We start from the raw sequence: 111,595 nt of genomic DNA on the forward strand, positions 1-111,595 counted from the left end.
CCACTCGTCTCATCTCAGCCGGCGCCTCGTGGCAAGAACCTCATGACCCACAACACCTAGACTGGCGGCATGCCCGCCAAGCCCCCCGCCCCCGTGTACCTCCCGGCCTTCCAGCGGCTCGTCCCGGACCTGCTGGGCGACGCCTGGGCCGAGGACGACGGCCTCGCCCCCGCCGACGTCGACGCCCGGCTGGCCCAGTCCCCCGCGGCGGAGCAGCTCGGCGCCGGGCTCATGATCCCGGCTGCTCTCCGCGAGTTCTACCTCGCCCTGGGCAACTGCGGCGACCTCATGGAGACGGACCACTACGTGTGGGACCCCGAGGACCTCGAGGTGCGGGACGGCTTCCTCATGTTCCTGGAGGATGCGGACGAGACGGTCGTGTGGGGCCTGCCGGTGGACAACCTGGCGTTGCCGGACCCGCTGGTGTGGCGGCGCTCCGCCGGTGCCGACGCGCCCGAGGGCGAGTGGCAGGACGAGGGCGGCACCTTCAGCGAGTTCCTGACGGACCTGCTCGCGTGGACCTTCGAGGACCCCGAGGACGACGACGAGGGGCCGGACCGGTGACCGCGCCCGCCCCGGTCTCCCACGCCCCGGACGGCTACGTCTGCCCGTTCTGCGGGCTCGCAGCCGGCGACGTCTCCGACCCGGGCAACCGTTGCGAGCTCGGGGACACCGTCTACCAGGACGAGGACCTGCTCGTGCTCATCGCCGTGGACGGGTTCGGCGAGCACGAGGGACACGCCATGGTCTGCCCGGCCGAGCACTACGAGAACCTCTACGACCTGCCCCCGCGCGTGCTGCAGCGCATCGCCCTGATGGCCCAGCAGGTGGCGCTGGCCATGAAGCGTGCGTGGGCCCCGGAGGGAATCTCCACGCGCCAGCACAACGAGCCCGCCGGCAACCAGCACGTGTGGCACTACCACCTGCACGTCTTCCCGCGCTTCGAGGGGGACCTGCTCTACCGGCAGCTGCGCCACCCGGTGGCCCCGGAGGTCCGCGCCCTCAAGGCCCGGGAGCTCGCGGCCGCGCTGGACCCCGCCCCGACCCGCCTGGACTGAGCGGCCGCCCCGGATCACGGCGGTGACGCCGCGGACCGCGGCGTCAGGCCGAGCGCCCCACCACGTAGTCGGCGAACGCCTCGAGCGCCGTCTTCACGGCGGAGTCCGGCAACGGGGCGAGCGCCTGCTTGGCCTGCTCCGCCCAGCCGCGGGTGATCGCCCACGCCTCGTCGATGGCGGGGTGGCCCGTGAGCGCGGCGACGGCGGCGGCCAGCTGCTCGTCGGTGTCGAGCGGCCCGTCCACGAGCGCGCGCACCCGGCGGGCGTCCTCCGCCTCCGGCCCCTCCCCCTGCGCCGCCCGGGCCAGCAGCAGCGTGGTCAGGGTGGGCACGCGCTCGCGCAGGTCCGTGCCGGGGACCTTGCCGATCCGCTCGGCGTCGCCGGTGAGGTCGATCAGGTCGTCGGCGAGCTGGAAGGCCAGGCCCACCTTCTCGCCGTAGGCGCGCATCACCTGGACGGCGGCCTCGTCGGCCCCGCCCAGCAGCGCGCCGAGCATGCCCGCCGCGGCGATCAGCGAGCCGGTCTTGCCGGAGAGCACCGCGTAGTAGTGCTCGATCGGATCCGCGCCCTCGGCCGGGCCGCGAGTCTCCCACAGCTGGCCCTGCACGAGGCGTTCGAAGGTGTCCGCCTGGATCTGCACGGGCCGCGGGCCGAGCTCGGCCATGAGCTGGGAGGCGCGGGCGAAGATCAGGTCGCCGGCCAGGATCGCCGCCGAGTTTCCCCACAGTCGGTGGGCGGCGGGGGCGCCGCGGCGCACGGGGGCCTCGTCCATCACGTCGTCGTGGTACAGCGTGGCCAGGTGCGTCAGCTCCATCACGACGGCGGCCTGGCGGGCGGGCGCGTCCACGTCGGCGACCTCGCCGGAGGCCAGGGCGGGGTCGCCCAGGAGGGAGGCGAGCACCGTCAGGACCGGACGGACCCGCTTGCCGCCGGCGGCCAGCAGGTGGTGGGCGGCGGTGTCGGAGAAGAGGTCGTCGAAGCCGAGGGCGCTGTCCAGCTGCTCCTCGACCTGCTCGAGCGCGGTCAGCACGACCTCCAGGACACGGCCATGCTCGGCGAGGGGTTCGAAGCCGGAGGGCAGGGCGAAGCCGGGGTCTGCGGTGGTCACCGGGCAAGCCTACCCAACGGCGCGCCGCCCGCGGTCGTCAGCGCGGGGGTGAGCGCCTCGAGCACGCGGACGGCCCGGTCGACGGCGTCGCCGCCCCGCGCGTCCACCGTGTTGCCCATGACCTTCACCGCGGCCCGCAGCAGCGGGGGTGCGGCCATCCCGGCGCCCAGCGCCGCCTTCATCACGCGCGGATCGCCGATCAGGCGGGCGAACCGGGCGCCGAGGGCGAAGTGGCGGCCCCACAGGTGCTGGGTGATCACCGGGTAACGGGACAGGATCGCGTCCGCGGCGCCGTCGGTCCCGGCCGCGTGCGCCTGCACCGCCAGCTCCGCGGCGAGGCGGGCCGCCTCCATCGCGAACCCGATGCCCTCGCCGTTGAACGGGGACACCATGCCGGCCGCGTCGCCCACCAGGAGCATGCCCGGCACGTGCTGCGGGGTGCGGTTGAACGCCATCGGCAGGGCCGCGCCGAGGATCCGCGAGGTGCACGTCTGCTCGGCGATCCCCCAGTCCGCGGTGAGCGCCTCGGTCCAGGACTTCAGCAGCCCGCGGTAGTCCAGCTTCCCGAACTGCGGGGAGGTGTCCAGGATGCCCAGGCCCACGTTCACGGTGCCGTCCGCGAGCGGGAACAGCCAGCCGTAGCCGGGCAGCGGGTTGCCCTCGGCATCCGGCAGGCGCAGCCAGGACTCCATCCACTCCCCCCGGTCGCCGGGCGGGGCGGGGATCGCCCCGTCGACGGCGGCGCCGGCGGTGTAGTAGGCCCGCACGGCCACGCCCATGGGCCGGTCCTCGCGGCGGTGCAGGCCCGCGGAGACGGCGGCGCGGGCGGAGACGCCGTCGCACGCGAGCACGATCGGTGCGGTGAAGCGGGCGGTCTCCCCGGTCTTGCGGCCGTTCGGCGCGATCAGCTCCGCGTCCAGCCCGACCACGCGTCCGGCCTCGTCCCGCACGACGCCGGTGACGGCGTGCCGCTCGCGGACCTCGGCGCCGCGGGTGCGCGCCAGGTCCGCCAGGAGGGCGTCGAAATCGCGTCGGGTGCGCGTGAGCGCGTAGTCCGGCCACGTCTGGGTGGGCGCCCACGGCACGTCCACGCTGCGCTCGCCCGCGCGCAGCCGCAGGCCGCGGATGACGCGCCAGCCGCCGTCGTCGCCGGGCTCACCCCGGTGGGGCACGCCGAGCAGCTGCAGCTCCCGGACCGCCTGCGGGGTCAGGCCGTCGCCGCAGACCTTCTCACGCGGGTGCGCGGTCTTCTCGAGCACCACCACGTCCAGCCCCGCCGCGGCGAGGTGGGCGGCGGCGGTGGCGCCGGCGGGGCCGCAGCCGGAGATCAGCACGTCGGCACGGCGCACGACGGCGGGGGTCGAGGCGGGCGCGGGCGACGTCGGCGTGCCGGTCACTGGGGGGCCTCCTCGGCGGCGAGCTCGGCGGTGGGCGGGGCGGGGGCCGGGCCGGCGTCCGGCGCGGGGTCCGGGACGGGGCACGCGGGCGGGAACGTGGCGCGCACCGCCGCGGCCAGGGCGGCGGCGACGCGCGGGCGGTCGGCGCGGTCGCAGCGGACCTCGAGCAGACGCCGGCCGCGCACCGGGTCGGACAGGGCCCGGACGAGGTCGACGCGGTCGGTGACCCGCGTGTGCGGGAGGCCGTACGCGGCGGCCAGGGCGGCCAGGTCCACGCCGTGCGGGGTGCCGAAGAGCCGTTCGACGGGGTCCGCCATGCCGGGCGCCTCGGCCACGGCCCCGTGTTCGAGGCTCGCGAAGATCGCCCCGCCGTCGTCGTTGACGACCACGAGGTCGAGGTCCGGCTCGGTCTCGGTGGGGCCCACGAGCAGGCCGCCCGCCTCGTGCAGGGCGGTGAGGTCGCCGAGCAGGGCCACGGTCCGCCGTCCGCGCGCCAGTGCGACGCCCGCGGCCGTGGAGACGGTCCCGTCGATCCCGGCGAGCCCGCGGTTGGCGTACACCTCCGCGTCCGGCGCCGAGGGGGGCCGCCAGGTCAGGTCCACGTCCCGGATCACCGAGGACGAGCCCAGCACGAGCGGACCCCGGACCATGGCGGCGCTCACGTGCGCCACCGTCTGCGGGCTGAGCCGGTCGCCGGCGTCGGTGGTGACGAGCGCGTCCTCCACGGCGGCCTGGGCGCGCATCGAGGCGTGCTGCCACGCGGCGAGCCAGCCGGGCTCGCCCTGCCCGGCGAAGGCGGCGAGCTCCTCGAGGGTCTCCACGGGCGTCTCCCGGCGCCGGCCCGGCTCGAACCATGGTGCGGGCTCGGGGGCGTGCAGGGCCGTGGCGACGTCGGGGCGGGCCAGCAGGGCGTTGACCGTCCGGGTGAGCGTGGGCCGGCCGAACAGCACGACCCGTTCGATGCGGGCGGCAAGGGGGTGTGCGTCCGCGTCGCGCCCGCCGGCCGCGCCCAGCAGGAGCGGATAGGCGGCGATGGCGTTGGCGGAGAACCGCGCGTTCGACGACGGCTCGGCCAGCAGGGGCAGGCCCAGGGACAGCGCGAAGGCCGCGGCCACGGGGCCGGCGCCGTGGCAGGCCAGCACGACGGTGCGCCGCTGGTCCAGGCGGGCGACGTCCAGCTCGGGCAGCCCCGAGAGCACCGCCCCGGGCGCCCGGTAGGCCGACGCGGCGGCGGCCGGGCTCGCGCCGGTCGGGGCGACGGCCGGAGCAGGGGTGTGCGGCGCCGCGGCGGCGCCCATGGCGGCCGCCTCCTCAGGACTCGGCACGAGCGGGTCGCGGAAGTGCAGGTTCAGGTGGACCGGCCCGGCCGGGGCCTCTGCCATCGTCACCGGACCGGGCGCGCCGTCGTCGGAACCGGCCTCGGCGACGACCCCCTCGGCCGCCAGCAGGGCCCGGCGCACGGTGGCCCGCACGTGGCGCAGATGCTGCTCGGCATCCACGCCGTCGGCGGCGTCGCAGCCGAGGGAGGCGGCATGGCGGACGTGCGTGCCGAACACGCCCCTCTGGTCCGTGGTCTGGTTCGCGCCGGTGCCGTGCAGCTCGGGCGGACGATCCGCGGTCAGCGCGATCACGCGCGTGCCGGCGTGGATGGACTCCATCAGGGCGGGCAGCAGGTTCCCGACGGCGGTGCCCGAGGTGGTCAGCACGCCCACCGGGCGCCCCGAGGCCAGCGAGAGCCCGTGGGCGAGGAAGCCGGCCGAGCGCTCGTCCACCCGCACGTGCAGGCGGACCTCGCCGGCGCGCTCGAGGGCCGCGAGCGCGTAGGCCAGCGGGGCGGAGCGGGAGCCGGGGCAGACCACCGCGTCCCGCATGCCGGCGTCGATCAGGGCGGTGGCGACGGCGCGTGCCACGGAGAGGGAGTCGACGGAGGTCATGGTGGCCACCAGTCTAGGCCCGGGCGCGGACGGGCCCCGGACGCGGCGAGGCCGCCACGGTGACGCGGTGGCGCCGGCCGTGACGGCCTCGTCGAGGGTCCTCGCGGAGGCGGGGGTCAGCCCTTCGGGCCCTTGCCGTTGCCGTTGCCCTTGCCGTTGCCCTTGCCGTTGCCGTTGCCGTTGCCCTTGCCCTTGTTGCCCTTCTCCTTGCCGGCGCCCTTGCCGATGCCGTTGTTCCCGGTGGCGTTGAACACCTGGACGACGCACGGACGCGGGGCCGCGACCTTGTCGCCCACCTGGACCGGGCCGGTCGGGCTCAGGAAGTCCGGGAAGGAGGAGGTGTGCGCGCCCCAGGTGCCGTCCTCGCCCGGGTGCTGGACGTTGACGAACACGGAGTTGTCGCGGTCGTGGATCACGGGGCCGCAGGTCTCGGCGTCGCGGGGGACGGCGAGGAACTGCTGGACGCGGCCGCGCTCGGCGCCGTCGAGGGTGACCTTGTGCAGCGCGTCGGCGTAGCCGATGGTGCCGGGCTGGCCGTCGGTGGAGATCCAGAGGTTGCCCTCGGAGTCGAACGCCAGGTTGTCCGGGCAGGAGATCGGGGAGACCTTCTCCTTCGGGTAGCCGGCGAAGTAGGCCGAGGAGGAGACCGCCGGGTCGCCGGCGAGCAGCAGGATGACCCAGGTGAAGGTGGTGGAGGTGTGATCCCCGCCCCGCTCGGTGATCTCGATGACGTGGCCGTCGCGGTTGCCGATGACCGGGTTGGCCTCGTCCACGGCGGTGCGCTTGGTGTTGTTGGTCAGGGCCGCGTAGACCTTGCCGGTGACCGGGTTGGTCTCGACGTCCTCCGGGCGGTCCATCTTGGTGGCGCCCATCTTGTCTGCCGCGAGGCGGGTGTAGACGAGGACCTCGGCCAGGGACATGCCCGGGACGAAGGACGTCTTCTCGTCGGCCAGGGCGATCCACTCGCCGGAGCCGTCGAAGGCGCCGTCCGAGGGCAGGGTGCCCCTGCCGTCGATCTGGGCGGCCGGGGAGTCGCCGGAGAACTTGGCCACGTAGAGGGTGCCCTTGTCCATCAGGCGCATGTTGTGCTTCTTGTCGCCCTCGCGGACCTTCTCGGCGGAGACGAACTTGTACAGGTAGTCGTGGCGCTCGTCGTCGCCGGAGTAGACCACGGCGTGGCCGGACGGGGAGATCACGGCGGTGCCGGCCTCGTGCTTGAAGCGGCCCAGGAGGGTGTGCTTCACGGGCGTGGAGGTCGGGTCCTCGGGGTCGATCTCGACGACCCAGCCGAAGCGGTTGGCCTCGTTCTCGTAGCCGGGCTTGGTCAGGTCGAAGCGGTCGTGGACCTTCTCCCAGCCGCGGCTGGTGGCGGCGGCGGAGATGCCGTAGCGCTTCTCCTCGGCCGTGCCGCGGCCCTTGAAGTACTGGTTGAAGTTCTCCTCGCCGGAGAGCACGGTGCCCCACGGGGTGGTGCCGCCGGCGCAGTTGTTCAGGGTGCCCAGCACGCGGGTGCCGGTCGGGTCCTCGACGGTCTTGAGCAGCGCGTGGCCGGCGGCCGGGCCGCGGACCTCGAACTCGGTGGTGCCGGTGATGCGGCGGTTGCGGCGGCCGCCGCGGACGTACTCCCACGGGGCGCCGCGCTTGGCGCGCTTGAGGTCCACGATGGACAGGCCGTGGGCCTGGAGGCCGACGTTGACGACGTCCTCGAAGTTCGAGGCGATGTACTCCGGGGAGAACATGATGTTCTCGTTGGTGTACTCGTGGTTGGAGACGAGGTAGCCGGAGCGGTCGTTGCCGCCGTCGGTGATGATGTTCAGGTAGTCGTTGTTGTAGCCGAACTGGGCGGCCTGCGACGCACCGGTCTGGTGCTCGATGTCGAACTCCGGGGAGTCGGCGAACAGCGGGTCGCCCCAGCGGATCACGGTGCCCCAGTCGTAGCCCTCCGGCACGGTCATGGTGTCCACGGTGCGGCTCACCGGCGCGATGGGCTCGAAGGGGAGCTTGCCGCCGCCGGTCGGGCGCCGGCCGTTGTCCGCGAGCGCCTCGGGGGCCTGGGCCACCTGGGAGCCGATGACGACGGCGGCGGCGAGACCGGTGCCGCCGACCAGGGCGGAGCGGCGCGAGATGGCGGTCTCCGCGATCTGCTGGAAGGTCGGGTTCGCCGAGGTGTTGGGCACCGGGTGGGCGCACGCGTTGCCGCACTTGAGCTCGCACGTGACGGCGGAGCGGTTGCCACGGGTGTGGCCGGCCATGGGGAGGAGGCGCTTCAGCATGACGGGGTCCTTCGCGTCGTGGGGATGGTCCGGGGTCCGGTGCCGGGCCGGAGACGACCCCGGGGTGAGACCGGCCGGGGCCGCCATCACCTTGGCCCCTCGCTCCGAGCGGCGAGCCACGCCCAGGTGGCCGCGAGTTGAACTCTTCCCGGCCGCCGGATTTCGCCCCGTCGACATGCTGTAATCCGGCTCACATGCCCCGCGTCGACGGGGACCGGGCGGGCTCGTCAGCCCTGCGCGGCCAGCACCGCGTGGGCCGCGCGCAGGCGGTCGGCCCACCACGCCTGCCGCGTCCCGTCCGCCCGGATGCGGTCGAGCAGCTCCGGGTCGGGGGCGGGTGCCCGCTCCCCCGGTGCCGGGAGGGCCCCCGCGCGCGGGCGCCAGGCCGGGGCGACGACGTCGTGCTCGAAGAGGGCCGCGGTGCCGAGCCCGCACGCGTGCGGCAGGGACGGCAGGCAGGCGGCGAGCGCGGCGCCGCCGGCGATGCCCACGGAGGTGTCCAGCGCGGAGGAGACCACCGCGGGCAGCCCCGCGGCCGCCACGATCGCCGCGGCGCGGCGCACGCCCCCGAGCGGCTGGACCTTCACCACGATCAGGTCCGCGGCCCCGGCGGCCGCGACGGCGAGCGGGTCCTCGGCCTTGCGGACCGCCTCGTCCGCGGCGATCGGGGTGGCCACGCCCCGAGCGCGCAGCTCCGCGCGGACCTCCGCGAGGTCGGTGATGCCGGGCACGGGCTGCTCGGCGTACTCGAGGCCGACGTCGGCCAGCTCGGTGAGCACGTCCACGGCCTCGGCGGGCGTCCAGCCGGCGTTGGCGTCGACGCGGACCTGCGCGTGGGGCAGCAGCGCGCGCACCCGCCGCACGCGGGCCAGGTCGGCCCCGCGGCCGCCGGGGACGAGACCGCCCTCGGGTCCGTGCTCGGCCACCTTGACCTTGACCGCGGTGATGCCGTCGCCGTAGCGGGCCAGGACGGCCTCGACGTCGTCCGCGTCCACCGCGGGCACGGTGGCGTTGACGGGGACCGTCTCGCGGACCGGGGCGGGCCAGCCCTGCCAGCCGGTCTCGATCGCGGCGGCCAGCCACGCGGCGCACTCGTGCGGACCGTACTCCGGGAACGGGGAGAACTCGGCCCAGCCCGCCGGGCCGCGCAGCAGCAGGGCGTGGCGGAGGTCCGTGCCGCGGAACCGCACGCGCATCGGCACGGCGACCGCGACGGCGTCGGCCAGCAGCTCCTCGACGCTCGGCAGGGCGGGACCGCCCGGCGCGCCGGGCAGCGGGGGCAGGGCGGGGGCGGTGCTCATGCGGCCAGTGTAGAAAGGGCGCTCGGCTCCCGTTCCGACGGGCGCCGCGGGGTGGGACTGTCTGTGTCGGCGCCGACGCTCAGACGGCGCGGAGGTAGCCGAGGGCACGGGCCAGGTCCACGGCGCGGTCGTGGGCGCCGAGCGCCCCCTCCAGGCCGGCGACGACGGCGGCCGTCACCTCCTCGGTGAGGTGCCAGTCGGCGGTGAACGGGTCGTCGAAGCGCGCCCACGCCGTGCCCACGGCCGCGAGCGCGCGGGTCATCTCCGTGAGGTCCCCGAAGACCGGTCGCGGCTCGTCCAGGCGGTCCTCCCAGCCCTCGTCTCCCGGGGCCATGAGCACCTGGCCGGTGGAGGCCGCGTGGATGAACGGGTCGGCGCCCTGCTTGGCCACCACCGTCCAGTCCTCGTTCCAGTCCACCAGCAGCGCACCGGTGCGGTGGTTCCACCGGTAGCCGGCCTGCTCGTCCCACAGGCGGTCCAGTGGGAAGAACATCACGGGCAGGCCGAGGGTGTCGATCTCCAGCCACTCCGGCCCCACGTAGCGGTAGAAGTCGGCCAGGTCCGGGGCGAGGGGCTCCTCGGCGGCCCACTCGATGGGCTCCTGCCGGCTCAGCCGGCCGAACGGGGCCAGGGCGTCCCGGGCGGCCAGCAGGTCCTCGGCCGAGAGACGGGGCCGGGCGCCCGGCTCGGCACCCGGGCCGGGGGCCGAGCCGGTGGAGTCGCGGAGGGCCGGGCGATGTCCGTGGGCGGGGGGCACGCGGGTCATGGCCCCAGGCTAGGCAGGCGGCTCAGAGGCGCGGAGGACGGGGCGGCGACGGGGGCGTGACCGTCCGATGAAGCCTGCATGACGGCTGCGCGTCCGACACAATGGAACCCATGCCCCCCACCGCCCGCGCCCCCCGCCGCCTCCCCTCGTGGACGTGGTGGCTGGCGCTGGCCGCGTGCGTGGCCGGCGTCGTGCTGGTCTACGCCGCCCTGGTGTGGTCCTCCGCCGGCCAGGTGCTCGAGTACCAGGTGTTCCGCGCCGTCGAGGAGCGCTACGGGGACACCGTGCCGGACGTGGCCTCCCAGGTGGTGCGGATCCTGCCGCTCGGACTGGCGGTCGGCATGGCGCTGGCCTCGCTCGGCGCGCTCGCCGTGGCCCGGTGGCGGCGGCGGGGGCTGCTCGCCCTCCTCGTGCTGGCCGGGTCCAACCTCACCACGCAGCTGCTCAAGGCGGCGCTTCCGCGGCCCGAGCACGCCGACGGGGTCCCGTGGTCCGGCGGCAACTCACTGCCCTCGGGCCACATGACGCTCGCGACGGGCGCCGCGGTGGCCGCGCTGCTGCTCGTGCCCGCCCGGTGGCGACCGCTCACCACCGTCCTCGGCGCCGTGGTCAGCGCCTGCACCGGCGCCGTCGCCTACACGGAGGCCTGGCACCGGCCGTCGGACATGGCCGCCGCAGCGCTCGTGTCCGCCGCCTGGGGGCTGCTCGCCGTGCCGTTCGTCCGGTACGACGGCGCACCCCGGCCCGCACCGCGCGGCGCCCGCGGCGTGGAGGCCACGCTCTGGTCCCTGGGCGTCGCGGGCCTGGCGGTCGGGCTGACGCTGCTGGCCCTCACCCTCGACACCCCCGCGACCAGCGGCGCCGGCCCCCACCCGGCGGCCGAGCCGGCCGGGATCCTGCTCAGCGCCTCCCCCGCGGTCCTGCTGTGGGGTGCGCTCGGCACGGCCTTCCGCCGCGGCCGCGCCGACTGACCGCCCCTCCCCGCACGCTCGCCGCACCCCCACCAGACGACGAGCCCTGCGATGTGGCGGCCATCCGCGAGGAATGGCCGCCACATCGCAGGGCTCGTCAGGGGCCGGGGGCGGGCCGGGATCGTCCGGATCAGATCCGGGCGAGGGCCGCCGTCGGATCGTGGAGGCAGTCCGCCACGAACGTGAGGAACGCGCTCGCGGTGGCGCCGTCGGTGACGCGGTGGTCGAAGGTCACGGTCATCTCGGTGACCTTGCGGACCACGATCTCCCCGTCCACGACCCACGGGCGGTCGATGATCCGGCCGATGCCGAGCATCCCGACCTCGGGCACGTTGATGATCGGCGTGGCGCCGTCCGTGCCCAGCGGGCCGTAGTTGTTCAGCGTGAACGTGCCGCGGGTGAGCTCGGCCGGGGCGGCCCTGCCCGCGCGGGCACGGCTGACGGTGTCGTTGATCGCGGCGGTGAGCTCGTCCGCGGACAGCTTCTCCGCGTGCTCGACGGAGGGCACCATGAGGCCGCGGTCGGTCTGCACGGCCAGGCCGAGGTGGACGCCGTCGACCTCCACGATCTCGTCCTTGCCGTCCGCCCCGGCCTCGATGCGCGCGTTCATCACCGGGTACCGGCGCAGGCCGGCCAGGGTGAAGCGGGCGATCAGGCCGAGCAGCGAGGGCGCGTTCTCCGGGTCCTTCGCCTTGAGCGCGACCCGCAGCTCGAGCAGGGCGGTGACGTCCACGTCCAGCCACGCCGTGACCTCCGGGACCTCGCGGCGCGAGCGGGAGAGCTGGTCCGCGATCACCTTGCGCACCCCCGAGATCGGGGTGCGGGCGACGACGGCCAGGCCGGTCCGCCCGTCCACGGCGCCCGCCTGCGCGGCGGCCGCGGCCGACGGGGCCGGGGTCGGGGCGGTCTGCGGGGTGGAGCCCTCGGCCGCGGCGAGCACGTCGGCGCGGGTGATCAGGCCGTCCGGGCCCGTGCCGGTCAGCGCGGCCACGTCCACGCCCTTCTCGCGGGCGAGCTTGCGGACGATCGGGGAGGTCACGCGCGGGGCGCCGGCCTCGGCCGTGGGGGCCGGTGTCGGGCGGGCGGCGCCGCGGCCGCGCTTGGACGGACGGCTGCGGGAGGTGGCCCTGTGGCCGGAGGTGCCGTAGCCGATGAGCACGGCGCCGGAGGCCTCGTCGTCGGAGCCGGCGACGTCGCCGTCGCCGCCGCGGGCCTTGTCCGGCTTCGGCTGGACCCCGGCCATCTCCTCCTCGCGGTAGCTCAGCGCGCCGGGGCGGGCGGCCTCGGCCGCGGCCGCACCGGTCGAAGGCGGGACGGCCTGGGCATCGGTGCCGGCGACGGGCGCGGAGCCCTCACCGGACTCGCCGGCCTCGCCGACGGTGATCAGCGGGCTGCCGACGTCCATCGTCTCGCCCTCGGCGCCGTGCAGGGTCAGCACGGTGCCGGCGTACGGGCTCGGCACCTCGACGAGGGCCTTGGCGGTCTCGACCTCGACCATGGGCTGGTCGACGGCCACGGTGTCGCCCTCGGCGACGAGCCAGCGGACGATGTCGGCCTCGGTCAGGCCTTCGCCCAGGTCGGGCAGCAGGAAGGTGTTGCTCATGCGCGGGCCTCCTCGGCGTCCAGGTCCCAGTTCAGGTCGTCGATCGCGTCCAGGATGCGGTCGATGTTCGGCAGGTGGTGCTCCTCGAGCTTCGGCGCGGGGAACGGGATGTCGAAGCCGGTCACGCGGCCCACGGGCGCCGCCAGCGAGTGGAAGCAGCGCTGCTGGATCCGGGCCACCAGCTCGGAGGCCACGGACGCGAAGCCCTGCGGCTCGGCGACGACGACGGCGCGGCCGGTCTTGGCGACCGAGGCGGTCATCGTGTCCTCGTCCAGCGGGTTCACGGTGCGCAGGTCCACGACCTCCACCGAGAGCCCCTCCTCCGCGGCCGCGTGGGCGGCGGCGAGGCAGGTGGGCACGGAGGGGCCGTAGGAGACGAGGGTGACGTCCGTGCCCTCGCGGACGACGGCGGCGCGCGCCCAGGCCTCGCCGTGCTCCTTCTTGTCCTCGACGCGGGCCCAGCCCTCCTCGAACTCGGCGCGCAGCTGGTCGAGGTCGAGCTCGGCCTTGGTCCAGTACATCTTCTTGGGCTCCATGAAGACCACCGGGTCGTCCAGGCGGATGGCCGAGCGCAGCATCATGTACGCGTCCTTCACCGAGGCCGGGGTGTACACCTTCAGGCCCGGGGTGTGCGCGTAGTAGGACTCGGAGGAGTCGCAGTGGTGCTCCACGCCGCCGATGCCGCCGCCGTAGGGGATGCGGAGGGTGATCGGCATGGGCGTGGCGCCCTTGGTGCGGTTGCGCATCTTGGCCACGTGCGAGGCGATCTGCTCGAAGGCCGGGTACGCGAACGCGTCGAACTGCATCTCGATCACGGGGCGGGCGCCGCCGAGGGCCATGCCCACGGCCATGCCCGCGATGCCGGACTCGGCCAGCGGGGTGTCGAAGCAGCGCTCCTCGCCGAAGCGCGCGGTCAGCCCGTCCGTGATGCGGAAGACGCCGCCGAGGGTGCCGACGTCCTCGCCGAACACCACCACCATGTCGTCGGCGGCCATCTCGTCGGCCAGCGCCGCGTTGAGCGCGGCGGCGAAGGTCAGGGTCGCCATGCTCAGGCCTCCTGGTTCTCGGAACGGGACAGCTCCTCGGCCAGCTGCGCGCGCTGGGCGGCGAGCTGCGGGGTCTGCACGGAGTAGACGTGGTCGAACAGCTCGAGCGGATCGAGCTCCGTCTCGGCGTTCATGGCGTCGCGCAGCTGCTGCGCGACGTCCTCCGCGTCGCGGGCGATCTGGGCCGAGACCTCCTCGGTGAGGGCGCCGGTGGACTCGAGGTAGGCGGTCATGCGGCGCAGCGGGTCGCGCGCCTCCCACTCCTTCACCTCGGCGTCGTCGCGGTAGCGCGAGGGGTCGTCCGTGTTGGTGTGCGCCTGCATGCGGTAGGTGTCCGCCTCCACGAGGAAGGGGCCCTGTCCCTGCCGGCACAGCTCCACGGCGCGGCCCAGCACGGCCAGCAGGGCGCCGAGGTCGTTGCCGTCCACGCGCTCGCCGGCCAGGCCGTAGCCCACGGCCTTGTGGGCCAGGGACGGGGCGGCCGACTGCTTGGCGAACGGCACGGAGATGGCGAACTTGTTGTTCTGCACGAAGAAGATCACCGGCAGCTTGAACACGGCCGCGAAGTTCAGCGCCTCGTGGAAGTCGCCCTCGGAGGTGCCGCCGTCGCCGACCATGGCCAGGCACACGACCTCCTCGCCGCGCAGGCGGGCGGCCTTGGCCATCCCGACGGCGTGCAGCATCTGGGTGGTCAGGGGCGTGGACTGGATGGAGACGTGGTGCTTCTGGGGGTCGTAGCCCTGATGCCAGGTGCCCTGGTAGGCCACCATCACCTCGAGCGGCGGGACGCCGCGGGCGATCACGGCCACGGTGTCGCGGTAGGTCGGGAACAGCCAGTCGTGCTCGCCCAGGCAGACGGCGGCGGCGACCTCGGAGGCCTCCTGGCCGTGCGAGGACGGATAGACGGCCATGCGGCCCTGGCGCACCAGGGCGTAGGCCTGGTCGTTGACGCGGCGGCCGATGACGAGGTGGCGGTAGGCGGCCAGCAGCTCCTCGTCGGAGGGCAGGGGATACTCGTGGCCGGGCTCGGTGCCCTGCTCCTCCGGGGCCAGCAGCGTGCCGTCCTCGCCGATCAGCTGGATGCGGCGGGCGGCGGGGAGCAGGTACTCCTCGAGGGAGATGCCGAAGGCGGCGCCGGCGTTCGGGCGGGTCTCGGCCTCGTCGGTCCGGGCGGCCCCGGGCACGGCGGGGGTGGGGTCACTCATGGCGGGTCCTCTCGATCTGTGGCCTTCAGTGTGCCCAAGAGGGTCAATGTGTCGCTCGCCCGCCCGGGATCACGAGACAATCGAATGCAAACCAGGCACTCCATCAGACGAACTGCTATGGTGACTCGTGCCACGTAGACGGTCCGCCGCCGCGTGGCCGACCCGTCCGCCCGCCCCAGGAGGAGCCATGGCCGCCGAGCCGCTGGACCGCGTGGACCGCGTGGACCGCGCGATCGTCCGCGAACTGACGCAGGACGGGCGGATGTCCGTCGCGGCCCTGGCCGAGCGCGTGCACATCTCCCGCGCGCACTGCTACTCGCGCCTGAACCGCCTGCAGGACGCGGGCGTGATCACAGGCTTCACCGTGCGGGTCGACCCCGTCAAGGTCGGCTTCGGGGCCTCCGCCCACGTGACCATGAAGCTGCGTCAGCACGACTGGCGAGAGCTGCGCGCCACGCTCCTGGCCATCCCCGAGGTCTCCCACGTCTCCCTCGTGGGCGGGAACATGGACGTGATCCTGCTGGTCCGCGCGCGGGACACCGCCGACCTGCGCCGTGTGATCTTCGACGAACTGCAGACCCTGCCGAGCGTCGTCGACACGCAGACGTACATGGTCTTCGACGACCAGGCCTCCGGGCAGACCATCCCCCCGGACGAGACCGCCGACTGAGCCGACGGTCCGGCGCCCCGGTCAGCGGGGGCGCACGACGACGGGCGGCGGGTCCGCCACGGCCCCCGGCCCGCGCGGCAGCACCGCGGCGAACACGACCGCTCCGACACCGCAGACGACCGCGAGGGAGCCGACGCCGACGGCCAGCCCGGCCGCGGCGGTCGCCCCGGAGAGCAGCAGCGGCCCGGCCAGCATCCCCGCGTCGGACATCGAGCGCCACAGGCCGAGGAACGGGGCGCGCGCGTTCGGCGGCGAGTGGTCCGCCCCGAGGGTCATCACGATCCCCGCGCCGAAGCCGTTGCCGATGCCCAGCAGCACCGCCGCCGCCGCGAACGCCGTCGGCTCCCGGGTGAGGCTGATCGCCAGGAACCCCGCCCCCAGCAGGGTCAGGCACGGCACCGCCACAGCGCGCCGGCCGAAGCGGTCCATGAGCCGACCCGAGGGGTAGAAGAGCAGCAGGTCCGCCGCGCCGGCCAGGCCGAAGACGAGCGACGCCGTCGCCGCGTCCAGGCCCAGGTGCGTGGCCCACAGCGGGATGACGGCGTTGCGCGCCGCGCGGGCGGCGGAGACGGCCACGACACCGAAGCCGGCCGTGAGCAACGCCCCGCGCCGGGCGCGCGCCACGTCCAGCAGCCGGGGTCGACCGGCCGGGCCGGGCTCCTCCCCCGCCGCCGGATCGGACGCCGGCACCGGCAGATCCCGGATCCGCAGGCACAGCAGGGCGCCGACGGCCATGGCCGCGGCGGCCGCGGCGAACGCGCCGTCCAGCCCGAGCGGGGCCTGCGCGGCGGCACCCAGGAACGGGCCCAGGAACGTCCCGATCCGCACGGTCCCGCCGAGCGTGGACATCGCGCGGGCCCGGTGCGTGGCCGGCACCGCCACCGCCAGGTACGCCTGGCGGGCCAGGTTGAACCCGGCCCCGGCCATGCCCACGGCGAGCACCGCGGCCAGGAACAGCGCCAACCGCCCCGGTTCGGCCACCCCCGCCGCCGACGGCCCGGAGGACACCCCGGCCGTCGTCGCCCAGGCCAGACCCGCGCCGACCGTGCCGAGCCCGGCGGAGACGACCATGGTGACCCGCTCCCCCGCCCGGGCCGCGAGCGCCGAGGCCGGCCCGTTGGCCACGAGCGAGCCGAGCCCCACCAGCAGCACGACGGCAGCCGCCCGCGCCGCGTCCAGGCCGAGGGCCAGCGCCGCCACCGCGAGCGCGGGTGTCATGGCGCCCAGGCCGACGGCGTAGACGGTGGAGGGGGGCGTAGATCTGCACGGCGTCGCGCAGCGCCTCCCGGGTGCGGGCGGCGGAGGCGGAGCGGGGACGCATGCCCGCGAGCGTAGCGGGACGGCACGCGCGCGATCGTCGTGGGACCGGGTCACTACGCTGGTGCCATGGCCTCCCGCACCGCCTCTCCACCGCCCTCGCCCGCCCCGTCGCCCGCCGCTCCCCGCGGCGCCCTGGACCGGTATTTCCGCATCACCGAGCGCGGCTCGTCGGTGGGCCAGGAGTTCCGCGGCGGCCTCGCCACGTTCCTGGCGATGAGCTACATCGTGGTGCTGAACCCGCTGATCCTGTCCGGGCCCGACTCGGCCGGGAACACCCTGGGCATCCCCGCCGTGGCCGCCGTGACTGCGCTCGTGGCGGGCGTCATGACCATCGTCATGGGCGTGTGGGCGCGGCACCCGTTCGCGGTGGCCGCGGGCCTGGGCGTCTCCGCGTTCGTCTCCATCACCATCGCCACGACGCCGGGACTCACCTGGCCCCAGCTGATGGGCCTCGTCACCCTCGCCGGTCTCGTGATGCTGGTGCTCGTGGTGACCGGCTTCCGCCGCGCCGTGTTCGACGCGGTCCCGGAGGCGCTGAAGTCCGGCATCGTGGTGGGCATCGGCCTGTTCATCGCACTGATCGGCCTCGTCAACGCCGGGTTCGTGCGGCGGCTGCCGGACGCCGCCGACACCACGGTCCCGGTGGGCCTGGGCACGGGCGGCGAGCTCGAGGGCTGGCCCGTGCTGGTCTTCGTCGTCGGGCTGCTGCTGACCGCGGTCCTCGTGATCCGCAAGGTGCGCGGCGCCATCCTGATCGGCATCGTCGCGGCGACGATCCTCGCCAACGTGCTGGAGGCCGTGTTCCACATCGGCCCCTCCGTGGACGCCGACGGGAACGCCGTGCCCACCGGCTGGTCCCTGATCGCCCCCTCCCTGCCCGAGTGGACCGCCCCGGACCTGCACCTGCTCGGCAGCGTGGACCTGTTCGGCGCCTTCACCTCCGTGGGCGGGCTGATGGCCTCCCTGCTCGTGTTCGCGATCCTGCTCTCCGTGTTCTTCGACGCGATGGGCGTCTCCGTGGGCCTGGCCCGCGAGGCCGGCACCGTGAACCCGGACGGCTCCATCCCCGACCTGAACCGGGTGCTCGCCGCGGACGCGCTCGCGGTCGCCGTGGGCGGCGGCGCCTCCGGCTCGGCCCACCAGATCTTCGTGGAGTCCGGCACCGGCATCGGCGAGGGCGCCCGGACCGGCCTGGCCTCCGTGTTCACCGGCCTGTTCTTCCTCGCGGCCGTGTTCCTCTCCCCGCTCATCCACCTGGTGCCGTTCGAGGCCGTGGCCCCCGCGCTCGTGGTGGTCGGGTTCATGATGTGCCAGCACGTGGTGCAGATCGACTGGTCCGACCCGGGCGCGGCCTTCCCGGCGTTCCTCACGTTCATCCTCATGCCGTTCACCTACTCGATCGTCAACGGCATCGGCGCCGGCGTGGTGGCCTACGCGGTGATCCGCACGGGCCAGGGCCGCGGCCGCGAGGTGCACCCGCTGCTGTGGTTCGTGGCGCTCGCGTTCGTCGCGTACTTCGGGCTCGGCGTGGTCCGGGCGGCGCTCGGCCTGAACTGACCCGCCACCCCCGACGGCGGCGCACCGGGCCGGTGCGCCGCCGTCGTCGTGTGCGGCGCGGGGTGTCGGCCCCGCCCCGCGCGGCGTGATGGGATGGGCCGCATGCCCCAGACCACTACGCACGCCCCCGTCCCGCCGTCCGTTGCCGCCGAGCCCGTGACCCGCCGCCACCACGGCCACACGTTCCAGGACGACTTCGAGTGGCTGCGCGGCAAGGCGGAGCCCCGCGTGCTCGAGCACCTGGCCGCCGAGAACGCGTACACCGAGGCCGTGACCGCGGACCAGGCGCCGCTGCGCGAGGCGATCGTCGGCGAGATCAAGGCCCGCACGGTGGAGACGGACCGCTCCGTGCCCGCCCGCCGGGACGGCTGGTGGTACTTCGTGCGCACCCGCGAGGGCGCCGAGTACCCGATCCACTGCCGCGTGCCCGCACGCGACACCGGCGACCTCGAGGCCGACTGGACCCCGCCCGTCATCACCCCGGACGCCGCCCTGCCGGGCGAGCAGGTGATCCTGGACGGCAACGCCGAGGCCGAGGGCCACCCGTTCTTCGCGCTCGGCGGCCTGCACATCAGCCCGGACGCCACCCGGGTGGCCTACGCCGTGGACCACACCGGCGACGAGCGCTTCACCCTGCGCGTGCGCGAGATCGCCACGGGCGAGGACCTGCCGGACGCGGTCGAGAACGTGGCCCACGGCGTCCGCTTCGACCGCTCGGGCACCCGCGTGTTCTACACCGTCTGGGACGACTCGTGGCGGCCGTACCAGGTCAGGGCCCACGTGCTCGGCACCGACCCGGCCGAGGACGTGCTCCTGCACGAGGAGGCCGACCCGGGCATGTGGACCGGCTTCGAGGGCGTGGCCGACCGCACCCAGCTGCTGATCGGCGTCGGCAACTCGGAGGTCTCCGAGACCCTCGTGGTCGACCTGCCGGAGGACCCCGCCGCGCCCCTGCCGGCCCCGCGCGTGCTGATCCCCCGCGCGTGGCGGATGCTCGCCGACGTCGAGCCCGTCACGGACGCCGACGGCGTCCGCCGGCTGCTCGTGGTCCACGACCGCGCCCTGGACGACGACGGCGCCCCCGTCGCCGCGCCCAACGGGATGCTCTCGGTGGTCGCCGAGGCGGACGTCGCCGACCGCGGCGCCTGGCGCACGGTCGTCCCGCACCGCGAGGACGTGAAGGTCGACGGCGTCATGGTCACCCTGACCCACGCCGCCCTGGCCGTGCGCCGGGAGACGACCCCGCGCGTCGTCGTCGCCGAGCTGGACGCGGTGCTGGCCGGGCGGGCCGCGCACTGGCGCGAGCCCGCGTTCGACGAGGAGCTCTACGCGTGCCATCTGTCCGCGACGGCGGCCGAGTCCCCGTTCCTGCGGCTGGCCTACACGTCCTGGATCACGCCCGCGCGCGTGCTGGACGTCTCGGCGGCGACCGGCGAGGTGCACCTGCGCCGCGAGACCGAGGTGCCCGGCTACGACCCGGCCGACTACGTGGCCGAGCGCGTGTGGGCGCCGGCGTCCGAGCCGTCGTCGGTGACCGGGGAGGACGTGCGGATCCCCGTCACCGTGATCCGGCGCCGCGACGTGGCCGCGGACGGGACGGCCCCGTGCGTGGTGTACGGCTACGGCTCCTACGAGATGTCCATGGACCCCGTGCTGGGTGTGGCCCGGCTGTCCCTGCTGGACCGGGGCGTGGTGTTCGCGGTCGCGCACGTGCGCGGCGGCGGCGAACTGGGCCGGCGCTGGTACGAGGACGGCAAGAAGCTGGCCAAGCGGCATTCCTTCACGGACTTCGTGGACGCCACCCGGCACCTCGTGGACCTCGGCTGGGCGGACCCGGCGCGCGTGGCCTGCATGGGCGGCTCGGCCGGCGGCCTGCTCATGGGCGCGGTGCTGAACCTCGCGCCGGAGCTGTACCGGGCGTGCCTGGCGGTGGTGCCGTTCGTGGACGCGCTCACCACCATCCTCGACCCGGAGCTGCCGCTGTCCGCGCTCGAGTGGGAGGAGTGGGGCAACCCGATCGAGGACGCGGCCGTGTACGAGGCCATTCGTGCCTACACCCCGTATGAGAACGTGCGGGCGGTGGACTACCCGGCCATCGCCGCGGTGACCTCACTGAACGACACCCGCGTGCACTACGTCGAGCCGGCGAAGTGGGTGGCCCAGCTGCGGCGGACGGTGACGAGCGACCAGACCACGCCCCTGGCCGAGGGCGGCGCCCCGATCCTGCTGCGCACCGAGATGGACGGCGGCCACGGCGGCGCGTCCGGCCGGTACCAGGGCTGGGAGGACACCGCGTGGGAGTACGCGTTCCTGCTGACGGCACTGGGGGCCACGGAGCGGGTGGACTGACCGGCCCGCCCGGCGATCCGGCCCCTCTCTCCGGGGAGCTGCAACCCTCACCGATTATCGAGGATGCCAGCGATACCCCTATGCTTTGAAGCACCGTGAATCGAACGCTGCGCTGACGCTGGGCAACCTGCCCGCCGGGCGGCTCCCCTACCATCGGAGAAACCCATGTCCTTCACGGACCCTCAGTCACCCGCCTCGCCCCCTTCCCTGTCCCGCCGTACCGTGGCCCACGGACTGGCCTGGACTGTTCCGGCCGTGGCAGCCGCCGCCGCAGCCCCGGCTTTCGCCGTCTCATGCGCGAACCCGGCCGCGTTCACGGGCAGGTTCACCCAGGCCAACGTTTATGGGACGCCCCCGTCCACCTACACGTGGTCAGCCGCAGGCCGCACTCCCATCACCCTGTCCCTGAACACCGTCGCCGACAGCGGCAAGTCTCTGACGCCCAACAACCTCACCTCGGCCGGCGGCATCAACCAGGGCTACAACGGACTCGGAGACCTGAGGGCGGACGGTCTGCTGCTCCAGCAGTCCGGCTCTGGCGGGCAGAGACTCACGATCACGTTCAGCCGCCCCGTGACCAACCTCCAGTTCACGATTGCCGACGTCGACTGGCTGGACAAGGGGTACCGTGACGCCATCGTGCTCGACCCCGAACCCACCAGCGTGACCAACGGCCCCCCCCTGCAGGGCAACGGGACGACCGGATCGCCCGTGAGGGCCGTGTCAGCCGGTGAGGTCAGGTCCGACACCGAGGCGAACCGGTCCGTGGTCACCTACGCCGGCCCGATCAACTCCTTCACTCTGTACTTCGCGTCCACCGATGGAACGACGGCCCAGCAGATCTTCCTCACCGGCCTGACCTTTTTTGCCTGCTGAGGTCGTCCGATTCAGGGAGGAGACCCCAGCCGCCCTCGCGCCTCTGGTACACAAGCTGGCCGATTGCCTGTTGCCACACGAGCACTTGGCCGGCTTCGCGCACCCGGGCGCTTAGTCAATTTCCCCTCGAGCCCCGATTCTATTTGGGAACTGGGAATTTCCCAGAACACTTTCATTCGGGAAACGGGTGCTTTAAAGGGCAGGTTGAAGTGGTGGATGCGACAGGATTTGATGGAATAATCTGGAAAAGCATGCTGCGTTTCTCTCCTGAGTTCGCCCAGACGTTTTGAGCGAGGAGCCCACGGCGGCGCCCGCCCGCGTCCGGGCACCGTCGCCGGCCCCCGTCCCCCACGGTGACACACATCACCTCGAGCGGTGGGGGTCCGGGGGGACACCTAGACTCGATGCCATGACCCCGCACAGCCCCGAGCACCCGGACCGCGACCGGCTTCCGGACAAGGTCTCCGACATCTTCGACCCCACGCGCTGGCGCGTGGTCGAGGGCTTCGACTTCGAGGACCTGACCTACCACCGCCAGGTGGAGCGCGACGCCGACGGCCGCTGGGTGCGCGACCTGCCCACGGTGCGCATCGCCTTCGACCGCCCCGAGGTCCGCAACGCGTTCCGCCCCGGCACCGTGGACGAGCTCTACCGCGCCCTCGACCACGCCCGCATGACCCCGGACGTCGGCACGGTGCTGCTCACCGGCAACGGCCCCTCCCCCAAGGACGGCGGCCACGCGTTCTGCTCCGGCGGGGACCAGCGCATCCGCGGCCGCGACGGCTACCGCTACGCCGAGGGGGAGACGGCCGAGACCATCGACCCGGCCCGCGCTGGACGCCTCCACATCCTCGAGGTCCAGCGCCTGATGCGCACCTCGCCCAAGGCGATCATCGCCGTCGTGAACGGCTGGGCGGCAGGCGGCGGCCACTCGCTCCACGTGGTCGCGGACCTGACCCTGGCCTCCCGCGAGCACGGGAAGTTCAAGCAGACGGACGCCACCGTGGGCTCCTTCGACGCCGGCTACGGCTCGGCCCTGCTCGCCCGGCAGGTGGGCCAGAAGCGCGCCCGGGAGATCTTCTTCACGGCGCGCGAGTACTCGGCCGAGGAGATGGTGGCCATGGGCGCGGTGAACGAGGCCGTGGACCACGAGCGCCTCGAGGAGGTCGCCCTCGAGTACGCCGCGGACATCAACCGTCAGTCCCCGCAGGCCCTGCGCATGCTCAAGTTCGCGTTCAACCTTCCCGACGACGGCATGGCCGGCCAGCAGGTCTTCGCCGGCGAGGCCACGCGCATGGCCTACATGACGGACGAGGCCGTGGAGGGCCGGGACGCGTTCCTGCAGAAGCGCGACCCGGACTGGTCCGCCTTCCCGTACCACTTCTGACCGACCACCACGGCAGGACGGAGACCCGCCCATGCTCGCACTGCTCAACGACCAGCCCATCCTCGTCCTCATGGCCACGGTCGCCCTGGGCGCCGCCGTCGGCACCATCCCCCTGGGCAAGATCCGCCTCGGCGCTTCGGGAGCACTGTTCGTGGGCCTGCTCGTCGGGGCGGTGCTGCCCGACGTCGGCGACCGGCTGGCCCTGTTCCAGAGCTTCGGCCTGGCCCTGTTCGCCTACCTGATCGGGCTCGGCGCCGGCAAGGTGTTCTTCCGGGACCTGCGCCGCAACCTGCCCCTGATGCTGGCCGCCGTCGTCGTGGTGATCCTCACCGCCTTCACGGTGCACCCCCTGGCCGCGCTGCTGCACATGGACCTGCCGACGGCGATCGGCGTGTGGACGGGCTCGCTCACCGCGACGCCGGCGATGGCGCTGGCGAACCAGCTCACCGGCGGGCAGGCCCCGGCCGTGGGCTACGGGCTGTCCTACCTGGTGGGCGTGGTCGGCACCATCATCGCGATCACCCTGCTCGCCGCCCGCCCGTGGAACAGCTCCCCGCGCGATCCGGCGCCGGTGACCGACGGCAAGCTGCGCTTCACCGCCGCGGCCGCCACCTCCGCCCTCGCCGTGCGGGAGATCCCCGGGATCTCCGACGGGCTGGTGCGCGTGGTGGCGCTGCGCCACGGCGGCGTGGCCCGGATCGCCGGCTCCGCCGACCGGATCGAACCCGGGGACGAGGTCGTCCTGGACGGCACGGAGAAGAACATCGACGCGGCCGTGCAGGCCTTCGGCCGCCGCACCGACGCCGACCCGGCGCAGGTGATGAACCCGCTGCAGACCTCCATGGTCATCGTCACGGCCCGCCCCCTGGCCGATCGCCGCCTGGGCACGCTGTCCCTGCGCGAGCGCTTCGGCACCGACGTCGCCCGGCTGCGGCGCGACGACGTCGAGTCGCTGGCCACCCCGCAGACCGAGCTCAAGGTCGGCGACCGGGTGCTCATCGTGACCACCGCGCCGCGGATGGAGGCGGTGCGCGACTTCTTCGGCAACTCGACCCGGGGGCTCTCGAACCTGGACTGGATCTCCCTGGGCACGGGCATGGCGCTGGGCTACCTGCTGGGCATGGTGACGATCCCGCTTCCGGGCGGGGCCTCCTTCTCCCTCGGCCCGGCGGCCGGGTGCATCCTCGTCGGCCTCGCCCTCGGTGCGATCGGCCGAACGGGACCCACGGTGTGGGAGCCGTCCACGGAGATCGCGCTGACGCTGCGGCAGTTCGGCCTCATGCTCTTCCTGGGCGTGGTGGGCCTGGCCGCCGGCCCGGCGTTCATCGAGACGGTGTTCACCCGGGTCGGCGGGCTGGCCATCCTGATGTCCGCCGTGCTCACCGCGCTGACCGCCGCCCTGCTCATCGCCGCGGCACGGCTGCTGGGGCAGTCCGTGGATCGCACGTTCGGGGCGCTGGCGGGCATCACGGGCCAGCCGGCGATCCTGGACTACGCGCTCTCCCGGTCCACCGACGCCCGCGTGACCGAGGGGTACGCCCAGCTGTTCGCGCTGATCATGGTGGTCAAGATCGCCACCGTGCCGTTCCTGCTCTGACCGGCCGGGCGGATCAGGCCCACCGGGCGGGTCCGTCCGACCGCCGGGCCTCCTACACTCGGGGCCATGCCCGCCACCGCCGACGCCCTCGCCCGCGCCACGGACGCCCTCGCCGCGGCCTTCGACGGCGGCGCCCCCGTCGAGCTGACCGCCGACGGCGCCGCGCGCCCCCGGCCCGAGGCCCGCGACCCGCGCCGCTGCGGGGACCCGGACGCCGTCGCCGTGGTGCGCACCTCCGGGTCCACGGGCACGCCGAAGCAGATCGTCCTGACCGGCACGGCCCTGCGCGCCTCGGCCGCGGCCACGGCCCGGCGGCTCGGCGGCGAGGGGGCGTGGCTGCTGGCCCTCGGCGTGCACTACGTGGCCGGGCTCGCCGTGCTCTCCCGCTCGATCGCGGCCGGGACCGCACCCGTGGCCCTGCCACCGGGCCCCTTCACCCCCGCGGCGTTCGCCACCGGGGCGGCCGCCCTGCCCGACGACGCCGGCCCCCGACTCGTCTCGCTCGTCCCCACCCAGCTCGCCCGCCTCCTCGCGGCCGACGCCGACCCGGCCGGACGGGCGGCCCTGCGCTCCTTCGACCGCGTGCTCGTGGGCGGCGCCCGGCTCGATCCCGCGCTGCGGGCCGCGGCCGAGGCGGCGGGGGTGCGTCTCACCGCCACCTACGGCATGGCCGAGACGTGCGGCGGCTGCGTCTACGACGGCGTGCCGCTGCCCGGCGTCGCCGTCGCGGTGGCCCCGGACGACCCCGACGCCCCGCCGCACGTGCGCCTGGCCGGGCCCATGGTGGCGGCCGGCTACCTCGACGACCCCGCCCGCACCGCCGCCCACTTCGTCCCCGCCGCGGACGGCGCCCGCGCCTTCCTGACCGAGGACACGGGCATGCTCTCCCCCACCGACGACGGCGGCGTGCGGCTGGCCGTGACCGGCCGCCTGGACGACGTCGTCATCACGGGCGGGGTGAAGGTGTCCGCGGCGGCGGTGACCGCGGTGCTCGAGGCGCACCCGGGCGTCGCGGCGGCCCACGTGGCCGGCGTGCCGGATCCCGAGTGGGGCGCCCGGCTGTGCGCCGCCGTCGTGCCCGCCCACCCGGCCGCGGCCCCCGACGAGGCCGTCCTGCGCGCCCACGTGCGCGAGGCGCTGGGTGCGGCCGCGGTGCCCAAGACGTGGCTCGCCCTCGACGCCCTGCCGTTGCTCTCCACCGGCAAGACCGACCGGCAGGCCCTGGCCGCCCGGTTCACCGCCGGCTGAGCGTCACCCCGCCCGCGTGGGAGAATGACCCGGGCCCGGCCGACGTCGGGCCCCGGCCGCGCTCCGCCGTCGACCCGGCCCGCCGCGCGCCGATCCCCACCCCGCTCCCCAGGAGGAACCCCCGCCCATGGCCGCCACGCTCTCCCAGTGGGTCGCCGCCGCGCGCCTACGCACGCTGCCCATGGCGATCGCCCCCGTGATCGTCGGTTCGGCCGCCGCCGCGGAGCTCGGCTCCTTCCACCTCGGCGCGGCGCTGCTGGCCCTCGTGGTGTCGCTCGCCCTGCAGATCGGCGTGAACTACGCCAACGACTACTCGGACGGGATCCGCGGCACCGACGACGACCGCGTCGGCCCCTTCCGGCTCACCGTCTCCGGGCTCGTGCCCGCGGCCCAGGTGAAGCAGGCGGCCTTCGCGTTCTTCGGCCTCGCCGGGCTGGCCGGCCTGGGGCTCATCCTGCTCTCGGGGCACTGGTGGTTCCTGCTGGTCGGCGTCGCCTGCGTGCTGGCCGCGTGGTTCTACACCGGCGGGAAGCGGCCGTACGGGTACCTCGGCCTCGGTGAGGTGTTCGTGTTCGTGTTCTTCGGGCTCGTGGCCGTCCTCGGCACCACGTACACCCAGGCCGACACCGTGAGCGGCCTGGCCTGGGCCGGCGCGATCGGCTGCGGGCTGATCTCCACGGCCCTGCTCATGGTCAACAACATCCGGGACATCCCCACGGACCGCGAGGTCGGGAAGATGACGCTGGCCGCCCGCCTGGGCGACGGGCCGGCGCGGGCGTCCTACGGCGTCATGCTGGCCGTCGCCCTGCTGCTGCCGCTGTTCTGGGTGGCGGCGCACCCGGGGCTGCTGCTCGTGCCGATCGGCGGCCTGCTCGCGATCCGGCCGATCCGCACGGTGCTGCGCGCCGACGACCGCCGGGCGCTGATCCCGGTGCTGCGCGCGACCGGCGTGATCGGGATCGTCTACGCGATCACGTTCACCCTCGGCGCGCTGCTCTGAGCCGCACGGGATGACGGCGGCGTCGGCGGCGGCGGCATCCGCCCCGTCGCCCCGCGGGGCTCACTCGCGGAACCGGCCCTCGGTGTAGGCGTCCTCGGCGTCCGCATCGGCGGTCTCGGTGCGGCCCCGGCGGCCCGGGCGGCCCTCCCACGCGGCGGACAGGTCCTCGGTGGCCCCCGTGCGCAGGCGACCGAGGAAGAGGTAGCTGACCGCGAACGTCAGGATCGTGGCCGCGATCACCCCGAAGATCATCCCGAGGTCCATCACGTAGTAGAACAGCGCCCACAGGGCGACGAAGACGACCACGCGGACCAGACCGTAGAAGAAGATGCGCACCGGTCCATCCTACGAGGACGGACGGCCCGTCCGCCGACCCCACAGCCCGCGCCTAGACTGGCGGGATGGGCCGCTTCATCATCCCCGCCGCGATCATCCTCGCCGGACTGACCCTCTACGCGCTGTTCGAGGCGCTGCTGACCCCCGCCCGCGAGGTGCGCAGCCTGCCGAAGACGGCGTGGGTGGCGGTCATCGTGCTCGTGCCGCTCGTGGGGCCGCTGCTGTGGCTGCTGCTCGGGCGCGCCCGCCCGGCCGGCGCGGGCGGACGGGCCGCACCCCGGCCCTCCGGAGCCCCGGACGACGACGAGGCGTTCCTGCGCAGCCTGCGCGTGCAGCGCCGCCAGGACGCCCGTGAGCAGGACCTGGACCGCCGCGAGGCCGAGCTGCGCGCCCGCGAGGAGGAGCTGCGCCGTCGTCGGGAGCAGGGCGACGACGACGCCGACCCGGAGGGCGACGGGCCGCGCGCCTGAGGGGCCCCGCCGGACTCAGCCGGGCAGACCCGCGTACGAGTGCAGGCCCGGGAAGTACGTGTTGACGATCGTGTAGTTGAACACGATGCACAGGAAGCCCACGATGCTCAGCCAGGCCGCGCGGGCACCGGTCCAGCCGCGGGTGGCCCGGGCGTGCAGGTACGCCGCGTAGACCACCCAGATCACGAAGGACCAGACCTCCTTGGTGTCCCAGTTCCAGTAGCGGCCCCACGCGGCCTCGGCCCAGATGGCGCCGGCGATCACGGTGAACGTCCACATCACGAAGGCGATCGCGTTGAGGCGGTAGGACCAGTTCTCGAGCCCCTGCGCGGCCGGCACGAGGCGCAGGAACGCCCACGAGCGCTCGCCCGCCGCAGCGCGCTTCTCCGCGCGGTCCTGCAGCAGCTGCAGCACGGACATCGCGGCGGTCAGCGCGAACAGCGAGCTGGCAAGCACGGCGATGGATACGTGGATGACGAGCCACGGCGTCTGCAGCGGCGGCTGGAGGTGGCCCACCGGCGTCGGGAAGCCCATGGTGGCCGCGCACATCATCGCCACGACGATGCCGGTGACGAACGTGCCCACGAAGCGCAGATCCTTGCGCAAGAGGAACAGCAGGTAGACGGTCGTGATCACGAGCGCGCCCGTGGTCATGAACTCGTACAGGTTGCCCCACGGCACGCGGGAGGCGGCGAGGCCGCGGGCGACGACGGCGAACGCGTGCAGCGCCCAGCCGACGGCCAGCACGGCCACCGCCACGTTGGCGACCGGGCGGCGGCCGCCGCCCGTGTAGTCCATGTCCTCGTCCACGAGGGCGCCGTCCGCGTCGACGCCGCGCTCGGCGGCGCCGGTCGGACGGGCCGCGTCGGAGGCGCTCGCGCCGACCGCCGTGGACCCGCCGACGGCGACCCCCACGGTCTCGCGGGCCGGAGCGGTGCGCACCTGCCCGCGCTGGGCCGCGAGGTCGGCCTCGAGGCGGCGGATGGTGGCCGAGGCGGTGGCCATGTCGATGGTGAACAGGATGAACGCCGCCGCGTACACGAGCGCGGCGATGAGCATGAAGAGGTCGCTGTACAGCGCCAGCTGCTCGTTCACGGGGGCCGTGGGGTTGAACACTGTCAGTCTCCTGATCGGGCGTCGGCGGGGCCGGCGGGGGTCTCGGGGGCGGTGGGGGTGGACTGGGGGGCGGCACCGGCCGCGGCGTCGTCGGCCGTCTCGGTGGCGGCGACGATGGGCCACCACTTCTCCATGGCGGCGCGCAGGGCCACGTGCTCCTCGTGGAGACCGAACTCCTCGCCGCGGGCGAGCAGCGCGTACTCCACGCGGGTGCGGCCGTCGTCGTCGGTGCGGGCACGCACCCACACGCGGCGACGGCGGACGAACAGACTGATCGCCAGGCCGAGCAGGGCGGTGCCGGCGAACACGCCGACGCCCCACTTGCCCGGGTCGTAGTGGATGTCCAGGCCGACGTAGCGGCGGACGCCGTCGAAGCTGATGGAGCCCTTGCCCTCGGGCAGCTCATACGTCTGGCCCGGGCTGAGCACGATGCCGCCGTTCTCGTTGGTGCGGCTGTTGAGCTCGGTGAGGGATGCGGTGTCCAGCACGTACACGTTCTGCGGGCGGCCGGTGTCCAGGCCGAGGTCCCCGTAGTACGAGTTCAGCTGCAGCTCCGGGTTGAGCAGCTCGGGGTCGGCCGAGAAGGCGGCGCCCTTCTCGTCCTCCACCGCCGTGGGCAGGAAGAAGCCGACGAAGCCCAGCTGGTCCGGCCGCGCGTCGGGGACCTTGATGGTGGCCTGCGAGCCGTAGTTCTGGTCGAACACGCGGGTGACCACGGGGCCCTGGAAGGCCACGTCCCCGGCGCCGTCGCGGATGGTCACCACGGGCGCGTAGCCGTTGCCCACGAGGTAGACGCGCACGCCGTCGATGTCCAGCGGCTGGTTGACCTTGAGGATCTGGCGCTGGAGCTCGGCCTCGCTGCCCTCGCGGACCTCCATCACGGCGGTGTAGTCCAGCGGCTGGCCGTAGTGGGTCTCGGACTCGCGGTCGAACACGGCGTCGAAGGAGTCGAGGGTGAGGGAGAACGGCTGGAGGTCGTCCGCGCTGAAGTAGGTGCCGGGGGTGAAGGAGTCGTAGGCCACGAGGTTGTTGGCGAAGCCCTCGCCCTCCACGATGATCTTCTGCCCGCCGTACTTGGTCATGCCGCCGTAGGCCATGAACACGAGCACGCCGATCAGCGAGACGTGGAACAGGATGTTGCCGATCTCGCGCAGGTATCCGCGCTCGGCGCCCACGGACGCGCCGCCGGCCTCGGGGCGGTGCTCCACGCGGTAGCGGCGCTTGCGCAGCCACGCCTGGGCTCTGGCCACGGCCTCCTCGGGGCTCGGGCCGCCCTCCTCGAGGACGACGACGCCGGAGGCCGGCAGGCGCGTCAGGTTGCGGGGGGTGCGGGCCGGGGGCTGGCGCAGGGCCTTGGCGTGCTGGATGGCGCGCGGCCACACGCAGCCCACGAGGGAGACGAACAGCAGCAGGTAGATGGCCGAGAACCAGACGGAGTTGTAGACGTCGAAGAACTGCAGGGCGTCCAGGACGGGGCCCCACACGGGGTTGTCCTCGATCCACTGGTCCACGATCTCGGGGCCGGCACGGCGCTGGGGCACGAGGGAGCCGGGCACGGCGGCGACGGCGAGCAGGAGCAGCAGCATGAGCGCGGTGCTCATGCTGGTCAGCTGGGTCCAGATCCAGCGCAGGGTGCCCGCCAGGCCGAGGCGCGGCAGGGTGACGGGCTCGGAGCGCGTCCGGGCGGCCTTGGAGCTCACAGGGGCATCTCCCATTCGTTGGCGAACCACAGCTGCAGCTGCGTGGTCCAGGCGGTCCAGACGCCGGTGACCATGAGCAGGCCCAGCGCGATCAGCAGGGCGCCGCCGAGGCGCATGATCAGCACGCGGTGCCGCGTGAAGAACCCGACCGCCCGCATGCCGCGCTCCATGCCGAGGGCCATGAGCACGAACGGCAGGCCCAGGCCGAGGCAGTAGAGGAAGGCGAGCAGGGCGCCGCGGCCCACGGAGCCGGAGCTGGCCGTGGACATGGCCAGGACGGCGGCCATGGTGGGGCCGATGCACGGCGCCCAGCCCAGGCCGAAGGTCATGCCCAGCAGGGGCGCGCCGACCAGGCCGGCGGCGGGCTTGAAGTGGACGCGGCGCTCCTGCTGAAGCCGGCCGCCGCCGCCGAGGAACACGAGGCCCATGAGCATCACGAGCACGCCGAGCACGGGGGTGACCCAGGCGCCGTCGCGCCGCAGCCAGACCATGGCCTGGGTGAACACCACGGTGATGCCCACGAACACCACGGCGAACCCGAGCACGAACAGCACGGAGCCGAGCACGAGGCGCCCGCGGCGGCGGCTGGTGAGCACGTCCCCGCCGAGGCCGGTGACGTACCCGAGGTAGCCGGGCACGAGCGGCAGCACGCACGGGGAGAGGAAGGAGATCAGGCCGGCCAGCACGGCGATCGGCGCGGCCAGCAGCAGGGAGCCGTCGAGGGCGATCTCGGCGAAGGGGTTGCTCTGCATGGACACGGCGGCCGGGTCAGGCCGCGGCCTCGTCCACCACTGTGGTGAGCAGGGCGCGCAGGGTGGACTCCTCCACGGCGCCGAGCACGCGGGCGGCCACGCGGCCCTCGACGTCCAGGACGAGGGTGGAGGGCACGGCCTGCGGGGGCACGTAGTCGGTCATGTTCAGGAGCACGTCCCCGCGGGCGTCCTCGATGGACGGGTAGGGGATCTCGAAGGTGCGCTCGAAGGCCTGCGCGGTGGTGACGGTGTCCCGGACGTTCACGCCGAGGAACCGCACCCCCTGCGGGGCGAACTGCTCGTGCAGGGCCACGAGGTGGGGGGCCTCCACGCGGCACGGGGCGCATGCGGCGTACCAGAAGTTCAGCAGGGCCGGGGCGCCGCGCAGGCTCGCGCCGGTCACGGGGGTGCCGTCGAAGAGCTCGGCGGCGAACTCCACGGGGGCGCCGCGCTCGGCGGGGGCGATCTCCAGGACGGAGCCGTCGCCGGCGATGTAGTTCTTGCCGTCCGCGTTGCCGGCCTGCTGCGTCAGCGAGTCGTCCCCCGAGCACGCCGCGAGGACGGGCGCGAGGCCGAGCAGCGAGAGGCCGGTCAGCACGGTGCGACGGGACGGACGGGGGGTCTGCATGGCGGGCTGCCTTCCAGGGGACGCGCGGGGCTGGATTCCGGGGACCTGGGGAGTCTACTGTCCGCCCCGCATTCTGACTGAACCCTGGACGTCACACCCCCACCCCGTGGGAGGCCACGGACGGCGTCGTCGACGCCGGCCGCCGTCGGGGCCTCAGGCGCCCGGCAGGGAGGAGGCGTCCTTCAGCAGGGCCTGGTTCGGCTCGCGGTACTCGACGCGCGGCACCCTGCGCCCTTCCTCGTACACGAGCGAGGTCACGGAGGTCAGCGAGCACTCACGCCGGCGCGGGTCGTGCCACAGCGGACGGCCCTCGACGGCCAGGCGCGTCACCCAGATCGGCAGCTGGTGCGAGACGAGCACGGACTCGGCGCCGGGCCCGTCGGCGGCCACGGTCTCGCCGCGGAGCCGGTCGACGACGGCCAGCATCCGGGCGGCCTGCGCGCGGTACGGCTCGCCCCAGGACGGGCGCAGGGGATTGCGCAGCCGGGGCCACAGCCGCGGGTTCCGCTTCAGCGACGCCGCCACCTGGGACATGCCCTCGAAGGCGTTCTCCGCCTCGATCAGGTCCGGCTCGGTGACCAGCGGCAGGTCGAACGCGGCCGCGATGGGCGCGGCGGTCTGCTGCGCGCGGGTCAGCGGGGAGGCGGCGACGACGGCGGGCGCCCGGCCGGTCTGCGCGGCGCGCTCCTCGAACCACGCGGCCACGCCCCGGGCCATCTCGTGGCCGAGCTCCGAGAGCCCGAACTCCGGCAAGCGGCCGTAGAGGACACGATCGGGGTTGTGGACTTCTCCGTGGCGGACCAGGTGGACGGTGGCGAGCGTCTGCATGGGGCAAGTCTGGCAGAGGCGGACCGGTGGCCCCGGCGGTAGCGTGGGGCACAGCTCGGCGCGACCGCGCCGCCACCCCCGTCCGCACCGAGGCGCCGCGAGCGTCGGCGTCGCTAGGAGGCCCCATGTCCGGCACCTCGCCCACCGATCCCCACGGCAGCCAGAACCCGTACGGCTCCGACCCGTACGGCGCCGCCCCGCAGGGGCCGACCCCGGGCTCCCCCGACCCGTCGGGCGCGAGCCCGTACGGCCAGAACCCCTACGGCGCACCGCCGGCGGCTCCGTACGGCGCCCCGGGCCAGGCGGGGATGCCCCAGGCCCCCTCCCCCCACGGCCCGGCCGGCTGGCAGTCTCCCGGCCCGGTCGAGCTGCCCCCGCGGCCGCGTTCCCTGACGGCCGCGTTCTGGCTGATCGTCTCGGGCGGCCTCCTGCTGCTGGCGACGACCCTGCTGGCGGCCTTCGCCATCACCCAGCCGGAGGGCCAGGCCGCGATCCAGCAGGAGCTGGACCGGTCCGTCGAGCAGATGAATCTGCCCGCCGACCAGGCGGAGCAGATGCGCGCCATGACGGACGGGATGCTTCCGGCCCTCGCCACGACGGCGGCCGTGTTCGGCGTGCTCGCGTTCCTCGTCTACCTGTGGGTGGCGTTCGCGATCCGCGGCGGCTCGCGCGCCGCGCGCATCGTCGGAACGGTGCTGGCGTCCTTGTCCGTGCTGGTGCTGGTCTCCAACGCGGTGATGGGGGCGTTCAGCTCGCTGGACCTGGTGTGGGTGGGCCTCGGCGTCGCCGGCATCGTGCTCGCCTACCGCCCGGACGCCACGGAGTACATGCGGCTGAAGGCCTGGCAGCGCTTCGCGCGCCGCTGAGCCCGCTCAGGCCCGCGGGGCGTCCAGGAGCCGGCCCAGGCGGGCCGGGTCCACGCGCCAGAAGTCGCGCTGGACGCCGTCGACGAACAGCACGGGCACCTCGTCCGCGAACCGCTCGAGCAGGGCCGGGTGCGCGGCGCCGTCGACGGCCTCCCAGGCCTCGCCCCGCGCGTCGCACACCTGCGCCACCGTGGCCTCGGCGTCGGCGCACAGGTGGCAGCCGGGCTTCACGAGCAGCTGGACGCGGGCGGTGGCGGCGGGCAGGTCGGCGGTCATGGCCCCCACTCTACGGATCGCCGTCCACGACGAAGCCGCCGCCCCCGGAAGGGGACGGCGGCTTCGTCTCGTCAGCGCCCGGAGGGCGCGGGCGTCACTTCTTGTTGCGACGCTGGTGACGGGTCTTGCGAAGCAGCTTGCGGTGCTTCTTCTTCGACATGCGCTTGCGGCGCTTCTTGATCACAGATCCCATGGGGACTCCTTGAATCGGGGCGAGGGTCGGCGGTCGTGGGACCGCAGGCATCCGGGGCGCCGGACACGCCGACCCGCATTCCACCGGATGTGGAACGCCTGGAAACGTTCTCGGCCACAATACCGGCCGCACGGGCCGCGGTCGAACCGGGACGCGGGCCGTCTCAGTCGAACCAGGGGTCCAGCCCGTGCAGCGGGAACACCTCGCGGCGCGTGGCCATGATCGACTGGTCCACCGGGTCGGCCGGGTCGTAGCCCACCTCCCACGAGCGCCACCACACATCCGCGTCCTCGCCCATCACGGTGGGGATCCGCTCGGCGTCGTCCCCCTCGTGCACGGACATGTCCCCGGTCAGCTCGTCCGCGGTGAGGGTCCGGACGTGCTCGATCCAGGCGGCGGGGATCTCGCTCTTCACCGGGATCGGGGTCTGCAGGACGGCGGCGGTCAGGTGGGCCCACGCGCGCGGCACCACCCGCAGCGGGTTGTAGCCGCCGCCCCCGGTGGCCAGCCACCGGCCGTGCGCGAACCGGTCGGCCCAGTCGCCGACGTCGAACGCGAGCTGGCGCTGGCCGTCCACGCTCAGCCGCAGGTCGGCGAGCGGGTCCGTGCGGTGACCGTCGCAGCCGTGCTGGCTGACCAGCACGTCCGGGGCGAACGCCTGCAGCAGCGGGGGGACCACGGCGTGGGCGGCGCGCAGGAAGCCGGCGTCGCCGGTGCGCGGGGGCAGCGCGACGTTCACCGCTGTGCCCTGAGCGGCCGAGCCGCCGATCTCGTTGGCGAAGCCCGTGCCCGGGAACAGGCTGATGCCCGTCTCGTGCAGGGAGATGGTGAGCACGCGGGGGTCGTCGTAGAAGATCGACTGCGTGCCGTCGCCGTGGTGCGCGTCCACGTCGACGTAGGCGACGCGCTCCGCGCCGAGGTCCAGCAGGCGCTGGATGGCCACGGCGCAGTCGTTGTAGATGCAGAACCCGGACGCCGAGGACCGGGCGGCGTGGTGCATGCCGCCGGCGAAGTTCACGGCGCGGTCCACCTCGCCGGACCAGATCGCCTCCGCGGCGACGAGGGAGCCGCCCGCGATCCGGGCGGCGGACTCGTGCAGGTCCGGGAACACGGGACAGTCCTCGGTGCCCAGGCCGAAGCAGCCGTCCTCGTCCGACGACGTCGCCGCGGCCCGGCGCACGGCGGCGACGTACTCGGGATCGTGGACGAGGGCGAGCTGCTCGTCCGTGGCCACGGGCGGCTCCACGATCCGCACGTGGGGCGCGTCCAGCAGGCCGAACGCCTCCACGAGCCGGTGCGTGAGGTCCAGCCGCAGGGGCGCCATCGGGTGCTCCGCGCTGAACCGGTAGCGGAGCAGGCTGGAGTCCCACACCACAGCGGCGGGGGTGGGAGCGGGAGGGGTGGACGTGGTGCTCATCACGGTCCAGCCTAGGGCTCCGGGCGGCACGGTGGCGACGAGCGCCTCGGATGTCTCACCCACGTGACGCGCGGGCCTCAGGGGCGCGCGATACTGGGAGCCGGTCCGTTCCCCGTCCCCGTGCAGGAGGTGCCCCGTGGCAGGTCCCCGTCCGACCCCGCACGCCCGCCGCCACGGCGGGGTGCGCCGGCCCGGCGGACTCCCCCGGCCCGGCCAGGCCTCCACGCTGGAGTCCTCGACCGACCTGCGCACGGCGCTGCGGCGCTCGGGCCGTGCCGTCAGCTCGGTGGTGGGCGGCTCCCCGGCCCGCGCCGCCCTCTCCGCCTTCGCCCTCATGGCCCTGGTGTTCACCGGGCTCCTCGCCCTGCCGTGGGCCGCGGCGGACGGCCACGCCACCCCCCTGCACGACGCCATGTTCACCGCGGTCTCCGCCTTCTCCGTGACCGGTCTGACCACCGTCAACACGGCCGAGCACTGGTCCCCCGCGGGCCAGGTGATCATCCTCGTGGCCATCCAGATCGGCGGCCTGGGCATCCTCTCGATGGCCTCGCTGCTCACGTTGGCCGTCTCCCGGCATCTGGGCCTGAGGTCGAAGCTGGCGACGCAGCAGGCGGGCATGACCTCCGGCAGTCTCGGCGAGGTCGGCCAGCTGCTGCGCGTCGTCGTCGTGACGGTGCTGACCGCCGAGGCCGCGCTGGCGCTCGTCCTCGTGCCGCGGTTCGCGGCCATCTCCGGCTCGTGGCTCACCGGCCTGTGGCACGGTGTCTTCTACTCGGTCAGCGCCTTCAACAACGCGGGGTTCACCCTGCACGTGGACGGCCTGCCGGAGATCATGCACGACCCGGTGGTCATCACGGTGCTCGGCGTCGGCGTGTTCCTCGGCGCGCTCGGCTTCCCCGTGGTCATGGTGCTGCTGGAGAAGGGGTGGCGGTTCCGGGAGTGGAACCTGCACACCAAGCTCACGGTCGAGGTGACGCTGGCCCTGCTGGTGCTCGGCGCCGTCGCCCTCTTCTTCTTCGAGGCGGGCAACCCGGCGACCCAGGCCGGCATGGGCTTCTGGCAGCGGGTCGGGCACTCCCTGTTCGGCTCCGTGATGACCCGCTCCGGAGGCTTCGCGATCGACGACACGAACGCGCACCAGCCCGAGTCCCTGCTGCTCATGGACGCGCTGATGTTCGTGGGCGGTGGGTCCGCCTCCACCGCGGGCGGCATCAAGGTGACCACGCTGGCGATCATGTTCCTCGCGATCGTGGCGGAGGCGCGCGGCGACCGCGAGGTGACGGCGCACGGCCGCACGATCGCCCCCGAGTCCCTGCGCGTGGCCATCGCGGTGCTCGCACTCGGGGCCACCCTCGTGCTCGTGGCCACTCTGGCGCTGGTGCACATCACCGACGAGTCCCTCCAGCGGCCCCTGTTCGAGGTGATCTCCGCGTTCGGCACGTGCGGGCTCTCCGTGGGCGTCTCCGCGGAGAGCCCACCGGCCGGCAAGTACGTCCTGACGGCCATGATGTTCGCGGGCCGCGTTGGTACGATCACGTTCGCCGCCGCCCTCGCCCTGCGCCAGCGGCGCGTGCTCTACCGCTACCCCGTCGAGAGGCCGGTCATTGGCTGACACCCCGCAGCGCACCGATCCCAACGCCCCCGTGCTCGTCGTGGGGCTGGGCCGCTTCGGCGCCGCCACGGCCGAGGAGCTCGTCGCACAGGGGCGCGAGGTGCTCGCCGTCGAGCGGGACCCCGTCCTCGTGCAGCGCTACGCCCCCTCGCTGACCCACGTGGTGGAGGCGGACGCCACCGACTCCGAGGCCCTGCGCCAGCTCGGTGCGCAGGACTTCTCGACGGCGGTGGTCGGCGTGGGCACCTCCATCGAGGCATCGGTGCTGATCACCGTGAACCTCGTGGACCTGGAGATCCCGCACATCTGGGTGAAGGCGATCAGCGAGGCGCACGGCACGATCCTCAAGCGGATCGGGGCGAACCATGTGATCTTCCCGGAGCACGACGCCGGCGTGCGCGCCGCCCACCTCGTGAACGGGCGCATGCTCGACTTCATCGAGTTCGACGACGACTTCGCGATCGTGAAGATGTACCCGCCGGCCGAGTGCGTGGGCTTCACGCTCGCCGAGTCCCACGTGCGCTCCAAGTACGGCGTGACCGTGGTGGGTGTGAAGACCCCGGGCGAGGACTTCACCTACGCCCAGCCGGACACCCGGGTGGGCCCGCGCGACACCCTCATCGTCTCGGGCCACACCGACCTCATCGACCGGTTCGCCGCCCGGCCCTGAGGCACGCCGGAGCCGTCAGGCCCCGAACTCCTCGGCCATCTCCTTGTCGCGCTGCGCGGCCGCGTCCATGGCACGGTTCACGAGGTCGCCCATGCCGCCGTCCAGGAACGCCTCCACGGCCTTCTCGGTGGTGCCGTTCGGGCTCATCACGGCCTTGCGCAGAGCCTCGGCCCTGGCCCCCTCCTGCTGGAGCATGATGCCGGCGCCCTTGACGGTGGCCGCGGCCATGGCCTCGGCGGAGGCGGCGTCCAGTCCCATCTCCGCACCGTGGGCGGCGATCAGCTCGGCCAGCAGGAACACGTAGGCCGGGGCGGAGCCGGCGGTGGCCACCACGGCGGAGAGCTGCTCCTCGGCCACCGGCACCACCAGGCCGGAGCCCTCGAAGAGAGCGCGCACGGCGGTGGTCTGCTCCTCGGTGACGCCCGGCCCGGGGGCCACGCCCACGACGCCGGAGCCCACCGTCAGGGGCGTGTTCGGCATGGTCCGCACGATCGGCTGCCCCGCCGGCAGCACGGCGGCCATGGTCGCGGCGGTGACGCCGGCTGCCACGGACACCACCACGGTCTCGGGGCGCAGCGACGGCGCCAGGTCCGTGAGGGTGGCGACCATGTCCTTCGGCTTCACGCCCACCAGGACGATGTCCGCCTCAGCGACCGCGGCATGGTTGGCGCGTTCGTCCCGCTCCTGGGAGGTCACGGTGACGCCGTGCTGCGCGGCGGCCTTCTCGGCGGAGGCGGCGGAGCGGGTGGTGGCGGTGACGTCCTCGGCGCGCACGGCGCCGGCGTCGAGGGCTCCGGCGAGGATCGCGCCGGTCATGGTGCCCAGGCCCAGGATGGTCAGCTTCATGGTCGGTCCGTCTCCTTCGTGGTCGGGCGCGGAACGCCGTCGTCGTCGTGGTGGTCGGTCCCGCCGGCGGCCAGGTGCTCGCGCGCGAAGGCGAGCGAGGCGGCCAGCTTCTCCTCGCGCTGGCCCGCGTACTCCACGCCGCGGGTGCCCACCTCCACGCACACCGCACCGGCCAGGCCCTCGGCCGCCAGGTGGCGCAGGGTCTCGGCCACGCGCTGCGTGCCCTCGCCGGGGAGCAGGTGGTCGTCCTTGCCGGAGTCGTTGCCGTCGGTGAGGTGGACGTGCCGCAGCCGCGGGCCGAGCTCGCGGACGGCCGCCAGGGAGTCCGCCCGCGCGATGGCCGCGTGGGAGAAGTCCCAGCAGATGTGCTCGTACGGCTCGGGCAGCGGGTTCCAGTGCGGCAGGTACATCTTGGCCTCGCGGCCGTAGGCCCGCCACGGGTACATGTTCTCCACCGCGATCACCACGCCGGTCTCCGCCATGAGCTCATGGATGCCCTCGGCGAAGCGCACCGCGTACGTGCCCTGCCAGCGGAACGGCGGGTGGGCGACCACGGTGGCCGCACCCACGGCCTGCGCCAGCTCCACGGAGCGGCGGATCTTGGACCACGCGGAGCCCCAGACCTGCTGCGTGAACAGCAGGGTGGGGGCGTGGATGGAGTCGATGGGCATCCCGTGACGCTCGGACAGCCGCGTCAGCCGCCGCGCGTCCTGGCTCCACGCGTTGTGCGTGACCATGACCTCCACGCCGTCGTAGCCGAGGTCCTCGGCGGTGGCGAACACGTCCTGGGTGCCCAGGGGGAACACGGACGAGGAGGACAGGGTCACGGGGATGTCCGCGCCGAAGCGCGCCGCGGGGGCCAGGTGCGCGGTGGCGTCCGCCATGCTCAGCGCACCCCCAGGCTCAGTCCCGGCAGGAGGGTGTCCGGGTTGAGGTTCACGTGGCCGACGCCGGGCCGGCCGTCCCGGGTGAGGTGGCCCTCGAGCATGAGCGCGTCGAGGCGGTTGAGGATCAGGCCCTCGCGCAGCGCCCACGGGCAGATCTCGAGCTGGGCGATGCCGAACGTGCGCATGGCCGTCAGCGCGACGATCGCCCCCGCGAACACCTGGTGCGCGCGCACGTCCGAGACGCCGGGCAGCTCCGCCCGCTCCGCGACGGTCATCGCCGCGAGGCGGTTCACCCACAGGTGCAGGTCGTCCGCGCGCAGGTGCCGCTTCACGAAGGGGCCCGCCGCCGACGGCGCCGCCCCGGTGATCCGGGCGAGGGAGCGGAACGTCTTCGAGGTGGCGGTGACCACCACGGGCGACTCGATGCGCGGGAAGGCCGTATACGCCTCCTCGAGTCGCTTCTCCACGTGCTTGCGGAGCTTCTTCACCGCCTTGGGGCTGGGCGGGTCCTCGAGCACCCAGTCGCGGGTGAGGCGGCCGGCGCCCAGCGGCAGGGACAGGGCGTGCGAGGGCAGCTCGTCCTGGCCGTAGGCGATCTCGAAGGAGCCGCCGCCGATGTCGAAGTTCAGGATGGAGCCGGCGCCCCAGCCCTGCCAGCGGCGCACGGCGAAGTACGTCATGGCCGACTCCTGGTCCCCCGTGAGCTCGGAGAGGTGCACACCGGTCTCGGCCTGCACGCGGGCCAGCACGGCGGCGCCGTTCGCGGACTCGCGGATCGCCGAGGTGCAGAACGAGATCATGTCCTCCGCCCGATGCTCCTCCGCGAACGCGGCGGCCTCACGGACGAAGTCCACGAGCTCCCGCTGTCCCTCCTCCGTGATCGCCCCGTCGGCGTCCTGGTAGCGGATCAGCGGAAGGGAGCGCTTGTGCTCCGCGTAGGCGACCGGGCGGGCCCCCGGGTGGGCGTCCACGAGCAGCAGGTGGACGGTGTTGGACCCGATGTCCAGGACGCCGAGGCGCATGGCGCTCAGGCCTTCTTCCGCGCGGTGGTCTTCTTGGCCGGGACCTTGCGCGCCGCCGGCTTCTTGGCACCGCCGCGGGTGGCCGGGCCCTTGGCGCGCTTGTCCGCGAGCAGCTGGTAGGCCTCCTCCGCCGTGAGCTCCTCGGGCTGGCGGCCGCGCGGGACGGTGATGTTGGTGACGCCGTCCGTGATGTACGGGCCGAAGCGGCCCTCCTTCACAGTGACCTTCTTGCCGGAGACCGGGTCCTCGCCGAACTCGGCCAGCGGCGGCTTGGCGGCCCCGCGGCCACGCTGCTTCGGCTGGGCGTAGATCTCGAGGGCCTGCTCCTGCGTGATGCTGAAGATCTGGTCCTCGGACTCGAGCGAGCGCGAGTCCGAGCCCTTCTTCAGGTAGGGCCCGAAGCGGCCGTTCTGGGCGGTGATGACCTCGCCCTCGGCGTCCGCGCCCACGACGCGCGGCAGGGACATCAGCTGCAGCGCCTGCTCGAGGGTCACGGTGTCCACGGACATGCTCGTGAAGAGGGAGCCGGTGCGGGGCTTCTCCTTGGCCGGCTTCTTCTTCGGCTTGGGCTTGCCGTTCTTGTAGTACTCGGTGGGCTGGGCGTCGAGCCAGGCCTGCAGCTCCTCCTCGGTCATCTCGGGGATGACCTCGGTGACGTAGGGCCCGTAGCGCCCGTCCTTGGCGACGATGGTCCGGCCCGTCTCCGGGTCCGTGCCGAGCTCGCGCTCGGAGGGCTGGGCGGTGGCGAACAGCTCCTCGGCCTTGGCCGGGGTGAGCTCGTCCGGGGCCAGGTCCTCGGGGACGTTGGCGCGCGGCGGGGTGGCGCCCGCCTCCGCGTCGGCCGGCAGCGACCGCTCCAGGTACGGACCGTACTGGCCCACCCGCAGGGTGATGTCCTCGGTGATCGGCAGCGAGTTCACGGCCCGCGCGTCGATCTCGCCGAGGTTGTCCACCACGTGCTTGAGGCCCTCGACGCCCTTCTCCGTCTCCGCGGCGGGGGCCCCGAAGTAGAAGGTCTGCAGCCAGGCCTCGCGGCCGAGTTCGCCCGCGGCGATCCGGTCGAGGTCGTCCTCCATGCGGGCCGTGAAGTCGTAGTCCACGTACTTCGCGAAGTAGTCCTCGAGCAGGCCGATCACCGCGAACGCGGTCCACGACGGGACGAGCGCGGTGCCGCGCTTGGACACGTAGCCGCGGTCCATGATCGTGGAGATCGTCGGGGCGTACGTGGAGGGACGCCCGATCTCGCGGCGCTCCAGCTCGGCGACGATCGACGCCTCGGTGTAGCGGGCCGGCGGGGAGGTCTCGTGCCCGGTGGCCTCGATCGGGTCACCGGTGAGGCGCTCGCCCTGGGCCACCTGCGGCAGTCGGCGGTCCTTGGCCTCCGCGTTCTCGCCGTCGACCTCGGCGTCCCGACCCTCCTCGTACGCGTCGAGGAAGCCCTTGAACGTGATGACCGTGCCCGAGGCGCTGAACTGCGCGAGGCGGCCGTCCTGCGCGGTGGCCGAGAGCCGCAGCGTGGCGGTGTAGCCCTTGGCGTCGGCCATCTGCGAGGCCACGGTGCGCTTCCAGATCAGCTCGTACAGGCGGAACTCGTCCGGGCGCAGCTCGGCCTTGACCTGGGCCGGGGTCCGGAAGGAGTCCCCCGCGGGCCGGATGGCCTCGTGGGCCTCCTGCGCGGTCTCGTTGCGCTTGGCGTAGACGCGCGGCTGGGCCGGCACGGCGTCCGCCCCGTAGAGCTCGGTGGCCTGGCGCCGGGCGGCCTGCACGGCCTCCTGCGAGAGGTTCACCGAGTCCGTGCGCATGTACGTGATGTAGCCGTTCTCGTACAGGCGCTGGGCCACCTGCATGGAGACGCGGGAGCTCATGCGGAGCTTGCGGGCGGCCTCCTGCTGCAGCGTGGAGGTGGTGAAGGGGGCGGCCGGGCGGCGGGTGTACGGCTTGTCCTCCACCGAGTCGACCGTGAAGTCCGCTCCGCGCAGACCCTCGGCCAGCGAGCGGGCGCCGGCCTCGTCCAGGTGGGTCACCTTCTTGCCGGCGGAGGCCTTGAGCCGCCCGGTGTCGTCGAAGTCGCGGCCCGTGGCCACGCGCTCGCCGTCCACCGTGCTGAGGCGGGCCGTGAACGAGCTGCCCACGGCGTCCGCGGCCTGCACGCCCTCGGCGACGGTGAAGGTGCCCTCCACGCCCCAGTACTGCGCGGAGACGAAGGCCATGCGCTCGCGCTCGCGCTCGACGACGAGGCGGGTGGCCACGGACTGCACACGGCCCGCGGAGAGGCCGCGGGAGACCTTGCGCCACAGCACCGGGGAGAGCTCGTAGCCGAAGAGCCGGTCGAGGATGCGGCGCGTCTCCTGGGCGTCCACGAGGGCCGTGTCCAGCTCACGGATGTTCTCCAGGCCTCGGCGCACGCCCTCCTCGGTGATCTCGCCGAAGGTCATCCGGTACACCGGCACCGTGGGCTTGAGGGTGTCCAGCAGGTGCCAGGCGATGGCCTCGCCCTCGCGGTCCGCATCCGTGGCGAGGTAGAGGGCCTCGGCGTCCTTGAGCTCGCGCTTGAGCTCCGTGACCTTCTTCTTCTTGTCCGGGTGCACCACGTAGTACGGGGTGAAGCCGTGCTCCGTGTCCACGGCGAACTTGCCGAACGGGCCCTTCTTCATGTCCGCCGGCAGGTCCGAGGGCTTGGGGAGGTCGCGGATGTGCCCCACGGAGGAGTCCACCACCCAGCCGGAGCCCACCGCGTTGAGGTACTTCGCGATGGACTTGCTCTTGGCCGGGGACTCCACGATGACCAGCTTCTTGCCCTCGGGCACGGAAGCGGTCACGGAAGCGGGGGTAGTGGACAACGGGTCCTCCTGGGACGGGATGGCTGCGGGTCCGGGGCCGACGCGAGCCGACCCGTGTCCGCCGGGGGCGGACGTCCCCACATCGTAGGGCGCGCTGACCACGATAACGCCCGGAGCCTGACAGGCCCCTGGGCGGGCCCCGTCCGCCGGACACGGGCTCGGGTCCTCCTGCCCGCCTCCGGACACTCAGCCTATGCTCAGGCCATGCATCCTCGTCGGTCCCGCGCCACGTCCCACACGGTCCAGGGTGCTGTCCACGTCGCCCGGTCCGCAGGCTCCGGCCTCAGGCCTGTGGGTCCGGAGAAGGACACGTCGGGCTCGGGCACGTACTGCCACCACCACGGCGACAACCGCAAGCCCGAAGGCGTCCACGCGTTCGACGGCGTGGCCGGGCAGGAGAGGTGTTGACGGCCCCGGGGTCGACGGCGGACCTCGTCCGCCGCTGGGAGTCCGCGGCTCGGCCGAACCCCACGGCGACGGACGTGGGCTCCCTGCTGGAGAAGTGCTACCGCGCGAGACCTCTGGCACGCGAGATCCTCTCGGGCGGCCATCTGCAGCACGACGAGGAGCTGCGCAACCACACGGAGAAGCTCCTGTGGACGGTCACGGACACCGTCACCCTGCTGCACTTCGCCCGGCACGCCTTCGGCTCCCTCGATGCGTATCTCCTGCACCTCGAGTCGGAGCGGGAGGACGCGGACGCGGCAGCCGAGTGGGACGAGGGCGCCGAGCGTGCCGACGTCGCCTACTGGACAGGGCTGGAGAGTCAGGTCCCCCAGGAGGACCACCCCTACGGGCTGGTCCTCACCCAGCACGCACTGGGTCAGCGCGTCACCGCGATCCTCGAGGTCGAGGACGGGGCGGTGACCGGCTTCACGGTGGAGGGCGTGCTCGGGCAGATGGTGGACGAGCACCTCGAGGGACTCGTGGGCTTCCCCGAGCCGGACCCGGACTTCGGCGAGGCCGTGCCGGTGATGCGCCGCGGGGATCCCGACGACGAGATGTTCGTGCGCCATCTGCGCCACGCTGCGCGGCTCGGCTTGATCTGAGATGTGGGCCGGGCCGTCCGCTCAGCCCTCCACGAGGAAACCGTCCTCGTGCAGCTCCCGCAGCGCGGCCAGCAGGCCGGCCCGGCCCGCTTCGTCCAGCTCCAGCAGCGCGGCGACCGCGCCCACCAGCTGCCCCACGGACAGCTCGCCGTCGCTGGCCGAGAGGACGCCCGCCGTCGCGGTGTCCAGGCGCGCCACACGCCGGAACCCGGAGCCCTGACGGGCCAGGATCACCTCGGGGTGCTCCGCCCCGAACCGCTGGTGGCGCTCCTCGGTCACGTCGGATGCCACCCGCAGGTGCAGGCCGCGCAGCGCGGCCAGGGCCGGGTCCCCGACGTCGACCCCCGTCCCGGCGCCCGCGGCCAGCCGGTCCCGGCGGGCGACGGCGGCGGCCCACGCGGCGCCGAGGGCCTCGTCCACGGCCTGGGTCAGCTCCTCGGCGACCACCCACCCCCGGCCCTGGGAGCCGTCCGCGGCGGGCCGACGCAGCCACACGTGGCCGAAGCCCACGCCCGCGACCCCGCGCGCGGCGAAGTCGTCCAGGTACCCACGGTAGGCGGCCTCATAGGCGGGCGGGTCGAGCTCGAGCGAGGAGTCCTGCAGCCACGTCTCCGCGTAGCCCGCGGGGTCCTGCCGGTCGCGCTGGATGAACCAGGCCTGCATCCCCGACGCCAGCCACGAGCGCGGGCGCGCGTCCCAGGGTGCGGTGTCGGCGTCGGCGGTGTCTCCCGCCGGGATCTCCCAGTTGGCGAGCAGCTGCGCGGTGCCGCCCTCGGCGAGCACGTCCGGCAGGGCCGCGATCAGCTCCGCGACGATCCGGTCGCCCTCGCGGCCGCCGTCGCGGTAGGTCAGCACGGGCGCGTCCGGGTCCGTGCGCGGGGTGATCACGAACGGCGGGTTCGAGACCACGAGGTCGAACCGCTCCCCCGCCACCGGCGCCAGCAGATCGCCGGCCGCCAGCCGGACCCGGTCCTCGAGCCGCTCCCGGTCGAGGCCGAGCACGTCCGCGTTGAGCAGCAGGTTGAACCGGGTGAAGGCCAGGGCGCGCTCGGACAGGTCCGTGGCGGTGACGTGGTCGGCGTGGGCGAGCAGGTGCAGGGTCTGGATCCCGCAGCCCACCCCCACGTCGAGGGCGCGGGCCACGGGACGGCGCTGCGTGGCGCCGGCGAGCGTGAGGGAGGCCCGACCGACGCCGAGCACGTGCTCGGGAGGCAGCGGGCCGCGCCGCTGCAGGGCCGTCAGGTCCGAGGCGATCCACATCCGGCCCGGCTCGTCCGCCTCATACGGCGAGAGGTCCACCGCGCCGCGCACGCGTCCGTCCGGCCCCTCGACGACGAGCCCGGCCGCCACGGCCCCGGCCAGGCCGAGGCTGGGCAGGGCGGCGTCGAGGTCGGCGGCGGGGACGGGCTCGCCGAGCAGCCAGGCCCCGACGGCGGCGGCGAGGGCCCGCGTGCCGTGCCGGTCGCCGGGGCCGGCTGCGTCGTCGTGCCGGTCGGGGCCCGCCAGGTGACCGGCGACGACGCGGCGGGCGGCCTCGGCGTGCTCGCGGTCCAGGGCGAGCGTGGCCACGGGTCCGAGCAGCCCCTCGACGGCGGCGGTGGTGAACGGCAGGGCCGCCAGGTCCGCGGCGAGGGCCACGGCCGTGGCCGGTGTCAGCCGCGGGGCGGGGGGCGACGGAGGTGTCGGGACGGGACTCATGCCTCGGTCCTCTCAGCGGGGTGGGGGCGGTGGGCGCAGACGGGGCAGCGGTGCTCGGGGTCGTCGACGGCGCAGGCCGCGCAGCGGACCTCGAGCGTGGTGCAGGCCGGGTCGGCGCAGTTGCGCAGCGCCGAGGTCGGGGCCTGGCACGTGACGCACCGGCCGATGGTCTCGGCGTCGGCGGTGAAGCGGGTGGACAGGCGTCGGTCGAACACGGCCAGCTCGCCCCGCCACAGTCCGGCGTCGCCGCGGGCCTCGCCGTAGCGGACGATGCCGCCGTCGAGCTGGTAGACCTCGGCGAAGCCGCGGTCCTTGAGCAGGGCGGAGAGGACCTCGCAGCGCACGCCGCCCGTGCAGTAGGTGATCAGCGGCGCGTCCTTGAGGTGGTCCAGGGCCCCGGAGTCGACGGCGGCGAGCAGGTCGCGGGTGGTGTGCGCGTCCGGGACCACGGCCCCGTCGAATCGGCCGATGGCCGCTTCCACCGTGTTGCGGCCGTCGAGGAAGCGCACGGGGTTCGCGGTGCCGGCGCGCTCGGCGACGAGTGCGTCCACCTGGGCGGGGGTGAGCCGCTCCCCCGTGCCGACGACGCCGTCCGCGTCCACGGAGACGCGCTCGGGGGCCCCGAACGCGACGAGCTCGGGCTTGAGCTTGACGGAGAGGCGGGGGAAGTCCGCCGCCGAGCCGTCCGACCACTTCACCTCGAGGTCCCGGAACGCCGGATGCTCCCGCGTGCCGCGCACGTAGCGCTTGACCGCGTCGACCGGTCCGCCGACGGTCCCGTTGATCCCCTGCGACGACACGATGATCCGGCCGGTCAGGCCGAGGGACGCGGCGAGCGTGCGCTGCCACAACCGCACCGCCTCGGGGTCGGCGAGCGGGGTGAACCGGTAGTACAGCGCGATGCGGGAGAGGGGGGCGGTGCTCATCGAGGTCCAGGCTAGTGCGCGACCCCGGACGTGACGGCCGTGCGGGACGGGCGGGACCTGGCCCGCACCGGCCTCACGCCTTACCCTTCAGACATGACTGAGCATCTGGATCCGGCACTGGTCGACACCTGGTTCGCGGCCTGGTCGCGATCGCGCGGCTACCGCATCAGCCAGGAAGCGGGGCGACGCGCGGCCCTGCGCACCCCTCGCCCCGCCCGCATGATCCCCGGCGGCTCCGGTCGCGCCACGGTGGACGTGCCGGCCACGTGGGAGTACGTGGTGGTGAACCCCTCCCGCGCGGAGCTCGAGGACCTGCGCGAGGCGGTGCGGGACCAGGAGCAGATTCTGCTCACCGTGTTCGGCGACGCCGGCGAGGACCCGAAGGCCATGGGTCTGAAGGCCCAGGCCGAGCCGGAGCGCTTCATGACCATGGACATGGACCCCGAGCTGCAGGACGTGGAGCCCCCGCTGCTGCCCGAGGGCTATGAGGCCCGCGTGGACCAGCCGATGGAGGGCAGCCGTCGCCTGCGCATCCTGGCCGTCGGCGCCTCGACCGCGCCGGAGGGCGAGGAAGAGCTCGCCGCCCTCGGCTGGGTCACCGAGGAGGACGGCACCGCCGTCTACGACCGGATCTGGACGTCCCCGAACCACCGTCGCCGCGGCCTCGGCTCCCTCGTGATGCGCTACCTCACCTCCGAGGTCATGAGCGAGGGTGAGATCAGCCGCGGCCTGCTCGTCGCCTCGCCGGACGGGCAGAAGCTGTACCGCCACCTGGCCTGGACCGACCTCGGCCCCGTGTCCATCTGGGGTCGCGGCCTGGCCGAGGACAACCCCACCGCCGAGCACACCGGCACCATGGGGGCGTGACCGGCCACCTCCCGGAGCACGATCCCTGGGCGGATCCCGCGGGCGGCTGGGGGCCGCCCGGCACGGCGGACGCCGCGCCGGGCGTGGACGACGCCGCCCCGGACTGCTCCGGACCGGAGCCGCAGCCCGTCGGTGAGGTGGTGGCCGACGTCGTGGCCGGGCTGTCCGTCACGGCACCCGGCGACCTGCGCCCGGACACGCCGGCGGGGGCCGGACTCCGTGCGGCGCTGGGCCGGACCGGGCTGCCCGAGCAGATTCGCCACGTCACCGAGCTGCCCGCCCGGCAGGCCCGGCACACGGACTGGCCCGCGGACGCGCCGGAGGGCCTGGTCAGGGCGTTCGCGGCACGCGGCGTCGAGCGGCCGTGGCTGCACCAGGTGCGCGCCGCGGCCCTGGCCGGCGCGGGGACGCACACCGTGCTCGCCACGGGCACGGCGTCGGGCAAGTCGCTGGGCTACCAGCTGGCGGTCGGCACCCGGCTGGCCGCCGACCCCCGGGCCACCGCGCTCTACCTCGCCCCCACCAAGGCCCTCGCGGCGGACCAGCTGACCTCTTGGCGCGCCCTCGAGCGGGACGGCGCCCCGGGGCTGCGCGCGGCCCCCTACGACGGCGACACCGCACCGCAGGACCGGATCTGGGCTCGCGAGCACGCCACCGTTCTCATGACCAACCCGGACATGCTCCACGTGGGGATCCTGCCGCACCACGAGCGGTGGGCCGCGTTCTTCCGGAACCTGGCGTTCGTGGTGGTGGACGAGTCGCACACGTACCGGGGCGTCTTCGGCTCGCAGGTGGGCATCCTGCTGCGCCGGCTGCGGCGCATCGCCGCCCACTACCGCGGGGACCGTCCGGAGACCGTGTTCATCGGAGCGTCCGCGACGTCGGCGGATCCGGCCGGGCACTTCGCCCGACTGATCGGGGCGCCGGCCACGGCCGTCACCGAGGACGCGTCCCCGCACGGGGCGGTCACGGTGGCGTTCTGGGAGCCGGAGCTGACGGACCGTCGGGGCGAGAACGGCGCGCCCGTCCGCCGCTCGGCGATGGCCGCCGCCGCCGACCTGGTCACGGACCTGGCCCTGCAGCAGGTGCGCACGCTGGCGTTCATCCGCTCGCGGCGCGGGGCCGAGGCCATCGCCAGCGCGGCCAAGCGGCAGCTCGAGGAGGTCGAGCCGGGGCTCGGCACGCGGATCGCGGCCTACCGCTCGGGCTACCTGCCCGAGGAGCGGCGGGAGCTGGAGGCGGACCTGCGCTCGGGTCGGCTGCTGGGCATGGCCTCGACGCCGGCGCTGGAGATGGGCATCGACGTCGCGGGGCTGGACGCGGTGGTGGTGGCCGGCTGGCCGGGCACCCGCGCGTCGTTCTTCCAGCAGATCGGCCGCGCCGGGCGCGGTGGCCAGGATGCGCTCGCGTTCTTCGTGGCCTCGGACGACCCCCTGGACACGTTCGTGGTGGACCACCCGGAGGCCGTGTTCGACCTGGGCGTGGAGGACACCGTGGTGGACCCGGAGAACCCGCACCTGCTCGGCCCGCAGCTGTGCGCGGCCGCCGCGGAACTGCCGATCACGCCCGAGGCGTTCGGCTGGTTCGGGGAACCGGGGCGGGTGCGCGCCCTGCTGGACGTGCTGGTCGAGCAGGGGCTGCTGCGCCGTCGGCCGGCCGGCTGGTTCTGGACGCACCCCGAGCACGCCGCCGGCATGGTCTCCCTGCGGGACGACGGCGGCGGGCCCATGGACATCATCGACGCCGAGTCCGGTGCCCTGCTGGGCACGATGGACTCGCCCCAGACCCACTACCAGGCGCATCCCGGCGCGGTGTACGTGCACCAGGACCGCACGTACCTCGTGGCGGAGCTGGACGAGGACGCGCACGCCGTGGTGGTCACGCGGGCCTGGCCGGACTTCACCACGCAGGCCCGGGACGTCACGGAGATCGAGATCGTCGCGGTGCACCGTCGCCTGGACGCGCGCGAGAGCACCCTGCGCTGGTGCCTCGGGGAGGTGCAGGTCCGCACCCAGGTGGTGTCCTTCCAGCGCAAGGCCCTGGCCTCCGGGGAGGTGCTCGGCGAGGAGCCCCTCGACCTGCCGGCGCGGGACCTGTTCACCTCGGCGGTGTGGTTCCAGGCGGCCTCGGACGAGCTCATCGCCGCGGGTCTGACCACGGATCGCCTGCCCGGCGCCCTCCACGCGGCGGAACACGCGATGATCGGCATGATGCCGCTCGTCGCCTCGAACGACCGCTGGGACATCGGCGGCGTCTCGATGGTCCTGCACCCGGACACGGGCTCCCCCGCCGTGTTCGTCTACGACGGCCGGCCCGGCGGGGCGGGCTTCGCCGAACGCGGCTTCGAGCAGGCGCGACGCTGGGTCGAGGCGACGGCGGGGGCCATCGCGGCCTGCGAGTGCGCGGAGGGCTGCCCGTCCTGCGTGCAGTCCCCCAAGTGCGGCAACCGCAACAGCCCCCTGGACAAGGCCGGCGCGCTGACCGTCCTGCGGTTCCTGATGGACCACGCCGATCACCTCGTCCCGGCGGACGCCTCGGCCGACGGCTCGGGCGGCGCCCCCGGCGGGGCCGCGGACGCGGCGCCCGGGGCCTGAGACCGCGGCGGACCCGCGACGGCGTCGGCCGTGGCCGCCGGCAGCGGGGCGCGGGCGAGCTCGACCGCGACGCGCACGGTCCCGTCCTCGCGCACCTCGCACGCCACGACGACGGCCCCGTTGCGTTCGGCGGTCCGCCCGGCCAGCACGCACGGCTCGTGGTCGGAGAGCCCGCGCCGGGCGTCGGAGGCGGCGAGCGCCGCCAGGTCGGCGGCCCCGGCCGCCCGGGAGCCGGTGACCGAGGCCTGCCCGAGCGCCGCGACCGCCAGCAGCAGACCCGCCCCCAGGGCGGCCGTGCCCAGGACGGACACGGTGCCCGAGCCGCGTTCGCCCCGCGCGGGCGCCCTCCCGCGGGTCATGACCGGTCCTCCGGTGAGGCGGCGGGCGTTCCGGGCCGCTGGTCGGGGGCGGCGGCGTGGGCGGTGAGGGTGAGCACCTCGGCCCAGGCGAGCGGCCCGGGGCCGGGCTGGACGACCTCGACGGTCACCCACCCGCCCTCGACGGTGTGCGAGAGCGAGGCGTCGTCGCCGGCCATGCGCGCCACCGCGTCCCGGGCCGCCGCCTCGTCGTCGCCCCGGGCGAGGATGCGGGCGGCCGACGCCGCGGCGTCCTGACCCCGCACCTGCTGCACCGCGGCGGCGCCGGCCAGCAGGACGGACACGAGCACGAACGCGATCACGGGCAGCAGCACCGCGTACTCGGCCGTGACGGCCCCGGTCTCGCCGCCCCGGAGCGCCCGGGGCCACCCCGCCGTCCGGGCGCCCGTGCGGCGCCCGGACGGCGGGGCGGAGATCGGGTGCTCAGTCACGCTGGAGCGCCCCGGAGACGAGGTCCACGAGCAGCGACTGCACGTCCGGGCTGGTGAGCACGACGGCCAGCACGCCCGCGAAGCCCACGGCGGCGAGCGTGAGGATGCCGTACTCGGCCGTGATCGCGCCGGTCTCCTCGCTCGCGGCGTCGACGACGCGGGCGAGGCGGTCGCGCTCGCTCGGGCGAGTGACGGCGGGCTGGGCGGAGTGGGAGCGGTGGGTCATGGTGGTCCTCCTGGAGTGGGCCCCGCGGTGCGGGGCGGTGGTGACGGCCCGGCCGGGCCGCTGGTCCCAGGCTGGCCCGGTGCGGGCCCCGCGCGCCGGGGGCGGTGCGGATCCGGGGATGGGGCGGGGCGAACGGGGCCCTGTGCAGGACCGGACGCCCCGGTGTCGCCGCCGCCTCAGCCCGGTCCCGCCCCGAGCAGGGCCATGACGACGGGCACAACGCCCCAGCACACGAAGGCGGGCAGCAGGCACAGCCCCAGCGGCATCACCAGGCGCACGGCCAGCTCCTCGGCCGCCCGTTCATCGGTCCGCCGGGTCTGCTGACGGACGGCGGCGGCGGTCTCGGCCAGCGTGCGGGCGCCGGCCATCCCGGACCGGTGCAGCGGACGCAGTCGGGCGGCGGTCTCGGCCCACACCGGGTCCGTGTCGAGGCCCACCCACGCCTCGTCCCAGTCCCGGCCCCAGAGCAGCAGCGCCGCCGTGGCCCGCAGGCCGCGGGCGCCCGGCAGGGTCCGGCCGAGGTCGTCCAGCGCGGCGGGCAGGGATCGGCCGGCGCTGAGCAGCGCCGCCAGCACGTCCAGCACGACGGCGGCGCCCACCGCCGCCGGCTCGCGCGCGGCCGCACGCAGCAGCAGGCGCGTCCAGGACCGCCCGGCCAGCCAGAACAGCAGCCCCACCGCGGCGACCACGGCACCGAAGGGCGAGCGGACCAGGTCCCACGGGGAGGTGCCGAGCAGCCACGCGAGGCCGAGGCCGCCCAGGGGCAGCCACTGCAGCAGTCGGGACGTCGCGCCCGGCCCCGCCGCGGCCGAGCGGCGGGCCCGGGCCGCGTCCACGTCCGCCTCGAGGCTGTGGGCCAGCCGCCGGGCCACGGCTGCGGGAGCGGCACCCGCCCGGGCCCCGGCCGCGAGCGCCGCATCGACCAACGCCCAGCCCGGGTCCCGTGCGGGGGTCCGCCAGGGCGGGGTCCCACCGCGGCGCGCCGCCTCCCCGGTCGGCGCAGGCGACGCCGGCACATCCCAGGCCAGCGCCTCGGCCCGGCGTCGGGCGTGGTGATGGGCGCAGCATGCGGCACCCGCCTCGCCCGGGCCCGACCCGCAGGCGGGCAGGGTGCACGCGGTCTCCCGCCAGGCCTGCTCCTCGGTCAGACCGGCCGCGACGAGGGCGGCCCAGCGGCGCAGCACGCCGACGAGCACCTCCGTCTCCTCCTCCGGCCTCGCCCGCCCGGCCCGCCAGGGCAGCAGCGCCACGGCACGCCCGGCGCGGGACCGCCGCGCCGGCCCGGTGGCCGTCGTCGGGCTCACCGGCCGCCCCGCCCCGCCAGCCGCGCCGCGAGCGCGGGCACGCCGGGTCCCTCGACGGTCCGCCCGCCCGTCGCCTCCGTCCCGGGCCGCCACGTGAGGGCGGGCAGCAGGGCGAACCCGTCGGCGCGCGGGTCCGGGACGGCGAGCTCGACGGGGTGCCGCCCGTGGCCGTCCCGGGCGACGTGCAGCACGGCGTCCACGCCGGCGCGGGCCTGCGCGGCCACCGTCTCGGGCCGCCAGCCGGCCAGGGAGGCCATGGCCGTCAGCCGGGCGGGCACCTCGGCGGCGGCGTTGGCGTGCAGGGTGCCCCACGCGCCCTGGTGTCCCGTGTTCAGGGCGGTGAGGACGTCGGCCACCTCGGCGCCGCGGCACTCGCCGACCACGAGCCGGTCCGGCCGCATCCGCAGCGCGTGGCGGACGAGCTCGGCCAGTCCGACCTCGCCGGCGCCCTCCGCGTTGGCGGCGCGGCACTGCAGTGCGACCACGTGCGGGTGATCGGGCGCGGCCTCGGCCGTGTCCTCCACGACGACGATCCGTTCGTCCCCCGGCACCCGGCCGAGGGCTGCGGAGAGCAGCGTGGTCTTGCCTGCCCCGGTCGCGCCGCTGACCAGGACGGTGGCACGGTCGCGCACGAGCGCCTCGAGGGCGTCGGCCCAGAGGGCGCCGTCCGGCCAGCCGTCGGCCAGCGCGGCCAGCGACGGCGTCGTCGCGGCCGGGATCCGCAGGCTCAGCAGGGTGCCGCCGCCACTGACCGGGGGCAGGACCGCGTGGACGCGCACGCCGCCCACGCGGGCGTCGGCCAGCGGCACCGCCGCGTCGAGGCGGCGGCCGGCCCGGTGCAGCAGCCGCACCGCGAGCTCCCGGGCGGTCTCGGGGTCGAGCCGACCGGGGCGGCGGACGAGGCCTTCGTCCCCGTCGGTCCACACCGCGCCCGCGCCGTCCACGAGCACGTCGGTCACGCCCGGGGTGCGCACCCAGGGTGCGAGCGGGCCGAAGCCGTCGAGCTCATCGACCAGCGCCGCCACGCGCGGGTCGTCGATCGGCGCATCGAGGGCCTCGGCGATCAGCGGGGCCAGCGGCGGCTCCGCCCCGTCGGCGGCCGACGCACGGGCCTCGGCCACGCGCCGGCGCACGACGGCGGCGTCCAGCCCGCCGGGGCCCGCTGCGGGTGTGGCCAGCGGCGGCGCGGCGACCTGCGTGCGTTCCGGCTCGGCCGGGTCAGTGCGGGGCCACGGGAACCGTCGGCCGACCTCGGGCGGGGCGAGGCGGGACCGTCGGCCCCGGGGCGGGCGGGGCGGGGCGGCGGGGACGAACGGGCGCATGGCGGACCTCCTGCGGGATGGGGGGCGGCCGCCGCGGTCCGCGGCCGCCGGCCCGTCCAGTCCACCGCCTCGCCCGCGCGCCCGCCTGCCCCGGTCGTCCGGCTGGGGACACGTGCCCACCCCCCGGCGCCTGTGCAGGAGCGGACGGCGCCGCGCAGCCGTCAACCGCGCAGGATCTCGTGGGTCCGCGCGTCGCGCACGCGGGAGTCGTCCCACGGCACGTCCCAGCCCAGCAGCGCCAGCACACGGTCCAGCAGCGCCGCCGTGAACCCCCACACCAGGCGCTCGCCCACGAGGAAGCCCGGCGTCTCGCCGCGGCGGCCGCCGGGCCGGGCCACGCGGCACCGGTTCGCGGGGTCCACCAGGTCCGCGACCGGCATCCGGAACACGGCCGCGGCCTCGGCCTGGTCGACCACCGCCACGCGACTGGGGTCCCGCCACCACCCGAGCACCGGGTGCACCACGTGCCCGGAGACCACCACCGGCACCGCCGGCAGCACGCCCAGGACCTCCACGCCGGCCGGGTCCAAGCCGGTCTCCTCCTGCGCCTCGCGCAGGGCCGTGGCCACGACGTCGGCGTCCTCGGGGTCGACGCGACCGCCGGGGAACGCGATCTGCCCGGCGTGCTGGCGCAGGGTGGCGGCGCGCTGGGTCAGCAGCACGTCCACGTGCGGGTGCACGCGCTCGGCGTCGTGACGGGCGGGGACGTCGTCGAGGGCGCCGAACAGGATCAGCACGGCGGAGGGGCGCGGATCGCCGGACCGGGGCCACTCGAAGCCCCACATCGGCACGGCCTCGGGCGGGATGGTGGTGAGCGAGGCCGGGTCGTGGTGACCGGGCGCGTCCGCAGGGGCCGTGCCCCACCGGGCCACGAGGTCCGCCAGCTGGTCCCGCGCACCCGTCAGCGACGCCTCGGACGTCCCGGCGGCGTCGCGGGAGGTCGGGCGGGGGCTCGCGGGGGTCTCAGGCATGGCCCCCACGCTAGCCGCCGGTCGTAGCCTCGGGGCATGACGGCTCCCCTGACCTCGCCCCCGGCGGACGCCGCGTCCCCGGATCCGGTGGACGTCGCGGTGATCGGCGCCGGACAGGCCGGACTGGCGGTCGGCTACTTCCTGGCCCGGGCCGCGCGGGACGTCGACCGCGGGCGCCGGCCGGGCCCGCCGCCGTCGTTCGTCCTGCTCGACGCGTCCGCCCAGCCCGGCGGCGCGTGGCCGCACCACTGGGACTCCCTGCGCCTGTTCTCCCCCGCCGAGCACTCCTCCCTGCCGGGCCGACCCATGCCGCCGTCGCCCGGTCCCGGCACCCCGGACGCCGGGCACGTCGTCGCCTACCTGGCCGACTACGAGGACCGCTACGGGCTGCCGGTGCGCCGGGGCGTGCGTGTCGCGGAGGTGACGCACGACGCCGCCGCGTCCCCGCCGTTCACCCTGCGGCTCGAGGACGGCACGGCCCTGAGCGCCCGGGCCGTGGTCTCCGCGACCGGCTCGTTCACCCGCCCGTTCGTGCCGGCCCTCCCGGGCGCCGACCGCTTCGGCGGCACGCAGCGGCACTCCGCCGCGTACCGCTCCCCCGACGCGTTCGCCGGGCGGCGCGTCCTCGTGGTGGGCGGCGGCAACTCGGGCGCCCAGATCGCGGCTGACCTGCTGCTGGCGGGTGTCGCCACCACGTGGGCCACCCGGCGTCCGCCCCGGTTCATGCCGGACGACGTGGACGGGCGGGTGCTCTTCGACCGGGCCTCGGCGCGCGTGCTGGGCCGCTCCGAGGCGCGCGTGGGCGACCTCGGGGACATCGTCATGGTGCCCTCGGTGATCCGCGCCCGCGACGAGGCCGGGCTCCACGCGGTCCCCGCGCCCACGGCGCTCACGCCGGAGGGCGTCCGTTGGGGCCACGACGCCGGCGCAAGCCACGGCTGGCCCGCCGCCAGCCGCGCCGCGGCCCGGGTGCGCGGGGCCGAGCACCCGGTGGATGACGTCGTCTGGTGCACGGGCTTCCGGGCGGACCTGCGCCATCTGCGGGGCCTCGAGCTGACCCGCCGCCCCTCCGGGGCGCCGGCGACGGAGCGTGCGCTGCCGACCGCCTCGGTGGACGTGCCGGGGCTGCACCTGCTCGGCTACGACGACTGGTGCGGGGCCGCCTCGGCCACGCTCGCGGGCGTGGGGGTGCACGCGCGCCGGGCCGTCGACGCGATCCTCGCGGGCCTCACCGCCGGCTGAGCGGGCGGGCAGGCTGAGCGCTCAGGCCTCCAGCCCGTGGCCGAGGGCGCGCAGCTCCCGGCGCGTCCGCCCCGCGCGCAGGAGCTCGAGCAGCTCCTCCCGGCCGGGCTTGAGCTCGTAGGCGAGCAGGGCGCGCGCCCGCTCGGGGTCGGTCTCCCCCGCGCCGTAGGACGGGCACCAGCGGGCGATCGGGCACGCCCCGCACGCCGGGCGGCGCGCGTGGCACACGCGGCGGCCGTGGAAGATCAGCCGGTGGGAGAGCATCGTCCAGTCCCGGCGCGGGAACAGGGCACCCACGGCGTGCTCGACCTTCACCGGGTCGGTCTCGTCCGTGAACCCCAGGCGCCGGGCGAGCCGGCCGACGTGCGTGTCCACGGTGATCCCGGGCTGGCCGAAGGCGTTGCCGAGCACCACGAACGCGGTCTTGCGCCCCACCCCGGGCAGCGCCACGAGGTCCTCGAGACGGGCGGGGACCTCGCCGTCGTGCCGGGCCACGAGCTCCTGGGACAACCGCAGGATCGCGGAGGCCTTGTTCCGGTAGAACCCCGTGGAGCGCACGAGCTCCTGCAGCTCCGGCTCGGTGGCCGCGGCCATCGCATGGGCGTCCGGGAAGCGGGCGAACAGCGCCGGCGTGGCCGCGTTGACCCGCACGTCGGTGGTCTGGGCGGACAGCACCGTGGCCACGAGCAGCTCGAACGGCGTCTCGAAGTCCAGCTCGGCGACGGCGTACGGGTACGTCTCGGCCAGGATCCGGTTGATCCGCCGCGCCCGGCGCACCAGTGCCGGCCGGGTCTCCCCGGTCGGCGTGCCCGTCGACTCCGTCTCCATCCGCGCGTCCTCCCGCCCTCGTGCGATCCGCTCAGGTCCGACCATCCTAGGGAGCGGGGCGCGTGCCGACGTCCGCACCGCGTCCGGCCCCCGCTTCCGGGCACGATGCGACACACAGGACCCGAGGATTTGTGGCGACGACGCCGCGCGCGGCATGCTGAGGCGGGAGACTAGTGTGGGGCGCGTCACATCCGCGCCGCGCACTGACCGCACCACCCCGAAAGGACCCCGTCGATGGACGAGCAGATCCCCACGTTCCCGCCCCCGGCCGAGTTCGCCGCCCAGGCGGTGGCCGGAGCCGACCTGTACGAGGAGGCCGCCAAGGACCGCCTGGCCTACTGGGCCCGCCGCGCCCGCGAGGTCCTGCACTGGGAGCAGGACTTCACCGACGTCCTGGACTGGTCCGACGCACCCTTCGCGAAGTGGTTCGTCGGCGGCACCACCAACGCCGCGTACAACGCCCTGGACCGCCACGTCGAGGCCGGCCACGGCGACCGCGTGGCCATCCACTTCGAGGGCGAGCCCGGCGACACCCGGACCTACACCTACGCCGACCTGGCCGCCGAGGTCCGGCGCGCCGCCAACGCGTTCGAGTCCCTCGGCGTGACCAAGGGCGACCGCGTGGCCGTCTACCTGCCGATGATCCCCGAGGCCGTCATCACGATGCTCGCGTGCGCGCGCATCGGCGCGGTCCACTCCGTGGTGTTCGGCGGCTTCTCCTCCGACGCCCTGCGCTCCCGCGTGGACGACGCCGAGGCCAAGCTCGTCGTCACGGCCGACGGCTCCTTCCGCCGCGGCAAACCCTCCATGCTCAAGCCCGCCGTGGACCAGGCCCTCTCCGCGCCCGGCCACACCGCCGAGCACGTGCTCGTGGTCCGCCGCAACGAGGCCGAGGTCGAGATGACCGAGGGCCGCGACCTGTGGTGGCACGACGTCGTGGACGGCCAGTCCGACGAGCACGAGCTCGTGTGGCACGACGCCGAGCACCCGCTCTACATCCTGTACACCTCCGGCACCACCGGGAAGCCGAAGGGCATCCTGCACACCACCGGCGGCTACCTCGTGCAGGCCGCGGTCACCCACCACGACACCTTCGACCTGCACCCGGAGTCGGACGTCTTCTGGTGCACCGCCGACGTCGGCTGGGTCACCGGGCACTCCTACGTCGCCTACGCACCGCTGGTCAACGGCGCCACCCAGGTGATCTACGAGGGCACCCCGGACTCCCCGCACCAGGGCCGCTGGTGGGAGATCGTGCAGAAGTACGGCGTGAGCATCCTCTACACGGCGCCGACGGCGATCCGCACGTTCATGAAGTGGGGCCGGCACATCCCGGACGAGTACGACCTCTCCAGCCTGCGCGTGCTCGGCTCCGTGGGCGAGGCCATCAACCCGGAGGCCTGGCTCTGGTACCACGAGGTCATCGGCGCCGGCCGCTGCCCCATCGTGGACACCTGGTGGCAGACCGAGACGGGCGCCCACATGCTCACCCCGCTGCCCGGCGTGACCACCCTCAAGCCCGGTTCCGCCCAGAGGCCGGTGCCCGGCGTCGTGCTGGAGGTCGTGGACGAGCTCGGCGAACCCATGACGGACACGAGCGCGGGCTTCCTCGTGGTGCGCGAGCCGTGGCCGTCCATGCTGCGCGGCATCTGGGGCGACCGGGAGCGCTTCAAGGAGACCTACTGGTCCCGCTTCCCCGGCATGTACTTCGCCGGCGACGGCGCCCGCTACGACGAGGACGGCGACATCTGGCTGCTGGGCCGCGTGGACGACGTCATGAACGTCTCCGGCCACCGCCTGTCCACCACCGAGATCGAGTCCTCCCTCGTGGCGCACCCGTCCGTGGCCGAGTCCGCGGTGGTCGGTGCGAAGGACGAGACCACGGGTGAGGCGGTCGTCGCGTTCGTCCTGCTCACCGCGGTCGCCGTCGCGGCCGACCGCGACGTCGCCGAGGTCGAGGAGGAGCTGCGGCAGCACGTGGGCAAGGACATCGGCCCCATCGCCAAGCCCAAGCGCGTGCTCGTGGTCCCCGAGCTGCCCAAGACGCGCTCCGGCAAGATCATGCGCCGTCTGCTCAAGGACGTGGCCGAGGGCCGCGACCCGGGCGACTCCACCACGCTGGCCGACCCCACGGTCATGCAGCGCATCGTGGAGACGCTCGCCCCGAAGGCCTGAGCCGGCACGACGACGCCGCCCCGGACCGCACGCTGCGTGCGGTCCGGGGCGGCGTCGTCGGTGGGCGGGCCCGCCTCAGGCGCGGGCGGCCGCGTCCCGGCGGACCAGCTCCACGGCCTCGTCGGGCGTGTACCCGAGGCGCTCGAGCAGGGTGTCCAGACAGCGCCGCACGGCCTGGTGCGCGGCGTCGGCGCGGGCGTCCGCCGAGGCGGCCACGAACGTGCCCGCGCGACCCCGGGTGCGGATGGTGCCGTGCGCCTCGAGCTCCTTGTAGGCCCGGGCCACGGTGCCCGGTGCCACGCCGAGCTCGGCGGCGAGCACGCGCACGGGCGGCAGTCGGTCCCCGCGGGCCAGGGATCCGGAGGCGACGCCGGCCAGGACCGCGTCCACGATCTGCCGGTAGGGCGGGGCCGGCAGGCTCGCGTCCACCGCCACGACCGGCAGGGAGGCGGAGACCACGCCCGCGGCCCCGTCGGCGACCGGGGCCGCCGCGAACGGACCGGGGAGCCTCATCGACTCACCGGTGCCGCGCGTCGAGACGGCCATCCTCGCGCTCCCGCACGGCGGGGGCCAGCTCGTCCTCGATGGCGAGGTCGCCCGAGGAGTCGTCCGGGTGGCGGAGCAGGTGGATGGCGGAGACCGCGAGGCCGCCCCACACCAGGAGGATGGCCAGGGACATCATGACGATCGCTGCGGTGCTCATCGGTCAGAGCTCCTTCCGGGTGGTGGCCGCGGGCACCACCGGCAGGGCGCCGGTGGGGACGGTGCCCTCGGGCACGGCGTTGTGCGGGATGAGGTCGCCGTGGATCTCGCTGTCCAGGTCCTCCGCGTAGAGGTTGGACTTGCGGGACCACGGGATCAGGGAGAGCAGGACGGCCAGGGCGACGGAGCCGAGCGCGATGCCCCAGCCGAAGACGCCGAGGAAGTCGCCCGGGTAGCCCTCATAGCCCTCCGCGATCACCTTCATGATCCAGGAGAGCCAGATGTAGGCGAGCACGATCGGCATGAGCACGCCGATCAGCAGCACGTACCCGCGGCCGACCTTGAAGGAGGAGACGGCGTTGAGGTGCGCCGTGATGCGGCGGGCCGAGCCCAGTGCGCCGGTGACCAGGAGCACCGACAGGAGCGCCGCGCCCACGATGCCGAAGTTGTTGGCGAACGCGTCCATGGTGTCGAGCATCTGCAGGCCCGTGGTGGTGGAGAACAGGGCGAGGGAGACCACCCCGGACAGGCCGATCACGACGATCGTGGCCGTCCAGCGGCCCCAGCCGAGCTTGTCCTTCACGGCGGAGATGACGACCTCGAGGATCGAGATCAGCGAGGTGAAGCCGGCGACCACGAGCGAGCCGAAGAACAGCACGCCGATCAGGGCGCCGAGCGGGGCCTGCGAGATCAGGGTGGGGAAGGCGATGAACGCCAGGCCGATGCCGCTGCCGGCCACCTCGGACACGGACACGCCGGAGGCCTGCGCCATGAAGCCCAGGGCGGAGAACACGCCGATGCCGGCCAGGATCTCGAAGCCCGAGTTGGAGAAGCCGACGACCAGGCCGGAGCCGGTAAGGTTCGTCCGGCGGTTGAGGTAGGAGGCGTAGGTGATCATGATGCCGAAACCGACGGACAGCGAGAAGAAGATCTGGCCGTAGGCGGCGATCCAGACGCCGGGGTCAGCGAGCGCGGCCCAGTTCGGCGTGAACAGGGCGTCCAGGCCCTGGGCGGCGCCCGGCAGGGTGAGGGCGATGCCGACGAGGATCAGGAACATCACGATGAGCAGCGGGATGCCGACCATCGAGGCCAGGGCCACGCCCCGGCGCACGCCGAAGCCCATGATGAGCAGCGTGATCACCCAGACGGCGAGCATGGGCCAGAAGACGCCCGAGACGAAGTCGAAGGACGGGGACGGGTCGTCGGCGACCCGCAGGTAGTCGCCCATGAGGAAGGTCTCCGGGTCCTCGCCCCACCGCTGGTCCACGGAGAACCAGGTGTACATGATCGCCCAGCCGATGATCGCGGCGTAGTAGATCCCGATGACGACGCAGATGAGCACCTGCCACCAGCCGACGGTCTCGGTCCACCGGGACAGGCGCCGGAACGCCAGAGGCGCGGAGCCGCGGAAGCGGTGGCCGATCGCGTAGTCGAAGAACAGCAGCGGGATGCCCGCCGTGAGCAGCGCGATCAGGTAGGGGATGACGAACGCGCCACCGCCGTTCTCATAGGCGACGTAGGGGAAGCGCCAGATGTTGCCGAGGCCCACGGCGGAGCCGATGGCCGCCAGGATGAAGGCCCACCGGCCGGTGAACTCCTCCCGGGTGCGCTTCGGCGCCGTGGCGGGCGCGGAGACGGTGCTGGACATGCAGGACCTCCGAGGGTCGGGGAAACTCGAGTGTGACGGATGCCACAATAGTCGACGCGGGCCGTTACCGGACAGTCCGGTCCGGAATGCGGGCGTCAGGCGCGTGGCGCGGCGCCGGCTCAGCCGCCCGGGACGCAGTCCCCCGAGGGGACCGTGGCTGTCATCCCCGGGGCCGCGGCGACGACGGGGGCGATGGTGTCCGCCGTCAGGGCGTAGCCGACGGCGTCCGAGCCCGGGGCCCGGGCGAACACCAGACCGGCCAGGTTCCCGGCGGCGTCCACCACCGGGCCGCCCGAGTAGCCGTGGCGGATGTCCGCCGCGAGGGTGTAGACGTCCACCATGCTCGCGGCCCCGGTCAGGACGTCGCCGAGCGGCACCTCGCCGACAGCCTGCACGGTCGCGGGGGTGGAGGCGAACGGGCCGCCGTCGGGGTACCCCAGGACGGAGGCCGACGCGCCGCCCGTCAGCTCGGCCCCGACCGGCATGACGGGCAGGTCCGCGTCGTCGACCGCCAGGACGGCGAGGTCGTGCGCCGTGTCCAGGTGGACGATCCGCGCCGCGTGCACGCCGCGGGCGCGGTCCGTCACGGTGGGGGCGTCCACGCCGAGGACCACGTGCGCGTTCGTGAGCACGCGGTCCGGGGCCACGGCCACGCCCGAGCCGCTCTGCACCTGGTTGCACTGCGCGGCCGTCCCGGTCAGCCGGACGACGGCGGCCGACGCCGAGGAGGCGGCGGGAGTCGAGGGGGCGGCCGTCGACGTCGACGAGGCGGGGGCGGTCGTCGTGGCCGACGGCGCGGCGGACGTGGACGACGAGGCCGCGGCGGCGTCGTCGGGCTCCTCGGGGGTCGCCGCGGCGGACGTCGCGGGCGGGGCGGACGGGGAGGAGGCGGCCGAGGGCAGACCCGGCGTCGCGGCCGGGGCCGGAGCGGCGCGGACGCCGTCGTCGGTCTCCGGGACGGGGGCGGGCAGCTCGAGCTCCGGCAGCACGTCCAGGTCGGCGACGGCGGAACGCGAGCGGGCGGCCCAGGCCAGGAGCGAGTCGGGCATCACGGTGTCCAGCGCTGCGATCACCCGCGAGCGGGTCACCTCACGGGTGACCGCGGTGGAGCCGGAGGCCGCGATGGAGAACGCCACGAGCCAGAGGACGAGGGCGCCCGCGAGACCGGTGGCGAGCGCGCCGAGCAGGCGGTCGACGAGTCGCAGCGCCGGCAGGTTCACGCGCAACCGGATCGCCTCGCCGATGGCGGCGCCCACGTACTGGCCCGCCGCCACGAGCACGACGAGGGTGGCGATCAGCGCGGCCCACCGCCACTGCGGCGCGGTGACGAACTTCGCCACCTCAGGCAGGGCGTAGAACGCGATCGCGGCGCCGCCGACCAGGCCGACGAGGTTGCCCAGCACCACCCACAGGCCGCGACGGTGACCCTGGACCAGGAGCATCGCGAGCGCGACGATGAGCAGGACGTCCAGCCACGTCAGACCCAGCGGCATGGGCGACCTCCTTCGGATGTGACGGCACCGGCCACGCACGGGGACGGCCCGCGCACCCGGTGGAGGATCCAGGGTATCGGCCCGCACTGGGGTATGGGGCACAATGGACGCCAGTGAACCGGGCGGCTCCTCCGCCGCGGTGTGAGGAACTGGCCACAGAGAGGACACGCACACATGGATCTCGAGGTTCTGCGGAAGGCTCCGCTGTTCACCAACCTGGACGACGAGGTGTTCGCCATCCTCACCTCGGAGCTGACCGAGGTCGAGCTCTCCCGCGGCGCGTCCGCGTTCCACGAGGGCGACCAGGGCGATCAGCTGTACGTGATCATGTCCGGCAAGATCAAGCTCGGCCGCACCGCCTCGGACGGCCGCGAGAACCTCGTGGCCGTGCTCGGCCCCGGCGAGATCTTCGGCGAAATGGCCCTGTTCAACCCCGCCCCGCGCAACGCCACCGCCACCGCGGTGTCCGCCACGCGCCTGGCCGGTCTGCGCCACGAGAACCTGCGCCGCGCCATCGCCTCGTCGCCGGACGTGTCGGTCCAGCTGCTCCAGGCCCTGGCCCAGCGTCTGTCCAAGACCAACGAGTCCCTGGCGGACCTGGTGTTCTCGGACGTGCCGGGCCGCGTGGCCAAGGCGCTCCTGGACCTCGCGGACCGCTTCGGCCGCCCGGCCGCGGACGGCCTGCTGGTGGCGCACGACCTCACGCAGGAGGAACTCGCCCAGCTGGTGGGCGCGTCCCGCGAGACCGTGAACAAGGCCCTGGCCGAGTTCGTCCAGCGCGGCTGGATCCGCCTGGAGAACCGCGCCGTGGTCATCCTGGACCTGCAGCGTCTGCGCCAGCGTTCGCGCTGACGCTCCCCGCCCTGGAGCGGGCCACCCCGGTCAGTCCCGGGTGGCCCGCTCCACCCGCATCCGGGGGGTGCCGTCGTCGCCGGCCTCGGTGACCAGGTGGTATTCCGGCACGGGGCCACGCCGGGCACAGGGCGTGACGGAGAGCAGGAAGGCGGCGGCCGTCCGGTGCGCCGCGACCCGACGCACGATCACCTGCGTCAGCGGGGTCGCCACCTGGTCGAAGGGTGCCGTGCCCTCCGCCCCGGCGGGTCCGGGCAGCCGCAGCGGGCCGGCCAGCGCGCGACACGCGGGCACCCACGCCTGGAGTTCGGGACCGGGTTCCTCGGATGCCGGCGCGGACTGCACCGGTGGGGTCGTCGTGGCGAACACGGCCGTGTCGAAACGTCGGTGGACGTGGGGCGCGGAATGCCAGCGCATGACGGGGCGCAGCAGGTCGGCGCGCAGTCCGAGGCCGCGCGAGGCCAGCAGATGGGGCAGACTCTCCGAGCCCTCCTCGAGGGAGCTGCGGCCCCCGCCCCAGGTCTCGACGCGCGCCGTGGACACGACGTCCGTGTCGGAGCGACCGGCGAGGAGCACTCCGGCCTCGTCGTGGAGCTGACGGACGGCGGCCACCACGTGCTGCCGCGCACGCCGCCGATCCGTGGTCCCGAACGTGTGGGCCCACTGGGAGGGCTCGGGCCCGTACCACGGGCACAGGTCGGCGTCGGACTCGATGAGCGCGCCGCCGGGCAGACCCACGCGGCCGAGCGGGGTGCGTCCCGCGCGGTGACGGAGGAAGACCTCCGGGCCGTCGTCGCCGTCGCGTACGAGCACCACGGCCGACCCGGGCCGGGCCGGGCGCACCTGGCGGAAGCGCCGGTCCAGCCACTGGCGGGTGAGGTCCTCCTCCTGCTCCGGGACCGGCAGCAGCAGGCCGGCCGGATCAGCGGACACGGACGGTGATCTCCACCTCGACGGGAGCATCCATGGGCAGCACGGCCACGCCGACGGCGGAGCGCGCGTGGCGGCCGACCTCGCCGAAGATCTCGGCCAGCACGTCCGAGGCGCCGTTCACCACGCCGGGCTGACCGGTGAACGCGGGGTCGGAGGCCACGAAACCGACGACCTTGACGACCTGGGCGACCCGGTCCAGGTCGCCCAACAGCTCGTGCACCGCGGCCACCGCGTTCACGGCGCACACCCGCGCGAGCTCCTGGGCGCGTTCCGGGGTGACCTCCGCGCCCACCTTGCCAGTGGCGGGCAGGGCGCCGGCCACGAAGGGGAGCTGGCCGGAGGTCAGCACGAGGTCGCCGTCCCGCAGGGCCGGGACATAGGAGCCGACCGGCGCCGCGACGGCGGGTCGGTCGATGCCGAGCTCCGCGAGGCGGGCCGCGACTGCGCCGTCGCCCCAGGCGGGGGCCGAGGACTGCGCCGTCACGTTCACGCCGCCTTCGGACGCTTGAGGTAGGCCACGGGGTTGTTCCCCTCGGGGCCCGGGATCACCGTGACGAGCTCCCAGCCGTCCTCACCCCACTGGTCGAGGATCTGCTTGGTCGCGTGGATGAGGAGGGGGATCGTGGCGTACTCCCACTGCGTCTGCTGAGTCATGGGACCCACCCTAGCCACCGGCGCGGACCCCGGAAGAGGTCCCAGGTGCCCGCGCTACACTCGCGCCCATGGCCTCCCGCACGACCCGCTTCCCCGCGCCCTCGAGCGCCCCCGGCCGCCTCCTCGCCTTCGTGGGCCTGTCGGCGCTGGCTGGCCTGCTCGTGGCGGCCCTCCTGCTGCCCGTCGCGGGCCTGGCCGGTGTCGCCGCCGCGTCGGGTCGGGAGATGCTGGACGAGCTGCCGGACGAGCTGCCCGCGGAGCCGGTGTCCGTCCCGTCGCGCATCCTCTCGGAGGACGGTGAGGAGATCGCCGTCTTCTATGAGGAGAACCGCACCCCGGTCCCACTGGACAAGATCTCAAAGCACATGCAGCACGCGATCGTGGCCATCGAGGACGAGCGCTTCTACGATCACGACGGCGTGGACGCGCGCGGCCTCATTCGCGCGACCGTCAACAACGCCACCTCCGACTCCACGCAGGGCGCCTCCACCCTCACCCAGCAGTTCGTGAACAACATGCTGGTGAACGTGCAGCAGATCCGCGGCGACTCCCGCCTCACCCTCTCCGGCTCCAAGAACATCGCGGACAAGGTCAAGGAGATCAAGCTGGCCGTCGCCGTCGAGAAGCAGATGTCGAAGGACGAGATCCTCGAGGGCTACCTCAACATCGTGCTGTTCTCCGGCCGTGCCTACGGGGTCGAGGCTGCCTCGCAGTACGTGTTCGGCAAGTCCGCCGCCGACCTGGAGAGCTGGGAGGCCGCCACGCTGGCCGGCATGGTCCAGTCCCCCACCCGGTTCAACCCGGCCCGCAACCCGGAGGAGGCCACGGAGCGGCGCAACCTCGTGCTGAACGCGATGAAGGACAACGGCTACCTCTCCCAGGAGGAGTACGACCACGCCGTCGCCCAGCCGATGGAGGTGGTCATGGAGTCCCGCCCCTCGGGCTGCCTCTACGCCAAGTTCGGCACCTACTTCTGCGACTACGTGGAGCGGCAGATCCTCGCCGACCCCACGTTCGGCCCGGACGTCCAGTCCCGCCAGGCCCTGCTGGACCGCGGCGGACTCACCATCCGCACAACGATCGACTCGACGCTCCAGAAGGAGACCGAGAAGAACCTGCGCGCCTCGGTGCCCAACAACGAGTCGCTGGGCGCCGGCCACGCGCTCACCTCGGTGGAGGCCGGCACCGGCAACATCCGCACCATGGCCCAGAACACCGAGTACGCCATCCAGGACGAGCTCGGCCACACCTCGCTGAACTTCAACGTGGACAAGCAGTGGGGTGGCGGCCAGGGCTTCCAGGCCGGCTCCACGCTCAAGCCCTTCGTGGCACTGACGTGGCTGCGCAACGGCAACCGCCTGGTCGACTCCGTGGACGCCTCCCGGAACGTCTACCCCACGGGCACGCGGTTCGCTGCCTCGTGCCGCCCGGGCGGCTACACCACGATCGGCGGCACCTGGCAGTTCAAGAACGTGATCCCGGGCATGCTGCGGCAGGTGCGCGTGGACGAGGGCCTCTTCTGGTCCGTGAACACCCCGACCGTCGCCACCGCGTACCAGCTGGACCTGTGCGACATCACGAGCCTCACCACCCAGCTGGGCATCACCCGCGCCCTGGACAGCTCCCCGCTGCAGCCGGACGACCCGTCCTTCCTGCTCGGCAAGGACTCGGTGGCCCCGCTGTCCTTGGCCGGCGCGTACGCCGCCATCGCCGCGAACGGCCTGTACTGCGAGCCGCGCGCCATCCTGGAGGTCACGGACACCGTCGGCAACCAGTACGACGTCGCCGACCCTCAGTGCGACCAGGTCATCGACCCGGACCACGTCCGGGAGCTGATGCCGGTCCTGCGCCACATCGCCGGCTTCAACATCGCCGAGGAGGGCGCCGGCTACGAGTTCGGCGGCAAGACGGGCACGAACGACAACGTGTCCTCCACGTGGTTCGTCGGATTCACCAGCAAGCTGGCCACCGCCGTGTGGACCGGCCGCTACAACAACCTGAAGTCCATGACGGGCGAGACCGTCAACGGCGAGGTCCGCAACCCGTTCTACTCGACCTCCATCAACGGCCCGTCCTGGCTCGAGTACAACCAGTTGGCCAAGGAGAAGTTCCCGCCGGGTGAACTGCCCGAGTGGGACGGCCCGCAGTCGGAGGACCCGGGCGAGGCCGGCGAGCACCCGGACGGACGCCAGTTCCACATCGACGACCTGGACCGAGGCGGGCCGTTGCCCGAGGCGGTCCCGGGCTTCTGACCGCGATGCCCCCCGCCGCCTCCCCCACCCGCCGCATGCTCCGTTCCGCAGCGCCTGCCGCCGTCGGGATGGCCGCGACGGCGGGCCTCGGCCTGGCCTGGGGCCTCGCCGAGGCTGAGGCCCGGACGGTGCGCACGCACCGACTGGCCGTGCTGCCGGCCGGGTCGGCGCCGTTGCGGGTGCTGCACCTCTCGGACATCCACCTGCTGCCCCGGCACCGGGCCAAGCGGGCGTGGCTGCGCGGGCTGGATGCACTCGAGCCTGACCTCGTGGTCAACACGGGAGACAACGTGTCCGCCGCGGCGTCGGTGCCGCTCGTGCTCGACGCGCTCGGGCCGCTGCTGGCGCGGCCCGGCGTGTTCGTGCCCGGCTCCAACGACTACTACGCGCCCAAGGCGGCCAACCCCCTGCGGTACTTCGCGGGCCCCTCGCGCATGGACGAGGACCGGCCCCGGCTTCCCTCCGACGTCCTGTTCGGCGCGTTCCGCGCCGCCGGCTGGGCCGACCTGACGAACCGGGGCGCCGCCCTGGCCGTGCCGACCCGCGCCGGGACCACGCTCGAGGTCCTCGCCGCCGGCACCGACGACCCGCACCTCGGTCTGGACGCCTGGGCCGGCTTCCCCGGCGCCGCACCCGACGAGAACGCCGGGCGGCCCGGTGACGACGGGCGGTTCCGGCTGGGCGTCACCCACGCCCCGTACCGCCGCGTGCTGGACGCCATGACCGCCGACGGCGCCGACCTGCTGCTCGCCGGCCACACCCACGGCGGGCAGGTGTGCGTGCCGTTCCTCGGTGCGCTCGTCACCAACTGCGACCTGCCGCGCCGACAGGCCTCCGGGGTCTCGACGTGGACGGCCGCGGGGCGGACCGTCCCCCTCGAGGTGTCGGCCGGCCTGGGGACCGCGCCGTCCGCGCCCGTGCGGTTCGCGTGCCGGCCCGAGGCCGTGGTGCTGGACCTGGTCCCGCGGGGCTGAGCCGCCTGTCCCGTCCGGGGCCGCGGGTACAGTGGGGCCCCGTGACCCGCGCCACCTCTCCCGACGCCTCGTCCCTGCGTGACGCCCTGGGCGGGATCGCACCGTACCTCGAGGGCGTGCGGGCGCGCTGGGTGCTCGGGCTCGCCTCGGCCACGGCGGCGGGCCTCGTGGCCCTGGCCATCCCGCAGGTCATCCACCTGCTCGTGGACACCGTGTTCACGCAGACTGTGCTCGCCGGGCCCTCCTCCCCCGACTCCCGCGCGGACGTGTGGCGGGCCGCCGGCCTACTCACCGTGCTCGGCCTCGCCGAGGCCGCGTTCATCGGCCTGCGCCGGTACTTCATCCTCCCGCCGGCCGCCGGGGTGGAGAACCGGGCGCGCATCGCCCTGTTCGAACGGCTCCAGCGCCTGCCGGTGGCGTTCCACGACGCGTGGCCCTCGGGGCAGCTGCTCTCCCGGGCCCAGGGCGACCTCTCGCTGCTGCGGCGGTGGATCGCGTTCGGCTCGGTCATGCTCGTGGTGGACGTGGTGACCATCGCCGTCGGCCTCGTCCTGCTGTTCCTGCTGTCCTGGCAGCTGGCCCTGCTCTACCTCGCCGCGGCCGTGCCGATCATGTGGGCGTCGTTCGGGTTCCGCAACGACTTCCGCGCCGCGTCCCGGCTCTCCCAGGACCAGGCCGGGGACCTCGCCACGTCCGTCGAGGAGTCGGTGCACGGCATCCGCGTCCTCAAGGCGTTCGGCCGCGGCGCGCACGCCCTCGACGGCTTCCGCGGGCGCGCCCGCACGCTGCAGGGCACCGAGGTGCACAAGGCCTCGGTGCTGGCCCGGTTCATCGCGCTCATCGTGGCCCTGCCGGAGACGGTGCTGGGCCTGGGCCTCGCCCTGGGCCTGTGGCTCGTGGCGACCGGGGAGCTGACGGTGGGCGCGCTCGCCGCCTACTTCGCCACCGCGGCCGTGCTGGCCGGGCCGGTCGAGTCGGTGGGCCAGCTGATGGGCATGACGCTCTCGGCCCGCACGGCGATCGACCGCCACGTGGACGTCCTCGCCACGCCCGTGGACATCGCCTCGCCCACCGGGGAGGCCGCCGTCGTGCCCCCGGCCACCGGCGCGCTCGCGTTCCGCGGGGTGCGCTTCCGCTGGCCGGACGCGGACCCGGGGCGCGGGGAGCGCGACCTGCTCGACGGCGTCGACCTCGAGCTGGTGCCCGGCGAGACGATGGCCCTGGTCGGCGCGACCGGCGCCGGCAAGTCGACGCTGCTGCAGCTGGTCCCCCGGCTGCTCGACGTCACGGCGGGCTCCGTCTGCGTGGACGGGGTGGACGTGCGCCGGATGCCGCTCGAGGAGCTGCGCCGGCGGGTGTCCGTGGCGTTCGAGGACGCCACGCTGTTCTCCGCGACCATCCGGCAGAACGTGCTGCTCGGCGCCCCGGCGGACGTGCTCGCGGACGGCCTCCACTCCCCCGCGGCGGACGCCCTGCTCGACCTCGCGCTCGAGACCGCGCAGGCGGGCTTCGTGGCGGACCTGGCGGACGGCGTCGAGACCGAGATCGGCGAGGAGGGCCTCAGCCTCTCCGGCGGACAGCGCCAGCGGATCGCCCTCGCCCGCGCGATCGCGGCGCGCCCGGACGTGCTCGTGCTGGACGACCCCCTCTCCGCCCTCGACGTGCGCACCGAGGAGACCGTGACCGCGCGCCTGCGCGAGGTCCTCGACGGGACGACCACCCTGATCGTGGCGCATCGTCCCTCCACCGTGGCCCTGGCGGACCGGGTCGCGGTGCTGGCGGACGGGCGGATCGAGGACGTGGGGACGCACCCCGAACTGCTGGCCCGCAGCGCCGTGTACCGGCACATCATCTCGAGCCGACCGGAGGAGCAGGCATGAGCGCCGCCGACGTGAGCCGCGTGCGCGGCGTGGGGGCCGAAGAGGACCTCGACTACACCCGCGCGGAGCGCCGCCACATCCGGCGCCGGTCCTTCCGGCTGCTCGGCGAGCTCGCGCGGCCGGTCCGGGGGACGCTGCTGGTCACCGTGGTCTTCGTGCTCGTGTCCAACGCGGCGCGGGCGGCCGGGCCGCTGATCATCGCCTGGGCGATCGACGCGGAGCTGCCGCGCGTCGTCGAGGCCGTGCGGGCCGGCGAGTCCGTCTGGCCCATCCTCGTCCCCGTGGGCGGGGCGTACGTGGCGGCGGCCCTCGTCTCCGGGGGCCTGCTGGGGGCGTACACGTGGCTCACCGCGCGGGCCAGCCAGGCCATGCTGCTCAGCCTGCGGCTGCGCGTGTTCCGGCACACGCAGCGGCTGAGCCTCGGGTTCCACGAGCGGTACACGTCCGGGCGGGTGATCTCGCGGCAGACCTCGGACCTGGAGGCGCTGCGGGAGCTGCTGGACCAGGGCGTGTCCTCGCTCGTGTCCGGGCTGATGTTCATGTCGTTCACCGCGGCGTCCATCCTGCTGCTGGACCCGCCGTCGTTCCTCGTGCTGCTGGGCGCGGCCGTGCCGGTGGCGATCGTGACGCGCTGGTACCAGGTGCGGTCCGAGGAGGCGTACCGGCGGTCGCGGGTGTCCTCGGCGCGGTCGATCGTGCACTTCGTGGAGACCATGACCGGCATCCGCGCGGTCCAGGCCTTCCGGCGGGAACGGGACAACGACGCGCGGTACCGCGACTTGGCCACGGCCTACCGGGACGACATGGTGGCCACGCTCAACCTGTTCGGCATCCTGCAGCCGGTGCTCGTGGCGACGGGCAACCTGACGGTGGCGGCGCTGCTCGTGACCGGGGGCCTGCGCGTGCTCGACGGCGACCTCGAGGTGGGGGTGCTCGTGGCGCTCCTGCTGGCCGGACGGCGCGTGTTCCAGCCCATGGAGATGGTGGCGATGTTCTACTCGTCGCTGCAGTCCGCGACGGCGGCGCTCGAGAAGGTCTCCGGCCTGCTCGAGGAGGAGCCCACCGTGGTGGAGGCCGCCGAGCCCACGCCGCTGCCCGGGGCCGACGCTCCGGGGACGGGCGTGGCGTCCGGGCGGGTGGAGTTCCGGGACGCGGTGTTCAGCTACGGGCCGGACCGGGTGGTGCTGCCGGAGTTCGACCTCGTGATCCCGGCCGGGCAGACCGTGGCCGTGGTGGGCCAGACGGGTGCGGGCAAGTCGACGCTGGCCAAGCTCATCGCCCGGTTCTACGACGTCTCTGCCGGCTCGCTGACGCTGGACGGGGTGGAGCTGCGCGAACTCAGCCAGGCGGATCTGCGGCGCAACGTGGTGATGGTGACCCAGGAGGCGTTCCTGTTCTCCGGGTCGATCGCGGAGAACATCGCCCTCGGCCGGCCCGACGCCACCGAGGCCGAGATCCAGGCGGCCGCCCGGGCGGTGGGGGCGCACGACTTCATCCTGGGGCTGCCCGAGGGCTACGCGACCGACGTCGCCAAGCGCGGCGGGCGGCTGAGCGCGGGACAGCGGCAGCTCGTGTCGTTCGCGCGGGCGTTCCTCGCGGACCCCGCCGTGCTGATCCTGGACGAGGCGACGTCGTCGCTGGACCTGCCGAGCGAGCGACTCGTGCAGGCCGGGCTGGAGCGGCTGCTGGGGAACCGGACGGCGCTGATCATCGCCCACCGGCTCAGCACCGTCGAGACCGCCGACCGGGTGCTCGTGATGCACGATGGCCGGATCATCGAGGACGGCAGCCCCGCCGAGCTGGTGGCGGCCGACGGCCGGTTCGCGGCGCTGCACCGGGCCTGGGAGGACTCGCTCGCCTGATGGGTGGCGCGCCCGACGCGCTTTCGAACGTGGCAGAGGGCCTACCCCACGTTCGAAAGTCCGGGTCAGGCGTCGAAGGGGCGGCCCGTCAGGCGCTCGTACGCCTCCACGTAGCGGTCGCGGGTCTTGGCCACGACGTCGGCGGGCAGCGCCGGCGGGGCCTCCCCGCTGGTCTTGTCCCAACCGGAGTCGGGGCCCGTGAGCCAGTCGCGGACGAACTGCTTGTCGAAGCTCGCCTGGGGGCGGCCGGGCTCGTAGTCCTCGGCGTCCCAGAACCGGGAGGAGTCCGGGGTGAGGACCTCGTCGCCCAGCACCACCTGGCCGGTGGCCGGGTCCACACCGAACTCGACCTTCGTGTCCGCCAGGATGATGCCGGCCTCGCGGGCGATCGCCTCGGCGCGGGCGTACAGGTCCAGGGTGAGGAACCGCAGGCGCTCGGCGGCCTCGGTGCCCACGCGCTCGACCATCTGCTCGAACGTGATGTTCTCGTCGTGCTCGCCGACCTCGGCCTTCGCGGACGGCGTGAAGATCGGCGGGTCGACCCGCGAGCCGTCCACGAGCCCGGCGGGCAGCGGCAGGCCGGCCACCGTGCCCGACGCGCGGTACTCGGCCAGGCCGGAGCCGGTCAGGTAGCCGCGGGCGATGCACTCCACGGGGAACATGTCCAGGCGCTTGACGATCATCGCCCGCCCGGCCACGGCCGCGGGCACGTCCGCGCTCACCACGTGGTGCTCGACCGGCTCGGCGTGGGCCCCGTTGTAGCCCTCGGCCAGCTTCTCGAACCACCACAGGGTCAACCGGGTGAGGATGGCGCCCTTGTCCGGGATCGGCGGCTCCAGCACGTGGTCGTAGGCGCTGATCCGGTCGGAGGCCACCACGAGCAGCGTCGCGGACCGCCCCGGCTCGGCGTCAGCGGGCTCGTACAGGTCCCGCACCTTGCCCGAGTAGACGTGCCGCCAGCCCGGCAGCTCGAGGGCCTCGGCCCCCGTGAACCCCACGCGCTCCCCGCTCACTTCGCTCCCTCCGTCCCCGGCACGGTGATCTCGCCGCGCTCGGCCTTGAGTCCGATGTCCGTGCGCCACTGGGCGCCGTCGAACCGGATGCGCTCGACGCCCGCGTAGGCGCGCTCGCGCGCTTGGGCCAGGTCCGCCCCGCGCCCGACGACGGCCAGCACCCGGCCGCCCGCCGTCACCACGTCCTCACCGGACACCGCGGTGCCCGCGTGGATCACGTGCACGCCCTCGAGGCCGGCCGCGTCGGCCAGCCCGGTGATCACGTCGCCCTTCGAGGAGGAGGCCGGGTAGCCGGCCGAGGCCATGACCACGTCCACGGCGACGTCGTCGCTCCACTCGAGTCGACGGTCCGCGCCGAGCCGGCCGGCCGCGGCGTCGGCGAGCAGCCCGCCCAGGGGCGTCTCGAGGCGGGCGAGCACGGCCTGGGTCTCGGGGTCGCCGAAGCGCACGTTGAACTCGATGACCTCCACGCCCTCGGCGGTCACGGCCAGGCCGCAGAACAGCACGCCCGTGAACGGGGTGCCGCGGCGGGCCATCTCGGCGAGCACGGGGCGGGCCACGCGGTCCATGACCTCGTCCGTGAAGCCCTCGGGCAGCCACGGCAGCGGCGTGTACGCGCCCATGCCGCCGGTGTTGGGGCCGGCGTCGCCGTCGTGGATGCGCTTGAAGTCCTGGGCGGGGGTGAGGGCGACGGCGGCCTCGCCGTCGCAGATCACGAAGAGGGAGACCTCGGGGCCGTCCAGGAAGTCCTCGATCACCACGGTGCCGCCGGCGGCGAAGCAGGCCTCGGCGTGGGCGAGGGCCTCGGCGCGGTCGGAGGTGACCACGACGCCCTTGCCCGCGGCCAGACCGTCGTCCTTGACGACGTGCGGGGCGCCGAACTCGTCGAGGGCGGCGGCGGCCTCCGCGGCGGTGGTGCACACGCGGGAGCCGGCGGTGGGCACGCCCGCGGCGGCCATGACCTCCTTGGCGAAGGCCTTGGACGCCTCGAGCTGCGCGGCGGCCTGCGAGGGGCCGAACACGGCGAACCCGGCCTCGCGCAGGGCGTCGGAGACGCCGGCGGCCAGCGGGGCCTCGGGTCCGACGACGACGAGGTCGGCCCCCAGCTCGCGCGCGAGCTCCACGACGGCGGCCGGGTTGGTGGCCTCGACGGCGTGGAGGGTGGCGAGGTCGGCCATGCCGGCGTTGCCGGGCGCCGCGTGGAGGGCGCTGACCTGCGGATCACGGGAGAGGGCGGTGAGCAGCGCGTGTTCGCGGCCGCCGTTGCCGAGCACAAGGGTCTTCACGAGCCTGAAGCCTACGCGGTGGCCCTGGCCCGGCCCGGCCCGTGGCCCTTACGGTGGAGCGCATGACGATGCCTCCCCTCCACCACGGTCAGCCCGGTGACGACCGTGATCCCCGTGACCCCCGCCACCGGCCCGGTGCGGGGCTGGGACCCGGGCTGCGCACGGCCTGGATGTTCGTCGGCGTGATGTTCACGTGCACCCTGATCGTCTTCTGGACGCTGCGGGGGCTCGGCGTCCAGCGCGGCGACCTCAGCCTGCCCGCCGCGCTCGGCGTGCTGGCGCTGGCCGCCGTCGCCGCGGCGGTGATCACCCGGTACGTGCGGCGCCGCTGAGCAGGACCGGGTCCGCGGGGGCCGGCCGCCCCGGCCTGCGCGTCAGCGGATGATGCGCCGTCGCCGGGCCTCGTCGACGGCGCGGGTGCGGTTGTCCACGCCGAGCTTCTGGAAGATGTGCACCAGGTGCGTCTTCACAGTGGCCTCGGAGATGAACAGCTCCTTCGCGGCCACCTTGTTCGTGGCGCCCCGCGCGATCAGCTCGAGCAGCTCGATCTCCCGCTCGGACAGCACCTCGGAGCCGCCGGACATGCGCCCCATCAGCGTGGCCGCGACCTGCGGGGCCAGGGCCTTGCGCCCCGCCGCCGCCTGCCGCACCGCCGAGGCGATCTCCTCGCTCGGGGCGTCCTTGAGCAGGTAGCCGGCGGCGCCCGCGTTCACGGCCGCGAGGATGTCCGCCTCCGTGTCGAAGGTCGTCAGGATCAGCACCTGCACCCCCGGCCACCGCTCCCGCACGGCGCGGGTGGCGGTCACGCCGTCCATGCCCGCGCCCATCTGCAGGTCCATCAGCACGACGTCCACCGCGGGCTCGCCCGCCTCCAGGACGCCGATCGCCTCCGCCCCGTCGGCGGCCTCGGCCACCACGGTCAGGTCCGGGTGCGCCTCGACGACGGCCCGCACCCCCGCCCGCACCACCGGGTGGTCGTCCACCAGCATCACGCGCACGCTCATGCGGTCTCCTCGCTCTCGGTCTGCTCGGGATCCGCGCCCCGGCCGGCCCCGGCGGCGGCCAGCGGCACCCGCAGCGCCACCACAGTGCCCTCGCCGGGGGCCGACTCGACGGTGGCCTCGCCGCCCACCGCCGCGAGGCGCTCGCGCACGCTCGCCAGTCCCACGCCGGTCCCCGCCCCCGGGTCGGCACCGGCGGCTCCGGTCCGGGTGCGGGCCGCGACGACGGCCGGGTCGAACCCCGCGCCGTCGTCGGCCACGTCCACCGTCAGCTCGTCGCCGAGGTAGCCCAGCGTGACGCGGGCGCGATGGGCGCCCGCGTGGGCGCCGACGTTCGCCAGGGACGCCTGCACGGCGCGCAGCACGGCGGTCTCCACGGCCTCGGCGACCGCGACGGGCTCGCCCACGACCTCGACGTCCGCGGCCACGGGCGTCCCGGCGGCGGCCTGCCGGTCGGCGAACCCGGCGACCGCACGCTCGAGCGCCTCGACGAGGGACGGCGCCCCGGTGCCGCGCAGGTCGCGGACGAAGCGGCGGGACTCGGCGAGGTTCTCGGCAGCCGTGGCGCGGACGGTCTCCATGCGCTGCCGGGCCAGGGCGGGGTCGGCCGCGTCGAGCGCGTCCTGGGCCGCGCGCGAGACCAGCACGATCGAGGCCAGCCCCTGGGTGAGGGTGTCGTGGATCTCGCGGGCGAGCCGCTCCCGCTCGGCGCTCACCCCCGCCCGGTGCTCCGTGCGCGCGAGCTCCGCCTGCGCGGCGCGCAGCTGCTCGGCCACGGCACGCTGGCGTTCGGACTCGGCGTGCAGGGCGCGGTACGCCCCGGAGAGCACCACGGCCACGGCGGCGCCCACCAGCGGGCCGATCACGGCCGGCACCCGCACGCCGCCGGCGCCCGACGCCATCCCGGCCACCACGACGGCGGCCATCGCCACGACCAGCACGGGCCCGACCACGTGGCGCACCCACGCCTGCCGGGTCACCCGGCCGACCACGTGCAGGACGACGAAGAAGAGGGGGAAGGCGACCCACGCGAAGTCGCCGTGGTGGGCCACGAGTAGCCCCCACAGCAGCAGCACCAGGGCCAGCCAGGCGACCGCCGGACCGCGGCCGACGTCGTCGCCCCGGGCCCACCGGCGCCGCTCCAGCACGGTCCCGGCCAGGTAGACGCCCGCCAGTGCGGCGGTCAGCAGCACCAGGGTGGTGGCCGGGAACGGACCGGACGCCTCCGGGGACCGGTCCGCGAGCGCGCGCGCCAGCCCCACGGTGAGCAGCGCGGCGAATGTGACGTGCAGGGCCACGCGCAGGCCGGCGAGCACGGCGGTGGTGCCGGTCTCGGCGGCCGCGGGGGGCACGGCGGCGCGGGGTGCGACGGACATGGCTCCACCCTAGGGCGCGCCCCGGACGCGACAGCGGCCCGCGGCCCCGGGGCTGCGCCGCTGAGCCGCCGGGATCAACCATTCGGTTGACCGGGTCCAGCCGCCGCGGGCGATGTGCCGACCCCTCCCCGCGCGAGACCGTGGAGGCAATCTCAGGACAGACCCCTTCAGGAAAGGACGCGACCCGTGTTCCTCGCACTCCGCGACCTCCGCTTCGCCACCGGGCGGTTCGCCCTCATGGGCTCCGTGGTGGCCCTCATCAGCCTGCTGCTCGTCATGCTCTCCGGCCTCACGGCCGGCCTGGGCGGACAGAACACCGCCGCGATCGACCGCCTCGGCGAGCAGGGCGTGCAGCGTCTGGTCTTCGGCGGCGCGGCGGACCAGGAGCCCACCGCGTCGTTCACCCAGTCCGAGTTCACCGTGGCCCAGCGCGACGCGTGGGCGGCCACGGACGGCGTGGCCTCCGTCGAGCCGCTCGGGGTGAGCCAGGGCCGGGCCATCGGGCTCGAGCACCCCGTGGACACGGACCCGCAGGGCCGCGCGGACGTGTCCGGCGAGCCCACCACCGGCGTGGCCACCACCGCGTTCATCGGTCTCACCCCGGACGGCTCCGACGCGCCGGCCGGCGTCGAGCCGGGGGAGATCGTGCTCAGCCAGGACGTGGCCGACTCCCTCCACGCCCAGGCGGGTGACGCCGTCGCGGTCTCCGGCTTCGTCTACACCGTGGCCGACGTCGTGCCGACCGAGCACTACTCCCACTCCCCCGTGACGTGGCTGGCGCTCGAGGACTGGAACGCCATCTCGCACACCGCCGAGGACGCGGTGCTCGGCACCGCCGGCCTCGTGCGCTTCGACGCCGGCGCCGACGCCGACGCCGTGGCCACCGCCGGCGACGACGCCGCGGGCACCGTCGCCGAGACCGTGAAGGGCTCCTACGCCGCGCTGCCCAGCTACCGGTCCGAGAACGGCTCCCTGATGACCATGCAGGGCTTCCTGTACGGCATCTCGGCGCTCGTGGTGATCGCGTTCCTGTCCATCTGGACGGTGCAGCGCACCCGCGACATCGCGGTGCTCAAGGCCCTCGGCGGCTCGAACGGCTGGGTGCTGAAGGACTCGCTCGCGCAGGCCGCGTTCGTGCTCGTCGGCGGCGTGGCCGTGGGCACCGGGCTGGCCGCCGTGATCGGCGCGTTCGCGGGGCGGGCCGTCCCGTTCGAGCTCTCGTGGGCCACCACCGCGGTGCCCGCCGCCGGGGTCCTCGTGCTCGGCATGCTCGCCGCCGTCGTCGCGGTCTACCGCGTCACCCGGATCGACCCGCTGGTCGCCCTCGGCGGCAACTGACCGCCTCTGACGACGGCGCCGCCCGGCGCCGTCGTCCCCCTCGGCTCCGCCTCGCCCCCGCTTGGAGAAAGGACCTCACCATGACCGCCCTCACCGCCCCGCAGGCCGACCTCTACGCCCTCCGCACCCCGGCCGCCGCGGCCGCCCACCGCGTCGCCGGCGAGCGCCCCGCCGCCGTGGCCGACGCCACCCCCGCGCTGTCCGTGCGCGACCTCGTCCTGGAGTACCCGGACGGCGAACGCGGCGTGCTGCGTGCCCTGGACGAGGTGAGCCTGGACCTGCTCCCCGGCACGTTCACGGCGATGGTCGGCCCGTCAGGCTCGGGCAAGTCCTCCCTGCTGGCGGTGGCCGCGGGCCTCGTGACGCCCACCTCCGGCAGTGTGTCCGTGGCCGGCCGCGAGATGGCCGGACTGTCCCGGAGGGAGCGCACCGCGCTGCGCGGCCAGGAGATCGGCATGATCTTCCAGCAGCCCAACCTCATCCCGTCGCTGACCGCCGCCGAGCAGCTCGAGCTGACCGTGCACCTGGACCGCGACGCCACCCGCGCGGACCGCAAAGCTGCCAGGACGCGGGCCATGGAGCTGCTCGAGCGGGTGGACCTGGCCGACCAGGCCGGCAAGCGCCCGCACCAGCTCTCGGGCGGCCAGCGGCAGCGCGTGAACATCGTGCGCGCGCTCATGGCCTCGCCGACGCTGCTGCTCGTGGACGAGCCCACCTCCGCCCTGGACCGCGAGCGCTCGGCCGCCGTGGTGGACCTGCTGGGCACGCTGACCCGCGAGGAGCAGGTGGCGACGCTCATGGTCACGCACGACCACGAGTTCCTCTCCGCCACGGACCGCACGCTGACCATGGTGGACGGGCGGCTCTCCGCGGAGTGAGCCACTGACGCCGCCGGACCTGAGCCGGTGCACCGGCCCCGGACGCCGACGCGTCCGGGGCCCTCGCTACCCTGGACCGCATGACCCACGCCACCGTCGCCCCCGCGGGCGAGACCTTCGCCCTGTCCGACGCCGTCGAGCTCGTGGAGACCGTCCGCAACGGCTTCGTCGAGTCCCGGACGGCGGGCGCCGCCGTCGTGACCGGCCCCGACGGGCGGGTGCTGGCCGGGCTCGGCCCCGCGGACGCGCTGATCTACCCGCGCTCCACGCTGAAGCCGTTCCAGGCCATCGCGTCGCTGCGCCACGGGGCGGCGCTGGAGGGTGAGGCCCTGTCCATCGCGTGCGGCTCGCACCGGGGCACGCTCCGGCACCAGGCGCTGGCCGAGCGCATGCTCGCGGACGCCGGCCTCGACGCGTCCGCCCTGCGGTGCCCGCCGGCCTGGCCCGCGGACACCTCCGAGGTGGTCGCCCAGGTCCGCCGCGACGGCGAGGCCGCCGCCGCGACCCCGCTGGCCTTCAACTGCTCCGGCAAGCACGCCGGCTTCCTCGCGGCCTGCGCGGCGTCCGGGCACGACGTCGCCACGTACCTCGACCCGGCGCACCCGCTGCAGCGCGAGGTGGACGGGGTGATCGCCGAGTACTGCGGCGAGCCGGTGGCCCACACCGGTGTGGACGGCTGCGGCGCCCCGGCCGCCGTCATCTCGCTGGCGGGCCTGGCCCGCGGCATCGGGCGGGTCGCCGCGGCGCCCGGCCGCACCGACGCGGATCCGCATGCGGCCGCCGTCGCCACGGCGATGCTCGAGCACCCGTGGGCCGTCCACGGGGAGACGAGCTCCAACACCGTGGTGATGCGCGAGCTCGGCCTGCTCGCCAAGGCGGGCGCAGACGGCGTGCTCGTCATGGCCGCGCCGGACGGCACGGCCGTGGCCGTCAAGGCGCTCGACGGCGGCACGCGGGCCGGCGACCTGGTCGCGCTCGCGCTGCTGGCCCGGTGCGCCCCGGACCACGTGGACCGGGCGACGCTGCCGGACGTGCTGGCCGCCGTCGTGCCCCCGGTGCTCGGCCGGGGCGAGCCCGTCGGTGAGATCCGCCTGGCCGCGCCGGTGCGGGACCTCTTGGGGGACGTCCTGCCGGCCTTCGAGGCGCGGGCGTGACCACCGGTTCCGTGCCCCGCCGCCGGGTGCCTGTCGTCGAGGGCCATGCGGCGCTGCTGTCGTGGGCGCGCGCCCACGAGGAGGACCCCGCGGCGGCCGCCGCGCTGCCGCGCCCCACGCGGGCGACGGCGGTGCGCTTCGCGCTCGAGGAGCTGGCGACCCGCGTGCCCGGGAACTCGGTGGAGGTGCGCGTGCCGCCCTTCGGCGTCGCCCAGTGCCTCCCCGGGCCCCGGCACACCCGGGGCACCCCGCCCAACGTGGTGGAGATGGACGCCGTGACATGGCTGTCCCTGGCGACGGGGCTGACGACCTGGGAGGATGCGACCGCGGCCGGCGGCGTGCGCGCCTCGGGCGTGCGGGCGGACCTCGGCGCGCACCTGCCGCTCGTGCGGCCGTGAGCGAGGGGTGCCCGGCAGTCCTCTCGGCGGCACCAACCGTTCGAACGTCGACACCGTTCCTCGTCGCGGGATGCCGCAGTGCCGATCCCGCCGCGGGCACCCGGGACTGGCCTCAGCGGCCGACTCGATAGACTGGCGCGCATGACCTCCGCCCCCGAGCCGACCCCCGATCAGCGCGCCTACACCGTCCGTCGCGCCCCGCGGCTGACCGCGGTGCTCGCGGTGGCGCTCGCGCTCGGCCTGCTGATCGCCCTCGTGATCACCACCGCGGTCCACGCCTCCCCCACCCCGCCCGCGGACCCGTACTCCGGCATCCCGCTCTCCTTCTCGGAGACGTTCGGCTTCGCGGCGCTGCTGAGCATGCTCGGCACCGGCGTGCTCGGACTGCTCGTGTGGCTGCTGCTGGACCGCCGCTCCCGGTCGACCGCGCGCACCGTGGTCCTCGAGCGCACCGACGACCCGGCCATGGCGGACGTCCGCCTGGACCGCGTGGACGCGGGCACCCCGCCCGCCCGCACCACGCCCACCGAAAGGACCCCCGAGCAGTGATCGCACCGCGCACCCGACGAGGCGACGGCCGCCTGACCGCCGCCCTCGACCCCCAGGACCAGGGGCCGCAGGACGAATGCGGCGTGTTCGGCGTGTGGGCGCCGGGCGAGGAGGTCGCGAAGCTTGCCTATTACGGCCTCTACGCGCTCCAGCACCGCGGCCAGGAGTCCGCGGGCATCGCCGTCTCGGACGGCGGGCGCATCGCCGTCTACAAGGACATCGGCCTGGTCTCCCAGGTGTTCGACGAGGCCACGCTCACCGCGCTGAGCGGCCACATCGCCGTCGGCCACTGCCGCTACTCCACCACCGGCGTGAACAAGTGGGCCAACGCCCAGCCCACCCTGGGCGCCACCGCCGACGACGGCACGGTCGCCCTGGCGCACAACGGCAACCTCGTGAACTCCGCCGAGCTGCTGCGCATGGTGCACGCCGCGGAGGGCCGCCACACCCACGGTGAGATGAAGCAGGGCAACACCACGGACACCGCCCTGGTCACGGCCCTGCTGCACGGCACCCCCGGGGACCGTCTCGAGGAGACCGCCCTCGAGCTGCTGCCGAAGATCCGCGGCGCCTACTGCTTCGTGTTCATGGACGAGCGCACCCTCTACGCCGCCCGCGACCCGCAGGGCGTGCGCCCGCTCGTGCTCGGCCGCCTCGAGCGCGGCTGGGTGGTGGCCTCCGAGCAGTCGGCCCTCGCCACCGTCGGCGCCTCGTTCATCCGGGAGGTCGAGCCCGGCGAGATGATCGCGATCGACGAGGAGGGCATCCGCTCCACCCGCTTCGCCGAGTCCAAGCCGGCCGGCTGCGTGTTCGAGTACGTGTACCTCGCCCGGCCGGACGCCACGATCGCCGGGCGCTCTGTGTACGAGTCCCGCGTGGAGATGGGCCGCCGCCTCGCGCTCGAGCAGCCGGTCGAGGCCGACGTCGTGATCCCCGTGCCCGAGTCCGGCACGCCCGCCGCCGTGGGCTACGCGGACGCCTCGGGCCTGCCGTTCCGCCAGGGCTTCGTGAAGAACGCGTACGTGGGCCGCACCTTCATCCAGCCGTCCCAGACGCTGCGCCAGCTCGGCATCCGCCTCAAGCTCAACGTCCAGTCCACCGTGGTGGCCGGCAAGCGCGTCGTGGTGGTGGACGACTCGATCGTGCGCGGCAACACCCAGCGCGCCGTCGTGCGGATGCTCAAGGAGGCCGGCGCTGCCGAAGTGCACGTGAAGATCTCCTCCCCTCCCGTGAAGTGGCCCTGCTTCTACGGCATCGACTTCGCCACCCGCGCCGAGCTCATCGCCAACGGAGCCGCGGTGGACCAGATCGCCGCATCCATCGGCGCCGACTCGCTGGCCTACATCAGCGAGGAGGGCATGATCGAGGCCACCGGGCAGCCGCGCGAGCGCCTGTGCACCGCCTGCTTCACCGGTGACTACCCGATCCCGCTGGCCGACGAGGGCGAGCGCGGCAAGGGCCTGCTGGAGCCGGTCGCCGTGTCGCCCGCGTCCACCGTGGTGCTGGACGTGGACGGCGAGACCACCACCGTGACCGCCACGGGCTGCGAGCCCGGCCCGGACGCCGACGACGAGAAGCTGCTCACCGAGACGGACAGGACCCCGCTGTGACCCCGAACCAGACCCCCTCCTCCGCCGCCCCGATCACCTACGCCTCGGCCGGCGTCGACGTGGAGGCCGGCGACCGCGCCGTCGAGCTGATGAAGGACGCCGTGAAGGCCACCCACACCCCCGAGGTCATGGGCGGCATCGGCGGCTTCGCCGGCATGTGGGACGCCTCCGCGCTGCTGCAGTACCGCAAGCCGCTGCTGACCACGTCCACGGACGGCGTCGGCACCAAGGTGGCGATCGCGCAGGCGATGGACAAGCACGACACCATCGGCCAGGACCTCGTGGGCATGGTCGTGGACGACATCGTGGTGGTCGGCGCCCAGCCCCTGTTCATGACCGACTACATCGCATGCGGCAAGGTCGTGCCCGAGCGCATCGCGGACATCGTGCGCGGCGTGGCCGAGGGCTGCCGCCTGGCCGACACTGCGCTCGTGGGCGGCGAGACCGCCGAGCACCCGGGCCTGCTGGCCGCGGAAGAGTACGACGTGGCGGGCGCGGCCACCGGCGTGGTCGAGGCGGACATGGTCCTGGGCGCGGAGCGGGTGCAGTCCGGCGACGTCGTGATCGGCATGGCCTCCTCCGGCATCCACTCGAACGGCTACTCGCTCGTGCGCCGCGTGGTGAACGCCGCGGGCTGGTCCCTGGACCGCGAGGTCACCGAGTTCGGCTGCACCCTCGGCGAGGAGCTGCTCGTGCCGACCCGCATCTACTCCCGCGCCTGCCTCGACCTGGTGCAGCGCCTCAACGGCCACGACGGCGGCTCGGACCTGCCGGTGCGCGCGTTCAGCCACGTGACCGGCGGCGGCCTGGCCGCGAACCTGGCGCGCGTGCTCCCGCAGGGCCTCATGGCGACCGTCGAGCGCGACACCTGGTCCCTGCCGCCCGTGTTCCGCCTGGTGGGCGAGCTCGGCCGCGTTCCGCAGTCCGACCTCGAGCGCACCCTCAACCTCGGCGTGGGCATGGTGGCCGTGGTGGACCCGGAGGTGGCCGCGACGTCGATCTCCGTGCTCGTGGACGCCGGCATCGACGCGTGGGAGATGGGCACCATCGGCGCCCTCACCGACGACGCGGCGGCCGCGGGCCTGGACTTCGTGCATGGCGCCAAGGGCGTCGACGGCGGCGCCGTGCTGATGCGCGGCCAGTACGCCGCCTGACCCCCCGGGGGCGTTTTCGTTCGGGAAACGGCGGCCTCCGGAGCGTTTTCGTTCGGGAAACGGCGGCCTCCGGGGCGTTTTCGTTCGGGAAACGGCGGTTCACGACGCGAAGATCCGCCCGCCGAGCCGGGCCCGGTGCGTCTGCACCTCGGCGACGACGCGCCGGAAGTCGTCCCGCGCGTCGTCCACCGTGGCCCAGATCTGCGTCCAGCCCGCGCGCGCCCATCCCTCGTCTCGCCACGAGTCCACCGCGAGCTGTGCAGGATCGAGGTGGTGACCGCCGTCGTAGTGGACCACCAAGCGCCACTGCCGCCACCCCAGATCCGCGTCCGGTGACCGGGCCCGGCCCGGGTGCAGCACCAGCTGGAGCTCCGGCTCGGGCAGGCCGGCGTGGAGCAGGGCCAGTCGCAGGGCTGTCTCCTGCGGGGAATCCGCGCCCACCCGCACCAGCTCGAGTGCGGCACGGGCGGTGCGCACTCCCTTGAACCGTCCGGCACGCAGGAGCGCGGACCGCAGGGCCGCCGTCGTGGTCCGTGGTGAGCGACGCCCCTCCGGCGACCACGGCCGATGGATGAGGGCGTCCCCGGCCGCCACGACGGGCTCGAGCATGCCTGGACGAAGCAGCGCGGCCAGATCCGCCCAGGATCGCTCCAGGCTCGTCAGGCGGATCCCGTGGAGGGCTGTGACGTCCGCGGCCGGGACGAGGCGGGCATGCGAGGTGATCTCCGGTCGGACGCTCGCCCCGCGCGGGTGCGGCCGGGACACGTGCACCGTGCCGTCCTCCGCCAGGAACGGCGGCAGCGGCACGCGGTGCAGGAGCAGCGCCGTGAGGTGGGAGGCCACTCCCCCGCTCGCCTCCACGATCGCGGCCGTCTCCTCCGGCGCGAAGGGAGCGGGCGCCTCGGCGTAGCCGAGATCCGCCCACGAGCCGAGGTGGTCAGTCCGGAGCCGATGGACCCCATGCGTCACGCGCCGCACGTCACCGCCGCGGACCAGTCGCTCCGAGACCCCGGCCGCGCGCAGGTCGCCACGGGTGAACGGCCGGCCGGTCTCGACGATGTCCGGCAGGGGCAGGGAAGACGTGTCCATGCCCGTGACGATGGCTCAACCCGGCCTATCCCGCCCGCTCAGGAGCACCCACCGTGGACGACGACGCCGGCGGCGCCACCTGTGCAGGAGTCGTGCGTGGCCCCGGGCCACCCGGTGTCCACACCCCCGGCGCCCGCCGTTTCCCGCACGAAAACGCCCCGGCGTCCGCCGTTTCCCGAACGAAAACGTGGGTGGGGGTCAGAGGCGGGCGTCGAGCCAGGCCAGCGCCTCGGCGACCGGGGCGCGCCAGCGCCAGCGGGCCTTGGCGTCGGCGCGGGTGGGGCCGAGGTTGATCAGCCCCGTCTCATGCCCGGCCCGCTCGGCCCGCAGCACGAACCGGTAGCCGCTCATCACGGCCAGCGAGGTGCCGACGGCGAGCACCGTGCCGCCGTCGTCGGCCATCGCCTCCGCGGCCGCGCGCCGCGCCGCGGGCACGGACTCACCGAAGTACACGACGTCCGGCTTGAGCTTCACGGAGCCGCAGACCCGGCAACCGACCATCGTGAACTCCTCCACCCAGTGCTGGTCGAGGGAGACGTCGCCGTCGGGGTTCACGGCGTCCGGGTCGATCGCCACGCGCTCGAGGTAGCCCGGATTGGCGGCCTCGAGCCGCAGGTCCAGGTCACGGCGGGACTCGGTGGCCCCGCAGTTCAGGCAGGCCACGCACGCCAGGTCGCCGTGGAGCTCGATCAGCCGGTCCTCCGGCATGCCCGCCGCGCGTCCGGCCTCGGCGTGCAGCCCGTCCACGTTCTGGGTCAGGATGCCGGCGATCCGCCCCTCGGCCGCCCAGCGCGCGAGGATGCGGTGCGCCTCGTTCGGCCGGGCCTGGTCCATGCGGCGCCAGCCCACGAACGAGCGCGCCCAGTAGCGGTGGCGGGCGGCCGGGTCGTCCCGGAACTCCTGGTACGTCATCGGCCGGTGGCGGTGCAGGGACCCGTTCGGCCCCCGGTAGTCCGGGATGCCGGAGTCCGTGGACACGCCGGCCCCGGTGATCACGAGCGGGCGGGACTCCTCCATCAGACGCAGCAGACCCCGAGACGCCGTCTCGGGGTCCTGCAGCGGTGCTGTCTCATCCACCACCCTGGCGATCGACCGCAGGGCGGCCTGATGCCCGTCCAGGGCCGGATGCCGTGCGGGCGTCATCGCGCCCGTGCGTCGTCGTCCTCGTCCTCCGCGTAGAGGTCCTCGTAGGGATCCTCGTACTCGGGCTCCTGGTCCGGCTCCGGGCTGCGCGTGCGCCCGCCCGTGAGCTCTCGCTCCAGTGCCGAGAGGTCTGTTCCGGGAGAGAAGTACTTCATCTCCCGTGCCTGCTTCGTGGCCTTAGCCTTCTGACGGCCGCGCCCCATGAGCGTGACCCCCTTCGCATCTCTCGCCGCCTCGGATCTGTGGCGCACAGGGGCCCGCCGAGGTACTCACTGGTCAATATGGTTCGTGCGGACAAGGATACATGACCGGCTGGACGGCCCGAGGACGACGACGGCCGGCCCGGTCCGGCGGGGCGTGCGGCGGCGCCGGGTGCGGCGCGGGCGGCCGCAGCACGGGCGGCACCCGGCTGGACAGGCGTGACACACACCCTGCACGGTCGCTGGACGATGGGCTATGTTGCGTACGTCACATACGCCCCCCACGATGAGGATGCCCATGCGCCGCACCCCCACCCTGCTGGCCGCCGCCACCCTGGCCGCCACGCTGACCGCCGCCCCCGTCTCACTCGCCGCACCAGCCGCCCCGTCCGCCCCCGCAAAGGCCCCCGTGGGCACCACGCAGGCCGCCGACCGTGGCCTGGGCCCCGGGCAGAACCGCGCCGGCGGCAACCCGAACTCCCCGAAGAAGCTGGTCCGCTCCATCTCCTCGGACCACCTCCGCCAGGACATCACGGCGTTCGCGGCCATCGCGGACGAGCACGGCAACCGCGCCGCGGGCACGCCGGGCTTCCAGGCGTCCCTCGACTACGCCGTGGGCGAGCTCGAGAAGGCCGGCTACGACGTCGAGCTCCAGGAGTTCGAGATCACCTACACCGAGACCCTGCGGGACCGGCTTCAGCAGACCGGCCCCGTCCAGCGCGCCCTCGAGCACACCGTCTTCACGTCCTCGCCGTCGGCGCAAGTTACCGACGCCCCGCTCACCGCCCCCGCCGGCGCCGCCACCGGCTGCGCCGATGCGGACTGGGCCGGCGCGGACCTGACCGGCAGCGTCGCCCTGGTCTCTCGGGGCGACTGCACCTTCGCCCAGAAGTCCCAGGTCGCGGCCGCCTCCGGCGCCGAGGCCGTCATCATCTACAACAACGCCGAGGGCGCGCTGAACGGCACCCTGGGCGCCGAGCCGGGCGACGTCGTCGGGACCGTGGGCGTGACCCGCGAGCTGGGCGCCGACCTGCTGGCCCAGACCCGCGCCGGCGGCGCGACCGTCACCCTGGACCTCGAGCAGCTCGTGGAGCAGCGGCCCACCTGGAACGTGCTGGCGGAGACGCGCACGGGCAGCGACGACGACGTCGTGATGCTCGGCGCCCACCTGGACGGCGTGCCGGAGGGCCCGGGCATCCACGACAACGCCTCGGGCGTGGCGGCGACCCTCGAGGTCGCGCGCCAGGCCGCCAAGGCCAACAAGGCCGAGAGCAAGGTCCGCTTCGCCCTGTGGGGTGCCGAGGAGATCGGCCTGCTGGGCTCGCACCACTACGTGGACACCCTGACCGCCGCGGAGCGCGAGGACATCATCCTCTACACCAACCTGGACATGGTGGCCCCGCTGGACCACCAGAACACGCTGGGCGTGCTCACGGCCGACTGGTCGATCGGTGCTGAGTCCCTGCTCGGCGCGCAGCTCGACCGCGACGGTCACGCGCACCAGCCCGAGGGCAGCAACGGCCGCTCGGACTACGCGCCGTTCGTGGACGCGGGCATCGCCTCGACGGGCCTGCTCTCGATCCGCGGCGACAACTACCACACGCCCCAGGACGACATCGACAACGTCTCCATCACGACGCTGACCCACACGGCCCGCGCGGTGGCCAACCTGATCGGCACCCTCCAGCAGGACGCCGACGCCCTCGGCACCCGCTGACCCGAGCGGCCCCGTCCGACCCGCAGATGCCGTCGGGGGCGGTTTCGGGTGGTATCCAGGCCGGATACCACCCGAAACCGCCCCCGACGCGTCTTCTGCAGGGCCGGCCGCGCTCAGATCCAGCCGGCCTCCCACGCGGCCCGTTCGGCCTCCTGGCGGGTCCGCACACCGAGCTTGCCGATCGCGTTCGAGACGTGGTTCCGCACGGTCCCCGGGGCCAGGTGCAGGGCGGCGGCGATGTCCTCCACGCGGGCGGCGTCCCGCCCGGCCCGCAGCACGTCCAGCTCGCGCTCGGTCAGGGGGCTGCGCTCGGCCGTCAGCGCGGAGGCGGCGATCTCGGGGTCCACGTAGCGCCGGCCCGCCACCACCTGCCGCAGGACGACGGCCAGCTCCTCGGCCGGCGTCGACTTCGGGACGAACCCGGACACCTGCGCCGCGAGCGCCCGGCGCAGCACGCCGGGGCGGGCGTGCCGGGTGAAGATGACGACCTTCGTGGGCACCGAGCGGAGGATCTGCTGGGCGGCCTCCACGCCGTCCAGCCCGGGCATCTCCAGGTCCAGCAGACAGACGTCCGGGCGGTGCTCCTGTGCGGCGGCCACGGCGGCGATGCCGTCGGAGATGCCGGGCAGCACCTCCAGGTCCTCCTCCAGGGCGAGCAGCGCCTCCACAGCGCCACGGATGAGGACCTCGTCGTCGGCGACGAGCACGCGGATCCTCTCGGTCGGGTCACTCATGCGGTCTCCTTCTCGGTGCGGGGCACGGTCAGGGTCAGGGTGAACTCCCCGCCGGCCTGGGCGGCGGTCAGGGTCCCGCCGGCGGCCTCCGCGCGCTCGGCCAGGGCCGCCAGCCCGGTGCCGCCGGTGCCGGCGTCTGCCGTGGGAGCGCCGTCGTTGACGATGACGAGGCTCACCGCGTCCGGGCCGGCCGCGGTGAGCTCGATGCGGGCGTGGCCGGCCGAGGCGTGGCGCAGGATGTTCGTGGTGGCCTCGCGGACGGCCAGACCGACCAGGCGGCCGGCGGCCGTGCCGAGCGAGCCCAGGTGCGGGTCGGCGCCGACCTCGGTGGCGGTGCCGGCGGCGGTGAGCACCTCCTTCGCGTTGACCAGCTCGCGCTCGGCGGAGACCTCGCGGAGGTCGCGGACGAGGGCCCGGGTCTCGGCGAGCGCCTCCCGGGCCTGCTCACGCACCTCGTGCAGCGAGGCTTCGGCGTCCTCGGTCCGGCCCTTGGCCAGCAGGCGCTCGGCGAGCTCGGCCTTGAGTGCGATGACCTGCAGGTGGTGGCCCTGGACGTCGTGCAGGTCGGCGGCGAAGCGCAGCCGCTCGCGGGTGACGGCGAGGTCCGCGGCCTGCCGCCGGGCGTTGTCGAGGCGCTGCATCAGCCTCCAGAACCAGACCGTGGGGACGATCATGCAGGCGGTGATCACGGACCAGACGAGGAAGCCGACAGCCGTGTCGGCGGGCCCTGCGGGATCCTGGAGGACCGCCGCCGCCCCGAGGACGAGTGAGGCCGCCACGCCGCCCCAGAGGACGGGATGCCGCCGGCGCGGGTGCACCAGCAGGGCGAGGACGAGGGACGACAGCCAGAGGGGCAGGGCCCACCACGTGCCCGTCCCCGTGAGCCCCAGCGCCGGAAAGACGGCACCGGCGAGCGCGAGCGGGACGGTGGGGCCGAACAGCCAGGCCAGGTCCCGCCGGCCGAGCACCGGCCCCTCCGTCTCCTCGGGCGGCGGGGCCTGGAAGTGGCGGGCGACGTGCAGCTGGCCGACGACTCCGAGGACGTGGAGCAGGAGCAGGACCGCCAGTGCGACGACCTGCTCGGTGCGACCGGCCTCCAGGTGCTCCCGCAGGTGGGACAGCGGGCCGAACGCGGAGAAGCCGGCGATCACCAGGACACAGAGCAGGAAGCCGGTCCACGTGTACCACCACGCGCCGGTGAGGTCGCCGGAGTACGGGCCGGGGACGGTGGGTCCGGCCGACCCTGTGCCCGCGAGGCCGGCCGTGGGCAGGGCACCGGTCGGACGGCGCCCCGGTGCGACGGCCGGCGGGGCCGGGCGGCCGTCGTCGTGGTTCCCCTCGATCCTCATGGGCCTCACCCTACGGGCGTGACAACTGTCATTGCCCGCCGTGCGGAATTGCCCGGGCGGAGGTGACCGCACGGCACTTCTGAGGACGGGCGGCGGCCGGAAGGCTGGAGTCAGAGCTCGGGAGCCCGACCGGATCCCGGACGACGACGCCGGGGAACACGACGGTTTCCCGAACGAGAGCGCTGGAGAGGAACGTGGTCACGATGGACCTGATGAACACCGCACGCGAGTTCGTGATGGGGCTGCCCGACGGCCTGCAGGGCCTCGGCGTCTTCCTCGTCTCCTTCATCCCGTTCGTGGAGGGCGAGGGCGCCGGGCTGATCGGCGTCGTCGTCGGGGTGCACCCGTGGGTGGCCATCCCCGCCGCAGTGCTGGGCAACCTCCTCGCCGTCGCGCTCCTGGTCTACGCGGCCCACGGCGTGCGCTCCGCCGTCACGGCGCGTCGTGGGAGGGCCGCCGACACCGCGGTTCCGGCGACCGACCCCGGCACCCCGGTGGCCGATCACCACGTCCACCTGCACCGCCGATTCGAGACGTGGGGCGTGCCCGGGCTGAGCCTGCTCGGCCCCTGGTTCTTCATCCCCGGGCACGTCGCGGCCCCGGCCATGGTGTCCTTCGGGGCGAGCCGGAACCGCGTGATGGCATGGCAGGCCGTCGCCATCGTCCTCTACACGGCGCTGACGGCGTGCGTCGCCTTCGGCCTCGTGAGCTGGGCCGGGGTCCACGGCGCCGCGGTGGGGACCTTCTGACCCCCCACTCACAGATGCCGTCGGGGGCGGTTTCGGGTGGTATCCATCCTGGATACCACCCGAAACCGCCCCCAACGTGCCAGAGGGAGGAGGAACACGGTCCGTCGGACCCGGCGTCAGCCCTTCCGGGTCACGGTGAGGCCGTTCTCGCCCTCGACGCGGTCCACGACCACGGTGTCCCCGTCCGCGATCTCCCCGGCGAGGATGCCGCGGGCCAGCTGGTCGCCGATCTCGCGCTGCACCAGGCGGCGCAGGGGCCGGGCGCCGTAGGCCGGGTCGAACCCGGTCTCGGCGAGCCACGCCTTGGCGGCGTCGGACACCTCGAGGGTGAGGCGGCGGTCCGTCAGGCGCGCCTGCAGGGACTCGACCTGCAGGTCCACGATCCGCGTCAGCTCGTCCACGGTGAGCGCGTCGAACAGCACGATCTCGTCCAGGCGGTTGAGGAACTCGGGCTTGAACGCCGCGCGCACCACGGACATCACGGACTCGCGCTTGGCGGCCTCGTCCAGGGTCGGGTCCACGAGGAACTGCGAGCCCAGGTTCGAGGTGAGGATCAGGATCACGTTGCGGAAGTCCACGGTGCGGCCCTGGCCGTCGGTGAGGCGGCCGTCGTCGAGCACCTGGAGCAGGATGTCGAAGACCTCGGGATGAGCCTTCTCCACCTCGTCCAGCAGCACCACCGAGTAGGGGCGACGCCGCACGGCCTCCGTGAGCTGGCCGCCCTCGTCGTAGCCGACGTATCCCGGAGGGGCGCCGACCAGGCGGGAGACGGAGTGCTTCTCCGCGTACTCGGACATGTCGATCCGCACCATGGCGCGCTCGTCGTCGAAGAGGAACTCCGCGAGCGCCTTGGCGAGCTCGGTCTTGCCCACGCCCGTGGGGCCCAGGAACAGGAACGAGCCGGTGGGCCGGTTCGGGTCCGCGATGCCGGCCCGCGAGCGGCGCACCGCGTCCGCGACGGCGACGACGGCGTCCCGCTGCCCGATCAGCCGCTCGCCGAGGTGCTCCTCCATGGTGAGCAGCTTCTCGGACTCGGTGGTGAGCATGCGGCCGGAGGGGATGCCGGTCCACGCGGAGACCACCTCGGCGATGTCGTCCGCCGTGACCTCCTCGGAGACCATCGGCTCGGTGCTCGAGCGGTCGGCCTCGCGGGCGGCGCGGTCCGCCTCCTCGAGCTGCTTCTCCAGCGCGGGGATCTCGCCGTACAGCAGGCGGGAGGCCTCGGCGAGGTCGCCGTCGCGCTGGGCCTTCTCGGCCAGCGAGCGCAGCTCGTCCACCTTGGCGCGCAGGTCACCGGCCTCGTTCAGGGTGGCCTTCTCCGCGTCCCAGCGGGCGGTGAGGGCGGTGAGCTCCTCCTCGCGGTCCGCCTTCTCGGCGCGCAGGGCCTCGAGCCGCTCGACGGATGCCGGGTCCGTCTCGCCTTCGAGGGCGAGCTCCTCCATGGTCAGGCGGTCCACCTGGCGGCGCAGGACGTCGATCTCCTCCGGGGCGGAGTCGATCTCCATGCGCAGGCGTGAGGCGGCCTCGTCCACGAGGTCGATGGCCTTGTCGGGCAGCTGGCGGCCGGTGATGTACCGGTGGGACAGCGTGGCCGCGGCCACGAGCGCGGAGTCGGCGATGGCCACCTTGTGGTGGGCCTCGTAGCGCTCCTTGAGCCCGCGCAGGATGGCGATCGTGTCGTCCACGCTGGGCTCGCCCACGAAGACCTGCTGGAAGCGGCGCTCCAGGGCGGGGTCCTTCTCGATGTTCTCGCGGTACTCGTCCAAGGTGGTCGCGCCGATCAGGCGCAGCTCGCCGCGGGCCAGCATGGGCTTGAGCATGTTGCCGGCGTCCATGGCGCCCTCGGACGCGCCCGCACCCACGACGGTGTGGATCTCGTCGATGAACGTGACGACCTGCCCCTCGGCGGCCTTGATCTCCTCGAGGACGGCCTTCAGGCGCTCCTCGAACTCACCGCGGTACTTGGCGCCGGCGACCATGGCGCCCAGGTCCAGGCTGATCAGCGTCTTGCCGCGCAGGGACTCGGGGACGTCCCCGGCCACCATCCGCTGGGCCAGGCCCTCGACGACGGCGGTCTTGCCGACGCCGGGCTCGCCGATGAGCACGGGGTTGTTCTTGGTGCGGCGCGAGAGCACCTGCACCACGCGGCGGATCTCGGCGTCGCGGCCGATCACCGGGTCGAGCTTGCCGGAGCGGGCGAGCTCGGTGAGGTCCGTGCCGTACTTCTCCAGGGACTGGAAGGTGGTCTCCGGGTCCTGGGTGGTGACGCGGGAGTCGCCGCGCACCTGGGTCAGGGCGGCGGCGAGCGCCTCGAGGCTCGCCCCGTTCGAGCGCAGTGCCTCACCGGCCTCGCCCGGATCCGCGGCCACGCCGAGCAGCAGGTGCTCGGTGGAGACGAACTGGTCCGAGCGCTGCTCGGCCTGGGTGCGCGCGTTCTGCACGACCTGCAGGGCGGCGCGCGAGAGCTGCGCCTGGGCCACCGTGCTGCCCTGGGTGGAGGGCAGGCGCTGGATGGCCGAGGAGGCCGCCGTGGAGACGGCGTCGGGGTCGGCCCCGGCGGCCTTGAGGACGGCCACGGCGACGGACTCCCGCTGGTCCATCAGGGCCTTCAGCAGGTGGGCCGGCTCGATCTGGGGGTTGCCGGCGGTGGAGGCGTTCATGGCCGCGGCCGAGAGCGCCTCCTGGCTCTTGGTGGTGAACTTGGCATCCATGTGCGCCTCGCTCCTTCTCTCCCCCGTGTCCCGGGGGTGTCGGACAACCGTCGACGGCGGGCCATTCCCACCGCCGAGACAAAGTTGAGTCTATGTAGCTCAACTCCCCTCGTGCCAGGGCTATTCCCCCGCGCGCCGGTACGTTGGTGCCATGGCCGGCTCCACAGCGGCGCCCCGGCGCCTCCGCACGTACACCCGACCGCGGGTGTCCCTGCTGTACGTCCTGCGCCGCACCCTGCACCGGCTCTTCGAGCTGCAGGTCTGGGATGTGGCCGCCGCCATGACCTTCTTCGGGGCGCTGTCTCTGCTGCCCACCGTCGTCGCCCTGCTCTCCGTGGTCTCGCTGCTGGGCGTCGAGGAGGAGACCGTGGACGCCGCGGCGCACCTGGCCGCCGAGATCTGGCCGTCGCTGACGCCCGACGTCGTCCGCGAGTGGATCCTGACCCTCGGCTCGGCCGGGCCCGGCACCGGCGCCGTCGTCCTGGGGGCCGTCGGCACCGTGGTGTCCGCCTCGGGCGCCGTCGGCGCGTTCCACCGGGCCATGCACCGCATCCACGACACCCGCGAGGGCCGGCCCTTCCTCCACTTCCGCCTCGTGGTCTTCGTCGAGACGCTCGCCCTCATGCTCGGCGCCGTGCTGATCACGATCCTGGTGGTCGTCGGCGGGGACCTCTCCCAGCGCCTCGGCCAGGCCGTCGGCCTGCCGGAGGAGACGGTCCAGACGTGGAACGTGGTGAAGTGGCCGGTCATCCTCGTGGTGATCGCCCTCATCGTGACCCTCGCCTACCGCCTGGGGCCCAACGTCCGGCAGCCCCGCTACCGCCCGCTCTCGCTCGGCGCCGTGGCCGTGGTGGTCCTGCTCTTCGGCGCCACCGTGGCCCTGGGCTGGATCACGGACCGGTTCGGCCAGTTCGCCGTGGTCGGGCGGATCAACTCCGCGATCGGCGTGCTCGCCCTCGCGTGGGTGGCGTGCATCGTGCTGTTGGCCGGGGCTGCCTTCGACGCGGAGGTGCTGCGTGCCCGCCAGCTGGCCGTCGGCATCGACGCCTCCGTCGAGATCCAGCTGGCGACGCGGCACACCGCGGTGCTCGAGGACTTCGAACGGTACGAGGCCCGCATCCGCCGCCTGGCCCGGCTCGTGGCCGAGGCCGTGCGCGCCGGCGAGAGCCTCACGATCGAGGCCACACCCCTGCTCTCCGAGGAGGGGCGCCTCCTCGCGGTCGAGTCGGGAGGGCGATGCCCGGAGGACGTCAGCTCGGGCAGCCCGTTCCACGCGGACCCGGTGTCCGACGACGGCGCCCGCCTCGAGCCGACGCCGCGGCCCGACGACTGAGAGGTCAGCGCTCCCGCTTCTCGAACGCCTCGACCTGGGCACGCAGCGTCTCGGCCGCGATCTCCTCGTCGAGGCCCACCATGCCGAGGTACACGAGCTCGTCCCCGTCCGTGACGCCGCCGACGGTCATGGTGAACAAGGCCGTGTCCATGCCCGAGTTCCCCAGGGAGATGTGGACCGCGTCCGGCACGCCGGGCACCGTCGTGAAGGCCGCCTCGACGCCGTCCGGGTCGCCGAACGTGCCGCACGTGTCGGTCAGCTCGCCGAAGGGCTCCAGCAGATCGGTGCCGTCCTCGGTGACCGCGACCATGCCGAACGCCCCGGCCTGGGAACCGGCCAGGCCGGTGACCGCGGCCGGGTCCACCTCGTACTGGGCCAGCGCACCGCCGAGCCCGGGCGCCTGCTGCGTGTTGATCTGCTCGATGAGGTCCGCGCAGGCGCCCGTGGGGGTGACGCCCGTCAGGCTCAGACTCGTGCTGATCGGCTCACCCCCGCCGCCGGCCTGGGTCTCCATGTCCGTGAACACGCCGTCGGGCGCGGTCTGGGGCGTGAGCAGGACGTCCTCGAGCGCCTCCACACGCTCCTCCTGCTCGTCCGTGAGGTCCGAGCCGGCCCCCGTCGTGGCGGACTCGGACGCGTCGGCCGACGCGGAGGACGAGGCCTCGCCGCCGCCCCCGGCACAGCCGACGAGCGCGAGGGCGCCCACCGCGAGCAGGGACAGGGTGGCGACGGGGCGGGCGGGGGCGGCGGTGCGGAGGATGAGAGACCTCTCAGACCGGGTGACGACGATGTGACCAGCCTGGCAATCCCCACAGCGCGAGGCCAGCCTTCGTCTGCTGGGGCGGGCCGCGGCAGGGCCACCGGTCGATCGGCTCGCTCCGCGGCGACGAGTCGTCTCCCGGCGCCCGCGACGGGCCCGACGCACTACGATGACCACCAATCACGGCGGAACACGTCACTCTGCCGGCTCCCTCCGACCCGCACGCCCGTCCTCCCGACGGCGGCACAGAAGGCACTCCATGACCCGCATCCACTCCCGCCTCCTCGGCGCCGTGGGGCTCACCGCGTCAGCGGCGCTGCTCACCGGCTGCGCCGTCCTCGGCGGCGACGCCGGATCCGCCGGCATCGTGTCCGACGACGACCTGAGCACCTCGTACGGCCTCGTCCAGCCCGGCGTCCTGACGGTCTGCTCCGACATCCCCTACCCGCCCTTCGAGTTCGAGGAGAAGGGTGAGCTGACCGGCTACGACATCCAGCTGGTCGAGGCGGTGGCGGAGAAGCTGGGCCTCGGGGTGAACGTGATCGACTCCTCCTTCGAGGCCATCGAGTCGGGTGCCTCGCTCACCGGCTGCGACGTGAACGCCTCGTCGATCTCCATCACCGAGGCCCGCCAGCGCGTCATGGCCTTCACCCTCCCCTACCTCGACGACGACCTCGTCCTGGTCGCGAAGAAGGGCTCCGGCATCACCGACGTCGAGTCCGCGAAGGGCCGCCGGATCGGCGTGCAGGCCGCGACCACCGGCGACGAGTACGCCCAGCAGAACGGCCTGAGCCCCGTGCAGTTCGAGGACGGCGGCATGCAGATCCAGGCCCTCCAGGCCGGCACCGTGGACGCCGCCCTGGGCAACCAGTCCGTGCTGCTCTACTCGCTCAAGGACGACGATCGCTTCGAGGTGGTCGAGTCGCTGCCCACGGGCGAGCAGCTCGGCATGGCGGTCGGCCCGCAGAAGGCGCAGCTCGGCTCCGCCGTGAACCGCGCGCTGCAGGAGCTGCGCAACGACGGCACCGTGGCCGAGCTCCAGGAGCGCTGGTTCGGTCAGGCACAGGAGGACTACCGATGAGCACGCAGACCCCCGTCTCGCCCGCACCGGCCATGAAGCCCGGCCGTGCGCGCCGCCGTCGCCGGCTGTCCCTGATCATCCAGGCGGCCGTCTTCGTCCTCGCCCTCGTCGTCCTGGCCGTCCTCATCGACTGGGGCACGCTCGCCGAGAACGTCCTGAACTTCCCCGCCGTGGCCCCGATGTTCCCCAACGTGATCCTCGTGGGCCTGGGCAACACGCTGTTCTACACGGTCACCTCGTTCGTCGTCGGCCTCCTGGGCGGCATCGTGCTCGCGCTCATGCGCCTGAGCTCGTTCGGCCCGTACCGGTGGCTGGCCACCGCCTACGTCGAGTTCTTCCGCGGCGTCCCCGCGCTGCTGGTGTTCCTCGCCTTCGGCTACGGGGTGCCCTTTGCGTTCGGGGTGTCCTGGCCGATCCCCGTCGTCGTGATGGTGGCCCTGGGCATGGTCTCGGCCGCCTACATCGCCGAGACCCTGCGTGCCGGCCTGCAGGCCGTGCCCCGCGGCCAGATGGAGGCGGCCCGGTCCCTCGGCATGCCGACGTGGCGGGCCATGGTCACCATCGTGATCCCCCAGGCGTTCCGCATCGTGCTGCCGCCGCTCACCAATGAGGTCATCCTCCTGACCAAGGATTCCTCGCTGGTCTACGTGCTCGGCCTGGCCGCGCACGAGTACGAGCTCACCAAGTTCGGCCGCGACGGCATCTCCGCCCTCGACGCCGGCATGACGCCGATCCTCGTGGCCGGCCTGTTCTACCTCGTGATCACCGTGCCGCTGTCCCTGCTGGCCCGCCGGTTCGAGGCCCGTTCGACCAAGAAGGGGCACTGAGATGGCCCAGCAGAACCCCATCACCGGATCCTTCGGCGCGGTGGCCGCCGCGGACGCCGCCGGCGTGCATGTGGCCGGCCTCAACAAGTCCTTCGGCGCCAACCACGTGCTGCGCGGCATCGACCTCGAGGTCGCCCCTGGCGAGGTCGTGTGCCTGATCGGCCCGTCCGGCTCGGGCAAGTCCACCCTCCTGCGCTGCGTGAACCTGCTGGAGAAGCCCGACTCGGGCGTCGTCACGGTCGGTGAGTTCACGGTCACGGACGAGGACGTGGACCTGGACGTGCTGCGCCGCCACGTGGGCATGGTGTTCCAGCAGTTCAACCTGTTCCCGCACCTGTCCGTGCTGGAGAACTGCACCGTGGCCCAGCTCAAGGTGCTCAAGCGGGGCAAGGCCGAGGCGGCGGACATCGCCCGTCGGCAGCTGGCCCGCGTGGGCCTGGCCGAGCTCGAGGACCGCTACCCGGACCAGCTCTCCGGCGGCCAGCAGCAGCGCGTGGCGATCGCCCGTGCGCTGGCCATGGACCCGCAGCTGATGCTCTTCGACGAGCCCACCTCGGCCCTCGACCCCGAGACCGTCGGCGACGTCCTGGCGATCATGCGTCAGCTGGCCCGCGACGGCATGACCATGCTCGTGGTCACCCACGAGATGGGCTTCGCCCGTGAGGTGGCCGACCGGGTCGTGTTCATGGACGGCGGCGTCGTGGTGGAGGCCGGCCCGGCCGCCGCGGTGATCTCCGACCCCCAGCAGCCGCGCACCCAGGACTTCCTGCGCCGCGTGCTGCACCCCACCGAGATCGACCTCTGAGCCTGCCCGCCCGGTGGGCGGGCACATGCGTGAGGGGCCCCGCCCGGACCATGGTCCGGGCGGGGCCCCTCACGCGTGCGGCGGAGGCGTCAGGCCTTCTTGCGCAGCTTCTTCAGCTCGTCACGGGCCTCGCGCAGCGCGGCGACCTGCTCCTCACGGGCGGCGTGGATCGCGGCGACCTTCTCGTCCTGGGCGTCGCGGATGGCCTGCACCTTGGCGTCGCGGGCGCCCTCGATGCGGGCGGCGCGCTTCTTGGCGGCCTTGCGGCGCTTGCCGGGGCGGTTGGCCACGGAGTCGGCGGTGATGGCCAGGCCGGAGGCGACCAGGAAGATGTCCTTGGCGACGCCGGTGCCCTCCTGGGACGGACGCACACCGTCGGCCTCGGTCATCTCCGGGGTGTTCAGGTACATGGAGAACAGGCCGCCGGAGAACGCGGTCAGGGCGGAGCCGGCGAGCCAGCCCGGGACGAACGGGGCCAGCAGGGCCGAGCCCACGCCGATCTCCGTGGTCACGAGGAACTTCTTGAACTGCTCCGGCGACAGGTTGGCCAGCGCGGGCAGGCCGCGGGCGCCCATGTCGCGCAGGCCCTGGGCCTGCTCCGCGGAGATGCCGCGCTTGTTCAGGCCGGAGTTCAGGATGAACGCGCCGGAGGCCAGGCGCAGCGGAATCTGGACGATGCTCATGGAGTCTTCCTTCCAGTAGGGCCCGCGGCACGCACGTGGAGTGGGGTGTGGCGCGAACGGTCGGTGAGCGGTCAGCGCCTCTGACACTACCAACGGCAGCCCGCTCCCGCCCGCCCGGAGGCGCGACTGTGCGCGCAGAGCGGACGACGTCGGCGCCTCCACCACGTCGCGGAGGCGGTCGATGATGGACAATGGGGCGCATGCTCCCCCTCGTCACACCCCTGAGCGTGGCCGCCGCCGCGCCCACCGACTACGGCTGGCTCGGCAACATCGTCGTGGACGTCATGGAGGCGGTCGGCCCGATCGGCGTCGGCCTGGCCGTCTTCGCGGAGAACATCTTCCCGCCCATCCCGTCCGAGGTGATCCTGCCCCTGGCCGGCTTCACCGCGGCCGGCGGCGCCTTCAGCCCGCATGCCGCGCTGGTCTGGGCGACGGTCGGCTCGATCGTCGGCGCACTGGCCCTCTACGGCATCGGCGCGTGGCTCGGCCGCCGCCGCATGTACCGCATCGTGGACCGCATGCCGCTGGTGGACATGGAGGACGTGGCCAAGACCGAGCGCTGGTTCATCCGCTACGGCTACTGGACCGTGTTCCTGGGCCGCATGGTCCCCGTGTTCCGCTCCCTGATCTCCATCCCCGCGGGCATCGAGCGGATGAACCTCGCGAAGTTCACCCTGTTCACGGCGCTGGGCTCCTTGATCTGGAACGCGATCTTCGTCTACGGCGGCTACGCGCTCGGGGAGCGGTTCCACGTCATCTCCGAGTACGCGGACGTCTTCTCCAACATCGTCCTGGTCCTGATTCTGGCCTTCCTCGCGATCTGGGTGGCCCTGCGCCTGCGCCGCGACGCCCGCCGCCGGAACGACCCGGACTGGCGCCCGCCGACAGCGGACGAGATGGCCGCCCGCGTCGAGGCCATCCTGGAGTCCTCCGACCACCGGAAGTGAATCGCATGCGTCCCGTCCTGCCCTCCCCCCGCCGTGGCCGCGCGGCCCTCGGCCTGGCCGCCGTCGCCCTGGTGGCGCTGAGCGCCTGTGCTCGCACCGAGCCGCAGCCCGAGCCTGCGCCCGACACGACGGCGGCCTCCGCCCTGCCGTCCATGGACATGGCCCCGTTCACGGTCGAGGTCCCCTCGCACGACCTCGCGAGGGTGCCGGAGGCGAGCGTCGCCGTGCTCGAGGGCGAGGACCCGGACCACCACGGGGCGTGGCTGCAGGTGCCCGGGGCGCCGGCCTGGTCGGAGGCCATGGCCGGGGCCGTGCGCGCCCAGATCGACCAGTACCGCCGGGACACCGACCCCAGCGCGGACCCGCGCCTGGAGATCCAGCCGCAGCTCGCCGTCGTGGCCGAGGACATCGCCGCGGCCCGCCTGCTCGCCACGGAACGGCGCGGCACGGACTCCGTGTCCACCTCGCACGTGATCTGGTACTCGGCCCGCGAGGACCGCGTGCTCGAGACCGCCGATCTCTTCACCCCCGACGGCTGGGACGCGTTCCGCGCCGAGGTGCGCCAGCGCATGGCCAACGACCCGGACGTGATCGGCTCGCGCCTGGACTCGGCGGTCGACGCGCCGGAGCAGGTGGAGAACCGTCGCGTCTGGGACGCGGTGGTCTTCCTCCCGGACGGCAGCCTGATGCTCGAGGCGGACCAGGCGTCCATGGCGCCAGCCGCCGCGGGTGTGCTGACGGTGCGGATCCCCCGGGACACGGCAGCCCCCTGGCTGTCCGACCTGGGCCACGTCGCCGCGGACGCCGCCTCCGCCCCCGCCGACCTGCGTCTGCCGGACCGCTCCACCCCGACCCCCGAGGACCAGCAGCCGGAGCCCGCCCCCGAGCCGGAGCCCGAGACGTCCTCGCGGACGCAGGAGGCCACCGACGCACCCGTGCCGCCCCCGTCCGCGCCCGCCGACACGGCGGCCCCGACGCCCAGCGCGACCACCCCGGTGCCGAGCAGCACGGTGCCGAGCAGCACGGCCCCGTCCTCCTCGGCCCCCACGCCCACCGGCTCGGCCACGCCGTCCTCCCCGACGTCTCCCCCCACCTCGTCCTCGCCGTCGGGCACGGGATCCGGCAGTCCGACGCCGAGCACCCCCGACCCGACGCCGACCTCCGCGACGCCGACCCCCACGTCCCCGAGCCCGTCCGGCCCGTCCACGAGCGCGCCGGCCACGGACCCCGCGCCGGACCCGACCGAGTCCGCGCCCGAGCCGACCGCCACGACGGCCTCGGCGCCCGCGCCGCCCACGTCGGGAGACCGCTCCAGCGGCACCCCCTGACCCCGGCGCCGGGCGCCGGCGGCGACCGCGGTCGGCGCCGTCGACGCACGGCCGTGGCAGGATCGGGGCGATGACTGAGCACCTCCCCCGCCCCCGCCCGGACGCACCCGACCCCGACGCCGTCCCGCCGCCCGCCGAGCGCGTCCACGCGCACGACCACAATCGGGACAAGGACCCCGCCCTCGTCCGACGGGAGCCGGTCTCCTTCGTCCGACGCGGTGCGCGCCTGAACGCGGGGCGGCAGGCCGTGTGGGACCGCCAGGCGGAGCGGGTCCTCGTGGACGTGCCCCGCGGCCGCGGCGCCACCTCGGTGGACGCCCAGGCCCGACTGGACTGGGCCGGGGTGTTCGGGCGCGAGGCCCCCCTGCTCGTGGACATCGGCTCCGGGCTGGGCGAGTCCACGGCGCAGGCCGCCGCCGACCGGCCGGACTGGAACGTGCTCGCCGTTGAGGTCTACGTGCCCGGCCTGGCCGCGCTCATGACGCGCGTGGAGCAGCAGGGCCTGGAGAACGTCCGCGCCGTGGAGGCCAACGCCCCCGAGCTGCTGGACGCCCTGCTCACGCCCGGCTCCGTCTCCGAGGTGTGGGTGTTCTTCCCGGACCCGTGGCACAAGAAGCGGCACCACAAGCGCCGCCTGGTCTCCCCCGCCTTCGCGGACCGCGTGGCGCGGGTGCTCGCCCCCGGCGGGGTGCTGCGGCTGGCGACGGACTGGTCGGGCTACGCCGTGCAGATGCGCGAGGTGCTCGAGGCGCACCCGGAGTTCGAGAACCTCTTCCCCGGGCGCGCCGCAGGCGAGGACTCCCCGCTCACGCGGGTGCGCCGCGAGGGCAGGGAGACCGAGGTGGGTGCCCAGCCGCTGCCCGCGGGCTGGGAGCGCGCGGCCGAGGAGGAGCGCCCGCTGCGGGCCGGCCTGGGTGAGGCGCGGGCCGGCGCGGCGGCCGCGGACCCCGTGGACCACGAAGGCGGCTGGGCGCCCCGGTTCGAGGGTCGACCGATCACGAGCTTCGAGGCGAAGTCCCAGCGGGCCGGACGCCTTGTGTTCGACCTGGCGTACCGCCGCCGCTGAGCACGGGGCCCGACGGGGCCGCTCAGGCCGGGGCGACCGGCCCGGCCGGGTCGGCGCCGTCCGGGACGGGCGGCAGCGGCAGGCCGGCGGTCACCCGCGCGGTCGCCGCGAGCGTCACGGACCCGGCGTCCCGGTAGCCCCTCGGGGCGTCCCCGGGGGCCGTCGGCGACCAGCGGGCCGTGTGGTGGCCGCGGACGCCGGCCCCCGCCAGGCCGGGCCGCGGGGCCACCGGCAGCACGGCGGCGTCCGTCCAGTCCCGACGACGGCCCACCGCACGGCCGACCCGGGCGAGGAGGTCGCCCGGGGCCAGGGCGCGGAACACCCGTCCGGACCGCAGGCCGAGGTGCGCGGCCCGGGCTGCCAGGGCGGCGGGCAGGCCGACCGCGCCCGAGACCACGAGGGCCTCGACGGGACGCTCGGCCGGCCACGGGGCCTCGGCGTCGTCGGGCTGCAGGCCCCGGTCCGCGAGCAGGCGCAGGGCGTGCGCGGCCACCAGCGAGCCGTACGAGTGGGCCTCCATGGCCCCGTGCACGGCGGTCCCGCGGGCGCGCAGGGCCGGGGCGGCGGCGTCGTCCTCCCCCGGCCCGTGGCGCATGAACTCCCACCAGGCCCGCACATCCGCGGCGAGCATCGCGCCGCCGCGCCGGCCGGGGCCGTCGAGCACCACCCGCCAGGGTGTGGGCGCGGGGTAGCCGAGCCACGCGATGACGACCGGGCGGGGTGCGCCGGCGGCGCGCTGGGCGGCGGCGAGGTGGGCGGCCTCCCGGGCCGTCCCCCACATGGCCGTCTGGGGGCGGATGCCCATGCCGGAGACGAGCCAGGTCAGGTGGGTGGCGGTCGCGGGGTCTCCCGCGGCGACCACCGCGCGCGGACCGTCCGGGCCGTCGAGGACGTAGTCCAGCAGATGCCGGGCGGGCAGGTGCGGGTCCATGCCCTCCGGCTTGAGGGCGTGGACGATCCCGTCCAGGGCGCTGCGGGCCCGCCGGCCCAGGCCGTCGCGCCGGGCCATGTCGGCGCGCAGCCGCTCCCGGACGCGGGACCGTGCGGCCACCCCGAACGACGCCCGGCTCAGTCCTGCTCGGGCTGCCACGTGAGGACCCGTCGGGGGCGGGCACCGCCGGAGGGCAGCGTCCGCAGGACACCCGGGGAGGCCTGGCCCGCGGCGTCGGCCTCGGTCCGTGCCGCGGCCTGGCGGCGGGCGGCCATCCGGTCGGCGTACCGGGCCGAGACGTCGCCGCCGGAGCCCACGGTGAAGACGCGGGCCAGGCGGGAGGCGTGGTGGAGGCGGTCCACCTGGGCCGCCAGCTCGACCACGGTGTCCTGCAGCTGCTCGACCTCGCGCTGCAGCGCGATCACGCGGCGGATGCCCTCCAGCGAGATGCCCTCGCGGCTCAGGGCCTGCACGGTCTGCAGCCGCTCGACATCGGCCAGGGAGTAGCGGCGTTGCCGTCCGCCCTGGCGGGCGGGGACCACGAGGCCGAGCCGGTCGTACTGGCGCAGGGTCTGCGGGTGCATGTCCGCCATCTCGGCGGCCACGGAGATCACGAAGACGGGGGCGTTCCGGTCAAGACCCGGCTCGCGGCCCCGGTCCGCGCGGGCGGCGCCGTCGCGGGCGCTCACCAGGCGGCCTTCCGGGCCAGCTCCCGCCGCGGATCGTCGCCGGCCAGGGCGGACTGCAGGGCCTCGATGGCGGCGCGGGCGTCGTCGTCGAGCTCGGTGGGCACGGTGACGTGCAGCTCCACGAGCAGGTCACCCGTCGTCGTCCCGCGCTCGACACCGCGGCCCTTCAGGCGCAGCACGCGGCCGGACTGGGAGCCCGCCGGCACCTTCACCTTCACGGGGCGCTCCAGCGTGGGCACCTCGATCGTGGCGCCGAGGGCGGCCTCGGGGAAGGTGACGGGCACGGTGATGCGCAGGTCGTCCCCGTCCCGGTGGAAGAACTCGTGCTCGCGCACGTGCACGGTGACCAGCAGGTCGCCGCGGCCGGCCGCACCGGGCGAGCCCTTGCCGCGGGCCCGGACCTTCTGGCCGTCGCGGATGCCCTTCGGGATCTTCACCTCGATCGTCTCGCCGTCCGGGGCGCGCAGGGACACCGTGGTGCCCTGGATCGAACCGCGGAAGGAGATCGTGGTGGTGGCGGTGCGGTCCGCGCCCTTCGTGGGGCGCGGCCGCGGGTAGCCGGCGTCGCCGAAGCCGCCGGTCTGGCCGGCGGCGCCGCCGAACATCCCGCTGAACAGGTCCGACAGGTCGGGCCCGGACTGCGTGGTGCGGGGGCCGCCCCCGCCGCCGAACATGCCGCCGAAGACGTCCTCGAAGCCGCCGCCGCCGGCACCGCCCGGGGCGGAGAACCGGGCGCCGCCGCCCATCGCACGGATCGCGTCGTACTCCTGGCGCTCCTGGGGGTCACTCAGGACGGCATACGCCTCCGAGATCTCCTTGAACTTCTTCTCGGCCGCCTCGTCCCCGGGGTTCTGGTCCGGGTGGTGGGTGCGGGCGAGCTTGCGGTAGGCCTTCTTCACGTCCGATTCGGAGGCGTCCTTGGACACCCCCAGGGTCGCGTAGAAGTCCTTGTCCATCCAATCCTGCGAGGCCATGGTGCCTCCTCTCGTGTGCATCGGTCAGGGGGGTCGGCCGGCGGCGGGGTGGGCCGCCGGCCGACGGGGTCACTCGTCTCCGGCGGAGACCATCACCTGGGCGGCGCGCAGCACGCGGCCGTCCCGGAGATAGCCGTTGCGGAAGACCTGGACCACGTGGTCCGCGGGCACCTCTGCGTGCGGCTGGCGCATCACGGCCTCGTGCACGGCCGGGTCGAACTCGACGCCGGCCAGCGCCTCCTGGTCGTGGCGCTCGAGGCCGAGGCCGGCCAGGGCGGTGTCGAGCTTGGTCGCGATCGCGGCGAACGGACCGTCCGTCAGGTCGCCGGCGGCGCGGGCGGCGTCGATGTCGTCGAGCACCGGCAGCAGCGCGGTGACGGCCTTGACCACACCGGCGTCCCTGGCCAGGTCGCGGTCGCGGTCCACGCGACGCTTGTAGTTCACGAACTCGGCCTGCAGCCGGCGCAGGTCGGTCTCGAGCTCGGCCTCGCGGTCCGAGGCCGCGGGCTGCGGCGCCTCGGTCCCGGCCTGCGCGCCGGCCTCGTCGAGGATGCGCTCGGCCTGGGCGAGGGCGTCGCCGTCCTCGGCCTGCTCGGCCGCGCTCTCGGCGGAGACCCGGGGCTCACCGGTCTCGGGGTCGATTCGGCGACGGTCGTTGAACACGATGGGCTCCTCCTCGGAGCCGCGCTCGGCATCGGAGGAGCCGTGCGGACGCTGCTGGTCGGCGCTCATGGTGTGTCCTTTCGAAGCGGGTGGGCGCGGCGGGTCCGCCGCGCGGGGGGGGTGGTGCGGGAAGGCCGGCCCGCCGGCGTCGTGGGCCTCCGGGCGGGGCGGGCGTGGACGCCCGCCCCGGCACCGGGGTGTCAGGCCTTCTTCTCGTCGTCCTCGTCGACCACCTCGGCGTCGACGATGTCCTCGTCGTCGTCCTGCGGGGCGGCGGACTCGGCGCCGGCGTCGGCCGACTCCGCGCCCTGCTGGGCGTAGAGGGCTTCGCCGATCTTGACCTGGGAGGCCTGGAGCTTCTCGAACGCGGCGGCGACCTCGTCGTCGTTGTCCTGCTTCTCCAGGGCGGCCTTCAGGGCGTCGACGTCGGCCTGCACCTCGGTCTTGACGTCCTCGGGCAGCTTGTCCGCGTTGTCCTGCAGGAGCTTGTCCACGGAGTACGCGGACTGCTCCGCCTGGTTGCGGCGGTCGGCGGCCTCACGGCGCTTCCTGTCCTCGTCCGCGTGGGCCTCGGCGTCCTTGACCATGCGGTCGATGTCCTCCTTGGACAGCGAGGAGCCGCCCGTGATGGTCATCGACTGCTCGGTGCCGGTGCCCTTGTCCTTCGCGGAGACGTGCACGATGCCGTTCGCGTCGATGTCGAAGGTGACCTCGATCTGGGGCATGCCGCGCGGGGCCGGGGCGATGCCGGTCAGCTCGAAGGTGCCCAGCGCCTTGTTGTCCCGGGTGAACTCGCGCTCGCCCTGGAAGACCTGGATGGACACGGAGGGCTGGTTGTCCTCGGCCGTGGTGAACGTCTCGGAGCGCTTGGTCGGGATGGCCGTGTTGCGCTCGATGAGCTTGGCCATCACACCGCCCTTGGTCTCGATGCCCAGCGACAGCGGGGTCACGTCGATCAGGAGCACGTCCTTGCGCTCGCCGGCGAGCACGCCGGCCTGCACCGCGGCGCCGATGGCGACGACCTCGTCCGGGTTCACGCTCTTGTTGGGCTCCTTGCCGCCGGTCAGCTCCTTCACCAGGTCGGAGACGGCGGGCATGCGGGTCGAGCCGCCGACGAGGACCACGTGGTCGATGTCGGAGACCTTGACGCCGGCCTCCTTGATGACGTCCTCGAACGGCTTGCGGGTGCGCTCGAGCAGGTCCTTGGTGAGGTCCTGGAACTTGGCGCGGGAGAGGTGCTCGTCCAGGTGCACCGGGCCCTCGGGGGTCACGGACAGGTACTGCAGCGAGATGTTGGTGGAGGTGGCCGAGGAGAGCTCCTTCTTGGCCTGCTCCGCTGCCTCCTTCAGACGCTGCAGGGCGATCTTGTCCTTGGACAGGTCCGCGCCCTTGGACTTGGCCTGCTGGAGCAGCCAGTCCACGATCCGCTGGTCCCAGTCGTCGCCGCCGAGGCGGTTGTCGCCGGCGGTGGCGCGCACCTGGATGGTGGCGAAGTCGTCCTCGTCCTTGGCGACCTCGAGCAGGGACACGTCGAAGGTGCCGCCGCCCAGGTCGAAGACCAGGATGAGCTCGTCCTCCTTGCCCTTCTCCAGGCCGTAGGCCAGGGCGGCCGCGGTGGGCTCGTTGATGATACGGGTGACGTTCAGGCCCGCGATCTCGCCGGCCTCCTTGGTGGCCTGGCGCTCGGCGTCGTTGAAGTAGGCGGGCACGGTGATCACCGCGTCGGTGACCTTCTCACCCAGGTACTCCTCGGCGTCGTGCTTGAGCTTCATCAGCGTGCGGGCCGAGATCTCCTGCGGGGTGTACTTCTTGCCGTCCACCTCGGTGGTCCAGTCGGTGCCCATGTGGCGCTTGACGGACGCGTAGGTGCGCTCGGGGTTGTTGACGGCCTGGCGCTTGGCGACCTCGCCGACCAGGACGTCCCCGCCCTTGGAGAACGCGACGACGGACGGGGTGGTGCGGGCGCCCTCGGCGTTCGCGATGACGACCGGGTCGCCGCCCTCGAGGACGGCGACGACGGAGTTGGTGGTGCCGAGGTCGATGCCGACTGCACGGGACATGGTGGGGTCCTTCCTGTCTGACGGTGAAGCGGGGGCCGGACCCGCGGGCCGGGGGCACCGACGCCACAGGGACTTGAGCCTTCATGACTCAGGTTGCCACCGGGTCGGTGGACTGTCAAGTGAACCTGAGTCGACTTCACTCACTTCTGCTTCTGCGGGGGTCAACGCGGGCCGTCCGCGATCCATTCCCGGCGCCGCGGATCCGCTCCGGACCCGCCCGCGCACGCCGCTCAGACCTGGAAACACGACGACCTCACGCGGTTGGATGGCGGATCACGGGGCGTCGCCGACGGCGCGCCCACCCCAACGGAGAAGGAGCACCACCATGGCCGAGAAGAACGCCGCCGAGTACACCGTCCCGGGCCTGTCGCTGAGCACGGGCCGACGCACCGCCGAGATCCTCCAGGGCCGTCTGCACGCCCTCAACGACCTGCAGCTCACCCTGAAGCACGCCCACTGGAACGTGGTGGGCCCCGGCTTCATCGGCGTGCACGAGATGCTCGACCCCCAGATCGAGCTGGTCCGCGGGATGGTGGACGTCCTCGCGGAGCGCATCGCCACCCTGGGCGTCTCCCCCGCCGGCACCCCGGGCGCACTCGTGGCCGCCCGCGCGTGGGACGACTACACGCTGGGCCGCGCGTCGACCCTGGAGCACCTGGCCGCGCTGGACCTCGTCTACGACGGCGTCGTGACGGACCACCGCGCCGCGATCGACGCCACCGAGGACCTCGACCCGGTCACGCAGGACATCCTCATCGACCAGGTGGCCCAGCTCGAGCTGTTCCAGTGGTTCATGCGCTCGTTCCTGACCACCGACGACGGCCGGCTGAGCAGCGCAGGCACCACCACCGAGGCCGCCGCCGCGGGCCGCGTGAAGGGCGCCCAGTCCGCGCCCGCCCCGAAGGCCGGGCGCACGAAGAAGTCGGACGCGAAGAAGTCCAAGAAGAAGTGACCGCGCGCCCCTGAGGCGCCCGTGCACCGGAGGGGCCCGACCGCACTGACGGTCGGGCCCCTCCCTCCTGCGCGGTTCAGTCGACCTTCGCCGGCCACCACACCTTCGGGCCGATGTCCCGCACGAGCGCCGGGATCAGCAGGGAGCGCACGATCAGCGTATCGAGCAGCACGCCGAACGCGACGATGAACGCCAACTGCACCATGAACATCAGCGGGATCACCGCGAGCGCGGCGAAGGTGGCCGCCAGCACGACGCCGGCCGAGGTGATGACCCCGCCCGTGACGGTGAGGGCGCGCAGCACGCCCGCCCGCGTGCCGTGCCGCGGCGTCTCCTCCCGCGCCCGGGTCATCAGGAAGATCGTGTAGTCGATCCCGAGCGCCACGAGGAAGACGAAGCCGTACAGCGGCACGGTGGGGTCGGCGTCCTCGAAGCCGAACACGTGCCGGAACACGAGGGCCGAGACGCCCAGGGCCGCGCCGAAGCTGACCACGGTGGCCGCCACGAGCAGCACGGGTGCCAGGAGCGAGCGCAGCAGCACCGCGAGGATGACCAGCAGCATCGCGAGGATCAGCGGGATGACGACCCGCAGGTCGCGCTGCGTGGTGACGTTCGTGTCCAGCGCCTGGGCCGCCGGGCCGCCCACGAGGATCTCGCCCGTGGCCGGGAGGTCCGCGAGCCGGTCGCGCAGGCGGGCCACGGTCTGCTGCGCGGCAAGGGACTCGCCCGGGTCCGCCAGGGTGGCCGAGACCAGCACGCGGCCGTCCACCACGCGGGGCTGCGGCTCCGGCGCGGACGCGGCGCCCGCCCCGCCCTCCGCGTCGGTCACGCCCGGGGGTGGGCCCGCGGCGGCCTCGGGGGCGTCCGTGGTGACCTCGGCCTCGGCCACGCCGGGGTCCTCCGCGACGGCGGCGAGCACCGCCTCCGCGTCCCCGGCCGGGGCGAGGATCTGGGCGGGGGCGCCCGCGCCGGCGTCGAAGTGCTCGCTCAGCAGGGCCTGGGCCTGCCGGGCGTCGGAGTCGCCGAGCAGCACGTCCTCCTGGGCGACGCCGTCCGCGCGCAGCTGCAGCAGACCGCCGCAGAGGGCGAGGAGCACGACCGTCGTGGCGACCCAGACGAGACGGGGCCGGCGCGCGACGACGGCGCCCACCCGCGTCCACACCCCGTGGTCCTCCTCGAGGCCGGCGACGGGCCGGCCCGCCCCGTCGCGCGGCGGGGTGAAGGCCCGGCCCCGGGCGGCGCGGCGCTCCGCGCGACGGCGCGCGCGCTCGGGGGACGGGATCGTGGGCCAGAAGGCGGCACGCCCGGTCAGCCGCAGCAGCGCCGGCAGCAGGGTCAGGGCGGCGAGCCACGCGAACGCCACACCCGTGGCGGCCACGGGGCCGAGGGAGCGCGTCGAGTTGAGGTCCGAGGCCATCAGGATCAGCAGGGCGAGGGCCACGGTCGAGGCGGACGCGGTGATCGCGCCGAAGGACCCGCGCACGGCGGCCCGCAGCGCCTCCCCGACGTCCGCCCGGACCAGCAGCTCCTCGCGGTGCCGGGCCACGAGCAGGAGGCAGTAGTCGGTGGCCGCGCCGATCACGAGGATCGAGAGGATGCCCTGGGCCTGGCCGTTGAGCTGGATCCAGCCCGCCAGGGCCATCCCGTAGACGGCCACGATCGCGCCGCAGAGCGCGGCCACGGCCGTCAGGAGCACGAGGACCGGCAGCAGGACGGAGCGGTAGACCGCCACGAGGATCACGAACACCACCGCGAGCGCCACGAGCAGCAGCAGCCCGTCGATCCCCGCGAACGCGCCGCCCAGCTCGGCGACCAGGCCCGCCGGGCCGCCCACGTGCCACTCGGTGTCCGCGGCCACGGTCCCGGCGAGGGCGGGGTCGGCGGCCGCGGGGTCCGCCACGACCTCCCGCAGGTCGGCCACCACGTCGGCCACGGGCCGCTCGGCCCCGACCGAGGAGTCGACGAAGGCCAGGAACTGCACCGCCGCGCCGTCGTCGGAGGGGATCGGGCCGGCGACGTCGGTCACGCCCGGCACCTCGCCCAGCCGGCCCGCGAGGTCCGCGAGCGCGGGGAAGGCGGCCGCGGGGTCCGCTGTGCTCGCCGGGCCCACGACGACGGCGGGCACGGCCTCGCCGTCCTGGAACGCCGCCGCCTCCGCCCCCGCGCGGGTGGACTCGGCCGACGCCGGCAGGAAGGTGGCCTGGTCATTCGAGGAGACGTCGCCGATCTTGCCGAACACGGGGCCGCCCAGGCCGAGCACGGCGAGCCAGACCACGGTGAGCGCCGCGGCCAGGCCCAGCCGCAGCCCCCGGGAGGGACGCCCCGGCGCGGCGGGGGTGCGGAAGCCGGAGAGGTCAGGCGGGGTGGGCATGCCTCCGAGCGTAGGGGGTGGTTCGATGATCAAACAACCATGGGGGCTGGCTAGACTCCCGGCCATGACCACGCAGCCCCCCTCCGCCCCCGCGGAGCACCTCGCCGTGGTCCACGCGCTGCGCGTCTTCAGCGAGAGCGCGGAGCACGCCGTGGACGAGGCCGGCCGCGGCGTCGGCCTGCACCGCACGGACCTCAGAGCCCTCGCGTACCTGATGGCCCGCGCGGCGGCCGGTGAGCCCGTCACGGCCTCGGACCTCGGCGCCCACCTGCACCTCACCCGGGCCTCGGC

101 protein-coding genes (1 of these 101 cut by a window edge) are annotated in these 111,595 nt (G+C 74.3%); 44 read left to right on the top strand and 57 right to left on the bottom strand.

Translation table 11 applies throughout. The annotated features are described in order from the left end of the window. The first annotated feature begins 69 nt into the window (after window positions 1-69). Complete coding sequence (locus NR073_RS00980; RefSeq protein ID WP_041104945.1) at window positions 70-564, top strand: hypothetical protein; 495 nt, start codon at window positions 70-72, stop codon at window positions 562-564. After that, window positions 561-1,058 (top strand): HIT family protein, encoded by a 498-nt coding sequence (locus NR073_RS00985; RefSeq protein ID WP_036318075.1) that lies wholly within the window; start codon window positions 561-563, stop codon window positions 1,056-1,058. The genes NR073_RS00980 and NR073_RS00985 overlap by 4 nt, the downstream gene beginning before the upstream one ends. Window positions 1,059-1,101: 43 nt before the next feature. Here the strand turns inward: NR073_RS00985 and NR073_RS00990 are convergent, their stop codons facing one another. From NR073_RS00990 to NR073_RS01015, 6 genes are all read right to left on the bottom strand, one after another. Next, complete coding sequence (locus NR073_RS00990) at window positions 1,102-2,166, bottom strand: polyprenyl synthetase family protein (RefSeq protein ID WP_101967400.1); 1,065 nt, start codon at window positions 2,164-2,166, stop codon at window positions 1,102-1,104. Beyond that, complete coding sequence (locus NR073_RS00995; protein ID WP_101967399.1) at window positions 2,163-3,563, bottom strand: geranylgeranyl reductase family protein; 1,401 nt, start codon at window positions 3,561-3,563, stop codon at window positions 2,163-2,165. The genes NR073_RS00990 and NR073_RS00995 overlap by 4 nt, the downstream gene beginning before the upstream one ends. After that, entirely contained in the window at window positions 3,560-5,497 is a 1,938-nt protein-coding gene (gene menD / locus NR073_RS01000) for a 2-succinyl-5-enolpyruvyl-6-hydroxy-3-cyclohexene-1-carboxylic-acid synthase (RefSeq protein ID WP_041104939.1), read from the bottom strand. The genes NR073_RS00995 and menD overlap by 4 nt, the downstream gene beginning before the upstream one ends. Before the next feature lie 116 nt (window positions 5,498-5,613). Then, on the bottom strand, window positions 5,614-7,770 hold the full coding sequence (locus NR073_RS01005; RefSeq protein WP_170721456.1) for a PhoX family phosphatase: 2,157 nt from the start codon (window positions 7,768-7,770) through the stop codon (window positions 5,614-5,616). Window positions 7,771-7,997: 227 nt separating this feature from the next. Continuing rightward, window positions 7,998-9,071, bottom strand: a complete 1,074-nt coding sequence (locus tag NR073_RS01010) for an o-succinylbenzoate synthase (RefSeq protein WP_044658910.1) — start codon at window positions 9,069-9,071, stop codon at window positions 7,998-8,000. 79 nt (window positions 9,072-9,150) lie between these two features. After that, window positions 9,151-9,837 carry a hypothetical protein gene (locus tag NR073_RS01015; RefSeq protein WP_044658909.1) on the bottom strand — a complete coding sequence of 229 codons (687 nt, stop codon included), beginning with the start codon at window positions 9,835-9,837 and terminating at the stop codon, window positions 9,151-9,153. 110 nt (window positions 9,838-9,947) lie between these two features. Between NR073_RS01015 and NR073_RS01020 the strand changes: the two genes are divergently transcribed. Continuing rightward, entirely contained in the window at window positions 9,948-10,808 is an 861-nt protein-coding gene (locus NR073_RS01020; RefSeq protein ID WP_256748544.1) for a phosphatase PAP2 family protein, read from the top strand. A 130-nt stretch (window positions 10,809-10,938) separates the two neighbouring features. Here NR073_RS01020 and NR073_RS01025 read toward each other — a convergent pair whose 3' ends face one another. The 3 genes from NR073_RS01025 to NR073_RS01035 are packed head-to-tail and all read right to left on the bottom strand — an operon-like array spanning window position 10,939 to window position 14,662. Further along, complete coding sequence (locus NR073_RS01025; RefSeq protein WP_134377262.1) at window positions 10,939-12,411, bottom strand: dihydrolipoamide acetyltransferase family protein; 1,473 nt, start codon at window positions 12,409-12,411, stop codon at window positions 10,939-10,941. Continuing rightward, window positions 12,408-13,457 (bottom strand): alpha-ketoacid dehydrogenase subunit beta, encoded by a 1,050-nt coding sequence (locus tag NR073_RS01030; RefSeq protein WP_060775670.1) that lies wholly within the window; start codon window positions 13,455-13,457, stop codon window positions 12,408-12,410. Before NR073_RS01030 ends, NR073_RS01025 begins: the two co-directional genes overlap by 4 nt. A gap of 2 nt (window positions 13,458-13,459) precedes the next feature. Then, window positions 13,460-14,662 (bottom strand): thiamine pyrophosphate-dependent enzyme, encoded by a 1,203-nt coding sequence (locus NR073_RS01035; protein WP_036382945.1) that lies wholly within the window; start codon window positions 14,660-14,662, stop codon window positions 13,460-13,462. Between the two features lie 187 nt (window positions 14,663-14,849). On the opposite strand from NR073_RS01035, the gene NR073_RS01040 reads away from it, so the two are divergent. Next, window positions 14,850-15,332 carry an Lrp/AsnC family transcriptional regulator gene (locus NR073_RS01040; protein WP_134377261.1) on the top strand — a complete coding sequence of 161 codons (483 nt, stop codon included), beginning with the start codon at window positions 14,850-14,852 and terminating at the stop codon, window positions 15,330-15,332. A 21-nt stretch (window positions 15,333-15,353) separates the two neighbouring features. On the opposite strand, the gene NR073_RS01045 is transcribed toward NR073_RS01040, so the two are convergent. After that, window positions 15,354-16,550, bottom strand: coding sequence for an MFS transporter (locus NR073_RS01045; RefSeq protein WP_252411575.1), 1,197 nt, complete (start codon window positions 16,548-16,550; stop codon window positions 15,354-15,356). Between the two features lie 168 nt (window positions 16,551-16,718). Here NR073_RS01045 and NR073_RS01050 point away from each other — a divergent pair, with 168 nt between their 5' ends. The 7 genes from NR073_RS01050 to NR073_RS01080 all read left to right on the top strand — a co-directional run bounded on the left by NR073_RS01050 (window position 16,719) and on the right by NR073_RS01080 (window position 26,666). Next, window positions 16,719-18,209, top strand: coding sequence for an NCS2 family permease (locus tag NR073_RS01050; protein ID WP_134377260.1), 1,491 nt, complete (start codon window positions 16,719-16,721; stop codon window positions 18,207-18,209). 102 nt (window positions 18,210-18,311) lie between these two features. After that, window positions 18,312-20,558, top strand: a complete 2,247-nt coding sequence (locus tag NR073_RS01055; protein WP_101967442.1) for a S9 family peptidase — start codon at window positions 18,312-18,314, stop codon at window positions 20,556-20,558. 255 nt (window positions 20,559-20,813) lie between these two features. Continuing rightward, on the top strand, window positions 20,814-21,434 hold the full coding sequence (locus NR073_RS01060) for a hypothetical protein (protein ID WP_134377259.1): 621 nt from the start codon (window positions 20,814-20,816) through the stop codon (window positions 21,432-21,434). 409 nt (window positions 21,435-21,843) lie between these two features. Beyond that, complete coding sequence (locus NR073_RS01065; protein ID WP_049159047.1) at window positions 21,844-22,821, top strand: 1,4-dihydroxy-2-naphthoyl-CoA synthase; 978 nt, start codon at window positions 21,844-21,846, stop codon at window positions 22,819-22,821. Between the two features lie 31 nt (window positions 22,822-22,852). Beyond that, the gene (locus tag NR073_RS01070; RefSeq protein ID WP_060973683.1) at window positions 22,853-24,418 is read left to right on the top strand and encodes an aspartate:alanine exchanger family transporter; all 1,566 of its coding nucleotides are present in this window, start codon (window positions 22,853-22,855) and stop codon (window positions 24,416-24,418) included. 66 nt (window positions 24,419-24,484) lie between these two features. Further along, entirely contained in the window at window positions 24,485-25,666 is a 1,182-nt protein-coding gene (locus NR073_RS01075) for an AMP-binding protein (protein ID WP_020627261.1), read from the top strand. Between the two features lie 127 nt (window positions 25,667-25,793). Next, entirely contained in the window at window positions 25,794-26,666 is an 873-nt protein-coding gene (locus NR073_RS01080; protein ID WP_020627262.1) for a 1,4-dihydroxy-2-naphthoate polyprenyltransferase, read from the top strand. A 60-nt stretch (window positions 26,667-26,726) separates the two neighbouring features. On the opposite strand, the gene NR073_RS01085 is transcribed toward NR073_RS01080, so the two are convergent. Then, a complete protein-coding gene (locus NR073_RS01085; RefSeq protein ID WP_010080315.1) occupies window positions 26,727-27,002 on the bottom strand; it encodes a DUF4229 domain-containing protein in 276 nt (91 codons plus the stop codon). Window positions 27,003-27,067: 65 nt separating this feature from the next. Between NR073_RS01085 and NR073_RS01090 the strand changes: the two genes are divergently transcribed. Further along, window positions 27,068-27,472, top strand: a complete 405-nt coding sequence (locus tag NR073_RS01090) for a PLDc N-terminal domain-containing protein (RefSeq protein WP_020627263.1) — start codon at window positions 27,068-27,070, stop codon at window positions 27,470-27,472. Window positions 27,473-27,487: 15 nt separating this feature from the next. Here the strand turns inward: NR073_RS01090 and ccsB are convergent, their stop codons facing one another. From ccsB to NR073_RS01115, 5 genes are all read right to left on the bottom strand, one after another. Next, entirely contained in the window at window positions 27,488-28,588 is a 1,101-nt protein-coding gene (gene ccsB / locus NR073_RS01095; RefSeq protein WP_060973988.1) for a c-type cytochrome biogenesis protein CcsB, read from the bottom strand. A gap of 2 nt (window positions 28,589-28,590) precedes the next feature. After that, entirely contained in the window at window positions 28,591-30,288 is a 1,698-nt protein-coding gene (locus tag NR073_RS01100) for a cytochrome c biogenesis protein ResB (RefSeq protein WP_134377258.1), read from the bottom strand. Then, a complete protein-coding gene (locus NR073_RS01105) occupies window positions 30,285-31,040 on the bottom strand; it encodes a cytochrome c biogenesis CcdA family protein (RefSeq protein ID WP_036334702.1) in 756 nt (251 codons plus the stop codon). Before NR073_RS01105 ends, NR073_RS01100 begins: the two co-directional genes overlap by 4 nt. Before the next feature lie 16 nt (window positions 31,041-31,056). Beyond that, window positions 31,057-31,668 (bottom strand): TlpA disulfide reductase family protein, encoded by a 612-nt coding sequence (locus NR073_RS01110; protein ID WP_060973677.1) that lies wholly within the window; start codon window positions 31,666-31,668, stop codon window positions 31,057-31,059. A 153-nt stretch (window positions 31,669-31,821) separates the two neighbouring features. After that, window positions 31,822-32,496, bottom strand: coding sequence for a histidine phosphatase family protein (locus NR073_RS01115; RefSeq protein WP_002856340.1), 675 nt, complete (start codon window positions 32,494-32,496; stop codon window positions 31,822-31,824). 125 nt (window positions 32,497-32,621) lie between these two features. Between NR073_RS01115 and NR073_RS01120 the strand changes: the two genes are divergently transcribed. Then, window positions 32,622-33,362, top strand: a complete 741-nt coding sequence (locus NR073_RS01120) for a hypothetical protein (RefSeq protein WP_002856339.1) — start codon at window positions 32,622-32,624, stop codon at window positions 33,360-33,362. 6 nt (window positions 33,363-33,368) lie between these two features. Here the strand turns inward: NR073_RS01120 and NR073_RS01125 are convergent, their stop codons facing one another. The 3 genes from NR073_RS01125 to NR073_RS01135 form a co-directional block, all read right to left on the bottom strand. Next, window positions 33,369-33,638 carry a glutaredoxin family protein gene (locus NR073_RS01125; protein ID WP_002856337.1) on the bottom strand — a complete coding sequence of 90 codons (270 nt, stop codon included), beginning with the start codon at window positions 33,636-33,638 and terminating at the stop codon, window positions 33,369-33,371. Between the two features lie 94 nt (window positions 33,639-33,732). Next, window positions 33,733-33,831, bottom strand: coding sequence for a 30S ribosomal protein bS22 (locus NR073_RS01130; protein WP_005504750.1), 99 nt, complete (start codon window positions 33,829-33,831; stop codon window positions 33,733-33,735). 163 nt (window positions 33,832-33,994) lie between these two features. After that, window positions 33,995-35,248 (bottom strand): acetoin utilization protein AcuC, encoded by a 1,254-nt coding sequence (locus NR073_RS01135; RefSeq protein ID WP_002856333.1) that lies wholly within the window; start codon window positions 35,246-35,248, stop codon window positions 33,995-33,997. Between the two features lie 136 nt (window positions 35,249-35,384). Here NR073_RS01135 and NR073_RS01140 point away from each other — a divergent pair, with 136 nt between their 5' ends. Beyond that, window positions 35,385-36,860 carry a TrkH family potassium uptake protein gene (locus NR073_RS01140; protein ID WP_002856331.1) on the top strand — a complete coding sequence of 492 codons (1,476 nt, stop codon included), beginning with the start codon at window positions 35,385-35,387 and terminating at the stop codon, window positions 36,858-36,860. Beyond that, a complete protein-coding gene (locus tag NR073_RS01145; protein ID WP_002856329.1) occupies window positions 36,853-37,530 on the top strand; it encodes a TrkA family potassium uptake protein in 678 nt (225 codons plus the stop codon). The genes NR073_RS01140 and NR073_RS01145 overlap by 8 nt, the downstream gene beginning before the upstream one ends. A 15-nt stretch (window positions 37,531-37,545) precedes the next feature. On the opposite strand, the gene proC is transcribed toward NR073_RS01145, so the two are convergent. The 4 genes from proC to topA are packed head-to-tail and all read right to left on the bottom strand — an operon-like array spanning window position 37,546 to window position 43,125. Continuing rightward, complete coding sequence (gene proC / locus NR073_RS01150) at window positions 37,546-38,376, bottom strand: pyrroline-5-carboxylate reductase (RefSeq protein WP_060974113.1); 831 nt, start codon at window positions 38,374-38,376, stop codon at window positions 37,546-37,548. After that, the gene (locus NR073_RS01155; protein WP_060974114.1) at window positions 38,373-39,260 is read right to left on the bottom strand and encodes a sugar phosphate isomerase/epimerase; all 888 of its coding nucleotides are present in this window, start codon (window positions 39,258-39,260) and stop codon (window positions 38,373-38,375) included. The genes proC and NR073_RS01155 overlap by 4 nt, the downstream gene beginning before the upstream one ends. A gap of 2 nt (window positions 39,261-39,262) precedes the next feature. Beyond that, a complete protein-coding gene (locus NR073_RS01160; RefSeq protein WP_036341216.1) occupies window positions 39,263-40,285 on the bottom strand; it encodes an exopolyphosphatase in 1,023 nt (340 codons plus the stop codon). A 5-nt stretch (window positions 40,286-40,290) separates the two neighbouring features. Further along, entirely contained in the window at window positions 40,291-43,125 is a 2,835-nt protein-coding gene (gene topA / locus NR073_RS01165) for a type I DNA topoisomerase (RefSeq protein WP_256748545.1), read from the bottom strand. A gap of 401 nt (window positions 43,126-43,526) precedes the next feature. Here topA and NR073_RS01170 point away from each other — a divergent pair, with 401 nt between their 5' ends. After that, a complete protein-coding gene (locus NR073_RS01170) occupies window positions 43,527-44,174 on the top strand; it encodes a hypothetical protein (protein ID WP_230594486.1) in 648 nt (215 codons plus the stop codon). 21 nt (window positions 44,175-44,195) lie between these two features. On the opposite strand, the gene NR073_RS01175 is transcribed toward NR073_RS01170, so the two are convergent. Both NR073_RS01175 and NR073_RS01180 read right to left on the bottom strand, forming a co-directional pair. Beyond that, entirely contained in the window at window positions 44,196-45,872 is a 1,677-nt protein-coding gene (locus tag NR073_RS01175; protein WP_060973652.1) for a methyltransferase, read from the bottom strand. After that, window positions 45,869-46,798 carry a rhodanese-related sulfurtransferase gene (locus NR073_RS01180; RefSeq protein WP_123244261.1) on the bottom strand — a complete coding sequence of 310 codons (930 nt, stop codon included), beginning with the start codon at window positions 46,796-46,798 and terminating at the stop codon, window positions 45,869-45,871. The genes NR073_RS01175 and NR073_RS01180 overlap by 4 nt, the downstream gene beginning before the upstream one ends. A gap of 93 nt (window positions 46,799-46,891) precedes the next feature. Between NR073_RS01180 and NR073_RS01185 the strand changes: the two genes are divergently transcribed. Together NR073_RS01185 and NR073_RS01190 are read left to right on the top strand one after the other, a co-directional pair. Further along, window positions 46,892-47,665, top strand: a complete 774-nt coding sequence (locus NR073_RS01185; RefSeq protein ID WP_060973651.1) for a GNAT family N-acetyltransferase — start codon at window positions 46,892-46,894, stop codon at window positions 47,663-47,665. Further along, window positions 47,662-50,259: a DEAD/DEAH box helicase gene (locus tag NR073_RS01190; RefSeq protein WP_060973648.1), complete on the top strand. Its 2,598-nt coding sequence runs from the start codon at window positions 47,662-47,664 to the stop codon at window positions 50,257-50,259. The genes NR073_RS01185 and NR073_RS01190 overlap by 4 nt, the downstream gene beginning before the upstream one ends. On the opposite strand, the gene NR073_RS01195 is transcribed toward NR073_RS01190, so the two are convergent. From NR073_RS01195 to NR073_RS01220, 6 genes are all read right to left on the bottom strand, one after another. Further along, the gene (locus tag NR073_RS01195; RefSeq protein WP_060973649.1) at window positions 50,178-50,618 is read right to left on the bottom strand and encodes an Rv3654c family TadE-like protein; all 441 of its coding nucleotides are present in this window, start codon (window positions 50,616-50,618) and stop codon (window positions 50,178-50,180) included. The genes NR073_RS01190 and NR073_RS01195 overlap by 82 nt on opposite strands. Next, window positions 50,615-51,067 (bottom strand): TadE family type IV pilus minor pilin, encoded by a 453-nt coding sequence (locus NR073_RS01200; protein ID WP_060973650.1) that lies wholly within the window; start codon window positions 51,065-51,067, stop codon window positions 50,615-50,617. The genes NR073_RS01195 and NR073_RS01200 overlap by 4 nt, the downstream gene beginning before the upstream one ends. Then, window positions 51,060-51,293 carry a DUF4244 domain-containing protein gene (locus NR073_RS01205; RefSeq protein WP_049161531.1) on the bottom strand — a complete coding sequence of 78 codons (234 nt, stop codon included), beginning with the start codon at window positions 51,291-51,293 and terminating at the stop codon, window positions 51,060-51,062. Before NR073_RS01205 ends, NR073_RS01200 begins: the two co-directional genes overlap by 8 nt. Before the next feature lie 176 nt (window positions 51,294-51,469). Next, window positions 51,470-52,597: a type II secretion system F family protein gene (locus NR073_RS01210; RefSeq protein ID WP_230956258.1), complete on the bottom strand. Its 1,128-nt coding sequence runs from the start codon at window positions 52,595-52,597 to the stop codon at window positions 51,470-51,472. Next, the gene (locus NR073_RS01215; protein ID WP_256748546.1) at window positions 52,594-53,919 is read right to left on the bottom strand and encodes a CpaF family protein; all 1,326 of its coding nucleotides are present in this window, start codon (window positions 53,917-53,919) and stop codon (window positions 52,594-52,596) included. The genes NR073_RS01210 and NR073_RS01215 overlap by 4 nt, the downstream gene beginning before the upstream one ends. A gap of 161 nt (window positions 53,920-54,080) precedes the next feature. Further along, entirely contained in the window at window positions 54,081-54,890 is an 810-nt protein-coding gene (locus NR073_RS01220) for a CoA pyrophosphatase (protein WP_041103998.1), read from the bottom strand. A gap of 36 nt (window positions 54,891-54,926) precedes the next feature. Between NR073_RS01220 and NR073_RS01225 the strand changes: the two genes are divergently transcribed. Then, a complete protein-coding gene (locus NR073_RS01225; protein WP_041103996.1) occupies window positions 54,927-56,132 on the top strand; it encodes an NAD(P)-binding domain-containing protein in 1,206 nt (401 codons plus the stop codon). 21 nt (window positions 56,133-56,153) lie between these two features. On the opposite strand, the gene nth is transcribed toward NR073_RS01225, so the two are convergent. After that, window positions 56,154-56,960, bottom strand: a complete 807-nt coding sequence (gene nth, locus NR073_RS01230; protein ID WP_250202880.1) for an endonuclease III — start codon at window positions 56,958-56,960, stop codon at window positions 56,154-56,156. A gap of 234 nt (window positions 56,961-57,194) precedes the next feature. Between nth and acs the strand changes: the two genes are divergently transcribed. Further along, on the top strand, window positions 57,195-59,135 hold the full coding sequence (acs, locus tag NR073_RS01235) for an acetate--CoA ligase (protein ID WP_250202881.1): 1,941 nt from the start codon (window positions 57,195-57,197) through the stop codon (window positions 59,133-59,135). A 75-nt stretch (window positions 59,136-59,210) separates the two neighbouring features. On the opposite strand, the gene NR073_RS01240 is transcribed toward acs, so the two are convergent. The 4 genes from NR073_RS01240 to NR073_RS01255 all read right to left on the bottom strand — a co-directional run bounded on the left by NR073_RS01240 (window position 59,211) and on the right by NR073_RS01255 (window position 62,978). Beyond that, window positions 59,211-59,681 (bottom strand): GntR family transcriptional regulator, encoded by a 471-nt coding sequence (locus tag NR073_RS01240; RefSeq protein ID WP_063189855.1) that lies wholly within the window; start codon window positions 59,679-59,681, stop codon window positions 59,211-59,213. Further along, the gene (locus tag NR073_RS01245; RefSeq protein WP_063189857.1) at window positions 59,653-59,838 is read right to left on the bottom strand and encodes a methionine/alanine import family NSS transporter small subunit; all 186 of its coding nucleotides are present in this window, start codon (window positions 59,836-59,838) and stop codon (window positions 59,653-59,655) included. The genes NR073_RS01240 and NR073_RS01245 overlap by 29 nt, the downstream gene beginning before the upstream one ends. A 3-nt stretch (window positions 59,839-59,841) precedes the next feature. Continuing rightward, window positions 59,842-61,485 carry a sodium-dependent transporter gene (locus NR073_RS01250; RefSeq protein WP_063189859.1) on the bottom strand — a complete coding sequence of 548 codons (1,644 nt, stop codon included), beginning with the start codon at window positions 61,483-61,485 and terminating at the stop codon, window positions 59,842-59,844. Window positions 61,486-61,604: 119 nt separating this feature from the next. After that, on the bottom strand, window positions 61,605-62,978 hold the full coding sequence (locus tag NR073_RS01255) for a CvpA family protein (protein WP_063189861.1): 1,374 nt from the start codon (window positions 62,976-62,978) through the stop codon (window positions 61,605-61,607). Between the two features lie 174 nt (window positions 62,979-63,152). Between NR073_RS01255 and NR073_RS01260 the strand changes: the two genes are divergently transcribed. After that, window positions 63,153-63,830: a Crp/Fnr family transcriptional regulator gene (locus tag NR073_RS01260; protein WP_002854021.1), complete on the top strand. Its 678-nt coding sequence runs from the start codon at window positions 63,153-63,155 to the stop codon at window positions 63,828-63,830. 30 nt (window positions 63,831-63,860) lie between these two features. Here NR073_RS01260 and NR073_RS01265 read toward each other — a convergent pair whose 3' ends face one another. Genes NR073_RS01265 through NR073_RS01275 form a run of 3 tightly spaced genes read right to left on the bottom strand, consistent with a single transcriptional unit; the run spans window position 63,861 to window position 65,417 of the window. Then, the gene (locus tag NR073_RS01265; protein WP_069941150.1) at window positions 63,861-64,763 is read right to left on the bottom strand and encodes an NUDIX hydrolase; all 903 of its coding nucleotides are present in this window, start codon (window positions 64,761-64,763) and stop codon (window positions 63,861-63,863) included. Then, window positions 64,753-65,253: a RidA family protein gene (locus NR073_RS01270; protein ID WP_069941149.1), complete on the bottom strand. Its 501-nt coding sequence runs from the start codon at window positions 65,251-65,253 to the stop codon at window positions 64,753-64,755. Before NR073_RS01270 ends, NR073_RS01265 begins: the two co-directional genes overlap by 11 nt. Continuing rightward, on the bottom strand, window positions 65,250-65,417 hold the full coding sequence (locus NR073_RS01275) for a DUF4177 domain-containing protein (RefSeq protein ID WP_010080276.1): 168 nt from the start codon (window positions 65,415-65,417) through the stop codon (window positions 65,250-65,252). Before NR073_RS01275 ends, NR073_RS01270 begins: the two co-directional genes overlap by 4 nt. A 68-nt stretch (window positions 65,418-65,485) precedes the next feature. Here NR073_RS01275 and NR073_RS01280 point away from each other — a divergent pair, with 68 nt between their 5' ends. The 4 genes from NR073_RS01280 to NR073_RS01295 are packed head-to-tail and all read left to right on the top strand — an operon-like array spanning window position 65,486 to window position 72,385. Continuing rightward, window positions 65,486-67,669 carry a transglycosylase domain-containing protein gene (locus NR073_RS01280; protein ID WP_036338242.1) on the top strand — a complete coding sequence of 728 codons (2,184 nt, stop codon included), beginning with the start codon at window positions 65,486-65,488 and terminating at the stop codon, window positions 67,667-67,669. A 5-nt stretch (window positions 67,670-67,674) separates the two neighbouring features. Further along, entirely contained in the window at window positions 67,675-68,643 is a 969-nt protein-coding gene (locus NR073_RS01285) for a metallophosphoesterase (protein ID WP_036338244.1), read from the top strand. 41 nt (window positions 68,644-68,684) lie between these two features. After that, window positions 68,685-70,523, top strand: coding sequence for an ABC transporter ATP-binding protein (locus NR073_RS01290; RefSeq protein WP_036338247.1), 1,839 nt, complete (start codon window positions 68,685-68,687; stop codon window positions 70,521-70,523). Continuing rightward, window positions 70,520-72,385 carry an ABC transporter ATP-binding protein gene (locus NR073_RS01295; protein WP_230278062.1) on the top strand — a complete coding sequence of 622 codons (1,866 nt, stop codon included), beginning with the start codon at window positions 70,520-70,522 and terminating at the stop codon, window positions 72,383-72,385. Before NR073_RS01290 ends, NR073_RS01295 begins: the two co-directional genes overlap by 4 nt. Window positions 72,386-72,450: 65 nt before the next feature. On the opposite strand, the gene NR073_RS01300 is transcribed toward NR073_RS01295, so the two are convergent. Next, the gene (locus tag NR073_RS01300) at window positions 72,451-73,398 is read right to left on the bottom strand and encodes a phosphoribosylaminoimidazolesuccinocarboxamide synthase (protein WP_049146822.1); all 948 of its coding nucleotides are present in this window, start codon (window positions 73,396-73,398) and stop codon (window positions 72,451-72,453) included. Further along, window positions 73,395-74,684 carry a phosphoribosylamine--glycine ligase gene (gene purD, locus NR073_RS01305; RefSeq protein ID WP_044658866.1) on the bottom strand — a complete coding sequence of 430 codons (1,290 nt, stop codon included), beginning with the start codon at window positions 74,682-74,684 and terminating at the stop codon, window positions 73,395-73,397. Before purD ends, NR073_RS01300 begins: the two co-directional genes overlap by 4 nt. A gap of 62 nt (window positions 74,685-74,746) precedes the next feature. Here purD and NR073_RS01310 point away from each other — a divergent pair, with 62 nt between their 5' ends. After that, window positions 74,747-75,016, top strand: coding sequence for a hypothetical protein (locus tag NR073_RS01310; protein ID WP_158183958.1), 270 nt, complete (start codon window positions 74,747-74,749; stop codon window positions 75,014-75,016). Window positions 75,017-75,058: 42 nt separating this feature from the next. Here the strand turns inward: NR073_RS01310 and NR073_RS01315 are convergent, their stop codons facing one another. Together NR073_RS01315 and NR073_RS01320 are read right to left on the bottom strand one after the other, a co-directional pair. Then, on the bottom strand, window positions 75,059-75,688 hold the full coding sequence (locus NR073_RS01315; protein WP_012751067.1) for a response regulator transcription factor: 630 nt from the start codon (window positions 75,686-75,688) through the stop codon (window positions 75,059-75,061). Continuing rightward, window positions 75,685-77,061, bottom strand: coding sequence for a sensor histidine kinase (locus NR073_RS01320; RefSeq protein ID WP_256748547.1), 1,377 nt, complete (start codon window positions 77,059-77,061; stop codon window positions 75,685-75,687). Before NR073_RS01320 ends, NR073_RS01315 begins: the two co-directional genes overlap by 4 nt. 186 nt (window positions 77,062-77,247) lie before the next feature. Between NR073_RS01320 and NR073_RS01325 the strand changes: the two genes are divergently transcribed. The 7 genes from NR073_RS01325 to purM all read left to right on the top strand — a co-directional run bounded on the left by NR073_RS01325 (window position 77,248) and on the right by purM (window position 84,142). Further along, window positions 77,248-78,399 carry an ABC transporter permease gene (locus NR073_RS01325; RefSeq protein ID WP_256748548.1) on the top strand — a complete coding sequence of 384 codons (1,152 nt, stop codon included), beginning with the start codon at window positions 77,248-77,250 and terminating at the stop codon, window positions 78,397-78,399. Between the two features lie 80 nt (window positions 78,400-78,479). Next, window positions 78,480-79,277: an ABC transporter ATP-binding protein gene (locus NR073_RS01330; protein WP_256748549.1), complete on the top strand. Its 798-nt coding sequence runs from the start codon at window positions 78,480-78,482 to the stop codon at window positions 79,275-79,277. Window positions 79,278-79,357: 80 nt separating this feature from the next. After that, window positions 79,358-80,431 (top strand): asparaginase, encoded by a 1,074-nt coding sequence (locus tag NR073_RS01335; RefSeq protein ID WP_036338271.1) that lies wholly within the window; start codon window positions 79,358-79,360, stop codon window positions 80,429-80,431. After that, window positions 80,428-80,829 (top strand): sterol carrier family protein, encoded by a 402-nt coding sequence (locus NR073_RS01340; protein ID WP_036338274.1) that lies wholly within the window; start codon window positions 80,428-80,430, stop codon window positions 80,827-80,829. Before NR073_RS01335 ends, NR073_RS01340 begins: the two co-directional genes overlap by 4 nt. A 141-nt stretch (window positions 80,830-80,970) precedes the next feature. Next, window positions 80,971-81,378, top strand: coding sequence for a hypothetical protein (locus tag NR073_RS01345; RefSeq protein ID WP_115260650.1), 408 nt, complete (start codon window positions 80,971-80,973; stop codon window positions 81,376-81,378). After that, complete coding sequence (gene purF, locus NR073_RS01350; protein ID WP_216881138.1) at window positions 81,375-82,988, top strand: amidophosphoribosyltransferase; 1,614 nt, start codon at window positions 81,375-81,377, stop codon at window positions 82,986-82,988. Before NR073_RS01345 ends, purF begins: the two co-directional genes overlap by 4 nt. Beyond that, complete coding sequence (gene purM, locus NR073_RS01355; protein ID WP_159305530.1) at window positions 82,985-84,142, top strand: phosphoribosylformylglycinamidine cyclo-ligase; 1,158 nt, start codon at window positions 82,985-82,987, stop codon at window positions 84,140-84,142. Before purF ends, purM begins: the two co-directional genes overlap by 4 nt. Window positions 84,143-84,241: 99 nt before the next feature. On the opposite strand, the gene NR073_RS01360 is transcribed toward purM, so the two are convergent. The 3 genes from NR073_RS01360 to NR073_RS01370 all read right to left on the bottom strand — a co-directional run bounded on the left by NR073_RS01360 (window position 84,242) and on the right by NR073_RS01370 (window position 86,577). Beyond that, complete coding sequence (locus NR073_RS01360) at window positions 84,242-85,231, bottom strand: hypothetical protein (RefSeq protein WP_036314245.1); 990 nt, start codon at window positions 85,229-85,231, stop codon at window positions 84,242-84,244. A gap of 198 nt (window positions 85,232-85,429) precedes the next feature. Further along, on the bottom strand, window positions 85,430-86,374 hold the full coding sequence (locus tag NR073_RS01365) for a Sir2 family NAD-dependent protein deacetylase (protein ID WP_036339309.1): 945 nt from the start codon (window positions 86,372-86,374) through the stop codon (window positions 85,430-85,432). Beyond that, on the bottom strand, window positions 86,371-86,577 hold the full coding sequence (locus NR073_RS01370) for a DUF3073 domain-containing protein (RefSeq protein ID WP_036339330.1): 207 nt from the start codon (window positions 86,575-86,577) through the stop codon (window positions 86,371-86,373). The genes NR073_RS01365 and NR073_RS01370 overlap by 4 nt, the downstream gene beginning before the upstream one ends. Before the next feature lie 295 nt (window positions 86,578-86,872). On the opposite strand from NR073_RS01370, the gene NR073_RS01375 reads away from it, so the two are divergent. Then, complete coding sequence (locus NR073_RS01375; protein WP_236649672.1) at window positions 86,873-88,291, top strand: M20/M25/M40 family metallo-hydrolase; 1,419 nt, start codon at window positions 86,873-86,875, stop codon at window positions 88,289-88,291. Window positions 88,292-88,404: 113 nt separating this feature from the next. Here NR073_RS01375 and NR073_RS01380 read toward each other — a convergent pair whose 3' ends face one another. After that, entirely contained in the window at window positions 88,405-89,025 is a 621-nt protein-coding gene (locus NR073_RS01380) for a response regulator transcription factor (protein ID WP_036339313.1), read from the bottom strand. Continuing rightward, window positions 89,022-90,374, bottom strand: coding sequence for a sensor histidine kinase (locus NR073_RS01385; RefSeq protein ID WP_052001176.1), 1,353 nt, complete (start codon window positions 90,372-90,374; stop codon window positions 89,022-89,024). Before NR073_RS01385 ends, NR073_RS01380 begins: the two co-directional genes overlap by 4 nt. A gap of 212 nt (window positions 90,375-90,586) precedes the next feature. On the opposite strand from NR073_RS01385, the gene NR073_RS01390 reads away from it, so the two are divergent. Next, window positions 90,587-91,123 carry a hypothetical protein gene (locus NR073_RS01390; protein ID WP_036339337.1) on the top strand — a complete coding sequence of 179 codons (537 nt, stop codon included), beginning with the start codon at window positions 90,587-90,589 and terminating at the stop codon, window positions 91,121-91,123. A 116-nt stretch (window positions 91,124-91,239) separates the two neighbouring features. Here the strand turns inward: NR073_RS01390 and clpB are convergent, their stop codons facing one another. Next, window positions 91,240-93,834, bottom strand: a complete 2,595-nt coding sequence (gene clpB / locus NR073_RS01395) for an ATP-dependent chaperone ClpB (protein WP_036339316.1) — start codon at window positions 93,832-93,834, stop codon at window positions 91,240-91,242. A gap of 151 nt (window positions 93,835-93,985) precedes the next feature. Between clpB and NR073_RS01400 the strand changes: the two genes are divergently transcribed. Next, entirely contained in the window at window positions 93,986-95,167 is a 1,182-nt protein-coding gene (locus NR073_RS01400; RefSeq protein WP_036339319.1) for a YihY/virulence factor BrkB family protein, read from the top strand. Window positions 95,168-95,171: 4 nt separating this feature from the next. Here the strand turns inward: NR073_RS01400 and NR073_RS01405 are convergent, their stop codons facing one another. Continuing rightward, window positions 95,172-95,873: a hypothetical protein gene (locus NR073_RS01405; RefSeq protein WP_231866263.1), complete on the bottom strand. Its 702-nt coding sequence runs from the start codon at window positions 95,871-95,873 to the stop codon at window positions 95,172-95,174. A 313-nt stretch (window positions 95,874-96,186) separates the two neighbouring features. Between NR073_RS01405 and NR073_RS01410 the strand changes: the two genes are divergently transcribed. Genes NR073_RS01410 through NR073_RS01420 form a run of 3 tightly spaced genes read left to right on the top strand, consistent with a single transcriptional unit; the run spans window position 96,187 to window position 98,640 of the window. Then, window positions 96,187-97,008: an ABC transporter substrate-binding protein gene (locus NR073_RS01410; RefSeq protein ID WP_010080238.1), complete on the top strand. Its 822-nt coding sequence runs from the start codon at window positions 96,187-96,189 to the stop codon at window positions 97,006-97,008. Continuing rightward, window positions 97,005-97,835, top strand: coding sequence for an amino acid ABC transporter permease (locus NR073_RS01415; protein WP_052001180.1), 831 nt, complete (start codon window positions 97,005-97,007; stop codon window positions 97,833-97,835). Before NR073_RS01410 ends, NR073_RS01415 begins: the two co-directional genes overlap by 4 nt. A 1-nt stretch (window position 97,836) precedes the next feature. Continuing rightward, window positions 97,837-98,640, top strand: coding sequence for an amino acid ABC transporter ATP-binding protein (locus tag NR073_RS01420; protein ID WP_036339321.1), 804 nt, complete (start codon window positions 97,837-97,839; stop codon window positions 98,638-98,640). Between the two features lie 89 nt (window positions 98,641-98,729). Here NR073_RS01420 and NR073_RS01425 read toward each other — a convergent pair whose 3' ends face one another. Then, on the bottom strand, window positions 98,730-99,323 hold the full coding sequence (locus tag NR073_RS01425) for a hypothetical protein (protein ID WP_036339324.1): 594 nt from the start codon (window positions 99,321-99,323) through the stop codon (window positions 98,730-98,732). A 200-nt stretch (window positions 99,324-99,523) separates the two neighbouring features. On the opposite strand from NR073_RS01425, the gene NR073_RS01430 reads away from it, so the two are divergent. The 3 genes from NR073_RS01430 to trmB all read left to right on the top strand — a co-directional run bounded on the left by NR073_RS01430 (window position 99,524) and on the right by trmB (window position 102,664). Further along, a complete protein-coding gene (locus NR073_RS01430; protein WP_036339327.1) occupies window positions 99,524-100,270 on the top strand; it encodes a DedA family protein in 747 nt (248 codons plus the stop codon). 5 nt (window positions 100,271-100,275) lie between these two features. Next, a complete protein-coding gene (locus NR073_RS01435; RefSeq protein WP_158184890.1) occupies window positions 100,276-101,598 on the top strand; it encodes a hypothetical protein in 1,323 nt (440 codons plus the stop codon). Window positions 101,599-101,668: 70 nt separating this feature from the next. Then, window positions 101,669-102,664, top strand: coding sequence for a tRNA (guanosine(46)-N7)-methyltransferase TrmB (gene trmB, locus NR073_RS01440; protein ID WP_095347367.1), 996 nt, complete (start codon window positions 101,669-101,671; stop codon window positions 102,662-102,664). A 22-nt stretch (window positions 102,665-102,686) separates the two neighbouring features. On the opposite strand, the gene NR073_RS01445 is transcribed toward trmB, so the two are convergent. The 5 genes from NR073_RS01445 to dnaK all read right to left on the bottom strand — a co-directional run bounded on the left by NR073_RS01445 (window position 102,687) and on the right by dnaK (window position 107,981). Then, entirely contained in the window at window positions 102,687-103,754 is a 1,068-nt protein-coding gene (locus NR073_RS01445; RefSeq protein WP_233263206.1) for an alpha/beta hydrolase, read from the bottom strand. Then, window positions 103,733-104,284, bottom strand: coding sequence for a heat shock protein transcriptional repressor HspR (locus tag NR073_RS01450; protein WP_036337108.1), 552 nt, complete (start codon window positions 104,282-104,284; stop codon window positions 103,733-103,735). Before NR073_RS01450 ends, NR073_RS01445 begins: the two co-directional genes overlap by 22 nt. Then, complete coding sequence (locus NR073_RS01455) at window positions 104,281-105,258, bottom strand: J domain-containing protein (protein WP_036337106.1); 978 nt, start codon at window positions 105,256-105,258, stop codon at window positions 104,281-104,283. The genes NR073_RS01450 and NR073_RS01455 overlap by 4 nt, the downstream gene beginning before the upstream one ends. A 69-nt stretch (window positions 105,259-105,327) precedes the next feature. Next, window positions 105,328-105,990, bottom strand: a complete 663-nt coding sequence (locus NR073_RS01460) for a nucleotide exchange factor GrpE (protein WP_010080231.1) — start codon at window positions 105,988-105,990, stop codon at window positions 105,328-105,330. 131 nt (window positions 105,991-106,121) lie between these two features. Beyond that, window positions 106,122-107,981, bottom strand: coding sequence for a molecular chaperone DnaK (gene dnaK / locus NR073_RS01465; protein WP_256748550.1), 1,860 nt, complete (start codon window positions 107,979-107,981; stop codon window positions 106,122-106,124). Window positions 107,982-108,306: 325 nt separating this feature from the next. Here dnaK and NR073_RS01470 point away from each other — a divergent pair, with 325 nt between their 5' ends. Continuing rightward, window positions 108,307-108,933: a Dps family protein gene (locus tag NR073_RS01470; RefSeq protein WP_036317229.1), complete on the top strand. Its 627-nt coding sequence runs from the start codon at window positions 108,307-108,309 to the stop codon at window positions 108,931-108,933. A gap of 76 nt (window positions 108,934-109,009) precedes the next feature. On the opposite strand, the gene NR073_RS01475 is transcribed toward NR073_RS01470, so the two are convergent. Then, window positions 109,010-111,304 (bottom strand): MMPL family transporter, encoded by a 2,295-nt coding sequence (locus tag NR073_RS01475; RefSeq protein WP_256748551.1) that lies wholly within the window; start codon window positions 111,302-111,304, stop codon window positions 109,010-109,012. A gap of 64 nt (window positions 111,305-111,368) precedes the next feature. Between NR073_RS01475 and NR073_RS01480 the strand changes: the two genes are divergently transcribed. Then, a protein-coding gene (locus NR073_RS01480; RefSeq protein WP_123244407.1) for a MarR family winged helix-turn-helix transcriptional regulator crosses the window boundary here: on the top strand, window positions 111,369-111,595 show its beginning. It continues 250 nt past the right edge of the window; 227 of the gene's 477 nt are visible here — the first part of the coding sequence; the start codon lies at window positions 111,369-111,371; its stop codon lies off the right edge, out of view.

Source organism: Micrococcus sp. Mcc28, assembly GCF_024519775.1.
GTDB classification, from domain to species: Bacteria; Actinomycetota; Actinomycetes; order Actinomycetales; family Micrococcaceae; genus Micrococcus; species Micrococcus luteus.

What these genes read in the sequence shown, in the direction of transcription:
- NR073_RS00980 (WP_041104945.1), top strand. Translation starts at nt 70, where the DNA reads ATGCCCGCCAAGCCCCCCGCCCCCGTGTACCTCCCGGCCTTCCAGCGG.
- menD (WP_041104939.1), bottom strand. Translation starts at nt 5,497, where the DNA reads ATGACCTCCGTCGACTCCCTCTCCGTGGCACGCGCCGTCGCCACCGCC.
- NR073_RS01005 (WP_170721456.1), bottom strand. Translation starts at nt 7,770, where the DNA reads ATGCTGAAGCGCCTCCTCCCCATGGCCGGCCACACCCGTGGCAACCGC.
- NR073_RS01010 (WP_044658910.1), bottom strand. Translation starts at nt 9,071, where the DNA reads ATGAGCACCGCCCCCGCCCTGCCCCCGCTGCCCGGCGCGCCGGGCGGT.
- NR073_RS01015 (WP_044658909.1), bottom strand. Translation starts at nt 9,837, where the DNA reads ATGACCCGCGTGCCCCCCGCCCACGGACATCGCCCGGCCCTCCGCGAC.
- NR073_RS01020 (WP_256748544.1), top strand. Translation starts at nt 9,948, where the DNA reads ATGCCCCCCACCGCCCGCGCCCCCCGCCGCCTCCCCTCGTGGACGTGG.
- NR073_RS01025 (WP_134377262.1), bottom strand. Translation starts at nt 12,411, where the DNA reads ATGAGCAACACCTTCCTGCTGCCCGACCTGGGCGAAGGCCTGACCGAG.
- NR073_RS01030 (WP_060775670.1), bottom strand. Translation starts at nt 13,457, where the DNA reads ATGGCGACCCTGACCTTCGCCGCCGCGCTCAACGCGGCGCTGGCCGAC.
- NR073_RS01035 (WP_036382945.1), bottom strand. Translation starts at nt 14,662, where the DNA reads ATGAGTGACCCCACCCCCGCCGTGCCCGGGGCCGCCCGGACCGACGAG.
- NR073_RS01040 (WP_134377261.1), top strand. Translation starts at nt 14,850, where the DNA reads ATGGCCGCCGAGCCGCTGGACCGCGTGGACCGCGTGGACCGCGCGATC.
- NR073_RS01045 (WP_252411575.1), bottom strand. Translation starts at nt 16,550, where the DNA reads ATGACACCCGCGCTCGCGGTGGCGGCGCTGGCCCTCGGCCTGGACGCG.
- NR073_RS01050 (WP_134377260.1), top strand. Translation starts at nt 16,719, where the DNA reads ATGGCCTCCCGCACCGCCTCTCCACCGCCCTCGCCCGCCCCGTCGCCC.
- NR073_RS01055 (WP_101967442.1), top strand. Translation starts at nt 18,312, where the DNA reads ATGCCCCAGACCACTACGCACGCCCCCGTCCCGCCGTCCGTTGCCGCC.
- NR073_RS01065 (WP_049159047.1), top strand. Translation starts at nt 21,844, where the DNA reads ATGACCCCGCACAGCCCCGAGCACCCGGACCGCGACCGGCTTCCGGAC.
- NR073_RS01070 (WP_060973683.1), top strand. Translation starts at nt 22,853, where the DNA reads ATGCTCGCACTGCTCAACGACCAGCCCATCCTCGTCCTCATGGCCACG.
- NR073_RS01075 (WP_020627261.1), top strand. Translation starts at nt 24,485, where the DNA reads ATGCCCGCCACCGCCGACGCCCTCGCCCGCGCCACGGACGCCCTCGCC.
- NR073_RS01080 (WP_020627262.1), top strand. Translation starts at nt 25,794, where the DNA reads ATGGCCGCCACGCTCTCCCAGTGGGTCGCCGCCGCGCGCCTACGCACG.
- NR073_RS01090 (WP_020627263.1), top strand. Translation starts at nt 27,068, where the DNA reads ATGGGCCGCTTCATCATCCCCGCCGCGATCATCCTCGCCGGACTGACC.
- NR073_RS01105 (WP_036334702.1), bottom strand. Translation starts at nt 31,040, where the DNA reads ATGCAGAGCAACCCCTTCGCCGAGATCGCCCTCGACGGCTCCCTGCTG.
- NR073_RS01110 (WP_060973677.1), bottom strand. Translation starts at nt 31,668, where the DNA reads ATGCAGACCCCCCGTCCGTCCCGTCGCACCGTGCTGACCGGCCTCTCG.
- NR073_RS01115 (WP_002856340.1), bottom strand. Translation starts at nt 32,496, where the DNA reads ATGCAGACGCTCGCCACCGTCCACCTGGTCCGCCACGGAGAAGTCCAC.
- NR073_RS01120 (WP_002856339.1), top strand. Translation starts at nt 32,622, where the DNA reads ATGTCCGGCACCTCGCCCACCGATCCCCACGGCAGCCAGAACCCGTAC.
- NR073_RS01125 (WP_002856337.1), bottom strand. Translation starts at nt 33,638, where the DNA reads ATGACCGCCGACCTGCCCGCCGCCACCGCCCGCGTCCAGCTGCTCGTG.
- NR073_RS01130 (WP_005504750.1), bottom strand. Translation starts at nt 33,831, where the DNA reads ATGGGATCTGTGATCAAGAAGCGCCGCAAGCGCATGTCGAAGAAGAAG.
- NR073_RS01135 (WP_002856333.1), bottom strand. Translation starts at nt 35,248, where the DNA reads ATGAGCACCACGTCCACCCCTCCCGCTCCCACCCCCGCCGCTGTGGTG.
- proC (WP_060974113.1), bottom strand. Translation starts at nt 38,376, where the DNA reads ATGAAGCTGACCATCCTGGGCCTGGGCACCATGACCGGCGCGATCCTC.
- NR073_RS01155 (WP_060974114.1), bottom strand. Translation starts at nt 39,260, where the DNA reads ATGGCGGACGCCACCGCGCACCTGGCCCCCGCGGCGCGCTTCGGCGCG.
- NR073_RS01160 (WP_036341216.1), bottom strand. Translation starts at nt 40,285, where the DNA reads ATGCGCCTCGGCGTCCTGGACATCGGGTCCAACACCGTCCACCTGCTG.
- NR073_RS01175 (WP_060973652.1), bottom strand. Translation starts at nt 45,872, where the DNA reads ATGAGTCCCGTCCCGACACCTCCGTCGCCCCCCGCCCCGCGGCTGACA.
- NR073_RS01180 (WP_123244261.1), bottom strand. Translation starts at nt 46,798, where the DNA reads ATGAGCACCGCCCCCCTCTCCCGCATCGCGCTGTACTACCGGTTCACC.
- NR073_RS01185 (WP_060973651.1), top strand. Translation starts at nt 46,892, where the DNA reads ATGACTGAGCATCTGGATCCGGCACTGGTCGACACCTGGTTCGCGGCC.
- NR073_RS01195 (WP_060973649.1), bottom strand. Translation starts at nt 50,618, where the DNA reads ATGACCCGCGGGAGGGCGCCCGCGCGGGGCGAACGCGGCTCGGGCACC.
- NR073_RS01205 (WP_049161531.1), bottom strand. Translation starts at nt 51,293, where the DNA reads ATGACCCACCGCTCCCACTCCGCCCAGCCCGCCGTCACTCGCCCGAGC.
- NR073_RS01215 (WP_256748546.1), bottom strand. Translation starts at nt 53,919, where the DNA reads ATGCGCCCGTTCGTCCCCGCCGCCCCGCCCCGCCCGCCCCGGGGCCGA.
- NR073_RS01220 (WP_041103998.1), bottom strand. Translation starts at nt 54,890, where the DNA reads ATGCCTGAGACCCCCGCGAGCCCCCGCCCGACCTCCCGCGACGCCGCC.
- NR073_RS01225 (WP_041103996.1), top strand. Translation starts at nt 54,927, where the DNA reads ATGACGGCTCCCCTGACCTCGCCCCCGGCGGACGCCGCGTCCCCGGAT.
- nth (WP_250202880.1), bottom strand. Translation starts at nt 56,960, where the DNA reads ATGGAGACGGAGTCGACGGGCACGCCGACCGGGGAGACCCGGCCGGCA.
- acs (WP_250202881.1), top strand. Translation starts at nt 57,195, where the DNA reads ATGGACGAGCAGATCCCCACGTTCCCGCCCCCGGCCGAGTTCGCCGCC.
- NR073_RS01240 (WP_063189855.1), bottom strand. Translation starts at nt 59,681, where the DNA reads ATGGCCGTCTCGACGCGCGGCACCGGTGAGTCGATGAGGCTCCCCGGT.
- NR073_RS01245 (WP_063189857.1), bottom strand. Translation starts at nt 59,838, where the DNA reads ATGAGCACCGCAGCGATCGTCATGATGTCCCTGGCCATCCTCCTGGTG.
- NR073_RS01250 (WP_063189859.1), bottom strand. Translation starts at nt 61,485, where the DNA reads ATGTCCAGCACCGTCTCCGCGCCCGCCACGGCGCCGAAGCGCACCCGG.
- NR073_RS01255 (WP_063189861.1), bottom strand. Translation starts at nt 62,978, where the DNA reads ATGCCGCTGGGTCTGACGTGGCTGGACGTCCTGCTCATCGTCGCGCTC.
- NR073_RS01260 (WP_002854021.1), top strand. Translation starts at nt 63,153, where the DNA reads ATGGATCTCGAGGTTCTGCGGAAGGCTCCGCTGTTCACCAACCTGGAC.
- NR073_RS01275 (WP_010080276.1), bottom strand. Translation starts at nt 65,417, where the DNA reads ATGACTCAGCAGACGCAGTGGGAGTACGCCACGATCCCCCTCCTCATC.
- NR073_RS01280 (WP_036338242.1), top strand. Translation starts at nt 65,486, where the DNA reads ATGGCCTCCCGCACGACCCGCTTCCCCGCGCCCTCGAGCGCCCCCGGC.
- NR073_RS01285 (WP_036338244.1), top strand. Translation starts at nt 67,675, where the DNA reads ATGCCCCCCGCCGCCTCCCCCACCCGCCGCATGCTCCGTTCCGCAGCG.
- NR073_RS01295 (WP_230278062.1), top strand. Translation starts at nt 70,520, where the DNA reads ATGAGCGCCGCCGACGTGAGCCGCGTGCGCGGCGTGGGGGCCGAAGAG.
- NR073_RS01310 (WP_158183958.1), top strand. Translation starts at nt 74,747, where the DNA reads ATGACGATGCCTCCCCTCCACCACGGTCAGCCCGGTGACGACCGTGAT.
- NR073_RS01315 (WP_012751067.1), bottom strand. Translation starts at nt 75,688, where the DNA reads ATGAGCGTGCGCGTGATGCTGGTGGACGACCACCCGGTGGTGCGGGCG.
- NR073_RS01320 (WP_256748547.1), bottom strand. Translation starts at nt 77,061, where the DNA reads ATGTCCGTCGCACCCCGCGCCGCCGTGCCCCCCGCGGCCGCCGAGACC.
- NR073_RS01330 (WP_256748549.1), top strand. Translation starts at nt 78,480, where the DNA reads ATGACCGCCCTCACCGCCCCGCAGGCCGACCTCTACGCCCTCCGCACC.
- NR073_RS01335 (WP_036338271.1), top strand. Translation starts at nt 79,358, where the DNA reads ATGACCCACGCCACCGTCGCCCCCGCGGGCGAGACCTTCGCCCTGTCC.
- NR073_RS01345 (WP_115260650.1), top strand. Translation starts at nt 80,971, where the DNA reads ATGACCTCCGCCCCCGAGCCGACCCCCGATCAGCGCGCCTACACCGTC.
- NR073_RS01360 (WP_036314245.1), bottom strand. Translation starts at nt 85,231, where the DNA reads ATGGACACGTCTTCCCTGCCCCTGCCGGACATCGTCGAGACCGGCCGG.
- NR073_RS01365 (WP_036339309.1), bottom strand. Translation starts at nt 86,374, where the DNA reads ATGACGCCCGCACGGCATCCGGCCCTGGACGGGCATCAGGCCGCCCTG.
- NR073_RS01370 (WP_036339330.1), bottom strand. Translation starts at nt 86,577, where the DNA reads ATGGGGCGCGGCCGTCAGAAGGCTAAGGCCACGAAGCAGGCACGGGAG.
- NR073_RS01375 (WP_236649672.1), top strand. Translation starts at nt 86,873, where the DNA reads ATGCGCCGCACCCCCACCCTGCTGGCCGCCGCCACCCTGGCCGCCACG.
- NR073_RS01380 (WP_036339313.1), bottom strand. Translation starts at nt 89,025, where the DNA reads ATGAGTGACCCGACCGAGAGGATCCGCGTGCTCGTCGCCGACGACGAG.
- NR073_RS01385 (WP_052001176.1), bottom strand. Translation starts at nt 90,374, where the DNA reads ATGAGGATCGAGGGGAACCACGACGACGGCCGCCCGGCCCCGCCGGCC.
- NR073_RS01390 (WP_036339337.1), top strand. Translation starts at nt 90,587, where the DNA reads ATGAACACCGCACGCGAGTTCGTGATGGGGCTGCCCGACGGCCTGCAG.
- clpB (WP_036339316.1), bottom strand. Translation starts at nt 93,834, where the DNA reads ATGGATGCCAAGTTCACCACCAAGAGCCAGGAGGCGCTCTCGGCCGCG.
- NR073_RS01400 (WP_036339319.1), top strand. Translation starts at nt 93,986, where the DNA reads ATGGCCGGCTCCACAGCGGCGCCCCGGCGCCTCCGCACGTACACCCGA.
- NR073_RS01410 (WP_010080238.1), top strand. Translation starts at nt 96,187, where the DNA reads ATGACCCGCATCCACTCCCGCCTCCTCGGCGCCGTGGGGCTCACCGCG.
- NR073_RS01415 (WP_052001180.1), top strand. Translation starts at nt 97,005, where the DNA reads ATGAGCACGCAGACCCCCGTCTCGCCCGCACCGGCCATGAAGCCCGGC.
- NR073_RS01420 (WP_036339321.1), top strand. Translation starts at nt 97,837, where the DNA reads ATGGCCCAGCAGAACCCCATCACCGGATCCTTCGGCGCGGTGGCCGCC.
- NR073_RS01425 (WP_036339324.1), bottom strand. Translation starts at nt 99,323, where the DNA reads ATGAGCATCGTCCAGATTCCGCTGCGCCTGGCCTCCGGCGCGTTCATC.
- NR073_RS01430 (WP_036339327.1), top strand. Translation starts at nt 99,524, where the DNA reads ATGCTCCCCCTCGTCACACCCCTGAGCGTGGCCGCCGCCGCGCCCACC.
- NR073_RS01435 (WP_158184890.1), top strand. Translation starts at nt 100,276, where the DNA reads ATGCGTCCCGTCCTGCCCTCCCCCCGCCGTGGCCGCGCGGCCCTCGGC.
- trmB (WP_095347367.1), top strand. Translation starts at nt 101,669, where the DNA reads ATGACTGAGCACCTCCCCCGCCCCCGCCCGGACGCACCCGACCCCGAC.
- NR073_RS01455 (WP_036337106.1), bottom strand. Translation starts at nt 105,258, where the DNA reads ATGGCCTCGCAGGATTGGATGGACAAGGACTTCTACGCGACCCTGGGG.
- NR073_RS01460 (WP_010080231.1), bottom strand. Translation starts at nt 105,990, where the DNA reads ATGAGCGCCGACCAGCAGCGTCCGCACGGCTCCTCCGATGCCGAGCGC.
- dnaK (WP_256748550.1), bottom strand. Translation starts at nt 107,981, where the DNA reads ATGTCCCGTGCAGTCGGCATCGACCTCGGCACCACCAACTCCGTCGTC.
- NR073_RS01470 (WP_036317229.1), top strand. Translation starts at nt 108,307, where the DNA reads ATGGCCGAGAAGAACGCCGCCGAGTACACCGTCCCGGGCCTGTCGCTG.
- NR073_RS01475 (WP_256748551.1), bottom strand. Translation starts at nt 111,304, where the DNA reads ATGCCCACCCCGCCTGACCTCTCCGGCTTCCGCACCCCCGCCGCGCCG.